At 37.7% G+C, this 115,343-nt stretch carries 111 protein-coding genes, 6 pseudogenes and 1 riboswitch (2 of these 118 running past the window's edge); of the genes and pseudogenes, 86 read left to right on the forward strand and 31 right to left on the reverse strand.

Annotated elements, in window-relative coordinates; translation table 11 throughout:
• The 8 genes from KHA99_RS21660 to KHA99_RS21695 form a co-directional block, all read left to right on the forward strand.
• Positions 1 to 228 carry the 3' portion of an acetolactate synthase large subunit gene (locus KHA99_RS21660; RefSeq protein ID WP_213119547.1) on the forward strand. 1,404 nt of this gene lie to the left of the window's left edge, so only the last 228 of its 1,632 coding nucleotides appear in the window; its start codon lies beyond the left edge, outside the window; it ends in the stop codon at positions 226 to 228.
• Positions 229 to 244: 16 nt separating this feature from the next.
• Positions 245 to 1,672: an aldehyde dehydrogenase family protein gene (locus tag KHA99_RS21665; RefSeq protein WP_213119548.1), complete on the forward strand. Its 1,428-nt coding sequence runs from the start codon at positions 245 to 247 to the stop codon at positions 1,670 to 1,672.
• 539 nt (positions 1,673 to 2,211) lie between these two features.
• On the forward strand, positions 2,212 to 3,957 hold the full coding sequence (locus KHA99_RS21670; RefSeq protein WP_213119549.1) for an aromatic amino acid hydroxylase: 1,746 nt from the start codon (positions 2,212 to 2,214) through the stop codon (positions 3,955 to 3,957).
• Positions 3,958 to 3,994: 37 nt separating this feature from the next.
• Positions 3,995 to 4,633, forward strand: coding sequence for a GTP cyclohydrolase I FolE (folE, locus tag KHA99_RS21675; RefSeq protein ID WP_213119550.1), 639 nt, complete (start codon positions 3,995 to 3,997; stop codon positions 4,631 to 4,633).
• Positions 4,634 to 4,898: 265 nt separating this feature from the next.
• Positions 4,899 to 5,741, forward strand: coding sequence for a YitT family protein (locus KHA99_RS21680; protein WP_213119551.1), 843 nt, complete (start codon positions 4,899 to 4,901; stop codon positions 5,739 to 5,741).
• 539 nt (positions 5,742 to 6,280) lie between these two features.
• Positions 6,281 to 7,204 carry an ABC transporter substrate-binding protein gene (locus KHA99_RS21685; protein ID WP_213119552.1) on the forward strand — a complete coding sequence of 308 codons (924 nt, stop codon included), beginning with the start codon at positions 6,281 to 6,283 and terminating at the stop codon, positions 7,202 to 7,204.
• Between the two features lie 366 nt (positions 7,205 to 7,570).
• Complete coding sequence (locus tag KHA99_RS21690; RefSeq protein WP_249366809.1) at positions 7,571 to 7,954, forward strand: DUF1259 domain-containing protein; 384 nt, start codon at positions 7,571 to 7,573, stop codon at positions 7,952 to 7,954.
• 281 nt (positions 7,955 to 8,235) lie between these two features.
• A complete protein-coding gene (locus KHA99_RS21695) occupies positions 8,236 to 10,587 on the forward strand; it encodes a xanthine dehydrogenase family protein molybdopterin-binding subunit (RefSeq protein WP_213119553.1) in 2,352 nt (783 codons plus the stop codon).
• 596 nt (positions 10,588 to 11,183) lie between these two features.
• Here the strand turns inward: KHA99_RS21695 and KHA99_RS21700 are convergent.
• Positions 11,184 to 11,429 (reverse strand): DUF2164 domain-containing protein, encoded by a 246-nt coding sequence (locus tag KHA99_RS21700; protein ID WP_213119554.1) that lies wholly within the window; start codon positions 11,427 to 11,429, stop codon positions 11,184 to 11,186.
• A 299-nt stretch (positions 11,430 to 11,728) separates the two neighbouring features.
• On the opposite strand from KHA99_RS21700, the pseudogene KHA99_RS30975 reads away from it, so the two are divergent.
• From KHA99_RS30975 to KHA99_RS21715, 4 genes and pseudogenes are all read left to right on the forward strand, one after another.
• A pseudogene (locus tag KHA99_RS30975) lies at positions 11,729 to 11,878 on the forward strand (penicillin-binding protein); the annotation flags it as partial.
• 172 nt (positions 11,879 to 12,050) lie between these two features.
• Positions 12,051 to 12,377, forward strand: a complete 327-nt coding sequence (locus KHA99_RS21705) for an antibiotic biosynthesis monooxygenase family protein (protein WP_213119555.1) — start codon at positions 12,051 to 12,053, stop codon at positions 12,375 to 12,377.
• A gap of 219 nt (positions 12,378 to 12,596) precedes the next feature.
• The gene (locus KHA99_RS21710) at positions 12,597 to 12,803 is read left to right on the forward strand and encodes a hypothetical protein (protein ID WP_213119556.1); all 207 of its coding nucleotides are present in this window, start codon (positions 12,597 to 12,599) and stop codon (positions 12,801 to 12,803) included.
• Between the two features lie 697 nt (positions 12,804 to 13,500).
• On the forward strand, positions 13,501 to 14,445 hold the full coding sequence (locus tag KHA99_RS21715) for an aldo/keto reductase family protein (RefSeq protein WP_213119557.1): 945 nt from the start codon (positions 13,501 to 13,503) through the stop codon (positions 14,443 to 14,445).
• 299 nt (positions 14,446 to 14,744) lie between these two features.
• Here KHA99_RS21715 and KHA99_RS21720 read toward each other — a convergent pair whose 3' ends face one another.
• Positions 14,745 to 15,734, reverse strand: a complete 990-nt coding sequence (locus KHA99_RS21720; RefSeq protein ID WP_213119558.1) for an aromatic acid exporter family protein — start codon at positions 15,732 to 15,734, stop codon at positions 14,745 to 14,747.
• Positions 15,735 to 16,244: 510 nt separating this feature from the next.
• Between KHA99_RS21720 and KHA99_RS21725 the strand changes: the two genes are divergently transcribed.
• The 11 genes and pseudogenes from KHA99_RS21725 to KHA99_RS21775 all read left to right on the forward strand — a co-directional run bounded on the left by KHA99_RS21725 (position 16,245) and on the right by KHA99_RS21775 (position 24,209).
• The gene (locus KHA99_RS21725; protein WP_213119559.1) at positions 16,245 to 16,439 is read left to right on the forward strand and encodes a hypothetical protein; all 195 of its coding nucleotides are present in this window, start codon (positions 16,245 to 16,247) and stop codon (positions 16,437 to 16,439) included.
• Positions 16,440 to 16,550: 111 nt separating this feature from the next.
• On the forward strand, positions 16,551 to 17,981 hold the full coding sequence (gene pdxR, locus KHA99_RS21730; RefSeq protein ID WP_213119560.1) for a MocR-like pyridoxine biosynthesis transcription factor PdxR: 1,431 nt from the start codon (positions 16,551 to 16,553) through the stop codon (positions 17,979 to 17,981).
• A gap of 99 nt (positions 17,982 to 18,080) precedes the next feature.
• Positions 18,081 to 18,497, forward strand: coding sequence for a YfmQ family protein (locus KHA99_RS21735; protein ID WP_213119561.1), 417 nt, complete (start codon positions 18,081 to 18,083; stop codon positions 18,495 to 18,497).
• A 36-nt stretch (positions 18,498 to 18,533) separates the two neighbouring features.
• The gene (locus KHA99_RS21740; RefSeq protein WP_213119794.1) at positions 18,534 to 18,647 is read left to right on the forward strand and encodes a zinc-ribbon domain-containing protein; all 114 of its coding nucleotides are present in this window, start codon (positions 18,534 to 18,536) and stop codon (positions 18,645 to 18,647) included.
• A 175-nt stretch (positions 18,648 to 18,822) separates the two neighbouring features.
• Entirely contained in the window at positions 18,823 to 19,170 is a 348-nt protein-coding gene (locus tag KHA99_RS21745) for an ArsR/SmtB family transcription factor (RefSeq protein WP_213119562.1), read from the forward strand.
• Positions 19,171 to 19,186: 16 nt separating this feature from the next.
• A complete protein-coding gene (locus tag KHA99_RS21750) occupies positions 19,187 to 20,146 on the forward strand; it encodes a TIGR03571 family LLM class oxidoreductase (protein ID WP_213119563.1) in 960 nt (319 codons plus the stop codon).
• A 43-nt stretch (positions 20,147 to 20,189) separates the two neighbouring features.
• Positions 20,190 to 21,212, forward strand: coding sequence for an LLM class flavin-dependent oxidoreductase (locus KHA99_RS21755; RefSeq protein ID WP_213119564.1), 1,023 nt, complete (start codon positions 20,190 to 20,192; stop codon positions 21,210 to 21,212).
• A 155-nt stretch (positions 21,213 to 21,367) separates the two neighbouring features.
• Positions 21,368 to 21,667: an iron-sulfur cluster assembly accessory protein gene (locus tag KHA99_RS21760; protein ID WP_213119565.1), complete on the forward strand. Its 300-nt coding sequence runs from the start codon at positions 21,368 to 21,370 to the stop codon at positions 21,665 to 21,667.
• Positions 21,668 to 21,812: 145 nt separating this feature from the next.
• Positions 21,813 to 22,325: pseudogene (gene yraA / locus KHA99_RS21765) on the forward strand (cysteine protease YraA).
• Positions 22,326 to 22,418: 93 nt separating this feature from the next.
• The gene (locus KHA99_RS21770; RefSeq protein ID WP_213119566.1) at positions 22,419 to 23,135 is read left to right on the forward strand and encodes an SDR family oxidoreductase; all 717 of its coding nucleotides are present in this window, start codon (positions 22,419 to 22,421) and stop codon (positions 23,133 to 23,135) included.
• A gap of 174 nt (positions 23,136 to 23,309) precedes the next feature.
• The gene (locus KHA99_RS21775) at positions 23,310 to 24,209 is read left to right on the forward strand and encodes an aldo/keto reductase (RefSeq protein WP_213119567.1); all 900 of its coding nucleotides are present in this window, start codon (positions 23,310 to 23,312) and stop codon (positions 24,207 to 24,209) included.
• 119 nt (positions 24,210 to 24,328) lie between these two features.
• Here the strand turns inward: KHA99_RS21775 and KHA99_RS21780 are convergent, their stop codons facing one another.
• The 3 genes from KHA99_RS21780 to hxlA all read right to left on the reverse strand — a co-directional run bounded on the left by KHA99_RS21780 (position 24,329) and on the right by hxlA (position 26,365).
• Entirely contained in the window at positions 24,329 to 25,048 is a 720-nt protein-coding gene (locus KHA99_RS21780) for a 3-ketoacyl-ACP reductase (RefSeq protein ID WP_213119568.1), read from the reverse strand.
• Positions 25,049 to 25,166: 118 nt separating this feature from the next.
• Positions 25,167 to 25,724: a 6-phospho-3-hexuloisomerase gene (gene hxlB, locus KHA99_RS21785; protein WP_213119569.1), complete on the reverse strand. Its 558-nt coding sequence runs from the start codon at positions 25,722 to 25,724 to the stop codon at positions 25,167 to 25,169.
• 8 nt (positions 25,725 to 25,732) lie between these two features.
• Positions 25,733 to 26,365: a 3-hexulose-6-phosphate synthase gene (hxlA, locus tag KHA99_RS21790; RefSeq protein WP_213119570.1), complete on the reverse strand. Its 633-nt coding sequence runs from the start codon at positions 26,363 to 26,365 to the stop codon at positions 25,733 to 25,735.
• Positions 26,366 to 26,827: 462 nt separating this feature from the next.
• Here hxlA and hxlR point away from each other — a divergent pair, with 462 nt between their 5' ends.
• Positions 26,828 to 27,193 (forward strand): transcriptional activator HxlR, encoded by a 366-nt coding sequence (hxlR, locus tag KHA99_RS21795; protein WP_108669074.1) that lies wholly within the window; start codon positions 26,828 to 26,830, stop codon positions 27,191 to 27,193.
• 61 nt (positions 27,194 to 27,254) lie between these two features.
• Here the strand turns inward: hxlR and KHA99_RS21800 are convergent, their stop codons facing one another.
• Positions 27,255 to 27,482: a hypothetical protein gene (locus tag KHA99_RS21800; RefSeq protein ID WP_213119571.1), complete on the reverse strand. Its 228-nt coding sequence runs from the start codon at positions 27,480 to 27,482 to the stop codon at positions 27,255 to 27,257.
• Between the two features lie 10 nt (positions 27,483 to 27,492).
• On the reverse strand, positions 27,493 to 28,689 hold the full coding sequence (locus KHA99_RS21805) for a benzoate/H(+) symporter BenE family transporter (protein ID WP_307852140.1): 1,197 nt from the start codon (positions 28,687 to 28,689) through the stop codon (positions 27,493 to 27,495).
• A 330-nt stretch (positions 28,690 to 29,019) separates the two neighbouring features.
• On the opposite strand from KHA99_RS21805, the gene KHA99_RS30980 reads away from it, so the two are divergent.
• The 3 genes from KHA99_RS30980 to KHA99_RS21820 all read left to right on the forward strand — a co-directional run bounded on the left by KHA99_RS30980 (position 29,020) and on the right by KHA99_RS21820 (position 32,143).
• On the forward strand, positions 29,020 to 29,301 hold the full coding sequence (locus tag KHA99_RS30980) for a hypothetical protein (RefSeq protein ID WP_249366810.1): 282 nt from the start codon (positions 29,020 to 29,022) through the stop codon (positions 29,299 to 29,301).
• A gap of 234 nt (positions 29,302 to 29,535) precedes the next feature.
• Complete coding sequence (locus KHA99_RS21815) at positions 29,536 to 31,014, forward strand: aminotransferase class I/II-fold pyridoxal phosphate-dependent enzyme (protein WP_213119573.1); 1,479 nt, start codon at positions 29,536 to 29,538, stop codon at positions 31,012 to 31,014.
• A gap of 67 nt (positions 31,015 to 31,081) precedes the next feature.
• Positions 31,082 to 32,143, forward strand: a complete 1,062-nt coding sequence (locus KHA99_RS21820) for an acyl-CoA dehydrogenase family protein (protein ID WP_213119574.1) — start codon at positions 31,082 to 31,084, stop codon at positions 32,141 to 32,143.
• A gap of 69 nt (positions 32,144 to 32,212) precedes the next feature.
• On the opposite strand, the gene trmL is transcribed toward KHA99_RS21820, so the two are convergent.
• Entirely contained in the window at positions 32,213 to 32,683 is a 471-nt protein-coding gene (gene trmL / locus KHA99_RS21825; RefSeq protein WP_213119575.1) for a tRNA (uridine(34)/cytosine(34)/5-carboxymethylaminomethyluridine(34)-2'-O)-methyltransferase TrmL, read from the reverse strand.
• Positions 32,684 to 32,923: 240 nt separating this feature from the next.
• Positions 32,924 to 33,113: riboswitch (cobalamin riboswitch) on the forward strand.
• 169 nt (positions 33,114 to 33,282) lie between these two features.
• On the opposite strand from trmL, the gene KHA99_RS21830 reads away from it, so the two are divergent.
• The 13 genes from KHA99_RS21830 to KHA99_RS21890 are packed head-to-tail and all read left to right on the forward strand — an operon-like array spanning position 33,283 to position 45,044.
• Positions 33,283 to 34,263: an ABC transporter substrate-binding protein gene (locus tag KHA99_RS21830; RefSeq protein WP_213119576.1), complete on the forward strand. Its 981-nt coding sequence runs from the start codon at positions 33,283 to 33,285 to the stop codon at positions 34,261 to 34,263.
• The gene (locus tag KHA99_RS21835; protein WP_213119577.1) at positions 34,260 to 35,300 is read left to right on the forward strand and encodes a FecCD family ABC transporter permease; all 1,041 of its coding nucleotides are present in this window, start codon (positions 34,260 to 34,262) and stop codon (positions 35,298 to 35,300) included. Before KHA99_RS21830 ends, KHA99_RS21835 begins: the two co-directional genes overlap by 4 nt.
• A 3-nt stretch (positions 35,301 to 35,303) precedes the next feature.
• Complete coding sequence (locus tag KHA99_RS21840; RefSeq protein WP_213119578.1) at positions 35,304 to 36,161, forward strand: ABC transporter ATP-binding protein; 858 nt, start codon at positions 35,304 to 35,306, stop codon at positions 36,159 to 36,161.
• Complete coding sequence (locus tag KHA99_RS21845) at positions 36,148 to 37,536, forward strand: cobyrinic acid a,c-diamide synthase CobB (protein WP_213119579.1); 1,389 nt, start codon at positions 36,148 to 36,150, stop codon at positions 37,534 to 37,536. The genes KHA99_RS21840 and KHA99_RS21845 overlap by 14 nt, the downstream gene beginning before the upstream one ends.
• Positions 37,533 to 38,579, forward strand: a complete 1,047-nt coding sequence (gene cobT / locus KHA99_RS21850) for a nicotinate-nucleotide--dimethylbenzimidazole phosphoribosyltransferase (protein WP_213119580.1) — start codon at positions 37,533 to 37,535, stop codon at positions 38,577 to 38,579. Before KHA99_RS21845 ends, cobT begins: the two co-directional genes overlap by 4 nt.
• A 28-nt stretch (positions 38,580 to 38,607) precedes the next feature.
• Entirely contained in the window at positions 38,608 to 39,159 is a 552-nt protein-coding gene (cobO, locus tag KHA99_RS21855) for a cob(I)yrinic acid a,c-diamide adenosyltransferase (RefSeq protein WP_213119581.1), read from the forward strand.
• 33 nt (positions 39,160 to 39,192) lie between these two features.
• Positions 39,193 to 40,701 (forward strand): cobyric acid synthase, encoded by a 1,509-nt coding sequence (locus KHA99_RS21860; protein WP_213119582.1) that lies wholly within the window; start codon positions 39,193 to 39,195, stop codon positions 40,699 to 40,701.
• Positions 40,698 to 41,672, forward strand: a complete 975-nt coding sequence (gene cbiB / locus KHA99_RS21865; protein ID WP_249366811.1) for an adenosylcobinamide-phosphate synthase CbiB — start codon at positions 40,698 to 40,700, stop codon at positions 41,670 to 41,672. The genes KHA99_RS21860 and cbiB overlap by 4 nt, the downstream gene beginning before the upstream one ends.
• A 13-nt stretch (positions 41,673 to 41,685) precedes the next feature.
• Positions 41,686 to 42,771 (forward strand): threonine-phosphate decarboxylase CobD, encoded by a 1,086-nt coding sequence (cobD, locus tag KHA99_RS21870; RefSeq protein ID WP_213119583.1) that lies wholly within the window; start codon positions 41,686 to 41,688, stop codon positions 42,769 to 42,771.
• Entirely contained in the window at positions 42,768 to 43,316 is a 549-nt protein-coding gene (locus KHA99_RS21875; RefSeq protein ID WP_213119584.1) for a bifunctional adenosylcobinamide kinase/adenosylcobinamide-phosphate guanylyltransferase, read from the forward strand. Before cobD ends, KHA99_RS21875 begins: the two co-directional genes overlap by 4 nt.
• Positions 43,316 to 44,074, forward strand: a complete 759-nt coding sequence (cobS, locus tag KHA99_RS21880) for an adenosylcobinamide-GDP ribazoletransferase (protein WP_213119585.1) — start codon at positions 43,316 to 43,318, stop codon at positions 44,072 to 44,074. The genes KHA99_RS21875 and cobS overlap by 1 nt, the downstream gene beginning before the upstream one ends.
• Entirely contained in the window at positions 44,026 to 44,661 is a 636-nt protein-coding gene (locus KHA99_RS21885; RefSeq protein ID WP_213119586.1) for a histidine phosphatase family protein, read from the forward strand. The genes cobS and KHA99_RS21885 overlap by 49 nt, the downstream gene beginning before the upstream one ends.
• Entirely contained in the window at positions 44,616 to 45,044 is a 429-nt protein-coding gene (locus KHA99_RS21890) for a bifunctional adenosylcobinamide kinase/adenosylcobinamide-phosphate guanylyltransferase (protein WP_213119587.1), read from the forward strand. Before KHA99_RS21885 ends, KHA99_RS21890 begins: the two co-directional genes overlap by 46 nt.
• A 211-nt stretch (positions 45,045 to 45,255) precedes the next feature.
• On the opposite strand, the pseudogene KHA99_RS21895 reads toward KHA99_RS21890, so the two are convergent.
• Together KHA99_RS21895 and KHA99_RS30985 are read right to left on the reverse strand one after the other, a co-directional pair.
• Positions 45,256 to 45,558 (reverse strand): annotated as a pseudogene (locus KHA99_RS21895) (beta-ketoacyl-[acyl-carrier-protein] synthase II); the annotation flags it as partial.
• Positions 45,558 to 45,662: pseudogene (locus KHA99_RS30985) on the reverse strand (Rrf2 family transcriptional regulator); the annotation flags it as partial. The pseudogenes KHA99_RS30985 and KHA99_RS21895, both read right to left, overlap by 1 nt.
• Between KHA99_RS30985 and KHA99_RS21900 the strand changes: the two are divergent.
• The 6 genes and pseudogenes from KHA99_RS21900 to KHA99_RS21925 all read left to right on the forward strand — a co-directional run.
• Positions 45,654 to 45,935 (forward strand): annotated as a pseudogene (locus tag KHA99_RS21900) (NAD(P)-dependent oxidoreductase); the annotation flags it as partial. The pseudogenes KHA99_RS30985 and KHA99_RS21900 overlap by 9 nt on opposite strands.
• Positions 45,936 to 46,267: 332 nt before the next feature.
• Positions 46,268 to 46,737, forward strand: a pseudogene (locus tag KHA99_RS21905) (SRPBCC domain-containing protein).
• A 189-nt stretch (positions 46,738 to 46,926) separates the two neighbouring features.
• On the forward strand, positions 46,927 to 48,309 hold the full coding sequence (locus KHA99_RS21910) for a Mur ligase family protein (RefSeq protein WP_213119588.1): 1,383 nt from the start codon (positions 46,927 to 46,929) through the stop codon (positions 48,307 to 48,309).
• A gap of 249 nt (positions 48,310 to 48,558) precedes the next feature.
• A complete protein-coding gene (locus KHA99_RS21915; protein WP_213119589.1) occupies positions 48,559 to 49,773 on the forward strand; it encodes an ATP-grasp domain-containing protein in 1,215 nt (404 codons plus the stop codon).
• Positions 49,774 to 49,792: 19 nt separating this feature from the next.
• Positions 49,793 to 50,821 carry a YheC/YheD family endospore coat-associated protein gene (locus tag KHA99_RS21920; RefSeq protein ID WP_213119590.1) on the forward strand — a complete coding sequence of 343 codons (1,029 nt, stop codon included), beginning with the start codon at positions 49,793 to 49,795 and terminating at the stop codon, positions 50,819 to 50,821.
• A 683-nt stretch (positions 50,822 to 51,504) separates the two neighbouring features.
• Complete coding sequence (locus KHA99_RS21925; protein ID WP_213119591.1) at positions 51,505 to 51,783, forward strand: hypothetical protein; 279 nt, start codon at positions 51,505 to 51,507, stop codon at positions 51,781 to 51,783.
• Between the two features lie 289 nt (positions 51,784 to 52,072).
• Here the strand turns inward: KHA99_RS21925 and KHA99_RS21930 are convergent, their stop codons facing one another.
• Complete coding sequence (locus KHA99_RS21930; RefSeq protein WP_213119592.1) at positions 52,073 to 53,008, reverse strand: alpha/beta hydrolase; 936 nt, start codon at positions 53,006 to 53,008, stop codon at positions 52,073 to 52,075.
• Between the two features lie 1,111 nt (positions 53,009 to 54,119).
• Between KHA99_RS21930 and KHA99_RS21935 the strand changes: the two genes are divergently transcribed.
• Positions 54,120 to 54,449, forward strand: coding sequence for a hypothetical protein (locus KHA99_RS21935; protein ID WP_213119593.1), 330 nt, complete (start codon positions 54,120 to 54,122; stop codon positions 54,447 to 54,449).
• A 271-nt stretch (positions 54,450 to 54,720) separates the two neighbouring features.
• On the opposite strand, the gene KHA99_RS21940 is transcribed toward KHA99_RS21935, so the two are convergent.
• Positions 54,721 to 54,858 (reverse strand): anti-repressor SinI family protein, encoded by a 138-nt coding sequence (locus KHA99_RS21940; protein WP_213119594.1) that lies wholly within the window; start codon positions 54,856 to 54,858, stop codon positions 54,721 to 54,723.
• A gap of 361 nt (positions 54,859 to 55,219) precedes the next feature.
• Positions 55,220 to 55,375, reverse strand: coding sequence for a hypothetical protein (locus tag KHA99_RS21945; protein ID WP_213119595.1), 156 nt, complete (start codon positions 55,373 to 55,375; stop codon positions 55,220 to 55,222).
• A 341-nt stretch (positions 55,376 to 55,716) separates the two neighbouring features.
• On the opposite strand from KHA99_RS21945, the gene KHA99_RS21950 reads away from it, so the two are divergent.
• From KHA99_RS21950 to KHA99_RS21965, 4 genes are all read left to right on the forward strand, one after another.
• Positions 55,717 to 56,286 (forward strand): dihydrofolate reductase family protein, encoded by a 570-nt coding sequence (locus KHA99_RS21950; RefSeq protein ID WP_213119596.1) that lies wholly within the window; start codon positions 55,717 to 55,719, stop codon positions 56,284 to 56,286.
• An 885-nt stretch (positions 56,287 to 57,171) separates the two neighbouring features.
• The gene (locus KHA99_RS21955) at positions 57,172 to 57,618 is read left to right on the forward strand and encodes a MarR family winged helix-turn-helix transcriptional regulator (RefSeq protein WP_249366812.1); all 447 of its coding nucleotides are present in this window, start codon (positions 57,172 to 57,174) and stop codon (positions 57,616 to 57,618) included.
• A 107-nt stretch (positions 57,619 to 57,725) separates the two neighbouring features.
• Positions 57,726 to 58,460, forward strand: coding sequence for a glucose 1-dehydrogenase (locus tag KHA99_RS21960; RefSeq protein ID WP_213119597.1), 735 nt, complete (start codon positions 57,726 to 57,728; stop codon positions 58,458 to 58,460).
• Between the two features lie 305 nt (positions 58,461 to 58,765).
• Complete coding sequence (locus KHA99_RS21965) at positions 58,766 to 59,665, forward strand: NAD(P)/FAD-dependent oxidoreductase (protein WP_213119797.1); 900 nt, start codon at positions 58,766 to 58,768, stop codon at positions 59,663 to 59,665.
• A gap of 130 nt (positions 59,666 to 59,795) precedes the next feature.
• On the opposite strand, the gene KHA99_RS21970 is transcribed toward KHA99_RS21965, so the two are convergent.
• Together KHA99_RS21970 and KHA99_RS21975 are read right to left on the reverse strand one after the other, a co-directional pair.
• Positions 59,796 to 60,335 carry a GNAT family N-acetyltransferase gene (locus KHA99_RS21970; protein ID WP_213119598.1) on the reverse strand — a complete coding sequence of 180 codons (540 nt, stop codon included), beginning with the start codon at positions 60,333 to 60,335 and terminating at the stop codon, positions 59,796 to 59,798.
• 1,309 nt (positions 60,336 to 61,644) lie between these two features.
• Positions 61,645 to 61,815 carry an SPW repeat protein gene (locus KHA99_RS21975; protein ID WP_284035500.1) on the reverse strand — a complete coding sequence of 57 codons (171 nt, stop codon included), beginning with the start codon at positions 61,813 to 61,815 and terminating at the stop codon, positions 61,645 to 61,647.
• Positions 61,816 to 62,008: 193 nt separating this feature from the next.
• On the opposite strand from KHA99_RS21975, the gene KHA99_RS21980 reads away from it, so the two are divergent.
• Entirely contained in the window at positions 62,009 to 62,440 is a 432-nt protein-coding gene (locus KHA99_RS21980; RefSeq protein ID WP_213119600.1) for a MerR family transcriptional regulator, read from the forward strand.
• Between the two features lie 324 nt (positions 62,441 to 62,764).
• Here the strand turns inward: KHA99_RS21980 and KHA99_RS21985 are convergent, their stop codons facing one another.
• The 3 genes from KHA99_RS21985 to KHA99_RS21995 form a co-directional block, all read right to left on the reverse strand.
• On the reverse strand, positions 62,765 to 62,989 hold the full coding sequence (locus KHA99_RS21985) for a hypothetical protein (RefSeq protein WP_213119601.1): 225 nt from the start codon (positions 62,987 to 62,989) through the stop codon (positions 62,765 to 62,767).
• Between the two features lie 275 nt (positions 62,990 to 63,264).
• Complete coding sequence (locus tag KHA99_RS21990; RefSeq protein ID WP_213119602.1) at positions 63,265 to 63,861, reverse strand: hypothetical protein; 597 nt, start codon at positions 63,859 to 63,861, stop codon at positions 63,265 to 63,267.
• Positions 63,862 to 64,097: 236 nt separating this feature from the next.
• On the reverse strand, positions 64,098 to 64,316 hold the full coding sequence (locus KHA99_RS21995) for a hypothetical protein (RefSeq protein WP_213119603.1): 219 nt from the start codon (positions 64,314 to 64,316) through the stop codon (positions 64,098 to 64,100).
• A 264-nt stretch (positions 64,317 to 64,580) separates the two neighbouring features.
• Between KHA99_RS21995 and KHA99_RS22000 the strand changes: the two genes are divergently transcribed.
• Positions 64,581 to 64,961, forward strand: a complete 381-nt coding sequence (locus KHA99_RS22000; RefSeq protein ID WP_249366814.1) for a GNAT family N-acetyltransferase — start codon at positions 64,581 to 64,583, stop codon at positions 64,959 to 64,961.
• Between the two features lie 667 nt (positions 64,962 to 65,628).
• Here KHA99_RS22000 and KHA99_RS22005 read toward each other — a convergent pair.
• Together KHA99_RS22005 and KHA99_RS31605 are read right to left on the reverse strand one after the other, a co-directional pair.
• Complete coding sequence (locus KHA99_RS22005; RefSeq protein ID WP_213119604.1) at positions 65,629 to 66,753, reverse strand: NADH:flavin oxidoreductase; 1,125 nt, start codon at positions 66,751 to 66,753, stop codon at positions 65,629 to 65,631.
• Between the two features lie 750 nt (positions 66,754 to 67,503).
• A complete protein-coding gene (locus tag KHA99_RS31605) occupies positions 67,504 to 67,731 on the reverse strand; it encodes a transposase (RefSeq protein ID WP_372447625.1) in 228 nt (75 codons plus the stop codon).
• A gap of 412 nt (positions 67,732 to 68,143) precedes the next feature.
• On the opposite strand from KHA99_RS31605, the gene KHA99_RS31430 reads away from it, so the two are divergent.
• The 20 genes from KHA99_RS31430 (at position 68,144) to KHA99_RS22110 (ending at position 87,413) form a co-directional block, all read left to right on the forward strand.
• Positions 68,144 to 68,869, forward strand: a complete 726-nt coding sequence (locus KHA99_RS31430) for a FadR/GntR family transcriptional regulator (protein ID WP_213119605.1) — start codon at positions 68,144 to 68,146, stop codon at positions 68,867 to 68,869.
• 408 nt (positions 68,870 to 69,277) lie between these two features.
• Complete coding sequence (gene lutA, locus KHA99_RS22020) at positions 69,278 to 69,994, forward strand: lactate utilization iron-sulfur protein LutA (RefSeq protein WP_213119606.1); 717 nt, start codon at positions 69,278 to 69,280, stop codon at positions 69,992 to 69,994.
• A gap of 39 nt (positions 69,995 to 70,033) precedes the next feature.
• Complete coding sequence (locus KHA99_RS22025) at positions 70,034 to 71,464, forward strand: LutB/LldF family L-lactate oxidation iron-sulfur protein (protein WP_213119607.1); 1,431 nt, start codon at positions 70,034 to 70,036, stop codon at positions 71,462 to 71,464.
• Entirely contained in the window at positions 71,461 to 72,180 is a 720-nt protein-coding gene (locus KHA99_RS22030; protein ID WP_249366815.1) for a LutC/YkgG family protein, read from the forward strand. Before KHA99_RS22025 ends, KHA99_RS22030 begins: the two co-directional genes overlap by 4 nt.
• A gap of 1,030 nt (positions 72,181 to 73,210) precedes the next feature.
• Entirely contained in the window at positions 73,211 to 74,047 is an 837-nt protein-coding gene (locus KHA99_RS22035; RefSeq protein WP_213119608.1) for a 3-hydroxyacyl-CoA dehydrogenase family protein, read from the forward strand.
• A 72-nt stretch (positions 74,048 to 74,119) separates the two neighbouring features.
• On the forward strand, positions 74,120 to 74,512 hold the full coding sequence (locus tag KHA99_RS22040; protein WP_213119609.1) for a Zn-ribbon domain-containing OB-fold protein: 393 nt from the start codon (positions 74,120 to 74,122) through the stop codon (positions 74,510 to 74,512).
• Between the two features lie 2 nt (positions 74,513 to 74,514).
• Positions 74,515 to 75,675 (forward strand): thiolase family protein, encoded by a 1,161-nt coding sequence (locus KHA99_RS22045; RefSeq protein ID WP_213119610.1) that lies wholly within the window; start codon positions 74,515 to 74,517, stop codon positions 75,673 to 75,675.
• Between the two features lie 30 nt (positions 75,676 to 75,705).
• Positions 75,706 to 76,908: a cytochrome P450 gene (locus KHA99_RS22050; RefSeq protein ID WP_213119611.1), complete on the forward strand. Its 1,203-nt coding sequence runs from the start codon at positions 75,706 to 75,708 to the stop codon at positions 76,906 to 76,908.
• A 52-nt stretch (positions 76,909 to 76,960) separates the two neighbouring features.
• Positions 76,961 to 77,152, forward strand: a complete 192-nt coding sequence (locus KHA99_RS22055) for a ferredoxin (protein WP_213119612.1) — start codon at positions 76,961 to 76,963, stop codon at positions 77,150 to 77,152.
• Between the two features lie 267 nt (positions 77,153 to 77,419).
• Positions 77,420 to 78,397, forward strand: a complete 978-nt coding sequence (locus KHA99_RS22060; RefSeq protein ID WP_249366816.1) for an MBL fold metallo-hydrolase — start codon at positions 77,420 to 77,422, stop codon at positions 78,395 to 78,397.
• A 436-nt stretch (positions 78,398 to 78,833) separates the two neighbouring features.
• On the forward strand, positions 78,834 to 79,229 hold the full coding sequence (locus KHA99_RS22065) for a CidA/LrgA family protein (protein ID WP_213119613.1): 396 nt from the start codon (positions 78,834 to 78,836) through the stop codon (positions 79,227 to 79,229).
• 9 nt (positions 79,230 to 79,238) lie between these two features.
• Entirely contained in the window at positions 79,239 to 79,940 is a 702-nt protein-coding gene (locus KHA99_RS22070; protein WP_213119614.1) for an LrgB family protein, read from the forward strand.
• Positions 79,941 to 80,156: 216 nt separating this feature from the next.
• Complete coding sequence (locus KHA99_RS22075; protein WP_213119615.1) at positions 80,157 to 80,276, forward strand: ferredoxin; 120 nt, start codon at positions 80,157 to 80,159, stop codon at positions 80,274 to 80,276.
• 147 nt (positions 80,277 to 80,423) lie between these two features.
• Positions 80,424 to 82,118 (forward strand): thiamine pyrophosphate-binding protein, encoded by a 1,695-nt coding sequence (locus KHA99_RS22080; RefSeq protein WP_213119616.1) that lies wholly within the window; start codon positions 80,424 to 80,426, stop codon positions 82,116 to 82,118.
• Between the two features lie 19 nt (positions 82,119 to 82,137).
• Positions 82,138 to 83,433: an MFS transporter gene (locus tag KHA99_RS22085; protein WP_213119617.1), complete on the forward strand. Its 1,296-nt coding sequence runs from the start codon at positions 82,138 to 82,140 to the stop codon at positions 83,431 to 83,433.
• A gap of 114 nt (positions 83,434 to 83,547) precedes the next feature.
• Positions 83,548 to 85,095 (forward strand): long-chain-fatty-acid--CoA ligase, encoded by a 1,548-nt coding sequence (locus KHA99_RS22090; RefSeq protein WP_213119618.1) that lies wholly within the window; start codon positions 83,548 to 83,550, stop codon positions 85,093 to 85,095.
• Between the two features lie 254 nt (positions 85,096 to 85,349).
• Complete coding sequence (locus tag KHA99_RS22095; protein ID WP_284037937.1) at positions 85,350 to 85,562, forward strand: hypothetical protein; 213 nt, start codon at positions 85,350 to 85,352, stop codon at positions 85,560 to 85,562.
• Positions 85,510 to 85,881: an SDR family oxidoreductase gene (locus KHA99_RS22100; RefSeq protein ID WP_307852131.1), complete on the forward strand. Its 372-nt coding sequence runs from the start codon at positions 85,510 to 85,512 to the stop codon at positions 85,879 to 85,881. Before KHA99_RS22095 ends, KHA99_RS22100 begins: the two co-directional genes overlap by 53 nt.
• A gap of 349 nt (positions 85,882 to 86,230) precedes the next feature.
• Entirely contained in the window at positions 86,231 to 86,629 is a 399-nt protein-coding gene (locus KHA99_RS22105; protein ID WP_213119620.1) for an ester cyclase, read from the forward strand.
• Between the two features lie 91 nt (positions 86,630 to 86,720).
• Complete coding sequence (locus KHA99_RS22110; protein ID WP_213119621.1) at positions 86,721 to 87,413, forward strand: aspartate/glutamate racemase family protein; 693 nt, start codon at positions 86,721 to 86,723, stop codon at positions 87,411 to 87,413.
• Between the two features lie 98 nt (positions 87,414 to 87,511).
• Here the strand turns inward: KHA99_RS22110 and KHA99_RS22115 are convergent, their stop codons facing one another.
• Complete coding sequence (locus KHA99_RS22115; protein ID WP_213119622.1) at positions 87,512 to 87,817, reverse strand: monooxygenase; 306 nt, start codon at positions 87,815 to 87,817, stop codon at positions 87,512 to 87,514.
• A 12-nt stretch (positions 87,818 to 87,829) separates the two neighbouring features.
• On the reverse strand, positions 87,830 to 88,762 hold the full coding sequence (locus KHA99_RS22120; RefSeq protein WP_213119623.1) for a DsbA family protein: 933 nt from the start codon (positions 88,760 to 88,762) through the stop codon (positions 87,830 to 87,832).
• 176 nt (positions 88,763 to 88,938) lie between these two features.
• Here KHA99_RS22120 and KHA99_RS22125 point away from each other — a divergent pair, with 176 nt between their 5' ends.
• On the forward strand, positions 88,939 to 89,481 hold the full coding sequence (locus KHA99_RS22125) for a TetR/AcrR family transcriptional regulator (protein ID WP_213119624.1): 543 nt from the start codon (positions 88,939 to 88,941) through the stop codon (positions 89,479 to 89,481).
• 387 nt (positions 89,482 to 89,868) lie between these two features.
• On the opposite strand, the gene KHA99_RS22130 is transcribed toward KHA99_RS22125, so the two are convergent.
• The 3 genes from KHA99_RS22130 to KHA99_RS22140 form a co-directional block, all read right to left on the reverse strand.
• A complete protein-coding gene (locus tag KHA99_RS22130) occupies positions 89,869 to 90,012 on the reverse strand; it encodes a YvrJ family protein (protein ID WP_249366818.1) in 144 nt (47 codons plus the stop codon).
• A gap of 89 nt (positions 90,013 to 90,101) precedes the next feature.
• Positions 90,102 to 90,320, reverse strand: a complete 219-nt coding sequence (locus KHA99_RS22135; protein WP_213119626.1) for a DUF2922 domain-containing protein — start codon at positions 90,318 to 90,320, stop codon at positions 90,102 to 90,104.
• A gap of 150 nt (positions 90,321 to 90,470) precedes the next feature.
• On the reverse strand, positions 90,471 to 90,689 hold the full coding sequence (locus tag KHA99_RS22140; RefSeq protein WP_213119627.1) for a DUF1659 domain-containing protein: 219 nt from the start codon (positions 90,687 to 90,689) through the stop codon (positions 90,471 to 90,473).
• Between the two features lie 229 nt (positions 90,690 to 90,918).
• Here KHA99_RS22140 and KHA99_RS22145 point away from each other — a divergent pair, with 229 nt between their 5' ends.
• The 3 genes from KHA99_RS22145 (at position 90,919) to KHA99_RS22155 (ending at position 95,257) form a co-directional block, all read left to right on the forward strand.
• Positions 90,919 to 92,520, forward strand: a complete 1,602-nt coding sequence (locus tag KHA99_RS22145) for a catalase (RefSeq protein WP_213119628.1) — start codon at positions 90,919 to 90,921, stop codon at positions 92,518 to 92,520.
• Between the two features lie 411 nt (positions 92,521 to 92,931).
• A complete protein-coding gene (locus KHA99_RS22150; RefSeq protein ID WP_213119629.1) occupies positions 92,932 to 93,135 on the forward strand; it encodes a hypothetical protein in 204 nt (67 codons plus the stop codon).
• A gap of 43 nt (positions 93,136 to 93,178) precedes the next feature.
• The gene (locus KHA99_RS22155; RefSeq protein ID WP_213119630.1) at positions 93,179 to 95,257 is read left to right on the forward strand and encodes a sigma-70 family RNA polymerase sigma factor; all 2,079 of its coding nucleotides are present in this window, start codon (positions 93,179 to 93,181) and stop codon (positions 95,255 to 95,257) included.
• 3 nt (positions 95,258 to 95,260) lie between these two features.
• On the opposite strand, the gene KHA99_RS22160 is transcribed toward KHA99_RS22155, so the two are convergent.
• The gene (locus KHA99_RS22160; RefSeq protein ID WP_213119631.1) at positions 95,261 to 95,683 is read right to left on the reverse strand and encodes a hypothetical protein; all 423 of its coding nucleotides are present in this window, start codon (positions 95,681 to 95,683) and stop codon (positions 95,261 to 95,263) included.
• Between the two features lie 238 nt (positions 95,684 to 95,921).
• Positions 95,922 to 99,773 (reverse strand): hypothetical protein, encoded by a 3,852-nt coding sequence (locus tag KHA99_RS22165; RefSeq protein WP_213119632.1) that lies wholly within the window; start codon positions 99,771 to 99,773, stop codon positions 95,922 to 95,924.
• A 477-nt stretch (positions 99,774 to 100,250) separates the two neighbouring features.
• On the opposite strand from KHA99_RS22165, the gene KHA99_RS22170 reads away from it, so the two are divergent.
• The 3 genes from KHA99_RS22170 to KHA99_RS22180 all read left to right on the forward strand — a co-directional run bounded on the left by KHA99_RS22170 (position 100,251) and on the right by KHA99_RS22180 (position 102,622).
• A complete protein-coding gene (locus KHA99_RS22170; RefSeq protein WP_213119633.1) occupies positions 100,251 to 100,586 on the forward strand; it encodes a hypothetical protein in 336 nt (111 codons plus the stop codon).
• Between the two features lie 192 nt (positions 100,587 to 100,778).
• Positions 100,779 to 100,841 (forward strand): SEC-C metal-binding domain-containing protein, encoded by a 63-nt coding sequence (locus KHA99_RS31610; RefSeq protein WP_372447631.1) that lies wholly within the window; start codon positions 100,779 to 100,781, stop codon positions 100,839 to 100,841.
• Between the two features lie 575 nt (positions 100,842 to 101,416).
• Positions 101,417 to 102,622: a YecA family protein gene (locus KHA99_RS22180; RefSeq protein ID WP_213119635.1), complete on the forward strand. Its 1,206-nt coding sequence runs from the start codon at positions 101,417 to 101,419 to the stop codon at positions 102,620 to 102,622.
• Between the two features lie 215 nt (positions 102,623 to 102,837).
• On the opposite strand, the gene KHA99_RS22185 is transcribed toward KHA99_RS22180, so the two are convergent.
• Both KHA99_RS22185 and KHA99_RS22190 read right to left on the reverse strand, forming a co-directional pair.
• Complete coding sequence (locus tag KHA99_RS22185) at positions 102,838 to 103,539, reverse strand: hypothetical protein (RefSeq protein ID WP_213119636.1); 702 nt, start codon at positions 103,537 to 103,539, stop codon at positions 102,838 to 102,840.
• A gap of 99 nt (positions 103,540 to 103,638) precedes the next feature.
• A complete protein-coding gene (locus KHA99_RS22190) occupies positions 103,639 to 104,025 on the reverse strand; it encodes an ABC transporter ATP-binding protein (RefSeq protein ID WP_307852132.1) in 387 nt (128 codons plus the stop codon).
• 235 nt (positions 104,026 to 104,260) lie between these two features.
• On the opposite strand from KHA99_RS22190, the gene KHA99_RS22195 reads away from it, so the two are divergent.
• A complete protein-coding gene (locus KHA99_RS22195; protein WP_213119638.1) occupies positions 104,261 to 106,168 on the forward strand; it encodes a 3'-5' exonuclease in 1,908 nt (635 codons plus the stop codon).
• A gap of 76 nt (positions 106,169 to 106,244) precedes the next feature.
• Here the strand turns inward: KHA99_RS22195 and KHA99_RS22200 are convergent, their stop codons facing one another.
• A complete protein-coding gene (locus KHA99_RS22200; RefSeq protein ID WP_213119639.1) occupies positions 106,245 to 107,345 on the reverse strand; it encodes a DUF4236 domain-containing protein in 1,101 nt (366 codons plus the stop codon).
• Positions 107,346 to 107,760: 415 nt separating this feature from the next.
• Entirely contained in the window at positions 107,761 to 109,215 is a 1,455-nt protein-coding gene (cls, locus tag KHA99_RS22205) for a cardiolipin synthase (RefSeq protein ID WP_213119640.1), read from the reverse strand.
• A gap of 605 nt (positions 109,216 to 109,820) precedes the next feature.
• Here cls and KHA99_RS22210 point away from each other — a divergent pair.
• From KHA99_RS22210 to KHA99_RS22230, 5 genes are all read left to right on the forward strand, one after another.
• Entirely contained in the window at positions 109,821 to 111,263 is a 1,443-nt protein-coding gene (locus tag KHA99_RS22210) for a sigma-54 interaction domain-containing protein (protein ID WP_213119641.1), read from the forward strand.
• 264 nt (positions 111,264 to 111,527) lie between these two features.
• Positions 111,528 to 113,114 (forward strand): class I adenylate-forming enzyme family protein, encoded by a 1,587-nt coding sequence (locus tag KHA99_RS22215; protein WP_213119642.1) that lies wholly within the window; start codon positions 111,528 to 111,530, stop codon positions 113,112 to 113,114.
• A 79-nt stretch (positions 113,115 to 113,193) separates the two neighbouring features.
• Positions 113,194 to 113,964, forward strand: coding sequence for an SDR family NAD(P)-dependent oxidoreductase (locus KHA99_RS22220; protein WP_213119643.1), 771 nt, complete (start codon positions 113,194 to 113,196; stop codon positions 113,962 to 113,964).
• 38 nt (positions 113,965 to 114,002) lie between these two features.
• Complete coding sequence (locus KHA99_RS22225) at positions 114,003 to 115,277, forward strand: LLM class flavin-dependent oxidoreductase (protein WP_213119644.1); 1,275 nt, start codon at positions 114,003 to 114,005, stop codon at positions 115,275 to 115,277.
• 59 nt (positions 115,278 to 115,336) lie between these two features.
• A protein-coding gene (locus KHA99_RS22230; RefSeq protein WP_213119645.1) for an SMP-30/gluconolactonase/LRE family protein crosses the window boundary here: on the forward strand, positions 115,337 to 115,343 show its 5' portion. It continues 872 nt past the right edge of the window; only the first 7 of its 879 coding nucleotides appear in the window; its start codon is at positions 115,337 to 115,339; the stop codon falls past the right edge of the window.

Consider the following 115,343-nt stretch of genomic DNA (forward strand, 5'->3'; position numbering starts at 1 on the left):
CAGATGAAAAAGTTTAACCGTCCTTCCCATATTAAATTTGGAAATCCTGACTTTGTGCAGCTGGCCTCGTCCTACGGATTTGAAGCAATGCAAATTAAAAATGCAGAGGAACTTAAGCCTGCACTAGAAAAAGCCATTGCCATGAACAAACCAGTCTTTATTGATTGCCCAGTTGATTATAGTGAAAACATGAAATTAACGGAGAAATTAAGTCATCTTCAATGCTAAGAAAGGAAGGATCAACATGCGGCTCGGCTCGATTATCAATGGTCAAGAGAGAAATGAACCTAATCGGGAAACTCTTGAAGTAAAAAATCCCTACAACCAAGAAATTGTAGCGGAATTGGCTTTAGCGACAAAAACTGATCTGAATGAAGCAGTAGAAAATGCCTTTGAAACTTTTCATTCTACGATGAAGACGATGCCTGCTTATCAACGGAGTGACATTTTGCGAAAAGCAGCCGACCTATTAGAGGAAAAGCAGGAAGATTTTACAGACACAATTGTCCAAGAGGCTGGTAAACCAATCAAATATAGCAGAGATGAGATCAATCGTTCCGTTCAAGTCCTACGGTTTGCTTCTGAACTTGCCAAAAATATTACAGGAGAAGTCCTGCCAATGGATGCAGCCATTGGCGGCGAAAATCGAATGGGGCTTGTGAAACGAATCCCATTAGGTGTGGTGGGAGCCATCACACCCTTTAACTTTCCGCTGAATTTGTCATTGCATAAAATTGCACCAGCAATTGCTGCAGGTAATACGATTGTGTTCAAACCTGCCGAGAAAACACCTGTGTCGGGTTATAAATTAGTCAAGTTATTTCAGGAAGCAGGCCTTCCGGATGGTGCTTTAAATTTGTTAATGGGAACGGGAGCGGTAGGGGCACCACTTGTCACACATGAAAAAGTCCATAAAGTTTCGTTTACAGGAAGCTTAGCAGTCGGAAAGAAAATTCGTGAAACTGCCGGCTTTAAAAAAGTAACCCTTGAATTAGGCTCCAATTCCCCTAATATCATTTTCGAAGATGGAGACATAGAAACGGCTGTAAAAAGATTAGTGGTTGGAGCATTTTCTTTTTCAGGACAAGTTTGTATCCATGCTCAACGAATCTTTGTACAAAAAAATGTTTATCAGCCATTTTTGGAACAGTTCATTAAAGAAACTAGGGCTTTGAAAATTGGAGATCCAATGGTGGAAGCCACAGATATCGGGCCCATGATCACTGAGAAAGAAGCAGAGCGGGCTAAGCTTTGGATTGAAGACGCGGTCAAAAATGGTGCGAAAATAGAAGTGGGCGGTGAACAAAATGGGACCATTCTTTCTCCAACCATCATGACTGATGTCGATCGTAATATGAAAATCATCGCAGAAGAGGTTTTTGCTCCGATTGTATCAGTTATTCCGTTTGATACAGAAGAGGAAGTTATCGGATATGCTAATGACTCCATTTACGGTTTGCAAGCTGGTGTTTTCACCCAGGATATTGACCGGGCAATCCGGGTAGCAGACCAATTAGAAATAGGCGGTGTTTGGATTAACGATATTTCTACCTACCGGCAGGATAATATCCCTTACGGAGGTGTAAAACAAAGTGGTATAGGCAGAGAAGGAATTAAATATGCTATAGAAGAAATGACGGAACTGAAATTTATTGGCATTAAATTAAAATAGCACCGTGGGGACGGTTCTCATGGCTCATAAATTGTATCCTTTTTGAAAGATATCACCTTGAAATGAGTCTGGACCTTCCCCAAGGTCCTAATTTTTTTCAGTTGGATTGAGTTTTATCGAAAGCAAACTTTTATTAAGACTTTCCGGTGTACTCAATAGGATAGGAGGGGATTAATTCAAAAATTAATAACAGGAATTAAAAAATACAAAAAACCATTTGACAAGAAGTAAAAATCCTTGTATTTTATAAATACACTTTAATACTTAAAAGCGTTTTAGCGTTTAAGTGTGTTAGTAAAATTATATCAGCCTAGCATTCTAGTAGTACCTTCTATCAGCAAATAGAGACTGGACAGGTGGTGAAAGTCCAGGTTAGAAGTCTTATGAAATACACATGCAACCAAAAAGGCTAATTCTTTTAAGTGGACCTGTTTGTGAAATTATGCGGGTCAAAAAGGGTGGTACCGCGGAGAGTTTCTTCGTCCCTTGTGGGGACGTGAGGACTCTCTTTTTTATTTTTTAAAGGAGAGGAATAACAAATGGAAAAAACATCAGCAAGAATTCCGAAGCACTTACAAAAATATGTTGTGAACCAGCAGTACGAAAAATATACAGCCATTGATCAGGCAGTTTGGCGTTATGTGATGAGGCAAAACCATTATTTTTTAAAAAATTCTGCCCATCCTGCATACACAGGGGGATTGAAATCCTCGGGTATTTCAATAGAAAAAATACCGAATGTTCATGATATGAATGAAGCCCTATCACCATTCGGATGGAGAGCGTCCAATATTGACGGTTTCATTCCAGGTGTCGTATTCTTCGACTTTCAGGCAAATGGGATTCTACCGATCGCGTCAGATATTCGGAAGCTGGAGAACATCCAATATACCCCAGCTCCTGATATTATTCATGAAGCGGCAGGACATGCTCCCATACTGGTTGATGAGAAATTCTCGCAATATGTAAAATTATTTGGACACATTGGTTCAAAAGCCCTTGCCACAGGTGAAGAACATGAATTATTTGAAGCGACAAGAGCTTATTCCAACTTGTTAGAATCAGGTACAGCGACAGAGGAAGAGATTGTGGCAGCAAAAGTCCTGTTTGAGGAAAAACAAGCTAGTGTTACCGGACTATCAGAGGCAGAAAAAATTTCAAGACTATACTGGTGGACGGTTGAATACGGTTTAATTGGAAGTATTGATGAACCTAAAATATACGGTGCGGGTTTGCTTTCTTCTGTGGCAGAAGGGAGAAGCAGTTTAACGGAGTCGGTTGAAAAAATCCCGTTTGATTTGCAACGAGTGATTGAAACGGGCTTTGATATCACAAAACCCCAGCCGCAATTATTTGTATGTGAAAGCTTTGAGCAATTAATTGACGCAGTCAAGGAATTTGCAGAAACCATGGCATTCAAAAAAGGTGGAACAGAAAGCTTGGAAAAGGCACTTCGGTCTAGGAATACTACCACCATGGAATTTGATTCCGGCCTTCAACTTACAGGAACTTTAAACACTATTATAAAAGATGCGAAAGGTGAAGCGATTTATATTCGAACTGAAGGACCTTCCGCGTTAGCCTTTAATAATCAAGAACTTCCGGAGCACGGAAGGGTAAGACATGGTGAGGGCTTCGGTGCACCGATTGGAAAAATAAGGGCACTTTCTCAACCTCTAGATGAGATGACCGACGATGTACTGAAAATGAACGGAATTGAAATTGGAAAAGAATGTGTCCTTAAATATGAAAGCGGAGTGACCGTGAGAGGTACTCCACAGAAATTCCTTCGAGTTAAGGACAAGCTCGTGGTGATTTCCATCGAGAATTGTACGGTATCCCTCAACGAAGAAATCCTTTTTGCTTCAGATTGGGGCACGTTTGATTTAGCGGTTGGTGAGTCGATTACTTCTGTTTTCGCTGGTGCAGCAGATTCAGAACAGTTTTTCTGCGATTTGAATGAATTAGAGCAGAAGCCACTACAGTCTAAGGAAGAAACAGTTCTTGAAAAGCTATACAGTGAAGTAAGGGCATTAAGAGAAACAAGCATCGACAGAGACGTTATGCAACAAAGACTTAATCAAGTATTTGATAGGCTGTCAGTCGAGTTTCCACAAGATTGGCTGTTACGTCTAGAAATAATAGAACTCTTGGAACATCAAAATTTGTTACCATCATGGAAAACGATCTTGCTCCAACAGCTGAATGACATCAAAAAGCTTCATCCGGACTTCCCGGAAATGATAGAAAGAGGATTACTGTTAGCAAAAGAATTAAGAAAGTAGAGGCTAGTTTTAAAAGTTTAGCAAGTGAGGAGAAAATATGTTTATAAAAGAGTTAGATATTATTTCTAAAAAATTTCCGGAAGTCTTTCAGGATGATTCGACTGGGATTGAACAAAAAACGTTTCAAATGGAAAAAATCATGCAGGCATTTAAAGACCTGATTGCATTATGCGGGGATGACCCTGAGCGGGATGGTCTTCAAGAAACGCCATATCGGGTGCTTAAAGCTTTTCTTGAATATACGGAAGGATTCCGTGAGGAGCCTAAAACCCATTTGGAGAAAACCTTTGATGTAAACCATAGGGAATTAATATTGGTTAAGGACATTGAATTTCATTCTTTATGTGAGCACCATTTTGCCCCATTTTTTGGAGTGGCACATGTTGGTTATATTCCCGATGAAAAAATAACGGGTCTTTCCAAATTGGCAAGACTAGTTGAGGGATACTCGAAGAGATTTCAGGTACAGGAACGCCTGACGAACCAGATAGCTGAGGCAATAGAGGAGGTTCTTCGTCCAAAAGGAACGATGGTGATCATTGAAGCCAAGCATATGTGTATGTGTGGAAGAGGGGTAAAGAAATCCAGTGCTTCTACAACGACATCCTCGGTTCGAGGGGTTTTTGCCCATCAATCTGACGCAAGGGCTGAATTTTTATCACTTTTACAAAGATAAAAGATTTTTTTGGTCCTGAAGCAATAAAAAGTGGGTATTTCTCCAAGAAGGAGAAATGCCCTTTTTTATTTGGATTTCCTCAACGTTGTAAAAAATACGTATTTGTGGCAGGACCCCTATAAGCAAAGGTAAGGAGGCTAGTAGACTCTCCCCCTGAACTTTACTCCTAATAAATAACAGACTATTGTACGATTTAAATGTTCCACGATATAATGGTGAGAGTTTTGTGCCTGAATAAATTTTTTTAAAAGCAGTGAGGTAGAGTATGAAAAAAACAACCACAGACATCATTTTTATCATTATTGGTGCCTTTCTTTTTGCAATAGGTGTTAATGTATTTGTTATTCCGAACGAGCTTGGGGAAGGCGGGGTAACTGGTATCACAATTATTACCTACTATTTATTTGAGTGGTCACCAGGTTTAGTTAACTTAATTCTGAATACGTTTTTGTTAATTATTGGTTATAAATTTTTGAATAAGGTAACAACGATTTATACCATTATTGCAGTGGTTTTTAATTCGCTTTTTCTTCATCTGACAGAGGGCTGGAATATTGCTTCTGATGAATTGATGGTGAATGCCATTTTTGGAGGTATCATTATTGGGGCTGGGATTGGCTTAATTATTCGGGTTGGCGGAACAACAGCAGGTACTACCATCTTAGCAAGGATTACACATAATTTTTTAGGATGGAGTATTAGCTATGGTCTATTGTTTTTTGATTTAATCGTTGCATTTTCATCTTATTTTATCATTGGTGCAGAAAAGCTGATGCTGACAATTATTATGCTATATGTAGGAACGAAAGTGATGGAATTTGTAATCGAAGGTTTGAATCCGAAGAAGGCCATTACGATTATTTCTGATAAACCGAATGACATTGCCAAACAGGTGACTACATCTATGGACAGAGGGGTAACCGTATACTCTGGTCATGGTTATTACACAAAAACCCCAAAGGAAATTCTTTATATTGTTATTAGTAAGCAAGAAGTAATAAAGTTGAAACGAATTGTTCAATCTACTGATCCGAATGCTTTCATCGCTATACACGATGTTCGTGATGTGTTCGGAGAAGGATTTATTGATATTTCTAAAGCATTATAAGAAGCTGATTTAAAAGAGTTTAAATTTGAAGTGTTGGTATTAGATAGATATCTACCTGTTTTAATTACTAATCTACAGGTAAAGTTAGCCCCTTTTTAATGCCTTCTTTTTTTGACAATACTTTTGCAAAAAAGTTGTCTCGTGGATGTAGATTACCTGAAGGTTTAACTGAAGTTATATAACACCATATATTAAAAATTTGGTTAATAATTGTTTATTTCATGAAAGGGCACAATTCTGCAGTAAAAATTGTGCTCTTTCTTTATGTATAGGGCAATTTTATTGAATAACTTCCTTTAATAAAACTGGATATTTATGTTAAAATACAAATGAGATTCTGAAGGGGTACTTAAATCAACTCGCAGGTTAGTTGAAAAATCAGAGTGTTTGGAATGAACATAGTAGAATGGTGAAAATTCCCACATTTTTAACTTCACTCGATTATATATTAGATAAGAAATCAATTGCTGAAGAAACGTCCGATTGGAAAAAATTGAAAACAAAATATTAATAGAATTTAACTTGAGGAGGCTATTAAAATGAAGGTTTGCTCGTTTTTGCCCGCCGCTACAAATATGATTTATGAAATGGGACTAGAAAGATATCTGAATGGAGTCACATTTGAATGTCCATCGGATAAACCAAAAGTTGTACGTACCCATCTCGAGGGACGTAATCTTTCAAGTCCAGAAATTGAAACTTTTGTAACAGAATCATCAAATATGGGAAAAAGTTTATATTATGTTGATATGGAATTATTATCAGAAATAGCACCTGATCTTGTGTTTACTCAAGATGTATGTGACGTATGTCAAATTAGTACCTCTGTTGTTCAAAGAGCCATTGGATCCCTTAAAAAGCAACCAAAAGTGGTACCATTAATACCGCGAAGGCTACGGGATGTTTATCAGAATGCTCTAACCATTGCAACGGAGCTTGGAGAAGAAAAGATTGGGCTTGATTACTTAGCATCCTTACAAAAGAGAGTACATGCAATTACTGACAAACTTCGTGAACATCAAGCAGAACCAAAAAGAGTGATGATTATGGAATGGTTAGATCCCATTTATAATTGTGGGCATTGGATTCCTGACCAAATCTCTTTGGCGGGTGGAGTGGATATGTTGTCAAATCCTGCAGGTTACTCTGTAGTGACTCCTTGGGAAAAAGTACGACAATATGATCCAGAAGTATTGGTTATTGCACCTTGTGGTTTTCAGGTGGAACGATCGATACAGGAAATCGATCAGCTAACAAGTAAACCGGGGTGGAGCGAATTGACTGCAGTAAAAAACAAAGCAGTCTATCTTGCAGATGCAGATTACTTTACAAGGCCAAGTACCACATTGGTAGACGGAATTGAGTTACTAGCTGCCCTCTTCAATCCACAACTGTTTGATATTCCAGAAACATGCATGAAAAAGGTTGTAGCTATTTCAGATACAGAATTATCATGGGTGTAAGTGATAATTCCTCAACAAGGATTTGGTGGGTTTCCTTTAGTAAAAAATCAACATTAAGCTTTAACATGCCATAGTATAAGAAAAAGTTGTTGTGTCGTAGATCGAACATACTGTTTAATAAATTTAAACTTTTTATTCCGTAATCGGGCGCAATTCTGTAGCAAGAATTGTGCTCTTTTTTATGTTAAGGGCCAGATTATGGAGGAACACACTTGAAATATAATAGAGATTGTAAAGGAATGTACTTAAGCTAACTGGGTGCGTTCGTTGAATATCTTAATTTTTTATTTCAAAATAGATGTATGTCCGTTTCAGATTTATTTATTTATTCATATCCTCGTAATACCAGGGAGGAGATGAATAGCATTGTCTAATGATGAATTAATTTGTCAAGAGTTTGCTAGAATTATCGGCGGACAAGAGGGTTTTGCAGGTGGAAAATGCGTAGCAACCATAAATCGAAATGACATAAAAGTAATAATTTTAGGAAAACGTTTCAGAGTAACCTCTTCTTTCTCATTTGAATCAAGAAATAATCAGACTGGACGAGCATTGTGCCTAGGTAGGGTAGCACTCTTGCAAAAAGAAGTTGAGAATTTTGTTGCTTCCATTCTTAAACAAGGGATAATAGTTTCATCAATACACAATGAGTGGCTTTTTGATAATCCGAATTTGATTTACGTTAATATCGAATCTGTTGATGATCCATTAGTTTTTGCAAGGAAGGTCAGAAGAGCGTTAAGGAGATAAATCGCGCAAGAGTTGAAGATCGATGAATTGATCTACAGCTCTTTTTTCTTACTGCACTAAAGAAGCAGGTTAGCTCAATAAGAGGGACACTATGTTATGAAATATCAAAGGATACCATTTTTTATTGTCCTAAAGGGGCAGTTTTCTTGAATAAGCACGATTTTTTTAGCGGGTATCATTAAATATTTGGGTTATTTCAACGTAGTGTATTTATCTTAATTTACACGAATATTAATTTAATTGGAAAGGTTCATGAAAACCGACGGTTAGGAGGGATTGGCTTGGATGTAATTGGAAAAGGAATCATTCGTAAAGACGCTTGGGATAAAGTGACAGGAGATGCGAAATACACAGATGATTACCAGTCAGTCGGGATGCTCTCTTGTACCAAGATCATCAGTCCATATGGGCACGCTAGGATCACTGCGATTGACACGACAGAAGCACAAAAAATACCGGGAGTTAGGGCAATTATCACAGGAGACCATTTTCCACTCACAGGTGAGGCTATTCGCGACCGCCCGCCGATTGCTGTCGATAAGGTCCGTTATCACGGTGAAGTTGTTGCCTTAGTTGTTGCTGATAATCCTGCACAGGCAAAGAAAGCCGCTGACCTTGTGAAGGTGCAATATGAATTATTACCTGTGGTAAATTCACCTACACAGGCATTCCAAAGGAATACTTCTCTCGTTCATGAAAGGTTAGGTGAATACAAAAAGGAGGAAGATTCAAGCCCGGTCCCGGGAACAAATATTGCAAACCATATAAAAATTCGCAAGGGCAATATGGAACAAGGTTGGTCTGAGAGTGAGGTAACAGTAGAAGCAAGCTATTCCTTTGCCCCATCAGATCATGCCGCAATGGAAACAAGATGTTCAACTTGTGAGATTTCACGAGATGGAACAATCAATATAATGACCTCATCTCAGGCACCTTATATGGTCAAAACGCTGATTTCGGAATACCTTGGTGAAGATATAGGGAAAATTGTTGTTCACACGCCGTTTGTTGGAGGAGGCTACGGTGGAAAAGCGCCCGTTCAGCTTGAAATACTAGCGTACTTAGCATCGAAGGCTGTTGGTGGCCGATCCGTAAAGGTTTTTAATACGCGTGAAGAAGATATCATTACATCTCCATGTCACATTGGTTTAGATGCAACTGTTAAAATTGGGGCTGACCGTAACGGAAAAATTAAAGTTATGGAAATCCTTTTTTTGTGGGATGGGGGAGCTTATTCGGATAAAGCAATTGATGTAACGAGATCTGGGGCGGTCGATTGCACAGGACCCTACAATGTGGAGAATGTATGGTGTGATTCATACTGTATGTATACCAACCATCCGTATGCCTCCCCTTACAGAGGATTTTCACATTCCGAGCTTACGTTTGTGATTGAAAGAACAATGGATTTACTCTCACAAAAACTGCAGATGGATCCGCTGGAACTTAGGTTTTTAAATGCCATTAGGCCAGGAAATACAACACCGACAAGGGTTCCTTTAAATAAAAGCAATTTAGGGGATTTACCACATTGTATTGAGAAAGTAAAACATTTAATGAAATGGGACGAAGGGCCGGTTAAAGAGATAGATGAACGTTTTGTTAGAGTAAAAGGCGTGAGCTGCAGTTGGAAAACGTCAACGATTGATGCCAACGCTCCCTCCGGTGTTACTTTAACCTTTAATCGAGATGGTAGTATCAATTTAATGTCAGGCCTTATCGAAATTGGAACTGGAACTAAGACTGTGCTTGCTCAAATTCTCGCCGAGAGACTCAAAATGGATGTCGATAAAATTCATGTCAGAATGGAAATTGATACCCAGACCATGCCAGAACATTGGAAGACCGTTGCCAGCAGGGGAACATTTATGGCAGGCAGGGCTACCTTAAATGCCGCAGAAGATGTGATTAACCAATTAAAAGAAGTGGCCTCATGTGTGCTAAGAGCACCGAAAGAAGATTTGGAAGTGGCAAATAGCCGGGTGTTTTTGAGGGATGATCCATCCATTGGTCTCGATTTTAAAGAAATTGGTTATGGATATAAGTATCCAAATGGTAACGCTATAGGTGGTCAAATCATTGGCAGAGGAAAATATATTTTACGTCATATAACATCTTTGGATCCCGAAACTGGAGCTGGGAAACCCGGTCCAGAGTGGTCTGTTGCGGCTTATGGTGTAGAGGTAGAATTTGATCGTAAAGATTATACGTATAGATTGGTTAATGCTGCAGCGGTGGTGGATGCTGGCCGGGTGTTGAATGAAAAAACCGCATTAGGTCAGGTTATGGGAGCAATGAGTATGGGGCTGGCATTCGCTGGAAGAGAAACATTTTACTTTGATGATTTAGGGAGGGTTTTGAATCCGCAGCTTCGGACGTATCGTCCACTTCGCTATGGAGAGAATCCTAATTACTTGGTTGGTTTTGTTGAAAATCCACAGATTGATGCACCATATGGAGCTCGTGGAATAGGAGAACTAGGTTTAATGGGAATGCCTGGGGCACTAGGGAATGCGTTGTCCTTAGCAGCTGGTGTTTCGCTTCATAATCTTCCATTAATTCCAGAATTGATTTGGAAAGCAAAGGAGAAACAAAAAAGTTTATCCGGTGGGAACGAGTACAGTTCTATTTGAAGGTCGTCATATATGAGGACTGAACAGGTTAGTTACAGCAAAGTAATTATGCCGCTTCTTGATCGCCTTTAGCAGTTACTTCACCAGCTGTTCAGTCTGGATATAAACTACCATCAAACTGTGCTAGTTCATCAAAGAATTGAACAGGAACCTTATAATCAATAACGAAGAGTCGAAGTTGCGACTCTTTTTCTTGTTCCACTAATAGGGGGCAGGTTAGTACAACAAGGAATTTCAAAAAAAAATACAAGATTATATAGTAAAACAGGCTAAAAGGCTGTGTAAAAACATGAAGGTTTCTTTAATTGATGCTATGGATAAGAATAGTGTAATTTATACGGGGATAGAGACACGAGGGAGTCACTTCAAAGAGAAACCGCATTACACGAAGAGTTTATTAGTTATTTATTTGATACCGAAGAGGAGTATTGAATTCGCCTTATTGAACGGGTGCAAATCTTCAATAAAAAAACGCTTTTTTATTATTCAGTAACGGGCAGTTGAGCTGAAGATGCAATTAATGATCAACGGTGCATTTGACACCAAAATCGACATAAAAGAGTGGAAAAGGAAATATTCCACTCTGTATAATTATTTTATCTTTTAATCGGACGTTCAAGCGTTAGGATTTCATCTTCAAGAGAAGAAAATTGCTGTTCAACTACATGTTTAACATCCAAGACAGCAGCGTTGTAAAAGTGAGGAGCAAGCTTCTCCTTAATGAAATCTAATACCCTTTCTGCAGCAAATTCAGTTATTTCTTCATCTCTTTCTTGAGAAAAGAAATATTGGATGTCAGAAATCATTAATTCTTGTTGTTCTTTTTTTAGTTTAATAAACATTTGAGACACTCCTTAAATAGTTATTACCCAGTAACTATATATCTGAAAATCAAGAAATTAAAGGCTGTAATTTTATGAAAATATATGTACACGCATGACTCAAGCAGCTTCCTAATTTTAAACAGGACTATTATTATTGTGCAATTCAGAGAAAATGTGCAGCAAATAAGAAGGTGCTTCTTCAACTCTATAGGGCCAGATTAATGAAAGAAGGATTGTAATTACCTTTAGCGAATAAATAGAGATAACTGCAGTCTGAAGGGGAAAAAGGAGTAGAAACTTTGGAGAAGCTTGAATAATTGATTTCTTGGGTAGAGATCATAAATGAAAAAAATAAGAGTAGTGCTTTTGCATTGTATATTCTAAAGGACAATAAAGTGATATTGGAACACTACAATGGTTATCATTCTAATTCATTTGAAGCATCACCTATCACAGCATCTTCACGCTAATGGCAGCATTTTTTATAATAAAAATTTGTGAAAAATACACTTAAAGGGGACATTACTTCAACAATGGGGTAATGCTATTTTCTTATTCAAGTAACAAAGTTTAGTGTAATAAAATTTTATAATGAAAAAGTAAGAATTTAAGAAATCAGTGAATTTGGGGGAATGAAATATGAGTGGAATTGCAAAAACTCCTGAACCACCTTATTACGCAGTAATTTTTGCATCACAGCGAACTGAGGGTGACAGAGGTTATGGAAAAATGGCGGACAAAATGGTTGAGTTAGCTTCTCAGCAGAAGGGATTCTTAGGGGTAGAAAGTGCTCGTGATGGGGAGTTAGGAATTACAGTTTCATATTGGGACTCTTTAGAATCCATAAAAGATTGGAAGGAAAATTCAGCCCATAGAATGGCACAAGAAAAAGGAAAAATAGAATGGTATAAAAATTTTTCTCTTAGGGTTTGTAAGGTAGAAAGACATAAATTTTTTGAAATGTAATTAATTGTTTTACTTGTTTGTTTGCTAAGAAGGGAACTAGGGAAGAAATATTAGTACATTTTAATGATATAAATGAATATTAGTTTTTAACTTAGTTATAAGAATTAAAACAAAAAATACTAAACACTATTACAATTTTGATGTAGTTTTTTCCATAAATAAAAATAAAATGTAAGGTGATTATATAGAAGTATTCAAAATAAAAGGAGAGAGATTCTTATGACTCAAATTGATGTAAATCAACTAAATCAAGCAAAAGCAAATGTAACACTCACACAGGACTTATTAACAAAAGCAATTGAAAAGGCAAATTCCGATCCTACACTCGCCCAGGAGGCGATTAAACAGGCATCAAACGAAATTTCATCTGCTTTAACCGCCGTAACACAAGTACAAAAGTCATCTCAAGTCCAATCAACAGAGTGATTAAATAGTTTTTACCTGAGTAGCAGTTGTTGGATCATATGCCAGGGGTGATTATCAGAGCTGCTCACAAGAGTTGTAAATGACTGTCCTGACCTTGAAAAAATTACTCTTACAAACTACTATCTCAAGCATTTAAACCACCTTTTTCGGTCACATTTGAGAAAAAATGCACCGAGAAGTAAAGAAGGTTACCTCACTGCAAAGCAACTGAAAGTTGTTGAGTGGTATCAGCAAAAACGCTTAGAACAAATGCAAGAAAACTATATATTAAAGCGGATTTGATATGAAATTTTTGTTACTTATAGCTTGGCATCAATTCCATATTAAGTACAATAAAATATTGCTTGATGGTTGCATTGATAAAGAAATTCGAAATAAATTGTTCCAAAAGATTGAACAACATAGTATTAAATCAAATGAATTAAGAAGCATGAAATGACTTTGCCTTAAGGAGGTAAGGTCATTTTTATTGCACAATCTCTTATCTTGTTGTATAGCTGCTGTGCAAATGCGGCAGCTTTACTTCTTCAACTAACAGGCAGGTTGCATAAACAACGGAAATGGATTTGGTGTAATGCAAAAAGCCCATCATTTTGGCTTTTACTTTATTTTGGAACAAGTTACAAAATATTGGACATAAAGACAAAACATATAGTATTTTTATTTTGTGTCACGATATTATTTGGGAGGGATAATCATGGAATACCGTCGTTTAGGAAAAACAGGACTAAAAGTGAGTGAAATAAGTTTAGGCAGCTGGCTTACTTATGGTGGGTATGTAGAGGAACAAAATGCTACAGCTTCAATCGATAAAGCCTATGACCTTGGGATAAACTTTTTTGATACTGCCAATGTTTATATGCGCGGGGAAGCAGAAATTGTAGTCGGAAAAGCCCTAAAGAAGTTCGTACGTGATTCCTATGTTTTAGCCACAAAGGTATTCTGGCCAATGGGTGATGGGCCGAACGATCGTGGGTTATCCCGAAAACATGTAATGGAACAATGTCATGCGAGTCTAAAACGCCTGAACACCGATTATGTGGATATTTATTATTGTCATCGTTTTGACCAGGAAACGCCGCTCGATGAAACATTGCGGGCTTTAGATGACCTTGTACGCCAAGGAAAAGTATTATATATCGGGGTTAGTGAATGGACAGCTGAGCAAATTACTGAAGCAGTTCATCTTGCAGACAAAAAGCTCCTTGACCGAATTGTTGTGAATCAGCCACAATACAGCATGCTTCAACGGTATATTGAAAAGGACGTCATCCCAGTATGTGAAAAACATGGCATTGGCCAAGTCGTTTGGTCTCCTCTTGCCCAGGGTGTTTTAACTGGTAAATATCAGAAGGGTTCTCAGGCTCCTGCAGGAAGCCGTGCATCACAAGAAAAATACAGTAATCTTTTTGGATTACTCACTGAGGATAATCTTGATAAAGTGGAATTACTAAAAGAGGTAGCCAAAGAAAATGACATGTCACTTGTCACCCTGGCACTATCGTGGATTTTACGACAACAAAATGTCTCCAGTGCTCTTGTAGGGGCAAGTCGCCCTGAACAGTTGGAGGAAAATGTAAAAGCATCAGGCGTAAAGTTAAATGCTGATACCCTCGCTCGTATTGAGGACATTTTAAGATAAGGCTCTGTTAAGAATTTATTTTTTCTTTGAAAGATTAGGAAGAAACACCGTAGAATTGGTGTTTCTTCGTATTCGAATATCAATTAAATACCTTTTCACTGTGAGTTCTTGTTCAACTAAAGGGTGCAAGAATTGAAGAAAAGCAATACATTTTTTCAGCATTGCTTTTCTTACGTCCCTTTTTAAAAATACTTCTATACACTTAAAGTCAATAAATAGAAAAAAATACAAGAACCCTCACCCTGTCAATAAGGGGGAGGGTTCTTCCTTAAACCATCATTTCCAGTTTATTTACGTTTTTATTTTTCGGTTATTAAGTGGTTGGTAATTACTTTCGATTCTACTTTTAAAGATTTCTTTATCAGTAGATACTGTTCCATCTCTTTAATCAATTGAAATAATTGAGCCCTGGCCTCAAATTCCTCCCTTGATTCTGGTAGAGGTTCATCCTTAAATTGGGTTTGTAAATCATATAAACGAATTAACAACTGCTGTGCCGTGTTCCCAGGGTGAATATAACTGCTTACTACTTCAAGAAAATCTGCAATCATATATCTTTGTTTGACTAACGGCTCAATCGATGTCACGATGGGTAAAACCCGCTCAATAATTTCAAATTGTTTTTCACGTATTTGAAAATAATGATAAAAGTAATTTTCTGAACGTAAAAAATGATTCTCTACATTTCTAAACGCCAAACTTTTAGCTTCTTCCAGCAAGCCGGCCGTCTCCGTAATTTCATTCCCCATCCAACGGCTTTCATTTGTCCGTAAATAAGATACCATTTCCTCAAAAATTTTGCGAAAATTTTTCTCAATTTCTACTTGATACTGCTTTAGCTTGGAATCTAGACTAGGCATATACAAGTTCACCAGAAGGGCAGTTCCAATGCCAATGACTATAAGAGAGACCTCGTTTAAAACGATTCCCGCCGTCATTTGGTGCCCTGAGTAGATATGGAGAATGATGACGGAGCTCGTTACCACGCCTTCGGAGACCTTAAAAAGAACAGTAACCGGAATGAATAGCAATAGTAATAATCCAATCACGAGAGGATGATAGGCGATCCCTTCAAAGAATATAAAGGAAAAGCCGATGCCGAGAATACAAGCAACAAAACGGGCATACGCAGTTTTGAGGGATTTTTTCTTGGAGTTTTGTATACATAAAATCGTTATAATGCCGGCAGAAGCAAAAAAATTCAAGCCGAAAAATTGAGCAATGATGATCGCTGCTGCCGTGCCAATGGCTGTCTTTAATGTACGATAACCGATTTTATATCTTCCCATGTCCTAACCTCTTTAATTCTTATAGTTTTATATAACCGGAGAAACATCGATTAAACAAAATAGGTCATAAAATTTCATCTTAACTTTTGTATTATACAGCCTTTTTTATCTTTTAGAAAACTTTACCTGAAATATCATCCCACCGAAAACTGTATTTTTCATCCCTCATAAAAGAAAAATCCGATCTTTTTATCGTTATTCAAATAAAAAATCTTCCAGAAGGATTTGGCTTGATCCTTTCAAATATACCTGCGGGCATGCCGTTTTTGCCGTGATTAATGATTTCAATTTCACTTTGGGAATATTTTGAACCCACTTTAGTTAAGTTCGGTCCTGCGATTTTGATAAAGTGGATGGTTGAATTTAAAGATGATTGGATGGTCTCTAAATAAACTCCATATATTATAATTTTAAAAGTGATATTCCTAATAATAAGACAAATAATATAGGACTTTAGTGGTCCAACTATAATCATTAATATTTCTATATTTTATTCATAAGAGGTGTTATATGAAGATATTAATTACCTTAGTAATCGTTGTCATCATAATCGCAATTATTTCAACATTATTTATCGCTGGAAAGGCTGACGATAATTATAGTAGTTCCACAAAAAGAAACACAACAAATTTGACGTTGATTTATGCTATTTCTATTCCACTAATTTTAATAGCTCTTGGAATATTTATTGTGTTTTTTACCTAATAAAAATGCCTATTGTCGTAGACGATAGGTTTTTTTATAATAAAAGATTTTTCCTGAAAAAAAAGAAGAATAATAAGATCACGAATAATCACTAAATAGGGAATGTTGAATATGGATTGGAAACCAGATCGAAACGCCAAAAAAGCTATTTATAAGCAGCTTGCAGAATTTATCGAAAATGGAATTGCAGATGGTACTTTTCCCCCTGATAAACCACTACCTTCCGAAAGAAATTTAGCTAAGGAACTTAATGTAAACAGAAGTACAGTGGTTGCTGCATATGACGAATTGGAATCAAATGGACTCATTCAAAGAAATAGGGGAAGCGGGACGACAATTAGTAAAGATATTTGGGGAATTACCAAGAAGCGTATACCGAGTTGGAACAGGTATGTCGAGGCTGGCTCGTTTTTACCAAATCAACCTGTAATACAAAGGATTCGAAAAGAAGCAGTTGAACATAAGTTGATCAATCTTGCGAGCGGGGAACTGTCGGAAGATCTTTTTCCTCTGAAATTCTTACGTGAGATTACCTCAACTAGATCATTTATTGGAAGCTTAGGATATGATCATCCACAGGGGAACGAGCTATTAAGGGGTACCATTACAAAGCATGTTAAGCAGTTTCGTAAAATTGAAACAAATCCTTCTTCTATTTTAATTACATCTGGAGCACAACAAGCGTTGCACTTAGTTGTTCAATGTCTGTTAAAACCAGGAGATGCAGTTGCTTTAGAGGATCCCTCTTACAATTACAATCTTCCAATATTTAAATCAGCAGGAATTAAACCGTATTATTTACCAGTAGGCAAGGATGGTATTGAACCGGCAGATTTGCTGACATTATATAAAAAACACCGAATCAGAATGATATTTTTGAATCCGTCTTATCAAAACCCGACAGGAACTCTGCTTAGTGAAACTAAGAGGAAAGCTATTTTAGACATATCTTCTGAATACGGGATTCCCGTAGTCGAGGATGATCCATATAGTTTAACTTCTTTTACAGGAGAAGAAGTCTCAACATTAAAATCGATGGATATCCACGGAAATGTATTATATATTAGCTCCTTATCAAAAATCGTCGCTTCTGGGTTAAGAATTGGCTGGATTATTGGACCAAGACCGGTTATTGAAAGATTATCAGATGCGAAACAACAAATTGACTTCGGGCATGCAAGTTATACTCAATGGATTGCCAATGATTTTCTAGAATCGGAAAATTTCAATTCGCATATCAAAGGATTGGTAAAGGAATTAGAGAAACGAAGGAATCAAATTGTCACCTCCCTAAATTATTTTTTAGGGGATCAAGTGGAATTTTTCATCCCTCAAGGAGGAATTCATCTATGGTGCAATGTGAAAAAAGACTATAATGAAATGCAATTGCTTGAGGAATCAATCAAAAGAGGAGTCATTTTTGTCCCAGGTTCAACCATGGGTTCTAAAAAGGGATTCGTCCGTTTTACTTTTGCAAGGGAAGATGAAGAATCCATACATGAAGGAATCAAAAGGTTTGCAGCTGCGCTTAAATTCCTTTAATGACAACTACTTTGTTGAAAATTTTAAGATTCTTAATCTATTAATTTTTAAAATAAGAGCTTGAGGTAAACCAGATATTTATCAAGGAGTAGATATGAAATGACATGGACGGCTGCTGTTATTATAGTGATTGGTGTAACTTTCAAATTATTAATGAGTCCCCCAAGTGCAGTTGTAGGTTGGGTTGTAAGCAAATTTGCACTACATCCACAACTTGATTCAAAAAATATTACAATAACATTTAATGGAAAGCACCTAGAAGAGGTGGAAAAAATTAGTTTGATTAATTATTTTAATGAGGCTAACTTTTTAAAAAAATATCCAATATTTCCAGGCAATGAGAAATTATTTCTACATCCAGAGACTAATGTTATTCCGTTTATTATAAACGTAAAAAGGAAGAAAAAAGAGGTAAATCTCTTCTTATATTGTTACAATGATCGCGTTGATGTAGTAAAGCAATGGAAGAAGAAAGTTGCTTCCTATAGTCTTAGTTCTGAGCATCTCCAAAAGTAAACTATTTCAAATAGTATAGACGTATAAAAGAAGCACATAAACCCAGACGAACTGACAATTGCCAGTCAGAAAAAGGTCTTTTGGAAGTGTTCTAAGGGTCATGAATGGGAAGTTGCCATATATAATAGGGTGTTATATGTAGGTTTTTAAGTGGTCTTTTTTAAGATGGGAGCTTTTCGCCGTATTTCCTTCGAAACATATCATTTGATTTGGACGGCCCAGATGGCTAATATATTAATATCGCGAATTACCGATTTGGCGTGATGCTTTCAGATCATCTATCCAGCTTCCATTGGGATAGTGATAATCGATATAGAAAGAGGCAATGACATTGAAGCAGGAATTGGAACGCTTAAATGATGAACAAGCCGTTGAAATTTTTAAGGCATTGTCGAACCAGACGAGGGTGAGCATTCTTCAAATGTTAAAAGATCCCTACAGTCATTTTTCACCGCAAGCCCATATTTTTGCTGATGAAGGATTTGAAGGCGGGGTTTGCGTAGGGGATATCCGAAGCAAGGCCGGGATTTCGCAATCCACTACTTCACAGTATTTATCGATTCTGCTGCAAAGCGGGCTGGTTGAAATGAAGCGAATCGGACAATGGACGTATTATCGCCGTAATGAGGAGACGATTAAAAAGTTCGAAAAATACATCGGCACAAAAATTTAAGGAGAATTGAATTGAAGTGAGTTTATTACAGCATCGAGCATTCAACAGGTTGTACCAAAAGGATAAAATGACGCTTGGTTTCGCGATTCCGACTGCAAGGATGTCCAAATATCCGATTATGGAAAATCAGCTGTCGCTTGCCCGCAAAATTGAAGACCATGGTTTCGCGGCATTGTGGCTTCGGGACGTTACGATTCAGAATTTGAATATTGATGATAATGGTCAAATGTATGATGTATGGATTTATTTGACCTATCTTGCGGCCCATACCAAGGATATTGCACTTGGAACGGCGAGTGTGGTTCTCCCGCTGCGCCATCCTGTCCGAGTGGCAAAGGAAGCATCATCTGTTGACCGGTTGTTTCCCGAACGCCTGATCATGGGAGTGGCTTCAGGAGACCGGGATAAAGATTTCACAGCTTTGGGAATATCCAAGCTCGAAAGTGGAGGGCTGTTTAAAAAGAATTATGCATTCCTTGAACGGCTGTTAAAGGAGGATAGTCCAACAATCAACAGCGATTTAGGCGTCATCGAAGGAACGGATATGAGAATGATCCCCAAGCCTTTTTCTTCGATTCCGACCATGGTGACAGGATTCAGCAATCAATCGATTGAATGGATCGCCCAGAATGGGGACGGCTGGATCCAGTACCCGAGGATTATCCCACAACAAACTCAATTGATTAACGAGTACCGCGAGTTGTCGGAAATTCACGCCCCAGGAATGTTTAAACCTTTCACTCAGACTTTATTTATCGATTTATCGGAAAATCCCGATGCGTCTCCTGTTCCGATTCCGTTAGGATTTCGTGTAGGGCGCAAACAGTTATTAGAAATTCTATATCAATTTCAATCCATTGGTGTCAATCACCTGGCATTTGTATTGTATTTTTCAAAGCGCCCTCCCGAGGAAGTCATACAGGAGCTTGGAGAGTTTGTGCGGCCTTACTTTCCGACTCATGAAATTCCAGTATGAGATTAGTTTATAAAAAAATTAGATAAGGGAAGAAGATGAACTTATGTCTAAACATGCAAAAAAACTAAACGAAATTCCATTCTCGGTGCTTGATCTTTCACCGATAACAGCCGGAAGTACCCCTGCTGACTCTTTCCGCCATACATTGGAACTCTCACAGCTTGCTGAAAAACTTGATTACAACCGTTTTTGGCTCGCTGAACATCATAATATGCCGTTTATCGCCAGTTCCGCCACTTCTGTGGTGATGTCACATGTGGCAGCCGGTACATCAAAAATCAGGATTGGTTCAGGAGGAATCATGCTGCCGAATCACGCACCGCTCGTCATCGCTGAGCAGTTTGGCACTCTTGAATCATTATATCCTGGGCGAATTGACCTTGGTCTGGGGCGGGCACCCGGTACAGATCAGGGGACCGCTCGTGCATTGAGACACGACTTGGGAAGTACCGGAGATGACTTTCCTGAGCAATTAGCGGAACTCCGCGGTTACTTTGATCCATCCCTGGCACAAGGGAACCCTATAAAAGCGATTCCAGGTGAAGGTTTGAATATTCCAGTCTGGCTGCTGGGTTCAAGCGGCTTCAGTGCGCAGCTGGCCGGAGAACTAGGTTTGCCATTCGCGTTTGCCGCCCATTTCTCGCCACTTAACACTCTGGGTGCTCTACAGATCTATCGCAAGGCGTTTAAGCCTTCGAATGTTCTCGATAAGCCGTATGCGATGGTGGCATTGAATATCATTGCATCAGAAACGGATAAAGAGGCAAAGCGCCTTTTTACAACAATACAGCAGCAATTTTTGAATTTGATGAGTGGCAACCTTATACCGCTTCAACCACCGGTAGATGACATATCCGAAGTGGCCAGCAGCTACCAATTAAAGGCTCTCGAGCAGCAATTAGGCTCATCGATTGTTGGCAGCCAGCAGACGGTAAAGGACAAGCTGCATACATTTTTGGAGGAGAGCCAGGCTGATGAAATCATGGCCATTGCCCAAGTTTACGACCACAAAGCCCGCCTCCGTTCGTATGAAATTCTGGCAGAGATTACAAAAAACGAAAGTTAAAAAGGAAGCAAGGGAAATCCTTTTGTGAATTTCTTAAAACGTTGACAACATGACCTGAAACCTCTAGATATTACAGGATTCTTTAACAAAGGGGATTTATTGGATTATGGTGTATTTTAAAAATATAAAAATGATTAGAATAGGAGACATAAATTATGCAATGCAAAATTAACCGAAATGCTGCTAAAGTGCTGAAACAAATGTTGGAAAGTGAAGAGGCTGATGGGAAAATGGTTCGGGTATACGTTACACTGGACCATGGGGACCATGCCCATTACGATATAAAGCTTGATACTTCTACAGAACACGATGAAATTGTGAAAACAGACAAAGGCATTGATGTTTTACTCGATAAAAGGGAACAGTTTTTAGATGGGGTTTGGATCAAGTATTTCTATGTGCCGCAAGCAGGATTTGACATCACAAATTCTTCCAAAGGGCATCACCATCATTAAACACGTGACAGAGCGATACTAAATGTTTTTATACCTTCATATATCTAGCAGTATCATGTACTAAACACAGTAGATTACTTGTATTTATTGTGTTAATGAGAATAATACCAACGATGCTTTTACAATTATAAGGGGGCTTATCATAATGAGCAAAAAAATCGCTACACTAAAAACAGACTTATTTGAAGATGTAGAATTCACAGAACCAGCATAAGCATTTAAAGATGCTGGTCATCAAGTGATCACAATCGACATACAGGCTGGAAAAGATATTACTGGTAAAAAAGGTGAAGCAGTAAAAATAGATAAAGGAATTGGGGAAGTTAACCCTCAAGACTTTGTTGCTTTACTCATCCCTGGCGGCTTCTCTCCCGATTTATTACGTGAAGACGACCGTTTTAGTGAATTCGCAAAAGCATTTATACAAGAAGGTAAACCTGTTTTTGCCATTTGCCATGGCCCACAAGTATTAATTGATACAGACCTATTAAAAGGCGTCGACATAACAGGTTTCAAATCAATAAGGAACGATCTCAAAAATGCAGGTGCTAACTACAAAGATGAAGAAGTTGTGGTAAGCAATAATATTGTAACAAGCCGTTTTCCGGATGACATTCCTGCCTTTAATCGTGAATCCTTAAAATTATTAGCTGAATAATAGCGTAAGGTACTTAATAGTATCGTTTTAGAAATTAATATTTCACAATGAATTTCAATACAAAAAAGATTTTAAGAAGGAAGGGTTTTTACTATGTCATTAAATGGTAAAAGAGTAGTTGTTTTAGGGGGTACTTCTGGTATTGGTTTAGCAACTGCCAAAGCGTTTCTCGATCAATCTGCTCAAGTGATTATTGCCAGCCGTTCTGTTTCCAAATTAAATGAAGCAAAACAAGTTCTTGGTGGCAATGTAGAAGGAATTGAAATCGATTTTCGAAGCGAAGAAAAAGTAGCAGAATTTTTCAGCAAGGTTGGAAAATTTGACCACCTTGTGGTAACAGCAGGAGAAGGCGCAATGGGGCACTTTAGCGAATTGCCTGTGGCAAGTGCTAAAGAGGCGTTTGATAGTAAGTTCTGGGGGCAATATATTACCGTCCGTTCAGCACTTCCATATTTAAACAATGAGAGCTCAATCACCTTAACCTCTGGTGTATATGGCGTTCGTCCTCCTCAAGGCGCTACTACGTTAGCGGCAATCAATTCAGCCATTGAAGGATTGGTTCGAGGACTTTCCGTAGACCTAGCCCCTATTAGGGTAAACGTGGTTTCACCTGGAATTGTAGACACTCCAATCTATGCTGGAATGCCAGATGATCAGAGGAAAGCACTGTTCAACGGTATTGCACAACAGCTCCCTGTTGGACGGATTGCAAAGCCGGAAGACATAGCTGAAACCTATGTATACCTTGCTAAAAATGGTTTTACTACTGGGACAGCTGTTCTTATTGATGGTGGAGCCCACTTAGTATAATGGCCTGAATGGATGTTGAACGGAAGCTTATCACCCTGCCAAGCAGCGGTTCTAACTAAAATAGAAATAAGGTAAGAATTAAGTAATTTACTGGTGGCAATACTGCAAAAGAGTATTGCCGCCTTTTTTGTTATTAGGTACATAAAAAGATACAAAAGGAAGTGTTGATTTTTAATGAGTGTACAGGACGAAAATAAATTAACAAAAATAAAAAATTCCCTTGAAAGTCGTGTAGTTACATTGCCTGATGGAACTTCTCTACCAAGAATAGGACAAGGAACTTGGTACATGGGAGAAAATCCTCAAATGAGAGAAAGGGAAATCAAAGCTTTACAACTCGGAATAGAATTAGGCATGAAACTAATAGATACGGCGGAAATGTATGGTAATGGCGATTCTGAACGCTTAGTAGGTGAAGCAATTAAAGGACGTAGAGATGACGTCTTTTTAGTATCAAAGGTGTATCCTCATCATGCAGGATTAGATATGATTGCCAAAGCGTGTGAAAACAGTCTAAAAAGGCTTGGAACCGATCATCTTGATTTGTACCTTTTACACTGGCGAGGACGTGTGCCATTAGCAGAAACCATTGAAGGAATGGAAAAGCTACGCAAGGAAGGAAAAATAGTAAGGTGGGGAGTCTCCAATTTTGATACCGATGATATGAAAGAGTTATGGAACACCCCTAACGGAAAAAATTGTATGACTAATCAAGTGTTATACCATCTTGGTTCAAGGGGTATAGATTATGATCTCTTACCATGGCAGCAAGAACATCACATGCCTATTATGGCATATAGCCCGCTAGCTCAAGGAGGTTCTTTAAGAAGACAACTGTTAACGGATCCAACCATTAAAGAGATTGCAGAAAAATACGCTGTACAACCCTTACAAATCGCTCTCGCTTGGACAATCCGTTCTAACAATTGTCTAGCTATTCCAAAAGCTGTTCAAGAAGAACATGTACTAGCAAATGCGGAAGCTGCTATTATTGAATTAACAAAAGAGGATTTAAATAGACTTGATGAAGTATTTCCGCAACCGACTAGAAAAATGCCTTTGGACATTATATAGAAATTACTATAAGAGAGTTTATTTTTTTATCTTTCTGTCTTTTTGTCCTTGTATCACTGATACATATAGGAGAAGTTCGTACCTACTAAAAAAGCAGACCCAAACGGATCTGCTTCGTTTTATGATGGATTTGTTGACCATAATCCAGCTGTTTTTACGAATACTCTTGGATTAAATTTTAAACTAGCCACGACTAATTCTGCAAGGTCTTCTGGGTGCATCACGTTTTCTTCATTGCCTTTAACAAGATTTGTATCAATGGCTAAATCTGTAACGACCGTGCTTGGTGTTAAAGCAGTAACACGGACATTATGTTTTCTTACTTCTAGCATAAGTGATTCTGTTAGCCCTAAAACAGCGAATTTAGAAGCACTGTAAGCACTTGTAACAGGAGCACCTTTTTGGCCAGCAGATGAAGAGATATTGATGATATCTCCTGATTTTCTTTCGATCATTCCTGGTAATACTGCTCTTGTTACATTATACACACCCATTAAATTGACATGGATGATTTTTTCCCATTCTTCTGGTGTTAGTTCAAGGAACCCGCCAAATTTAGCAACACCAGCATTGTTGATTAGGATATCAATTGGGCCTAAGTCTGATTTGATATGTTCAACAGCATGGGTAACGGATTCAAGATCGGTCACATCTGCTGTTGCTGCAGAAACCTTTACATCAAATTGTGCTAGCTCAGCAGCTACCTTTTCTAGATTAGACATATTTAAGCCGATTAGGCCTAAATGAACTCCTTCTTTTGCTAAGGCGATAGCAGTAGCACGTCCAATGCCTCTTCCTGCGCCAGTAACTATTGCAGTTTTTCCATTTAAAGAAATCATTTTTTCACTCCTAAAATTATTACAAATTGAAGTAGTACATTCTAACAGAAAGACCGCAATCTTGCATGGAAACAGCTTGCGGTCTTTCCTATTTAGAACTCGAGGAATAATAATATATTTATTCTAAGTTGGCGTGTCTACCGTACATCTTATTGGTATCCAAACCTTTTTTCTCCATGAACCGAAGAATCACAGCGTCGTAAAATAGTAAAAGTGTTTGCTCAAATAATGAGCCCATTGGTTGAATCGTCTTAAAATCACTTTCCGACTGATCTTTAGGTGAGCCAGGCAACTTAATTGTGATATCCGCTAATTGTCCAATAGTGGACTCAGGGAAAATGGTTACAGCTGCAATCGTCCCACCGATGCTTTTTGCTTTCCCAGCCATGGAAACTAAACCTTTCGTTTCTCCTGAACCTGATCCAATGATTAAGATGTCATCTTTTTCAAAGTTAGGGGTTACTGTTTCGCCAATCACAAAGGCATCAATCCCCATGTGCATCATTCGCATAGCAAATGATTTAGCCATAAATCCAGATCTACCTGCGCCTGCAACAAAGATTTTTTTTGATTCAAGTATCCCATTAACTAATTTTTCAGCTTCATCATTCGAAATTAAATCTACGGAGCGATTTAACTCTTTTATGATTTCAGCTAGGTATTGAGTTGTATTCATGATCTGAATTACCCTTGATTAATCATTTTTTGCATTTTGGCAGCAGCAGCTTTTTTATCAGCTTGTCCAGTAATCCCGCCACCTACAATGACAAGGTCTGGTTGTACTTTGATGACTTCTGGAAGTGTGTCTAACTTTATACCACCTGCGATTGCAGTTTTAGCATTTTTTACAACACCTTTGATGGTTTGTAAATCTTCAAAAGAGTTCTTTCCAACAGCTTGAAGATCGTAGCCAGTGTGCACACAAATATAATCAACACCCATAGCGTCCACTTCTTTTGCACGTCCAGCCAGGTCTTTTACAGCAATCATATCAACAAGGATTTTTTTACCTTTTTTTTTCGCTTCTTCAACAGCACCTTTGATTGACATATCTTCCGCAGTTCCAAGTATTGTGACGATATCTGCACCTGCTTCAGAAGCTTTCATTACTTCATAACCAGCTGCATCCATGATTTTTAGGTCTGCTAATACCTTTAAGTTAGGGAATGCTTTTTTAACAGCTTTTACAGCATGAAGACCTTCGTTAATAACAACCGGTGTACCAATTTCAATGATATCAATATGTTCCTCTACTTCTTTTACCAGCTCAATTGCTTCTGGGATATTTACTAAATCTAATGCTAATTGTAATTCCATCTATATTCACTCCAATAATTTTTTTTTATTGTTGTACAGTGATAATATCTCCAAAGAGTAATAATACTTTTACAGTAATATATCCTTATAGTGCATTATCTGTACCGGTCAGCAATAAGGGATATCATATTCTCCCGCTGAACAATAGCAAGTATACAACGTATATAACAACAATAAAAGTACGCACTTTTATTTTACATAGTGTTAAAAAGTATACTATAAGACAAACTGCTTAAAATAAAGGGAAATACAGTTGTTGGAACGCTTCCTCCACCAGTTAAGCCACTCACCGCAGCTTTAAATTGTTCCATCATTCTTTAACCCCTTTCTTGAACAGCAGAATAGAATTATATATTCACTGTATATATATAATGTATGGAAGTATATTACAAGTACAGACTTTTTTTCCATATAGTGAAAAAAGTATACTGTGGGTTATAATAAATATGGAGGTGATGTGAAATGTCGCGAATGCAGGATAAGATGTTTAATTGTGAAAAAGAATTAACTCTTTCTGTTATCGGTGGTAAATGGAAGATGCTTATATTATGGCATCTAGGAAAAGAGGGAACGAAGCGATTTGGTGAACTGAAAGCTCTTATGCCAGGGATCACGCAGAGAATGCTAGTTAATCAGTTGCGAGAACTGGAAGAAGACTTGATTGTAAAACGCGAAGTCTATCCCGTGGTTCCTCCAAAAGTAGAATACTCCCTTACTGAACAAGGAAGAAGCTTGATGCCGATTCTCGATGCTATGTATAACTGGGGAAAAGATTATATGGAAACTGCTGGGTTGAATCCTTTAGTAAGACAAGAGTCGATTAGGTAAATTTTAACTGGTAATCTAAGGTTGACTCCGGCCAAGGGGGTCAACCTCTTTTCATGATAATTTAATAATTATTTTTAGTATTTTGTAATGTCTCAAAATAAAGCTGATAATTAACTTTTATTTTCATTTTTCCCAAAGCGGCTAACCATACCTTTTCGTTGATGGGTTTGGAAAAGGGGCTAAGGGTGTGTGTCCCAATTTGAAGAGCCACCTTCAGCTCTTGCATTTTTTTTATGAGGTCCGTAGTTTTCATTTCTAATTCAGTTTCAATTTCCTTATTAAGCTGCATCAGTTCATACTTATGCTGTTTTGTTTACACTTTTTTCGCCTTTCTCTTCAGTAATATTTTCTATATATCGAGCAATGAATGAACCTATAAGTAAGGACCAAACCGGCGCGCTGATACTTAGAATTGTAGTGCCGGATAAACTAATAATAAAGGCAAATACAGTGCTAGTTTTTATTGAATGCTTCGAAAAAGCCTGATATAAACTATTTCCGAACACATTTAATAAAGAAAATCCAACAATTATGGAAATAAACTCTTTTGGCAAGGTTTGAATAAGTGGAACCAATTTCCAGGAAAATAATCCGTAAACTAAAAGAAGAACACCAGCTATTACAGCCCCCATATATCTTTTTTCCTTTGGTCCTGCTTCTTTATCTGAACAGATTGCCGTTGCCATACCTGCGATATTTGCAGATTGACCTCCAAAAAAGCTAGTTATTAATGAAAATAACCCGCTAAAGGAGATAATTTTATTTATAGGAGCCCGATAATCATTTTGTTCCAATGCACCAATAGCAACCGCTATATCATTACTTAGAATTAGAAGAGTAAGAGGGATAGCGATTGAAAGGAAACTAGATGTATTAAAGTCAGGAAACTGAATTTTAGGCATAAACGCTGCTGAAGTACCTTCAATGCTATTCAATGGATAGAACAGGTTCAATACAATAAACCCGATAATAATTGCTGAAATAACAGGTGGAAACTTAAGTTTCCATCTCAAAAAAATCAAAAAGGTGATTAAAGAAATAAATCCAACAATAAATAGAGTGTTTATGGAAACAATAAAATTCACCATATAGTGGGTTATCATTCCTGCCAACATTGCAGAAATTATTTCTTTAGGCACTAACTTAATAAATTTTGAGAAAAAACCAAGAAATCCAATGATGCCCATTAGTAATGCTGAAATTAAATATGCCCCAATTAATTCATTAAAGGTAAACTGAGATGTCATCGTTGCTAAAAATGCTACACCCGTAAGTGTATGGCCTCCAACAATTGGTATTTTACTATACAAAGGAAGAATAATTCCAAATAACCCGCCAAATACGTAGACTGCAAATATCCATAAGATCGACTGTGTTGTATTGAAGTTTCCGTTTGAAGATGCTTCCAATATAAGCGCAGTCGGACCTGTTATGACGAATATTCCCGCAACCATACCTGCCGAAATATTTTTATGATTTAAGTCTTTAAAGATAATGGATTCCCCCTATTCCACATGTAATCTGTGTTTTCCCCTCTTTTGCTTATACAATATTTACCTTTTTGCGTTTTGCTCAAGTAGACCCATTGTATACTAATCTAATTTTATAAAGGATTATCAGTTTTTACATCATCCAATCATCAGTTTTTATTACCATCCATTTACATTTTTAAAAAAAGTTCCTATATCAGGAATGTATTCTATCTTTTTTTAGGAATGGATGGTTAAAAAAGAGTATAAGTGGATGATTAAAAAAATTTTAATTCCTTTATATTGTGTATATGAAGTAAACAACACGTTCTATTAATATTATAGGTTATTGTGTGAATGTGTTCACAAATTTTTATCTTTACCAGTCTATTTAATTATTCAAATGTTGTTAGATTTAAAACTAAATTGATTGTGGGGATTGGTTATGAACGAGATAAAAAAGAATTTGGATTAAAAAGGGTAATAAAACTAGCATCTAATGAGAATCCCCTCGGACCATCTCCTAAAGCCATTGAAGCAATCTCTGGTAGTCTTACAGGACTTAATCGTTATCCAGATGCACATGCCATTGAGTTGAAGAAGATTATTGCATCATGGAGTAGGCACTATAGCCATTAACACAACTGAATTAAGAATCGCTTTTTCTTGCGTGGAAGAAGAGGATTTAGAAGAACTTTTTGAATTGGTATATTTAGGAATAAATGAAGTGATGGCAAAGGAAGTAGAAAATAATGTCTAATGCTACAGAAACACTTGATGGGTTAGGAAAGTATGTTTCAAGAGAACACTTTCATCATCTATTACAACTCTGATTCACTTTACTTTGCAAGATGAGAAAGGGTGAGAAAAGGATTGGTAAACCAATTTGAAACTCCGTTATTTACAGCTTTAAAAAAACATGCAGAAAAAAATCCAATCCAATTCCACATTCCCGGTCATAAAAAGGGGAATGGAATGGATCCTGAGTTTAGAGAATTTATTGGTGAAAATGCACTTTCAATCGATTTAATTAACATTGGACCTCTTGATGACTTACATCTTCCAAAAGGAATCATCAAACAGTCACAAGAGTTGGCTGCAAAAGCATTCGGTGCGGATTATACCTTTTTCTCTGTTCAGGGTACGAGCGGGGCCATAATGGCCATGATTATGTCTGTTTGCGCACCGGGTGATAAAATTCTGGTACCGCGAAACGTTCACAAATCAATCATGAGTGCGATCGTTTTTTCAGGTGCAGTTCCTATTTTTATTCATCCGGAAGTAGATTCCAAGTTTGGTGTCTCTCATGGGATTACACCAGATTCCATAGAAAGTGCATTAGTTTTACACCCGGATACAAAAGCTGTTCTTGTTATCAATCCAACCTATTATGGAATCTCTGGGGATTTAAGAAGAATTGTCAACATTGCACATTCTAGAAACATTCCGGTTCTTGTAGATGAAGCCCATGGAGCGCATATTCATTTCCATAAGGAACTGCCGTTATCTGCCATGGAGGCAGGGGCTGACATGGCTGCAACAAGTGTGCACAAATTAGGCAGTTCCCTTACTCAGAGCTCCATTCTAAATTTACGGGGAAAACTTGTTTCACCCAAACGGGTACAATCGGTTCTGAGTATGTTAACGACAACCTCGACCTCTTATTTATTACTGGCATCATTAGACGTAGCCAGAAAATCATTAGCTACAGAAGGACAAGCACTGTTGGAGGGCACGATTCGAAAAGCAGAAGAAACACGTTCGAAAATTAATGAAATTCCTCATCTTTATTGTATGGGGCATGAAATTCTGGAATCAAGTGCAGCCGTCGCGATGGATCCTACCAAGCTTTTAATATCTGTAAAAGAGTTAGGGATTACAGGATATGATGTTGAAAAATGGCTGCGAAATCGATTTAATATTGAAGTCGAATTGTCCGATTTGTACAACATCCTTTGTATTGTAACACCTGGAGATACTCAGGAGGATTTAAACACACTTATAAAAGCATTAACTGTATTGTCACAAGAATATAAAGTTCAAGCGGACATGAATATAAACAGTTCGGTCTTGTTACCTGAAATTCCTTCGTTGGCTTTAACACCACGGGATGCTTATTACGCTGAAACGGAAGTGATTCCATTTGAACAGTCTGTTGGAAGAATCATTGCAGAATTTGTAATGGTTTATCCGCCAGGCATCCCAATTTTTATACCGGGTGAAATAATTACGGAAGAGAATATAGTATACACAAGAAAAAATATCGAAGTCGGTCTTCCTGTTCAAGGTGCAGAGGATGAACAACTAAGAACTATTCGAGTTATCAAGGAATATATACCATTTAATAGTTAACAAACAGAAGCAAGAGAGCATTGAATGGAGGAAATAGAAATATCCTATCAGGATTAGGGGTGCAAATGTGATAACAAATAAAGAAGAGGTAGTTTTAAAACAAATCATTGATGAATATCTTCAACCATTTATCAGGCAAATAGATGAACATGCTTATTATCCTAAAGAATTTCTGAGTTCGGTCGGTAAAGCAGGTTTTTTTCATCCAAACGGATTACAAAAGGAACATGTCAATAATAGAGAGATGTATTTAATAGAAGAAACTGCGAAGTATTGCATGACATCAGCTTTTACATTATGGTGTCATTTAGCCGGTCTAGCGTCTGTGAGATTGAGCAACAATTTTTTTATTAATAAAAATTTGTTACCATTATTAGAATCAGGAGATAAACTGGTAGGGACTGGTTTATCAAACGCATTAAAATTTTATGCTGGGCTGGAAACTATCAGGCTTAAAGCTGAAAGAGTTGATGGGGGATATATCATAAATGGCAGTTTGCCTAGTGTTTCAAATTTGAAGGACGATCACTGGTTTGTTATCCTAGCATCTCTAAATCACCACCAGCGAATAATGTGTATGATACCTGTAAAAATTGAAGGTTTAGCGTTAGAAAGTAAAACAAATTTTGTTGGTATAAATGGTAGTGCAACTTACTCTTGTTCCTTGCATAATGTGTACGTTCCAGATGATTGGATTATCGCCGAAGAAGCAGACTCATTTATACAAAAAGTACGACCAACATTAGCACTCTACCAAATTCCTTTGGGAATAGGAGTATCTTATGCTTCTCTTAAATCTATGGAAGAGTGTTATTCCAGGGATGTAGAAGTTAATCAACATTTAAAACCGCAGCCAAAGGAATTGATTGAAGAACTACAGTGCATCCGCGAAAAAGCATATAAACTTGCAAATACTTTAGATCTATCGCTTATTTGGAAGGAAATATTGTTAACACGATTAGAAATAGCTAAATTGACCTTGAAAGTGGTCCATGCCGACATGCTCTATTCCGGTGGCCAAGCTTATTTACAAGGGAGTGCACCATTTAGAAGGCTGAGAGAAGCTTACTTTTTAGTAAATCTTAGTCCAACAATCAAGCATTTAGAGATGATTAAGTTAGGTGGATAATAATTTTTTTAAATAATATTTAACTTAGTTTAAACAATTAAACAAAATCTTCCAGTTAGGAAGATTTTGTTATTTTAAATTAGGAAATCCCTGCTGTCGCAAAGCCTCATACACCAATATCGCAGCTGTATTCGAGAGGTTCAGTGAACGAACATGGTCATTCATTGGTATTCTCAAAAAGTGATCTTTATGTGTTCTTAGTAAATCTTTTGGTAAACCCGTTGTTTCTTTTCCAAACATAAAATAATGTTCCTTTGAAACATCGCTGAAATCAAAGGATGAATGTGCTGTTTCACCAAACGTTTCAATATAGTAAAACTCACCATGATTTTTTGAAAAAAAGTCATCCAATGAGTCATAATACGTTATGTTTACAGACTGCCAGAAATCTAAACCAGCTTGTTTTATCATTTTTTCATCTGTTGAAAAGCCAAGCGGCCGTATTAAATGCAAGGCTGTATCCGTTGCGGCACACGTCCGTGCAATATTTGCCGTATTAGACGGAATTTCTGGTTGATATAGTACAACATGTATTGCCAAGAATGGTCACCTCTTACTTTCTTTTACCCTACAAATTATAGCATACAGTTTGTGAAGAAATGTACTTTGTAAAAGGGTCTTTTATAAATGTGCATTTGAAATTCTTCAAGTTTAGTTTGTGGATCCATTTATGTTTACCGGCGATACAGGTCTATTCTAATCTTATATCGCAAAACCAAATATTTGCTTATCATGAAGTATTTGCTATAATACTAGTTGAGTAATTTGCTTGACCAATTGAATCTTACATAGCTAGTAGGTGCCTTATCATTGGATAAGGTTAAAAGGGAAGTCGGTGAGAATCCGGCGCGGTCCCGCCACTGTTATTCGGGGATAACCTCGCAGTACCACTGTTCCAACTTAGGAATGGGAAGGAGAGGAAGTCACGTTACCCGTAAGCCAGGAAACCTGCCTATTAAGCTTGCCAACGAAATCCTTCGTGGAAAAGGATCGGCATAATCAGTATAAATATATTTATTTTTTCTGATTTTCGCGCGCCCTGTTTCCGAATGGAAGCAGGGCTTTTTTCGTTGTTATGGGAAAGACTTCAAGATATCAAGCTCATCTCGAACTATAAACGAAGGGAAGAGAATTGAGTAATGAGAAAGTTTTTGGCATTAATTTTGACTGTATTGATGATGGTGACAATCAGCGCATGTGGGACATCAAAAGAATCTTCAGGTGCTGATAAAAAACAAAAATCCGAAACAGCAACTGAAGAGGTAAAGGTTAAAGAAACAGTTTACCCGCTTACAGTGAAGGATGCAACGGGTGCTGAATTAACTTTTGATAAGGCACCGGAACGTATTGTATCTACCTCTCCATCAGAAACGGAAATTCTTTTCGCTCTAGGCCTGGGCGATAAAATTTTTGGTGTATCTGATTATGATGATTACCCTAAAGAAGCAACGACAAAGCCAAAAGTAGGCGGGGTGACTAAGCCAAATGAGGAAGCCATTATTGCTGCTAATCCGGATTTAGTAATCGGTGGCATTTCCATGAAAAATGATATTGCTGAGAAATTTCGTGGTTTAGACCTTAAGTTATATAAAACTGAGCCGAAAAAGATGGAGGATATTTTAAATAATATTATCCAAATTGGCATCATAACAGATACTCAGGAAAAAGCAGAGGAACTAGTGGCTAAAATGAAGGAAGATATTCGCACTGTCACAGAAGCTGCTGCAAAAATTAAGGAAGAAGATAAGAAAAAAGTCTATATTGAATTTTCTCCAGGCTGGACGGTTGGCAAGGGTGAATTTATGGATGAACTGATTACGCTGGCTGGCGGCGTTAATATTGCTTCAGATCTGGAAGGCTGGAATGCCATCAATGAAGAGAAGATCATTCAGGATAACCCGGATGTCATTTTGTATTCCGCTAATGTTGTTGATGATAAGTCTGGCAAACCGCTAGAGGAATTAATTAAATCTAGAAGTGGCTGGGATAAGATTACAGCCATTCAAGAAGGTCGACTGACGGGGATTGAAGGAAATATTATGTCCAGACCCGGACCAAGAATAACAGATGCACTGAAGCAAATTGCTGTGGCAATTTATCCGGAATCGTTTAAGAAATGAAAAGAAGATTAGCAATATGGGGGGGAGCGGGTTTCGTTCTCCTGCTTTTCTCAGTGGTCATTAGTTTATCGCTTGGTACTGCTAATCTAGCTCTTTCGCAAGTTTGGGGAATTCTCTTGCACCAGCTGCCTTTTTTACAAAGTCTCATAGATTCCAACTGGCCTGAATCAGCTGAGCAAATCATTTTAAAAGTTCGTTTGCCACGGGTTTTTCTTGCCATTCTTGTTGGAGCATGCTTATCACTTGCTGGTGCTGGCTTTCAAGGAGTGTTGCGCAACCCGTTAGCTGACCCGTATACATTAGGGGTAGCATCTGGGTCAGCGGTAGGTGCTGCTTTCATAATTCTATTCGGGTTTCATACTAGTTTATTTGGTATTTGGACCATACCACTGGTTGCATTTATGACAGGCCTGATTAGTTTGCTTGTTGTACTCCGTTTAGCAAATGTACATGGAAAGTTTAAAGTAGAAACAATCATTTTATCTGGGGTTGTCGTTTCTGCTTTTCTTGGATCACTTGTTTCCTTTATGGTGTCATTGTCAGATCAGGTGGTGAATGAAATCGTCTTTTGGCTGATGGGGAGTTTAGCCTTAAGAGGTTGGTCATTTACCTTTGTGCTCATGCCTTATTTAGCAATTGGAATAGTGGTGTTGCTGTCATATGGACGTACATTAAATTTATTTGCATTAGGAGAGCGGCAGGCAGCCCATTTGGGTGTCAACATTAAACGTACACGGCTCGTTGTGTTGGTCGTTTCCACCCTAATCACCTCTGCCGCAGTGTCAATTGTAGGAACGATTGGTTTTGTCGGGCTTGTCGTCCCACACTTAGTGAGGCTAATAGTTGGGCCGGATTACCGATTATTACTGCCATTGTCCGTGATATTTGGTGCAATATATGTCCTTTGGGCAGATACGATTGCCCGTACATTACTTAGCCCAACGGAGATTCCGCTCGGGGTTGTGACCGCATTTCTTGGCGCTCCATTCTTTGCGTACTTGCTTCGTAGAAATAAGCAAATGACAGGGGGAAGTTGATGGATGTTTATTGAAGTGGAAAGCTTAAGTAAACGGTTTGACAACCAGTCTGTGCTTGATGAAATTAGCTTTTCTGTGAAACGTGGAGAATGCTTGGGGATCATTGGACCGAACGGTAGCGGCAAGTCTACATTGTTAAAGCTATTGTCGGGAGTGGATCGTGCAACAGCCGGAAGAATTGAATTAAATGGGAAACGGATTGAACTTTATACACGCAAGGAACTAGCCAAATGGTTGGCAGTATTGCAGCAGGAATCTCTACCTCCAATTGGATTTACAGTAAGAGAGGTTATAGAAATGGGGAGGTTTCCTTTTCAAAATTGGCTCGGTGAAGAAAAAACAGAGATTGAACCACTAATCGATTCCATTATAGAGAAAATGGGGTTATCTGAGTTAAGTGATCGCCTGCTTGAAAGCCTTAGCGGGGGCGAGCGGCAGCGAGTAGCTCTTGGAAAGACAATGGCACAGCAGCCAAAGCTTCTGATGCTTGATGAACCGACCACCTATCTCGATATTGGTCATCAGGTACTTTTGATGGATCGGATTCGAGAATGGCAGCAAGAAGATGATCTGACCGTAATCGCGGTTCTGCATGATTTAAATATAGCTGCACTGTATTGTAATCGGTTGCTCCTGTTACATAATGGGAGAGTAGTAGCGGCTGGAGCTCCAAAGCACATCATTCGAGCAGATTTGATTCAACACATCTACGGTACTACACCCATTGTAATGGAACACCCTGTTTTTGGAGTACCACAAATTATCCTTCAAGGAGAAAGTATAGCGCAGCGTACACTTTCTATGAAGAGTGGTAAAGAAGGAATCAGCAGAAAGCGGAGGAATGGCTATGTCCATCAATAGAATTGTAGTTGCAGGTACGGGAAGCGGTGTTGGAAAAACAACACTGACAATTGGTTTAATGTCAGCGTTAATCAAGCGTGGTTTAACGGTTCAAGGCTTTAAATGCGGACCTGACTATATTGACCCTTCTTATCATACAGCTGTCACCAATCGAGTTTCTCGTAATTTAGACAGTTGGATGCTTACACATGATAGAGTTTTGGATATTTTTACGCATGGAAGTCGTGAAGCTGATATTTCGATTATAGAAGGAGTTATGGGATTTTTTGATGGGAAAAGTCCGGAAACGAATGAAGGAAGTACTGCAGAGATTAGTATAATAACCAAAAGTCCGGTATTGCTTGTTGTCAATTGTGAAAGTATGGCCCGAAGTGCAGCAGCGATTGTGAAGGGTTTTCAAATGTTTGCAGAAGGGCCAAATATTGCAGCAGTAATTGCCAACAAAGTTGGGAGTGAAGGTCATTTTCAGCTTGTCAAAAAAGCGATTGAACAAGAATGTCATGTTCCTGTTATCGGCTACTTGAAACGAGAGCTAGACATTGAAATCCCAGAAAGACATCTTGGACTTATTCCTTCCATTGAACGAGGAGAACTTACACCATTTTTCGATAAATTAGGAGACTTGGTTTTAGAGACGATTGATATGGACAAGCTACTTGAATTAGCTGAAGCTGAGCCGCTAACTGTAAGTGAAACATCCTCCATGTTTGAACAGAAGGAAGAAAAAATCATGAAAATGGCAGTTGCAAAGGATGAAGCCTTTAATTTCTATTATCCTGAGAATCTAGAAATGTTGGAAGCAAATGGTGTAGAGATTGTATATTTTTCACCTTTGGCTAATGAAGAACTGCCAAAAGATGTTGATGGCCTTTATATAGGAGGAGGCTTCCCGGAGGAATTCGCTCATGTGCTGGAATGTAATGTAAAGACAAAGAATTCTATCAAGAATTCAATTGAAGCTGGATTGCCTACTCTTGCTGAATGTGGCGGGTTCATGTATTTAACCGAGTCCATTGAAACGACGAAAAAGAAGAAGTATCAAATGATTGGGGTAATCCCAGGCAAGGTACAAATGAAAACATCTTTGCAAGCTTTAGGGTACAGAGAGATTAGTGGTCTAAATGACAATTTTATTCTAAAAAACCAAAGTGCAAGAGGGCATGAATTTCATTATTCCTCCTTTTTGCCTAACGAAGAGAAGCTCCCACATGCCTATGAAACGAAAGGGATGCGGGGTGTAAGCAAGGAAGGATATCTACAGCACAATTTAGTAGCTGGCTACACTCATTTTCACTTTGGCTCGAATCCGGCGCTGGTTGAGAATTGGATTGAAAAATGTTTGGAGTTTAAAGCTAGTAAGGGGAGAATAGGATGAAACAACTTTTCGAATCGATTCCAAAAGTTAATAAGGAAATGGGCAGACAGGTTAGTGAATATATTAATACGTTGACAAAGCCAATTGGAAGCCTTGGGAGGCTAGAAGAATTGGCGATTAAACTAGCAGAAATGAAAAATGAAGCATTTCCAAGTGTAACACCACCTGGAGTCCTGGTTTTTGCAGCGGATCATGGAATTACTCACGAAGGTGTTTCTGCCTATCCGCAAGCCGTGACAGAACAGATGGTTCGGAATTTTTTAAACGGTGGTGCCGCTATAAATGTCTTTAGTAGACAAATAGGTGCCTTACTTGAGGTAATCGACATTGGAGTAGCAAACGATATTGAACATGAGAGTCTAATAAATAAAAAGATTCGTTATGGTACTGCCAATTTCTATCGTGAGAATGCTATGAGCCGTGAAGAAGCTGAACAAGCGATTGAAGTAGGCTATCAGCAAGGCTTACAAATCATCAAAAAAGGGGCACAGTGTCTCATACTCGGCGAGATGGGAATAGGGAATACGACTTCAAGTAGTGCAATCTTAGCTGTTCTTAGCAATAGAGATATTTCTTCACTAGTAGGTAAAGGTACGGGGATTTCAGATGAAACATTAGTACATAAAGCTGAAATTATTAAACAGGCACTTGAAAGAAGGAGCCCTAATCCAAATGATCACATCGATATCATTGCTAAAGTGGGAGGACTAGAGATAGCAGGAATAGCAGGTGCAATGCTTGCTGCGGCGAGCAAGAGAGTACCGATTCTTGTAGATGGATTTATTTGTACCGTTGCAGCTTTAGTTGCAAAATCAATCTTTCATGGTGTTGATGACTATATGATTGTCACACATCAATCTATTGAACCTGGTCATCAGATCGCACTTTCACTACTAGGGAAGAAGCCCATTATTGATTTAGGACTAAGACTTGGAGAAGGAACAGGAGCAGCCATTTCCCATTCAATTATCCAATCGGCTACATTAATGTTAAAAGAAATGGCAACCTTTCACTCAGCAGGAATTTCAAAGAATGACAAATGAAAACTTCACAAAACTAGGAGGCCCCAACATGGATCAAGTTAACAAAAGGAAACAAGGCTTAACACTTGTGTACACAGGTCACGGTAAAGGAAAAACGACAGCTGCATTAGGTTTAACAGTACGAGCAGTTGGTAGAGGGCTAAAAGTAAAGATTTATCAATTTATTAAATCACCAGAGCGTTCATACGGGGAACAAATTGCCTTAAGTAAACTTGGTATTGAGATGGAACAGCTAGGAAGAGGATTCACCTGGACAAAAACCCCTGAGGAGCACAGAGAAGCGTTAAAGACCGGTTGGTCAAAGGCAAAGGAAACAGTAATGAGCGGAGAATATGATTTAGTGATTCTAGATGAAATAAACAATGCGTTAGCAATTGATACATTTCCTATTGAAGATGTTTTACCACTAAATGAAGTGATTGATCTAATAAAAAATAAACCAGCTCATGTTCATCTCGTTTTGACAGGAAGAGATGCTAAGCGGGAAATTAGAGATATCGCGGATCTGGTATCTGTTATTGAAGTGGAAAAGCATTACTACGATGAGGGTATACCAGCTGTAAAAGGAATTGAATTTTAAGGGGCAAGTCCCAAAATTGAGGAGTGAATGTTTATGGGGAAAGCTGTTCCTTTAATGATTCAAGGTACTCATTCAGATGCCGGCAAAAGTGCGCTTGTTACCGCTTTATGCCGGATATTTGTTCAGGATGGATTTAAAACAGCCCCTTTTAAATCACAAAACATGGCTTTAAATTCTTATATTACATTTGATGGGAAAGAAATCGGTCGTGCACAGGGTGTCCAAGCTGAAGCAGCAGGCATTCTTGCAACAACGGATATGAATCCCATTTTGATTAAGCCAAGCAGTAGCTGTGAATCCCAAATTGTTGTTCATGGAAAGCCATTTAAAAAGATGAAGGCAGGAGAATACCGACAGGACTTTTTTCAACAAGGCTTAACATTAATTCGAGATTCATTTGAAAAATTGTCTGTTCGTTATGACCGGATCGTTATTGAGGGAGCAGGCAGTCCTGCTGAGATTAATTTAAATGATCGGGAGCTTGTCAATATGAGGGTTGCCCAAATCGCTAACGCACCCGTGATTTTAGTTGGAGATATTGAAAAGGGTGGAGTATTTGCCAGTTTAGTAGGAACCTTGCAGCTGCTAGAACCGGAAGATCGAAATAGAGTAATTGGAGTCATCATTAATAAATTCAGAGGTGATGTATCATTACTTCAGCCGGGATTAACCTGGTTTGAAGAATATACTGTCGTTCCGATTTTAGGTGTTGTTCCGTTTATCGATAACTTACTAATTGAGGCAGAGGATTCAGTTGTGTTAAACAACTATACTTCTAAATTCGATGCTTCAAAGGAAATTGATATTGCGGTCATACGTCATCCATTGATATCTAATTTTACTGATATCGATCCTTTATTTGCGGAAAAGGATTGTCATGTTCGCTTTGTAAAAGCTGTAGAAGACTTAGGAGAACCAGATTTACTGATTTTACCTGGGAGTAAAAATACCATTGAGGATATGATGGTTTTACACAGCACAGGACTAGCCAATCGGATATTGGATTTGGCACAAAAGGATACGATGATCGTTGGTATTTGTGGTGGTTACCAAATGTTGGGGAATCGTATCGAAGATCCATACGAAGTTGAATCATCACATAAAAGTGTAGAAGGACTAGGGCTCATTCCGATGCAAACCTCCATGACCACACATAAGACAACTGTTCATTCTGTAGGAATGGCACGTTTTGGCGAGGAAAGCATTCTAGTTGCGGGTTATGAGATTCATATGGGTGAATCGTCCTTTGAAGAGGAATGCGACCATTTTGTTCAGTTAGCTGACAGAAGGGAAGGAACGATAACAAAGGATAAACAAATTATCGGAACGTACTTTCATGGTATTTTCAATAATGATCTATTTCGTGAGGTTTTTCTAAATGAAATAAGGTTAAAGAAAGGATTAGAGCCGATCAAGAACCGAGCCTCTTTTTCCCAAAAAAGAGAAGAAGGATTCGATGTATTAGCCAAGGTTGTGAGAGAAAATATCCAGTTAGACCGAATTAATAAGCTCATAACGGACTTTCAAAAGGAATCGAAATGATGGTAATGGTATATGAACCAACAATTTTATTCTGCACGATTTTATTTGCAGCAATTGTATTAGATTTATTGATTGGTGATCCTAGGTGGCTTCCGCATCCTGTTGTACTAATGGGGAAATTAATCACATTTTTAGAAAAGAGCTGGAATAGAGGAGAAGGTAGAGTCTGGAAAGGGATTTGCCTTACCGCAACAGTCGTTCTAGTCGTTTTTTTCCTTTCCTTATTTCTCGTCTTTGTCGCCTATCAATTACATCCAGTTGTTGGTGTTTTTGCACAGATCTATCTTATTTCCACTACGATTGCGATAAAAGGTCTTTCGTCTGCCGCAAAAGAAGTCCTAGTTCCTTTAGTGAATGGGAATATAGTAGAAGCAAGATTAAAGCTTAGTATGATCGTAGGTCGCGATACGGAAAGCTTACCGGAAAGTGAAATTGTTAGAGGAACTGTTGAGACTGTTGCTGAGAATACAGTCGATGGCATAACAGCGCCATTATTTTGGGCAATCATCGGAGGAGCACCACTTGCTATGGTGTACCGCGCCATCAATACGTTAGATTCTATGGTTGGACATAAAGATGAGCGATTCAAGCAATTTGGATGGGCATCAGCCAAGTTTGACGATCTAGTAAACTGGATTCCCGCGAGATTAACAGCACTTTCGATGTGGCTTGCAGCTTTTTTTATAAAAGGATCTAAAAAGAGAAATGGATGGAACATAACGTGGAGGGATGCAAGAAAACACCCCAGTCCAAATAGTGGCTGGTCAGAGGCAATGGCAGCGGGGTTAATCGGAATTCGGCTTGGTGGAATCAATTACTATCGGGGAAGAAAGTCAGTTCGTGCACAAATGGGAGATCCTTTAAGGAATTTGGTGTGCTCCGACATCGAAAAAGCCATTCGTTTTATGCATGGAGGATGGATTGTATTTTTCCTGATTGGTGTATGCTTGCTCCTGTTAGTTAGATCGTAAATGAGGTGAAATGATGAAATGGCCAAATCATGGCGGACAACCTGAAACAATAAAAAAACTCTTCCATATTGAAGGAGATAAAGCATTACTCGATTTTAGCGCAAACTTAAACCCTTTTGGACCTCCTTCCTGGTTGCAAGATGCATTACAAGAACATTATAAGACGATCACACGTTATCCAGAGCCAACATATTCGAATAGTAGCGCTTCGGTAGCAGAGCATGAAGGTATAGACCAAGACAAGATCCTATTAACCAATGGGGGAGCAGAGGCCATTTTTTTAGTAGCAAAATATTTCGAAAAAGGGAAAGCGCTCATTGCTCACCCTACCTTCCTGGAATATGAACGAGCCTGTCATCATTACCATATTGATGTGGAAGATATTTTAGTAGGTCATGAAAGTGGATTTACATTACCAGTCCAATTGATTCAACAAAAGTTTATCAAAAAAGATGTTCTGTTTCTTTGCCGCCCTAATAACCCAACTGGAACTGTCATAGCTGAAAAAGATTTGAAGCTATTGTTAGAAGTAGGGAAAAAAACGGGTACATATGTAGTAGTGGATGAAGCCTTTGTCGATTTTCTACCGATTTCCATTCCTACACTTACTCCATGGTTATCGTCCTACCCAAATTTAATATTATTACGTTCTTTAACAAAAATGTATACCATCCCTGGGCTGAGAATCGGATATATAATTGCCCATCCAACTATCATAAATGTTTTGAAAAACGAACAAATTCCTTGGAGTATTAACTCTTTAGTAGATGCTTTAATTCCGAGATTACTTGAAGATCGTAGTTTTGTTGACAAAACAAGAGCATGGCTGCAAGAGGAATCTAGAAATGTGTTTAAGAGATTAACTTCATTAGGATTTTACCTTTCCCCATCACAAGTAAACTTTTATCTTTTGCGAGATCAGAAACAGCCGCAACGAACTAACGAGCTTTATTCCTTTTTATTGGAGCACGGAATCCTTACGCGGCACACTCACAACTTTAAAGGACTAAATGGTGAGTTCTTACGAATTGCCATACGTTCAAACTTTGAAAATGAACAGTTACTAGCTGCGCTTCAAAAGTGGAGAAATGAGTCATGATTCTCTTTATTTCAGGTGGTGCCAGGTCGGGGAAAAGTCATTTTGCAGAGCAAACGGCTCTTTCGTTTTTTCATAAATTGAAGGAGAAACATCAAAGAAGTTCTCTTTATTACATTGCGACAGCTAAAAAAAGTGATGATGAAATGGAAGAAAGGATTCGATTCCATCAGCAAGATCGAGGGAAGGAGTGGCAAACGGTTGAAGAGTCCTTTCACCTTGAACCGATTCTGTCACAATTTAAAAAAGGTGATGTTATTTTAATAGACTGTTTAACCATATGGTTAAGTAATGTCATGTTCGAGCTTGAACATAGAATGGAAAGGATAGAAAACAGTGTAAATCGCTGGTTATATCTTGCACATGAAAAGCAATTTCACCTTCTCATTGTTTCGAATGATGTGAATGAAGGGATTCCTTCCACTGATGAAGCTGTACAAAGATATATGTATACCTTACAGCGTCTCCATCAAACGATTGTGCAGCAATCAGACATTGCTGCCCAGGTCCAAGCAGGGATTCCAATGTATTGGAAGGGAGAAATTTGATGAAGCAAATGTTCTTTGGATTTATACTTGCGGTTCAATTTCTAACACGAATTCCTCTATCCTTTGAATGTCCATGGACCAAACAGACAAGTAGATGGGCATTAAGGAGTTATCCGTTTGTCGGTGCATTGCTGGGGTCTATCATCACGATCATTTTATACATATTTCAGTTTTATCTTCCTATACCTATCATGACATTGCTCATTGTTTCTTTATGGGTATATCTCACTGGAGGGTTACACTTAGATGGTTGGATGGATGTAGCAGATGCAGTAGGTTCAAATGCTCCCCTAGAGAGAAAATGGGAGATCATGAAAGACCCACATGTAGGAAGCTTTGGTATCATTTCACTTCTTTTTTTACTAGCATGGAAATCATTATTGATTTATTCGTTGATTGAATCTGGTTTCCCCCTGTATTCTATTCTTTTTATCATGGCGTTTTCACGGTTAGGAGCCGTTGTTTTAATGATTTATCTACCTACCGCTAAACAACATGGCTTAGCATGGGAGTGGAAGAAAAACGTAAATCGGCTTGATAGTTTGTATGCAGTAATCCCTGTATGTGTACTTTTATTCTTCTTTCACGACTTTCTATATTTACTTCCAGCATACCTTGTATTTATTGGCTTATTTGGAGCTTGGATTAAACATACTTTTAAGGGGACGAATGGAGATTTATTAGGTACAGCGATTGAAGGAGGCGAATTATGGGGACTTGTGATCACATGGATGTATATCTCGTTCGTCATGGGATAACAAATTGGAATAAGGAGAAAAGGTATTTAGGCCATTCTGACATCGGTGTAATAAAAAGCGAACTCTCTCAGTTGAATAATCTACAAAAAGTGTTATCGAGATTAAACTTTGACCATGTATTTACTAGTGATTTACTACGTTGTCAGGAGACCTTAGCATATTTAAGCATTCCCTCACAGGTTTCAATAGATTGTAGATTAAGAGAAATTAATTTTGGAGACTGGGAAGGAAAGACGTATGACGAGCTAAAGAATCAGATAGCTTATCGGAACTGGCTGGAGAATTGGGAGGTCTATTCCATACCGAATGGAGAGTCAGCTGATGTATTCCAATCTAGAATTGATTCCTTTTTTTATGAGTTATTTCAGCAAGCGATTGAAACTAGCCCTGGCAATAAAAAGAAAATTCTTGTTATGACCCATGGAGGTGTCATACGCTACCTTGTTTCAAAATATGTATCCTCCAGGTCTTTTTGGGATCTTACTATTTCACATGGACATGGTATTCGATTAACATTTGAGCATCAGAAGGGGGAATGGGTATGCAGCTCGTTATTGGCGGTGCCTTTTCAGGAAAAAGAAAAGTAGTAAAAGCAAATAATGGAACATTCAGCTGGGTATCTGCCTATGAAGGAGATAGGGTGGGAGATTGGGAAGCAAAATGGGAGAATGGTTCAACGTTAGTAATGGAGGGCTGGGAAAAATGGATTGCGTCTGAGCTTCAGAATGATGAAAACAATGACGAGATTCGAAGGGGATTTAAAACCATATTTAAGACCCTCCTTAAGGAGGAGAAAAATAGAAACAACAGAATAGTCCTTATCATGTTAGAGGTTGGGAAGGGGATTGTTCCTTTGCACAAGGATGAAAGAAGACTAAGGGATCTAGCTGGGTGGATCGCACAGGATGCAGTAAGTGTTTCAGATGAAGTGGATTTTGTATGGAATGGGTTATCAAAGAGACTCAAATAGTTTTACGCTGAGTTTAAATTATTAATAAGGAATCTAACCGAAAAAAATAACCCACCCTTGAGTTGACGGCTCGGGTGGATTATCCTACCTATATGCCGATCCCATAGTGAGGGAACCGTCTATTGCTGGACCGGACATGTTACCGCATGATTGGTCTTTTTTAATTTATTCAATACTTAATTATATAATAATAAAAAAATGAAACATTTTATTATATTTCATATCTTTTCAATATTATGGATGAATTATGACCTCCAAAGCCAAATGAATTGGATATACCGATTGATAATGGCATACTCCTTGCACCCTCTGATACATAATCTAAATTACAATTAGGGTCTTGATTTTCTATATTAATAGTTGGAGGTACGATTCCTTCTTGTAGGCTTTTCACCAATGCAATGGCCTCTACTCCGCCAGCAGCACCAAGCATGTGCCCAAGCATTGATTTATTGGCGGTAACTGGTATTTGATAGGCATGATCTCCAAACAACCTCTTTATGGCCATTGTTTCTGGGCTGCTGTGAATAATGGTTCAATTGTATTTTGGATGTTCCTGCCTACGGGACATTCAGGATTTGGATTGTCATGCACAGTAAATAACTCTTTTTCCTGAATATGTTTAAACCAACTGCTAAAGGGCAAGGACGCAACCTTCAAGAACTACAGGAAACATCTAATATTACATGGACATTCATTAGTCCTTCCGCTATGTTTGATTCAGAAGGAAAAAGAACTGGTTCATATCAGTCTGGAAAAGACCATCTATTGGTTAATTCAAAAGGTGACAGTTATATTAGCTATGCAGACTTTGCTATTGCTGTATTGGATGAAATTGAAAATCCACAACATATAAACGAACGCTTTACAGTTGTTGGTGAAGCAGAATAAGTAGTTATAAAATAAAAATGTAAAAAATGCCATTAGTGTTCATGCTAATGGCATTTTGCTATCTGGTTATTGGGTGCAATTTTTTATTATTAAATTAAGGTTGATGGTTGAGATTTATGAATGATACTTATAAGAAACGTATAAACGGGCTCAATCCATTGAAGGCTTCCTTTCGTTTCGGCAAATTTCCGGCAATAACTAAACCTCCAATTTAATCCAAAATTAAAACCTTGAATTATCAAGGTTTTTAGACGTCCCAGAGAGGATTCGAACCTCCGACCTACAGTCTAGGAAACACTTACTTTTGGCTATTTATGTATAATCGTTGATTTATGTGGGTTTGTATATCGAGGTTAAACAACACATTGTTATCGAGAGTAGAGAACGATCGGGTATTGGTACTGGAGCGCGTTTTCGATGCGCCACGCTATCTTGTATTCAGGATGATTAAAGAGCCGGAGCATCTTATACGCTGGTGGGGGCCGAGGGGCTGGGAGATTCCGGTCTGCACAGTCGATTTCCGTCCGGGAGGCGTTGGTCACTACTGTATGAAGTGTGTCGATCAGAATCAGGGTCAATTTTTTGGTATGGAATCATGGGGCAAAGAGGTTTATAAGGAGATTATCGATCCGGAGAAGATCGTCTACACCGATTACTTTTCGGATGCCGAAGGCAATTTGAATGACTCCATGCCGTCTACCGAGATCACATTGGAATTCATGGATTTGGTGGAAAGACTAAGATGATAAACCGTGCTGAATATGTTTCCGAAGAGGCCCTCAAGACCGTCATAAACTTATGAGTTTTAGAATTTGAACTGGAGAAGTTTTCTTTAATTTTTGGACTTAGTTTATCACACACCTGCAATAGGGGACATGTCATATAATACATTAGCTTTTGAAATCAAAGGGATTCGCCACTGCTACCTATATAAAAAAAGTAATATTAGGGGAGATGCTTTATTTTCTAAAAAGAAATTAGGAGGGACATTTTGAAGACATTATTATTGGAGAACATTTTAACTGCAATGAACATTCAGCCTAAAAAAAAGCAAAAAGGTATACGGATCCAGACGGTCACTGATGACAGATCTGAAATTAGGAGTCATACGTTATTTTTTCGTAGGAACAACAAAGAAGAAGTACCTGTTGAAAAGATAAAGAGGTATAAGAATGTATTCATCGTTACAGATACACCATTTTCTGATATAGAAAGATTAAATCTTGAGCAAATCATTATGGTAAAGGATGTTAAATACAGTTTCTTTAAATTCACTTCGTATTACAGGCATCTGTTTAACATTCCTGTAGTCGCCATTACTGGTACATGTGGAAAGTCTACTACGAAAGAAATGCTAAAACACATTTTGGAAGAAACACACAATGTCCAGGCAACCATATCCAGCAAAAATGCCGAATATTACAACCTTCCTTATTTAATGGGAATTGATGAAAATACGGATGTGGCTGTATTTGAAACAGCTGTATCTACAAAAGGGGATATGATGGAATCCTGTAATTATTTTTACCCGACAATTGGGATTATGACCATGATTGATGTGGATCATACGGATGAAATTCGATCATTCGATGATTATCTCTTAGAAAAGGCAAAAATAATGACAGGCATGAATAATCAGGGAACTCTCATTCTAAATAGGGACGACCCCTACCTCTCCTCCCTCGATACTTCTAAGTTTAAAGGAGAAATTATAACGTTCGGAAAAAACAAAGATGCCACTTTTAGGATAAAGGGGATTCAATATCATTCATCCGGTATGACTTTTTGGATTGAATTAAGGCAAAATGAGTATAAAGGATATATACCGGGTCTTGGTGAGCATAATGTATATAATGCTGCCGCTTCATTAGCAGCCGCTGCAATCTTAGGAGTGGATCTTCACTATGCTTTAAAGAGATTATCCACTTATCATCATATGGGATCCCATTTTCAAATAATTGAAGGACGAAATCGAATTACGTTGGTGGATGATACTTGGAAGTCAAATCCTGCTTCCTTAAGAAAAGGCTTAGAAACATTAAGCCATATAGCATTTCCATCCCAAAGAAAAATTGCTGTTTTGGGAAGAATGGCATCTCTGGGAAAATATGCAGATGAAGAATACGAAAAGGCAGGATATCTACTCGGTGATTTGGGGGTCGATGTTCTCATCACAAAAGGATCCATTGCAAAAGATTTTGCAAAGCCAGCTATAGAGGCAGGTATAAATCCGCATAATGTTTATCATTTTTCGGATGGAGATGAAATGAAGAGGTTTTTTGATTCATTTTTAATCCCAAATGACATTGTTTATTTCAAAACGGGCGGGAATGACTCAGACTTCAAGGGTGTCATCGAATATTTAAGAAGGTAAATTGGAAGCCGTCGAACCAACAACACCCTTCCATTTATAATACTTTTGAAGAGCGTTTTGCTTATATTGCAGACGCTCTTTTCATTTTTACAAATTTATTAATTTACATCTTAAGAATTATGACAATTGTCCAGACCATTCATGTCTTAAGACAATATATTAAAAAGGTAAGCTGTGTTTTTTCACTTAAACAAAGACGTTAAAGCTAAACCTTACATAAAAACCATCAAAGATAGGATGACAAAGCTTATGCGAACCATTGTATTTATTGAAACAAACAAATCGGGATCAAGTAGAGAAGCAATAAAAGCTGCAGAACGACTCGGCTATTTTACGGTGTTATTAACCAATAGAAAAAATTTCATTTATCAAAGAACTGAATTTCCCGATGTCCATCAAATGATTTTAGTGGAATTATCCGATTACGATAAATTAAAAAAAAACCTCGTCAAACTGCAAAAACAAGGTAAACAAATAAAAGGCATTTTGAGTTTTGTAGATTCTTTTGTTCATGTAGCAGCAGCCTTATCAGAAGAATTTTGTCACAATGTTGTTTCTGCTGATCCAATTCTAAAAATGGAAAATAAAGTTTTAACTCGTGAGCTTCTCAAAGGACTCCCTATGTCTCCTCATTATGCAATTTATACAGCAGATGAATCCTTAGAGAAATTTATCCAGAAACAAAAGAGATATTTACCTCTTATTGTAAAGGCTCCCTTATCTGCCGGCTCAAAAGATGTTCTGTTAGCAAAAAGCGAGAATCAGTTGAAACTGGCAATACAAAAATTACTAAAAAAAAGTGAACAGATTTTGCTGGAGGAGTATCTAACAGGACCCCAATATTTAATTGAAGTTTTAGTACACAATGGAAAAGTTCATATTGTCGCGATAATCGAACAACAAATTACTTTTTTACAACGATTTATCGTAACCGGATATTGTTTACTACCAGATATCAATCAACGTTTATACTATAGTATCCTTGAAACAGTAAGTTCCATCGTAAAGGCTTTTCAAATGAAAAATGGTGCTTGTCACTTAGAAATGCGCTTTGTAAATGGGGCGTGGAAATTAATTGAAATAAACCCAAGAATCTCAGGTGGAGCCATGAATCGAATCATTGAAGTCGGATTTGGAATTAATTTAGTAGAGGAAACCATTCAATTAATGTTAGGAAATGAGCCTTCCCTTACTAAAAAACGCAGTAAGTATGTATACGCACATTATTTAACTGTTGATTCTAGAGGAAAATTAATCAAGGTAACAGGGAAAAATCGCATCTCTCAATATCCCGGTGTAGAAGAGGTGCATATAAAACCCCAACAAGGACAGATAGTACGCCCGCCTTTATCAATGGGAGATCGTTGCGGATACATTTTGGCATCCTCAGATGTTAAAGAAGAAGCGAAAAGAATTGCCAGGAATGCAGCAAGTGAGATCCGTTTCTACCTTGCCCCAATTTAATAATATGGAGTGATAGATCATGACGCTGATTGGCATGCTTCATCATCGTGCAGATCCAAATAAAGTAAAGAAAGCATATGCGTATGCCGCCGCAGCAAAAGCTGAAGGTGTCGACTTTTTTTACTTTACCCCAGGAAGGGTAAATATAAAACAGCACAAAATAGTGGGGAAAGTGTATGAAAATGGACAGTGGATTGAAAGTGAATTTCCTTTTCCTGATGTGATTTATAATGCAAGTTATCCTGTCAGTGATAAAGCCGAACAAATCATTGATTATTTATTCGATAGGATTCCGTTCACAAGTCATTCGATTGGGGACAAATTATCGGTATATAACAGAATAAATAAAGCAAAAAAATATAGCGAATATCTAATACCTTTTTATAAATTAACTGACGTTCAAATATTTTTAAACATGATCAACCACTATAAAAAAGTTATTATCAAGCCGTTGTCAGGCCATCAAGGTGGTGGCGTTGTTTTAATTGAAAAATATGGATCCCATCAATACAAAATGAATGCTGCAGAAGTGCAATCATCTCTTAATGAAAAACAATTGTTAGACTGGATATCCCATAAAATACAAGAAAAAGATTACTTGATCCAACAGTTTATTACAAGTCAAACAAAATCCGGCCATGTTTTTGATTTCCGATTGCATGTACAAAAAAATGGAGAAGGAAAATGGGTTATTACATCTATTTATCCAAGGATTGGGAGGTTGGGGACCATAACTTCTAATATGGGTAGTGGTGGTTATAGTACTTACCTGGATATTTTTTTAAAAACAGAGTTTGGTGACTCATGGTATGATATTCAAAGATATCTTGAACAGTTTGCAATAAGGTTTTCAAATCATTTTGATTCTTTATATGGCAATGAATTGGATGAATTGGGAATTGACGTCGGAATTGATGAAAACCAAAAACTATGGCTTTTTGAAGTAAATTGGAGACCCGGTCCACCTAATATATATAATGTTGAATTAGATGTAGCTAAAAATACGATTCTGTATGCAAAATATTTAGCTGATAAAAATAAACATTAAATCGAAAACTTTCTGTCGTTTATTACATTACGTTTTTTGGGAAAAAACTCAAACACGCCTCATTTAAACTAAACGGAAAATAAAATAAAACACGAAATAAACGTTTGTTCAATCCAGTATAATATAATCATAGTCTATATAGTGAAAAAATCCCCTGACATTAAGGACGCTGTTATTGCGTCCTGTTTATATCTATTTCTTTTATGTTCTCCGTTATGTCGTCACCATTACATATAACTTAGTACAGTTCATATTTTTTTTTGTTATAAAAAAATCTACCTCTATTCGAATCATATAATCTACATTAAACGACCTTCCTACTAGCCACCTACTAATGGTATTTCATCGAGTAATGGAAAGAATAAATAATAAAGGACAGATTAAACCCAACCTGCCCCTTGTTCAGCCACAATTTTAATAATGGCAATTCGATACGGTTTTAAAATAATCTTTAATAATATTAATTTCTTTGGTTCGAGTGGAATGTGATTGTTCGTGAAAAAAGCAATATGATATTGCAGAAAACTATCATGAACTCAATGGACTTTCAGCCCTACAAATAAAGTTCGTGAATAATTGTACTTAAACTCAGGTGCAAGAGTTAAAGATCGGAGCTATCATATTGGTGGCTTTTTCTTATTCGACGGTCAGATTGGTTGCTGCTATATAAGGTAATCGTCTCTGTGCAAACAAATTTAATGGGAATACTCTTTGGCTTAAATCGATTATATGTACATCATCCGGCTTTTAAATGGCAAAAACATTCTTTAGAAGCTATGAAAATTGTCCCGAGAAACACATTTAATCGCTTTACCTCAATTTTGTTAAACCACCCCAAAGAAGGTGTGCGTGAATTAGAGGAAATGATACAAGAGGTAAATGAACTTGTGGAAACAGAGTACCTATTATTAGATTTATCTGAGGTGATTGACCAATCACTTTTTTTAAGACCAAAAAAATAAATAAATCCAATCGCATTTTCGCCAAACGTCTCGATATAGTAAAACTCACCTTGATTTTTTGAAAAAAAGTCATCCACTGAGCCATAGAATGTAATGTTTACAGACTATTAAAAAATGCCGCTGTCAACTCCCGAATATTGTCGAATGATTCAACAAAATTCGGGGTGTGATAGGGCACTTTTTTTAATTAAGATTTTGAATTCCTTGAAGACTTAGTTGATTGTCAAGTGGATCATTCTGAAAAAGAAGTATTTATTCTTTTTTTGATATAAAGTGGTAGGAAATGGGCTTAATCAAGCTTTAAGTACCTATTTAGGAACCTAATTACACGTCGTGTATACTCATTTTTATGCAAACGATACGAATGAATGTGTTCGCAATCTTTTGTTAGCCACAATTCTTTTGGGTTATCAGATGAGATCGAATGATATAATTTTTCGCTCTCGGCAAAAGGAATGGCTTTATCTGTCTTACTATGAATGATGAAGAAGGATTTTCCTTTTGTGTTTTTCACGTGATTAATTGGTGAAACTTCTTTGGGGTCAATTTTAAGGAGCTTGCGCATGGAATGATAAACAATCGGTGTGAATGGCCGTTTTGGCAGCTTGGTCCAATGCGAAAGGTTTTCTTTTAGAAAGGGTTCTAAATCACAGAAGGGGCTGTCGGCAATGATTACGGAAACAGCAGGGTGTTCGCATCCAGCAATAAGCGCTGTAGCAGCTCCCATACTCCAGCCAAGGAGAGCAACCTTTTCCTGATGTTTTTCCTGAATCGCATACTCAATCGCTGAATACAAATCGTGTCTTTCGAAATATCCGATCCCCGTGGTTTTTCCCTTCGATTTACCTGCATTGCGAAAATCAAACATTAGTACATTATAACCTTGGTCTGATAGAACTTTAACGAGCCGCAGTCCTTCAATTTTTTCCATGGCACGTTCATTCATGTAACCGTGTGCCGTAATGACTGTTTTTTTGCTTTTCTTTGACACTGCTGGAATCCACCAGCCAGACAGTTTTACTTGATCTTTTCGGCTGAAAAATTCAATCTCTTCAAATGCAAGACCATATTCCCTTGGATTTTTTGTCGTTTTTGCCGGGAATGGATGAGTTAGATACAAACCGATCCCTAATGGGGCAAGAAAAAATAAAGCAGGTGCAGCCAAAAGCGGTTTCCACAGTGACTTCCCTGATTTACTTGATTCCCCATTCGTTTCATCACTCAACTGAACTCCTCCTTTCCATTTGATGTCATCGGTACATTATCATATGTAAGGAAACACAGAAACGGAAATTCTAAAGTGGCCATTTTATGCCTGTTTTTGAATAGGGAGGCACAGGCATGGGGACGGTTCTCGTGCCTCAATGATTGGCAGGCTGGAATGATTATGCTCTGCGGATAAGGATGAATATTTGTTTGTACTGCGTGAATGTGGAAAGTTTAATTTTTCGCCTTTTAAGGATAAAAGCCATCTAACCCAAAGGCTGGGTAGTTGGCTTCATAATCATTCAAGTTAAAAATCAAGTGTGAATATAAACTTACTTAATCCATAGGTGCATCAATTTTTGTTAATGAATTGTCGGAGATTCCATAATTAATTATGTTCTAAGACTCTAGTAAAATAAGTGGAGATTTTCCGGTTAGATGCAGAATGGAGCTCGTTTCGGGGCAAATAAGGGAAGAATTTCCGATTATGCAAAGAAAAATCCCCCATTTTCGCATTTTTCGAGTCAATAGACGGAATCTGTCCGTCTATTTAAGCTTTTTTTAATAATAATCACTAAATAAACGAAATTTTTCCGTCTATTTTTTCAGCTCGGGTGCTTAAGCTGATCCCCCAACCGATAACCGATAAGTGCGGACCCTCTTGATCCTAGATGCGGGATTCAGCAGCAAAGTTCAATAAAATTGCTACTCTAAACGGCACTGCAATTGACAGAAGTAAGTTCGTGTGGCGCGGGCAATTTTCTACATTTTTTAATGAAAATAAAGAAAGAGTCTCCTGAATGATCACGGTGAAATGGCAGTTCACATAATTGTAGAAAAATTTATGAGGAGTCAGAATTATTATAAAGTGAGATATGATATACTTTACCGGAAGGGAGGCTGAAAAATGTCGAAATTATATTGAAAATAATAAGTATTTATCATTTTTGTATACTAGTCTATTAAAAGCTGCAATTTTCCCCTTTCACTTTCATCAACCTTAACCTTCCATGCCGTCTTATTATAACTTCCTATAAAATCCTTAAACGCATAAATTCATTTAAAAACTTAAGAAGAGGGAACATTGCTGGTCAAATCAAAGCTATTTTTAAAAAGGAGCAGGATCATTAATGGGTCACGATATTTCCGGATACAATAAAGCAGGAGAAGAAATTGCCTATGCACGTTTTAGCATGGGAAATTATAATGCTATCATACTCTACGATTTACTGGATGCAAATCAATTCTATGCAGGAGTCAGTGGATGTGGCGACAGTTCTACCTTTTCAATTAAACAAATTGAAAAAGCCTTGAATGATTACAATCAATTTTTCAGTAATGATAATTCCCAGGCAGAAAGTTATTCCGAAACTTGGGATCAAAAACAAATCCAGAATTTCATTCTAAATTGTTTGGTAGCAGCACGAAAAGAAGGTAGTGTAAAGGTGTTTTTTGGCTAATATTATTATAGATTGTTTGCTTAATTCTTCTGTTTCGCTGCTATTTTATTATAACGGCTAAAGTAGCAATTACCTTATATGACAGTCTGACAGCCAGTTTATCTAACTGGCTGTTTTGCTTAGTTAAGAGTTGCTGTGGCGGCTCTTTTTCTTGATCTAAGGTTGTATTTATGTAATAACACTGAGTTAAATAAAAAACCAATACATATAAAGATTTAAAATAAATCTTTATGTATAGGCTTTTTTTATCTATGTACGTTAACTATAAACTCTACAATTTATGTTTTTTTCTTTTCTCTTTTTCTTTTTCTAAAAAAATCTTAAAATCGTCTTTAGTAATATTAGATTTCATTGCTTCTTTTACTAACTCAATCCATTCTTTAGGAAGATCAGACTCGTTTTTTTTCATATTTACCACTCCAATTAAAACAGATTTATTAAAAAAGAGTATGCAATCGAGATTAAAACTACTCTCAATATAATTTTCGAAACATAACGGTAAATTTATGTGGTATAGAAAAGAATGAAAAATAATTGATAAATACGTAATATGTAATTAATGTGGCTCTCAGATTGTGAAACTAATTTACTAATCAGACATGTGCTTTAGAGGAAATAGAAGTTGCAATCGGCAGCTCCTATTATTTTTTGATTTAAAGGAACAGAGGAAGGATTGGGACATCCCCAAATCCTCCTCAGTTATTCAAAACGTTTTCTTTTAACAAATTTCTAAAAATGGATCCGTAGGCACATTCAGTTGATGACTAGCCTTAAACTTCATCTTCGCGCTCGGTGACTACTTTTTCATCACCACATCGGTTACATACAAACCAAGTGGCAATATATCCGAATCCATCGGGTCTCTGATTTGTTTCTTCATAAACATGACCTTTTAATTTACAGTTGATTTTCGCTAAAATACCCATTATAAAAACCTCCTTCAATTAAAAGTTGATTTTTTGCTTTTTTTATCTCTATGCAGCAATGCTTGTCATCGTTGTTTTAAGTTTTCATGACTATCATTACAAAGAATTAAATGATCTGGACTGGGTCGATTTTCTTCGCAGACAACGCATAACAAATTGACTTTCTTAATGCTCGACTCGACCAGAAGAAGGAATAGACTGGATAATAAAGAATATTAACTAAATAACGGTTCAGTTTAATAAGGAAGTAACTTTAATTAGAAATAAATGCTCCCATTAGTGAAAAATAAAAAACGTTAAATGTAGAAACAATATTTAAATAATTAAAGGGAGGAAGAGGTATGTCTAATAACGTAAGACCAAGAAAAATAATTTTAGATTTAGCTGTTACGTTAGATGGGTTTATTGAAGGAAAAAATGGGGAAATTGATTGGTGCATCATGGATCCTGAAATGGGGTTTAATGATTTCTTACATCAAATTGATACGATTCTGTATGGAAGAAAATGCTACGATTTGTGGGGACAATTTACTCCAGGTATCGAAGATTCTGATACCGATAAAGAAATATGGAAATTAGTTCATAGCAAAGAGAAATACGTGTTTTCCAGAACGCAAAAAGGAACCGGTAATAAAGCCATATACATCAACGATGAAATTTTGGAAGAAGTCATTAAATTAAAGAATAAGCCTGGCAAAGACATCTGGTTATATGGCGGCGCAAGTCTTATTACAACGTTTATTAATTTAGGGCTTGTTGATGAATTTAGATTATCGGTTCACCCTGTTATTTTAGGAGAAGGAAAACCGTTGTTTATTGATATAAAGCAGAGGTTGAATTTAAAACTGGTAAATACAAGAACGTTCTCCTCTGGTGTTGTGCAACTCATCTATCATTTGAATAGGAATTAATCAAATTGAATATACTTGACCAGCCGGACAAATCTTTGTGGAACACGAGCTAACAAAGCTGTAATCTAGCTGGTAAACAGACTGGAACGGTTCGAGACCACTGAAAAATACATCATTCTAAGGAGCTGGAGTGCTATTTTTTTAGCCTACACGGGCAACCTAAGTGGCATATTTTTACCGGCGCGGGACTTTTCTTGTGCTCACGGACAGAATAGACCGGTTTATTTTTACCGGTGCGGCATTTTTCTTGTGCTCACAGGCAGAATAGACCGTTTATTTTTACCGGTACGACGCTTTTCTTGTGGTCGCGGGCAGAATAGACCAGTTTATTTTTACCGGTGCGGAACTTTTCTTGTGGTCGCGGGCAGAATAGACCGGTTTATTTTTACCGGCGCAGCACTTTTCTTGTGCTCACGGGCAGAATAGACCGCTTATTTTTACCAGTGCGGCACTTTTCTTGTGCTCACGGGCAGAATAGACCGGTTTATTTTTACCGGTGCTGCATTTTTTTGATGCTCACGGGCAGAATAGACCGGTTTATTTTACCGGTGCGGCATTTTTCTTATGGTCTCGGGCAGAATAGACCGGTTTATTTTTACCGGCGCGGCACTTTTCTTGCACTCACGGGCAGAAAGATGGTACTTGGGGTAGTTGAGGAAGCTTTATTAATATTTTTCTGAGATCATCAACTTCCCACCCGCCACAAAGTTGCAACGTTACGATAAAATTTAGTTTACATATAAACATTTTGAATTTATAATGTTCATGAGTAAACATTTTAATGTTTATGTATCCTTAGCTTCCAGATTCAAAATATAATACAGATCAAACTTTCATGGTTAGATGGGGGGGTGATCCAAATACTTTAGCTAGAAGGGGTTTTAAATGGACAGTTATAATAATATTTTCGATCTTACACATATGATTCAACAGATAACCAATGAAAATATTGTTCGATTTACAAATGAATTTTCTTATCCCATTGGTATATCAACAATTGTTGTTTTAGCTGAGATAGAAGCTAGGGGACCTTTAAAACAAATTGATTTAACAGAAGCATTAGGATATTCGAAAAGTACTATCACGAATATGGCTGAAAAACTGGTTAAGCTTGATTTGATAGAAAGAAATTATGATATAGGTGATCGAAGGACGGTCTATCTCAGAATCACAGATAAAGGTATGGAAGCTATAAAAGAGGCTGAATCTATCGGTGAAAAAATTCATAAGGAATTATTTAGTATTCTTTCTGAGGAAGAACTTACAAATTACATTGAAATTCAGAAAAAATTATTAGCTAATATTTCTGTTAATAAAAAGTTGACATACTAGTCTCTTAACAATTATTTTCCGGACTATCTGAATACCTGAAGTATTATGCACTTTACAAATATAAATGAAAACAAAAAATTGTTGTAGTAATGGAGGGAGAATTATTAATGGCTCGTTTAGAAGGAAAAGTTGCAATTATCACTGGTGCTGCCCAAGGTATGGGGGCAGCTCACGCTAGACGCTTTGTTGAAGAAGGAGCAAAAGTTGTATTAACCGATCTAAGTGAAGAAAAGGGTAGCGCGTTAGCAAGTGAATTAGGTGAAAACTCTCTGTTTATAAAGCAAAATGTTACGAGTGCTGTAGATTGGGCCAATGTTGTTGGTAAGGCTGAAGAAAAATTTGGACCTGTCAATATTTTAGTAAACAACGCTGGTATTACAATGGCAAAATCTATCCTAGAAACGACAGAAGAAGAATACCGCCGCATCGTGGATATTAACCAAGTATCTGTATTCTTAGGAATGAAAACAGTTATTCCATCCATGCAAAAAGCTGGCGGCGGCTCTATTGTTAATATATCTTCCATCAATGGTATTGTTGGCGGTGCTGTCGGCTATACAGATACAAAATTCGCCGTCCGCGGCATAACAAAAGCAGCTGCGATGGAATGTTCCCACTATGGCATCCGCGTAAATTCTGTACATCCAGGTGTAATTGCAACTCCGATGGTCGTGCAGGAAGATACAAAAGCAGCGGTAGAGGAATTCGCAAAACATATTCCTTTAAAACGAGTTGCACAGCCGGAAGAAGTAACCAACCTTGTTCTTTATTTAGCTTCTGATGAATCAAGCTACTCAACTGGTGCTGAATTTATCGTTGATGGCGGAATAACTGCAATGTAAAGGTAAGATTGTGAAGAAATGAAATAACCTAATTTAGGCTAGAATTCTTGTTACATCAAGGATTCTAGCCTTTTCACTTTGGTGACAAGTAATGTCAATTACTTTTTAACTACAAACTAAACTCAATGGTTCAAACAAGTACGTTTTCCCCTTGCTTTGTGCAACTACGCAGCGGAGGGTCCACGAAATTCTGCGGTATTCCACAAAAAGAGTGCGGTTTTTAACATCTTCAAGGTGAATACAATGTAAGAGTAGATGATAAGGGTAGACAATAATCAAACTTCCACTTAATTAAAGGAGTGCATATTATGTTTGATTGTGTAATTGTAGGAGGGGGACCAGCAGGTTTAAATGCTGCACTTGTATTAGGCAGGGCAAGAAGGAATGTGGTTTTATTTGATCATAATTCTCCAAGAAACGCTGTCACCCGTGAGTCGCATGGCTTTATAACCAGAGATGGAATTGAACCTACGGAATTTAGAGAAATTGCTCACCAAGACATAGCTAAATATCCTTCTGTAGTGATCAGAAATGAAAAAATTACTGACATTAAAAAAAAGGGAATTCTATTTGAACTTGTAACAAAAGCAGGGGAATGTATTCTAGCAAAGAAAGTTATTTTAGCGACTGGTCTAAAGGAAATCCATCCGTCCGTGAAAAACGTAATGGATTATTACGGAAAAAGTCTTTTTAATTGTCCCTATTGCGATGGATGGGAGTTGAAAGACCGTCCGCTTATAGTCATATCAGAATTCCCATCTGCTTACCATATGGTTAAAATTGTTTATAATTGGAGCAAAGACTTAATCGTTTGTACCAATGGACACAAGGTTTTAACTTCCGAGCAAAAAGAGGTGCTGCAAAGAAAAGGAATAAAGGTATTTGAACAAAAAATCAAAACACTTGTTGGTGAAAATGGAATTCTAGAAGCTGTCATTTTTGAGGATGATAAGATAGAAAAGAGGGATGGTGGATTTGTAACACCCGAATGGATTCAGGCTTCACCTTTTGGAAAATCTTTAGGATGCGAACTAAACCAGCTTGGTGGAATTATAACAGATGAGTTCGGCAGGACTAATATAGAAGGTGTTTATGCTGCAGGTGATGCCTCCGTTATTGCTCCCTCACAAGTGATTATTGCCGCGGCCGAGGGCAGTAGAGCCGCAATTGGAGTTAATACAGACTTAACTCAAGAGGATTTTTAAAACATTATTAAAACAAATACTTACAGCGCGAACGGGAGAGTTCACTAAGATGGTTTGTGCTTTTATAAAATATATTATTTTATAGCTGAAAAGGAAATCCACTCCTTATTAGATAGGAGTGGATTAATTTCTATTCTTGAGGATTTATGATGGCTAAAACCTGATGGTCTTCCCATTTACCATTTATTTTAACATTGCTCTTAGAAATGCCTTCTTTTTCAAAACCCGCCTTTTCTAACACTCTAATTGAACCAATATTATTCGGCATAACACCAGCTTCAATTCTATGTAATTTAAGGGTTGTAAATGCATAGTCTAATACAAGTCTTACGGCTTCTGTGGCATAACCTTTACCATTATGATTCTTGCTTAAACTGTAACCGATAATGGCACTCTGTAAAGGATCAAGTAAAATGCGATAGAGTCCAATCGTTCCGATAAGTTCATGGTTATCAGTTGTAAAAATCCCAAAATTGTATTCAGTATCTTTGTTTGCCTTTTCTATTTTTTGATTCATTAGGTCTGTTTGAAACTCCAATGTGAAATAATCAGAAGGGCGTTTCATTGTATAGGTTTGAAAAAATTCTTGATTATCTATTTCAAACTGAAGAACATCATTAGAGTCATTTAATGTTAGTAATCTTATATAAATATTCTGGGTCTTAAGCATAATTTTTCTCTCCATTACAAGAATTGTGTGAATTTATATATCATTTTTTAATTTTAATTGTTCGGGTTGTATATGAAGATGAAGTTTGTACCAAGAGAAAGGATGGAAAAATGAATAAAACTAGATACAGATTTTAGTAAGCGTAAAGGACCTAAATTAATTAAATTATTGAGATGACACTTAAAAATATACAAACTATAGCCAAACTGAAGAAAAGGATAGAAATTTTTGTATTACTTTTCATATTTATTCCAAAAGCAAAAAAGAAGATACTGGCAGATAATTTTGAAAGACTTTGAAAATAGTGATTATCAGAAAAGAAAGAACTGCTAAAAACAACAGAGATGAGAAAAGTTATACTGATTAACATCTTAAACCATAAAGGTTGTTTTAAAAAATGAAATACCATTAATTTAATCCGTTGCATATAAGAATATCCCCTCATTTCAAGTTAACCCGTCTATAACTAATAACAATGAAGAAGATTCGAATAGTTGTAATGTTACATTAATTTAATATAACATAAAATGATAATTTTTACCAATTTGTGGTGAGGCATGGGGACGGTTCTTGTGCCTCACAAATTGAAAGACTGGAAGAAATCCGCTCTCAGGATTAGGAGTAAAATTTGCTTTTGCTCGGAAAGGGGGAAAGCTTAATTTGTATATCGTCACAAAAGGAATTAAAGCCAACTTCCCATAATATAGGAGTTGGCTTTAACCATGATGTCGGCTATATATTTATCTTGCAAATAGCGTATTATTAATTCCAGGCGACACCCTCTTATATGAAAGCTAACCTAGAGAAATTAAACGCTAGGAACTACTTAACCCACAACATATCAAATTTAATATTTTTTTATCTTTCATATATATAAACGGCTGTTTTTAATTTTGCTCCTAAGAATTTACTCCTTTTCTTTTGCAGCCACCGGTACAATCATATATCGGCCCTTCAGTGATTCAGTTAGAACTAAGTATGATTAAGTTTTCGCACTTCCTTGTATACTATTACTACGGAAATTGTTCCATTGTCCGAATTTGCCACTTTAACATCCACGTAATTCAATAGGTCGAGTTTACTCAAAAAATCATTGGCCTGTTCCTCGACATCACTTTGTGCACCTGTAATGATCTTTGTACATATCTTGCGGATAGTGAAGTCCATAACGCCCGCTCCTCTGAACAATTGAAATATTTTCAACATATTAATTAACTAATCTATATCAAAGTATCCTCTATAAATATTTTTACACAACAGCAGGGGAATTCCGGTTATTCCCCGCTGTTGTTGTCCGATTAGACTTCCACTAGGATTTATTGTTTTTCTGACCCGTACCTACCCAAATAGCAAGAATGAAGACGATGATTCCAAAAATGACACTATTCCACATTGCCCCTGCATCACTGGAGAAACCGTACACCCAAGGAGATATGATGAGCCAGATACCAATCAAACCGGTAAGCCAAAGTTGCCACACAATCAACACCTCCATTAATATTTGACGTTGACGTCAATGTCATTAAAATATATATGTCTTTCAAAAATAAATATTCACGGGGTTACACATTTTAATTAACTGTGAAATTTGGAAAATTAAGTTAAATTGATATTGGACGTAAACGTAAAATTTATTTATAATATTGTTTAACATATCAGGAGGTCAGTTTTTGATGGATGAGTTACTGAAAATTGATGAGGTAGCAAATCAGACTGGTTTGAGTAAACGGACTATTAGGTATTATGAAGAGTTGGGTATTTTACCTTCCCCAGAACGCAGCGGGGGAGGAACAAGGCTTTATAAACAGAAGCATGTTAAGTTCTTAAAGCGAATTTCGGCTGCCAAAGAGGTACTAGGGTTTACTTTACAAGAACTACAGGAATTTCTATCACTCACGGAAATGTTAGAAAGTCAAAAAGAAGAATACAAAAAGGTATCTGATCCACAAGAACAAAAAGCAAAATTGACTGAAATCATTAAAATCCTCGATGGCGAACTCGAGATCATTGAACAAAAGATTAGGAGAATACATACTGTCCAAACCGAGCTAGTGACTCTAAGGGAACGTGCACGAGCGTTGATTGAACTAAAGAATAATGAATAACACTAACGTATACGGGATCACATGCAGGTGGTCCTTTTTTGTTGAACTGAGTTTAATTGAACAAGAAATAGTTAAAATAGTTGAGGTGATAAATGTGAAGGTATTGAACCTATATAGAAATCGATATAGAGCTTTAAAAATTCTTTGAAAATAAACTAAGTGAAGGCATTTTAATTCACAGGAAAAATAACAAAACAGAAAGAGCCTGTTTCAAAAGGACAGCCCCTTGGTGACAAGAACCTTCCATGTACACAAAAAAACGATGGCAAGGCATTCGTTGCTCAAATCTGATGTTTGGGGAGATAGCCTTGCGAGGTTTTCTTCTTATTTTGTTTTAGTAAAGATTTTTCCATTATTTAACTCACACCAATCTGATAATTCGTCATAGGTTTCCTTATTCCCGTATTTTTCAAAAAAAGCTTCCTTATTTTCGAATACTTCCATTTCACCATTTTCTAGTAATGTTACCATTTGATAAGGATTTAATAGAAAAACCTTGGAAACAGCTATTAATTCACCTATATGTACATTATCAGCTATATTTTCCATTATTTCCGCTCCTTTTACAGATCGCATTTAAATTAAAACTTCTTAAAGTATTCTCCAAAAGTGTCGATATTATTTATTGTGACTGTAAGTTAAAAAAACATCTCTAAAGTCACCTGAAAAATAGGTGGCTTTTTCAAAGCAGGCGCGAGAGGGCTGCGCATTCAATTGTCACATACTGTACAGTGAAAGTGATGGCAAAAAAGGGGTTTAGTATATTACATAAATAAAAGCCCGAAAACATAAGCTTTCGGGCATTCCGTATTTGGTAAATTCGTTCAGACTCTTCCTTTAAGTATTTGCTTTCGATACTGAAAGGCGGTTAGTAATTTATAACCTCTAAGGTTAGGAAGCATTTTATCTAGCAGCGCAACCGCCTCTTCCTTTTTCCCATCATAAACGGCTTGATCGACTTCCAATATCTTTATGAAAAAGGTGTCTGCAATCTTATCTTTATATTGTTTGAATGACGCATTGTCACCTTCATTAATAGCGATATCCGCCAAAGTGTACCACTTTGTTTTATGTCTAGCCATTTTCGAAAGAAGCTCTTTTGCTTTTTCGTATTGTTTATGCTCCATTAAGAGCATCAATTCGGAGTTTTGTTTTAATTTTTTGGAACGGATTTTCCCCATGGCTTGTTCGGCAGCTGGTAGGTTCCCGTGGAGATAATGGTATAGGAAATGCAAATGTGGAGATTTGGATTTTTTTAAGTACACCATCATCTTTTCGGCATCTTTTCCAAATATAAGCGGGTTTCGTAAAAGGATAAAAACAACCGCAACAGCTAATACGCCAAACATGATCCAAATGGGAACCTGAAAAACGCCCATCAAAAAAGCAAACAAAAAGACTAGAACCAAAATCCAAATCATAGAATCCTCCGGTAGCAGGTTTTACTCCTATTTTATCACACTATTGTTTTCCTGAATTTATCTGAAATGCAAAAGATATCCCCGAAGCGTAATTTTTTATTAGTCAAAGGAGAGCGGGGAAGCGCTTTTTAAAGTGGAATTAAAAAAGTATAGATACTATTATTACAAGTAACTTAAGGCAAATGAAAGGCATGAGTCCGGTTCAATATCGAACTCATGCCTAAGTAGCTTGTGGATTAATATTCGTCGTCGGAATACATTGCAGCAATAAATTCATGAAGTTTATCCTCTTCATAATCGCTTAATTCCCTCATCGGGATCACTGTTTGATGTTGAGGGTCACGCCCGCGTATCTCAGCAACTAATTTCTCATCAAGAAAAACATTAAAAGCGGGTTCATTTTCGTGTGACGGTTTAATCGGTTCTTTACGAAAATTTGGTTTTTGTCCAGTCATCATGAACTCCTTTTCTTACTAAAGTTAATTTCTATCCTTCATTATCACCCAATCTACTTTGTTTATGTAATTAAAATAGTTTATCGTTTCTGTGTAACTCCCTTCATAATTAGAGGGGAGTTTTGGTTGTTCTATATGATTGTGGAGTTAAAACGGACAGCCACCTTATTGTAAAATGGAAACGTTAGATATTGAACGATCGAAGCAGAACAGCTCAATAAGAATGTTATAATAATCTCAATTCGTACTATTAGAGGTGATAGTTTGAAGATTAAAAAAGCAAATAAAGAAGATATAAAAGCCGTAGCAAGAGTTTATGTTGATGGTTGGAGAACTACTTATCACGGTTTAGTACCAGACGATTATTTGGACAGATTATCGTACGAAGAAGCAGAACAAAGGTGGCTTCACTTTTTAAATAATGAAAATGAACCCTTTATCTATATTGCAATTAATGATGCAGGAAAAATTATTGGTTTTGCAGCTGGTAAAAGTATTGATGACGAAAATTTTGAAGGAGAATTATACTCACTTTATCTGTTGCAGGAATGTAGGGGATTAGGAATAGGAAAACAACTGGTTTCAGCTATTGCTAAGCATTTTAAAGAAAAGGGCATTCCTTCTATATTGGTATGGGTAATGTGACGAAATAAATCTGGTCTTGGTTTTTATGAACGTTTGGGAGGTAAGGCATATCTTCATAGGAAAAGTAAGTTTGGAGGCAGCATAGTAGATGATGTTGCTTATGGCTGGAATGATGTCTCAGTATTATGTATGGAAGAAGAATAAAACTACATGATTATCTGCTAATCTCCAATTGCGATGTAATTACATGATAAAAAATGTAAGGCCTCAGGTGCTTGAAACGTATTTATTAAAAGCTTAAAACAAGAATCTTTTAAATGTTGTAGTTTGAAATAACTGAGATTTTTCTGAGCTTTCTTTTTTGTTAGGCTTTTTTTAATGCTGTTTTCGTTATATATAGTGGTTTTTTCCTCTATGAGATCGAACCGCTGGTATTTTAAAGCGTTAGGGTGCATAGAAAGGCTAAAATATAATCAACAATTTTAAGAAAGATTTAATTAAGGACATAAAAGTTAAGATATTGATTGATGAAACTATAAATTATAAACGTTAACACTTGTTTAAATAAAAGTAAGACAGGAATGACTAAGAAGGAAGATTGCAAAATTAATGGACTTAAGCTAGGGTGCTTTAGTTGAACAAGGCGACAATGATAGCCCTTCAATTAAAGAAGGGCTTACCCATTGTTTGAAAGTTGTTAGTTGAAGGTTGAAAAAACGGACGGTTCTTAAATCAGTTGCTTCTCGGATTCCTTGGTATAATGCACTACTTGATCCAGTTTACCATTTTTGAGTTTTACTGCCCATTCTGGATCAGCTAGCACGGCACGGCCGACTGCCACATAGTCAAATTCGCCTGCTTTGATTTTTTCATCTATGATTTTAAGATTGTCAACAATTGTGACATTATCATTATCCTGATTGCTTAGATAAGCGCGGTTAATACCCACGGAACCGACGGCAATCGTTGGTTTTTCAGTAATTCGTTTCGTCCAGCCAGCTAAGCCTAATGATAAATCTTCATCTTTAAATTCAGGTTCCCAGATACGTCTTGTAGAGCAGTGGAAAATATCTACGCCCGCTTCAACCAAAGGGGTGAGCAATTGTTCAAGCTCTTTAGAGTTGGTAGCTAATTTCGCTTGATAATCGGTTCCTTTCCATTGTGAATAACGAAAGACAATCGGAAAATCTGGCCCGACTACTTTCCGGCAAGCACGAACAACATCTGCCGCAAACTTTGATCGCTCGCCTATATCCCCGCCATACTCATCTGTACGTTTGTTCGTTAGTTCCCAAAAAAATTGATCGATTAAGTATCCATGTGCTCCATGCAATTCAATTCCGTCAAAGCCGATGCGCTTCGCATTTGCTGCAGCTTCGGCGTATGCGTTAATCATTTCAGCGACTTCTTCTTTCGTTAAAGCCTTTATTTTCTCATTTCTCTGGCCTTTTAAAGTAAATCCAGACGGACTGACAGGAGGTGCGTCAACATTTGGTTCACTGCCTGCTCTTCGTGCTGCACCAACATGCCATAATTGTGGAATGATTTTACCACCTGCCTGGTGGACTTCATGTACTACATTTGCCCAGCCATTTAAGGCGTCCTCACCATAAAAACGGGGAATATCAGGGCTCATTACGGCAGCTGGGTGGTTGATTGCTGTTCCTTCAGTTATGATGAGCCCAATCCCATTCTCTGCACGTTTGCGGTAATATTGAGCAACATTATCTCCAGGTACACCTTCTGGCGAAAACATCCTTGTCATGGGAGCCATTACTAACCGGCTTGCTAACTTTTCATTTCCAAATGGTACAGATTGAAACAATGTATAACCTGCGTACTTTTGATCCAAGTCGAGCACTTCCTTCTACTTATTTGTTTAATCATGCTTCCTTTATTCTACCAATTACTCTATATAAATATAAACATATAAGTCTTATGTTTTTATAATTTTCAAAAAAGTGTTTGTAAATATCGCTATATCAACACAAATTATTTTTGAGGTAGTAACGTAGACAAATGAATGTCTTTTTATATAAGTGCCAGGATTTTTGAAGATGCTATAATAAAATAAGAAAACACGTTTGGTTTTTACGACAATTAAGGATACTAGGGGGAGTTTTTAATGGAAGAGAGCGTTAAATTAATCCTCAACGATTTACAAAAAATTAATGGTCGTCTCGGAAACTTAGAAGAAGGTCAAGCAGGATTAATAGCAAGTCAAAAGGGCTTAGAAGCAGGTTAACAAGCTTTAGTAGAACGTCAAAAGGCTTTAGAAGATGGCCAAGTAGGTTTTGTAGCAGGACAAAGAGGTTTAGAAGTAGAAATCTGCGCATTAAAAGAGCGTCAGGATAAGCTGCGTTTAGATGTAATAGAAATAAAAAATGGTCAAGAAAAATTGCAAAGGAATTTAATCCAAAGCTTAGGTTGATTATACAGAGAAAATGATTCAATATACAGATGATAAAACGACTGCATTAAACAAACGGGTTTTTAATGTGGAAACCCAAAATGAAAAACTTTTAAGGCAATAAACATGTTTTTACAAAACAGTGGGAAGCCAAAGCTTTCCACTGTTTATTTCGTTATTTAACTGGTTTTTTCATGAATGGTTTTGAAAATTCCAAATATTGAGTTTCGTTAATAAAAAGTAATGCCCGCTACACAATTGAACTAATGTCTTTTGTTCCTGCAAGACCACAGCAGAAATCACTAATGATGTGATTGGGTCTACATAACTAAATGCACTTTTCCTTTTTAAATATCGTATGAAACTTGAAATCGATACTTTGGAAGGAACATTAACCACCATATGAACATGATCTGGCATGATGTATGCATTCTATACCACATGACACATAACATCCTAGTGAAGAGATCACCTATATATAATTAATTATTATAATCTTCAGTATATATATTGACAGAAGGGGTCATTGGCTCATATACTCAAATAGTAACCAAGTGTTCAGATCACCTAATAACCATTTATACATTAGTTAAATGTGAATAAATGAGCAAGGCGACAACGAAAAAAGTTGAGGATGATATTTAACAAAAATAAAAGAAAGATGTTTAATGTAAAATTTATTTTTCTAATAGACATAAAATTATATGTGGAATAATTGCAAAAAAACTCTTTGTAAAACTGATTTTGAAAAAAAACTCACATATATTTACCTAGCATCAAAAACCTAATAACTTTAGGTTCAAATAGGTATATACAAAAAGGAGTGGTGGATGTGTGGGAAATTCAGCAAGTTAAGCCAAGAAATTTATACGAGGATGTTGTTGAACAACTAAAAGAAATTATATCTAATGGAGATTTAAAACCTGGAGATAAGATACCATCGGTACGTTCACTATCAAGTTCATTTAATGTTGGGCAATCAACAATACGTGAAGCATTGAGTGTATTAAAAACGATTGGTTTGATAGAAACAAGACATGGAGAAGGGACATTCATTCGTAATTTTGATTCCTCTATTCTAAACCAGTCGATTCCCGATTATCTTTTCATTACAAAAGATGACATAACAAATTTGTTAGATGTTCGTAAGATCTTAGAGAAGGGGACAGTAGCATTCGCTGCTCAAAGAAGAACAACCGAAGATTTAAAAAAAATAGAAACAGCTATTAACAAAATGGAATCGGATTTAACATCTATTAATATTGGTGGGGAAGCGGACTGGGCCTTCCATTTTGCAATTGCAGAAGCCAGTCAGAATAAAATTTTGATATCGTTGATGGAACAACTTTCAACTACAATGCAAAAGGCATTGAGGGCTATCAGGGATAAATTTTATGTCTCTCCAGACATGCCAGAAAAATTATTGGCAGAACATCGCGAGATTTTTTTAGCAATCAAGGAACAAAATGTTAACAAAGCCGAGGAACGAATAGTTGCACATTTAGTTAGTGCCCAGGAGCTATTTGACCAATACGATGAAATGGTGGAAGAAAATTGATATGATCGTTTGACAAAGCGAGAGAAAGATATTAAATATATTAATTATTTATATCTAATAACTTACCCAAAATAATAATTGTTTCATTCATTACGTAATTTTCTATGTTTATTTACAAGTTTCTAACTGGGGTTTAGGTTTTTTACTAGGTATAGTTAATTTCCTTACGCGGTGCAATGAATGTAAATACAATTAAGAAAAAGTCCAAATATTGTTATTTGGACTTTTTTACTCTTTTATTTCAACTGTTTCTCAACAAAAAGTGAATTGCTTAGTTAATTTTAAGAAATATTTTGCTGAAAACCCTTTCTAAAGATGGTTAATTGTTGTAATATATAGAATATTAAATAATTAGGTCATCAGATGACCTGTTAAGTAAAGTGGAATATTTTTAAGGGGAAGTGAAAAATGAAGGTTACTATTTTTGCAACGTGTATGGTTGATATGTTTCAGGGTAATGTTGGCAAAGCGGCAGTTGAACTGCTTGAAAGACTTGGGTGTGAAATTGAATTCCCTGAGTCGCAGGTTTGCTGTGGCCAGCCGGCATATAACAGTGGTTATGTAAAGGAATCAAAAGAGGCCATGAAGCGGATGATTGAAACGTTCAGTGATGCCGAATATGTTGTCTCTCCTTCCGGTTCATGTGCTTTTATGTTTAATGAGTATCCTCATATTTTTGCGGGAGATCCTGTCTGGGAAATTAAGGCACAGACACTGGCAGAAAAAACATATGAGTTAACTCAATTTATTGTGGAAGTTTTAAAAATTGAAGATGTCGGGGCCAGTTTCGAAGGGAATGTTACCTATCACACCTCATGCCATATGACAAGATTATTAGGAGTTAAAGAACCGCCGATGATTCTATTGCAAAATGTTAAAGGCTTGAAGTTCACTGAATTACCAGGTAAGGAACAATGCTGCGGTTTTGGAGGTACCTTTGCTGTCAAAATGGCACAAATTTCGGAGCAAATGGTTGATGAGAAAGTCCGTCATGTTGAAGAAACCGGAGTAGATTATCTTGTCGGTGCAGATGCTGCCTGTCTGATGAACATCGGCGGTCGAATGGAAAGATTGGGGAAACCGGTTAAGGTCCTACATATAGCGGAAGTATTGAATAGTCATTAAGTTATTTACTTTTTCGAAATCATAATAGGAGGATTTCCAATGGCAATTAAGATTGGCACGGAACAGTTTACGGAACGTGTTGATAACGGAATTCATGATGATTTCATGCGTGGTGCAGTTGCTTCTGCACAAGACGGGATGAGCATGAAGCGTAAGGCAGCGACAACTGAAGACTTGGGCAATTGGGAGGAATGGCGCAATCATGGGGAAGAAATCAGGCAGCATGTTCTTAAATATTTGGATTATTACTTAGAGCAATTAAGTGAAAACGTTGCTAAACTTGGCGGGCATGTCTTTTTCGCCCAGACAAAGGAAGAAGCGAATGAATACATCAGAAGTGTTGTGCAAAAGAAAAAAGCAAAAAAAATTGTGAAATCAAAATCGATGATGACTGAAGAAATAAGCTTGAATCCAATGCTGGAAGAGGAGGGCTGTGAGGTTGTTGAAACAGATCTCGGTGAATACATACTTCAGCTTGATGAGCATGATCCGCCATCCCATATTGTAGCACCGGCATTGCATAAAAATCGAGAGCAGGTCAGGTTAGTTTTTGAAAAGAAATTAGGATACACGAAATCATCCAATCCTGAAGAACTTGCTTATCAGGCACGGGTTACTCTTCGGAAAAAGTTTTTAGCAGCGGATATCGGGATAACTGGCTGTAACTTTGCGGTTGCAGAAACTGGTTCCTTTTGTTTGGTCACAAATGAAGGAAATGCCGACTTGGTGACCGCACTGCCGAAAACACAAATCACCGTAATGGGAATGGAGCGGCTGGTTCCAACCTTTGAAGAAATGGAAGTGCTCGTCAGTATGCTAACAAGAAATGCAGTTGGACAAAAACTGACAAGCTACATCACCGTATTGACTGGGCCTAAGGAAGAACTTGATGTTGACGGACCAGAAGAATTCCATCTGGTCATTGTGGATAACGGCAGATCCAACATTCTTGGTGGTGAATTCCAGTCAGTATTGCAATGTATCCGCTGTGCAGCATGTATCAATGTATGTCCGGTATATCGTCATATTGGCGGACATTCTTACGGTTCCATTTATCCTGGACCAATCGGTGCCGTTCTTACACCGCTGCTTGGGGGCTATGATGAATACAAGGAGTTGCCATATGCATCCACCCTTTGCGGTGCCTGTACAGAAGTTTGTCCAGTGAAAATTCCGCTTCACAACCTGCTTCATAAACATCGGGAAGTCATTGTAGAAAAGGAAGGTAAAGCACCAGTTTCGGAAAAATTATTAATGAAGGCATTCGGGTTAGGTGCTGCATCACCAACTCTTTATAAAATTGGTTCGAAGATCGTCCCTGCTGCAATGTCTCCATTTATCTCAGGGGATAAAATTTCTAAAGGACCAGGACTATTAAAGGCTTGGACGGAAATTCGAGATTTTCCGGCACCAAATAAAGAGAGACTCAGAGATTGGTTTAAAAATCGGGAGAAAGGAGAAAAATCATGATTGGCACCATCTATAATCGAGATAAGTTTTTAAATCAAATTGCTAGCCGATTGAACCGTCCGCGGATTTCTGCTCCAATGGAAAGGACGAAATGGAAATATGAGCCTCAGTACGAAATCTATAAGGATGCTGACCAGTATGAACTGCTGGAGATGTTAAAAGAACATTGTAAAAAAATCCATACGGAGATATTTACCGTTGATTTGGCCGGACTTCCAGAGGTGGTAAATGAGGTGGTCTCTGAATATGGCGGCGGTCCCGTTGTAACATGGAAGGATGAACGGTTCTCTAAATGGGGTCTTGATTCCCTGATGAAAGAAAAGTGGCCATCTGAAAATGTTGATGTTTTTGAATGGGATTATACATTATGGGAAGAAAATGTTCATCAGGCTGAGCATGCAAATGTCGGGATCACCATTAGTGAAATAACGCTTGCTGAGTCTGGAACGGTCGTTTTGTTCAGTGACAAAGACAGGGGAAGAACTGTCAGCTTTTTGCCGAAGACCTCTATTATACTGATTCCCAAAAGTTCGCTGGTTCCTAGAATGACTCAAGCAGCGGTGAAAATGCGGGAAATGTACCAAAATACAGGACATGTTTCCTCCTGTATCAATTTTATCACGGGCCCGAGTAACTCAGCTGATATTGAACTGAACCTTGTTGTCGGAGTACATGGTCCGATAAAAGCAACGTATATTGTGATAAATGACATATAAGGGGACTACTCTAGCAAATCCCTAAAAGGGGTAACGCCGGAATCTCAACTAACAGTCATTTCCTCCAAAAGTGATTTGAAAGAACCTATTATTTATTCATTCTTACTATATTTACTGTATAAAAACCATCAATAATCTGTTAATTAAGAAGGTTGCAGGGAATAAAGGTTTTCCAAAATAAAGAATATTTTTTATTGACAGAAAATTGACTAAGTTATTATAATTATACTAACAAGATAGACTCTCAATCTATTATTGTAAACAGATCTATGGATGTTCGTAAGATTTTGGAGAGGGGGCTGGTAGCCCTTGTTGCACAAAGAAGACTAGCTGAAATTATATTTTTTATAATTAGTGATCAGATCACCTAATAACCACATTAATTTAGTTAATTTGCATAGTAATTGTTATGTTTAAATTCTTTATATCTTCAAATGTCTTCTTAAAAATTAACATAATACCTTGTTTGGATTTTATCGATAAAAAGTGAAATATATTTTTTTGTCCAAAGTGATCAGGTCACCTAATAACCATGTTTCGTTCTCGCTGATCACAGTGTTGGGTGAATATTGGAATTAAACCACATATTAAAAAACTAAAAAATATTTTTTGTATAATTTACAACATATGAATAGTGAAAATAGAAGAATCACACAGACACCAAATCCAGTCGGTAACTTATATAAAGGTGATATCCCGTATAATCGACTTCAAAACAGCTGTTATCTAATTTATGCGCTCGATATAGTGATCAGATCACACGGTTACCTTATTGATATATTTATTGAGAGTAGTGGTCAATTGTGGGGAATTTAGCAAGCATGTCCCTAATCATTACTGATAGTAAATGTTTGTAAATTCAATAAAGGAGGTGGATACTACTCTAGGTTGAAAAAGATCAATAAATCTTTAAAAATCTGAGACTGTTTATAACCAAATGGAATTCGATTTAATCCGTTACGATCGGTAACTACGATGCAAAATGGATTGAAGGCAGGTCATAACAATATGAAAATTTGGGGGAATTAAAGTGAATAAATTAAAGGTATGTGTTGTGGGTGCAGGAACAATGGGACGCGGCATTGCTCAAGTTTTTGCGGAAGCAAACTTTGATGTTTTGCTGATTGATAAAAGTAAAGAACAGCTAACGATAGCATTTCAATATATTAGGAAATATTTGTCTTTTAACTATAACAATACTGAAATTGAACAAATTATTGCACGTATCTCAACAAGTGAACAAATTGACAGTCAAATTGCTGAATATTCGTTGATTGTGGAAGCGGTTCCGGAGAATCTTGAGTTAAAGAAACGTATTTTTAGTGAAATTGAACCTTTGGTGCCAGAAGATACGATTCTAGCAACGAATACATCACAAATAAGTGTTACTTCCATTGCTAGTGCTTGTGAAAATACTTGTAGGGTTTTAGGAATGCATTTTTCTAATCCACCGCATCGTATGGAATTAGTTGAAATTATTCGCGGTTTAAAAACAGATGAGAATACGGTTGATATGGTAGTAGATATTACAAAGCAAATTGGCAAAAAGCCTTATGTAGTGAACGATGTCCAGGGATTTGTAGTGAGCCGTATCGCGGCAGCTGTAATTTCAGAAGGTATAAGAATTTTAGAAGAAGGCGTATGTGATAAAGAAACACTCGATGGAATTGTAAAAACAGGTTTAAATCATCCGATGGGCCCCCTAGAATTAGTTGACCATATCGGTCTAGATATATTTTTAATGTTAAGTTCTGACATGTTTGAAGCTTATGGAGACCGGTTTAGAGCATCTCGTACTTTAAAGCAATATGTGGAGGCAGGAATGTTGGGTAAGAAAACAGGAGAAGGGTTTTATAAATACGCATAACTTCTTAGCCTACATATTCGGAAAGATCTTTTAAATCCATTAAACTGAATTTTATGAATTGGAGTGATTTGATTGTATAACTTAGAAAAGTTGATCGTCCCTGATTCTCATGACGATAATCTTAAACTGAATTGTTCTTATTGTCCTAAATGCGAACGAAAATATTTTCCGTTAAAGGAAATATGCGCTGATTGTTTGGACTCATTGACGAATATTGAGATTAATTCAAATGGCCGCATATTTTCCTATACAACCATTCGGACAGATTCACCGTTTTATAAAGCACCATATACACTAGCCTTTGTAGATTTAGATGAGGGAGTCCGTCTACTAGCAAGGGTAAATGTCGAGAGTCACCAACAACTTGATAGTAACAAACGTGTGAAAGGAGTTCGTACTCCAATCACTACAAAAGATGGAGAAACAATCAACGCATTTGAATTCAAGATAATAGAGGAGGTTTAAAAATGAGAGATGTTGCGGTAATTGGGATGGGAATGACACCATTCGGAAAATTTCCAGAAACACCAATTAGTAAACTGGGGTACACTGCAATTATTGAAGCTTTGAAAGATAGCGGGATTGAAAAACAAAGAATTGAAGCTGCCTTTATTGGGAGCGTTTACGGGGAAATGGGAATCGGGCAAAAAATTTTAATGGAAATTGGTTTAACAGGAATCCCTGTAACAAATGTTGAAAATGCCTGCGCAAGTGGTTCAAGTGCATTTAGGGAAGCATGGCTGCAAGTGTCAATGGGAGCCATAGACGTTGCTTTGGCTGTTGGTATTGAACAATTATCAACAAGTATAAGCGGGCCAATACCCTTAAATTTGGAAGATTATGAAGTTAGTCAAGGATTAATTCTACCTGCTCAGTATGCATTAATGAGTCGTAGATATATGGATCGGTACGGCATAACTGAAGAACAACTCGCTCAAGTATCGGTCAAGAACCACTATAATGGGACCTTAAATCCAAAATCTCAATATCGTAAAAAAATGACCCTTGAAGAAATTATGTCATCAAGACCAATCGCTGATCCTATTAAACTATTAGAATGCTGCCCAATTGGTGATGGTGCAGCTGCTGCCATACTAGTGTCAAAGGAATATGCGAAAAAATTAGGAATTTCAAATCCTGTTTGTGTAAAGTCTTCGGTGCTGATGAGTGGAGATACCGTTTACGAACCTGAAGAAAGCGTTTGGAGTCAAAAGTTAATTAATAAGACTGTTTCTAAAGCCTATGAAGATGCAGGATTGGGACCTAATGACATTGATTTTGCTGAAGTGCATGATGCATATCCGATCGCAGAGCTTTTAGCTTATGAGGGTCTACAATTTTGCAAACCTGGTGACAGCGGGAAATTACTTAGTGATGGTGTAACCGAATTAACTGGAGCTAAACCAGTGAATACAAGTGGAGGATTATTGTCCAAAGGTCACCCATTAGCAGCGACAGGCGTAGCACAGCTTTATGAGATTTATTTGCAGCTTCATGGAAGAGCAGAAAATAGACAAATAGAGAGAAACGGGAAACTCCCTCTTGTCGGTGTGGCAGAGACGATGGGAGGAGGAGGTATTTCGAACTTAAGCGGTAACATTTGTTCCATTATTATATTAGCAAGATAAAATTAAACCTATTTTAAGGAGGAATTATTAATGATTGCAATTACTAATGACCTGTTGGATCCTCAAGCTGTAAGTGATCCCTATTCCTATTTTAAACAAATACGTCAAGAAGATCCGGTATATTGGAATGATCGCTGGAAAGGATGGATCATCACTAAATATGATGATGTGTATGCACTTTTACAAGATCCTCGAATTTCCGCGGATCGTATTAGCAAACAAGTAATGGATAAAATGCCGACAGAGGGAAAATATGTTGCTGAAGTAATGAAAAAGTGGATGCCCTTAACCGATCCTCCAAATCACACTCGTATTCGCAAGGTATTACAAAAGGCCTTTTCTCCTCGAGTTATCGGGGCAATGAGAGATACAATACAGAATATAGTAAATCAAGCTATAGATGAAATTGAAAAAAGAGAACGTATAGATATTGTTTCAGACTATGCATTCTCAATTCCGTCAAATGTTCTTTCAGCAATGATGGGGCTGCCATCGGAAGATTTTGACAAAATCAAAACCTGGACACATGATCTTAATACTTTAGTTTTCATTGATTTATCAGTAAAAGATCGACACATGAAAGCTTTTCTTGCTGTTAAAGAGATGTCGGCTTACTTTGAAGAAAAATTCGAAGAAAGAAAAAGAAACCCAGGAACAGATCTTATAAGTTCCCTTATTGAAGCAAATGAAGGAGGGATTTTAAGTCCTGAAGAATTAATTGCTCAGAGTATTCTTTTGTTTCAAGCTGGACATGAAACAACGACAGGAATGATTGCTAATAGTTTACTAGCTCTTTTAAAAAACCCAGATCAAATGAAATTGTTAAAAGAAAACCCGTCATTAATTAACACAGCTGTAGAGGAGTTTGTTCGTTATGATGGGGCTGCCAAATCAGTGGTTCGAGTTGCTACCGAAGACATCGAAATTCGTAATAAAGTCATAAAAAAAGGTGAGCGACTACTAATTGTAAATGCATCTGCTAATAGGGATGAGGAAAAGTTTGAAAATCCAGATCAATTAGATATTACTCGGGATCCAAATCCTCATCTTGGATTTGGTCATGGAGCTCACTATTGTCTTGGTAATCAATTAGCGCGATTAGAAGTAAGAATTGCTGTCAGCACCTTTTTGCAAAGAATTAACCATTTAGAATTAGCACATGATCAATTAAGCTGGGAATCGACAATGGTAGGCCGCCTGTTAAAATCACTTGATGTTTATATAAAAATATAACTAAATTTATATAAAAAACTTTTAATTCTTTCTTGAATGGGGGTAATTCTTCATGAAGGTTACAGTTAATAAAAACGTATGTATAGGTAATGGAATGTGTATCGGAATTGTATCAGAAGCTTTTAAATTTGGTGAAGATGGTAAGTCGCAAGCCTATAACACGGATCCCGAATTAGCAGATTTAATCCGTGAGGCAGAAGAGAATTGTCCTGTTGGCGCAATAATAATCGAGGAAGATGACTAATGGGGGTCTAAATTTTCAGCCTAGGGAGCTATTAGAATAACCATGAACATATGTGAACGAACCGTCCTCCGCTTGCAGAAGGGATGAATATCTGGGAATAAGACTTCGGGGAAGTATTTATATGAGGACCAGTGGAGCAATAGGTTAAGTAGACACACTATTAAACTATATATGTTTATCTGGCACTGGTCCTCGTTTGATTAGATTAATAATACACTCGATACAAACAAATTTTACTGCTTTTATACTTTGAGCGAAGCAAAAGGAATGGAAATAAATATGCTAAATAAATTATATGATCTCGGCAATCGTATTCATCTAATCGACGTATTTGACCTAGGATTATCTAATCGTACAGGTACATATGTAATTATTGAGGATGACATTACACTAGTGGAGACCGGTTCTAGCAAGTCTGTGCCTCATATATTAAATGGATTAAAAGAATTAGACATTGATCCAAGAAATGTGAAAAACATTATAATTACTCATATTCACCTTGACCATTCTGGAGGAGCTGGATTATTATTGCAAGACTGTCCGAACGCTACCATTTTTGTTCATCCTAAAGGTGCTCGTCACTTAATTGATCCTTCTAGACTAAAATTGGGAGCAAAAGCAGTTTATGGCGATGATTTTAACCGTTTTTTTGAACCAATTCTGCCCGTACCAGAAGAGAAAATCATCATTAAAGAAGATGGCGAAACATTGCAGATTGGTAAGAACCGCGCACTGACTTTCTTTGATACTCCGGGTCACAGTGATCACCATTTTTGCATTTTAGATTCAGTTAGTAATGGAATATTTACGGGTGATACACTAGGAATGAACTGCGAGGTAGTTCTTGCAGACCTTGGGATTAAATTAATTTTACCTTTAACTTCTCCGAATCAATTTAAACCAGATGGAACTCTGCATTCTCTTGAAAGAATAAAAAAACTTAATGTAGGTCGCATTTATTTTGGACATTTTGGCGTTGCCTCAGATGTAGAAGAAGTGTTTAAACAAATCAAGTCATGGTTACCGCTTTATGTAGAAATTGGTGAAAAAGCTGTACAACTAAATAAGGACCACACATGGATTGCTGATCAAATGTTTGATCGTATTAAAGGTGAATTAACAAGATTAGGAGTACCTGATTCGCATCAAATATATGATTACTTACAACTGGAATTACCTATTAGTGCAATGGGTATTGCCGATTATTTCAGCAAAAAAATCGATAAAACTCATCTAAGGGTTTAGTAAGACTTCGAAAACAAATTTCTCCTGATTGAGCAGTAGTTCAACAAAAGCGGGATGAACCTTAAGAACGGACATACTTTACGCCTCAATGGTCTTATAAATTAGAAAACTACCATTTTACAAATTGTGGAGAGTATTCTCTCTTATATCAATATTGTTTTTTATTTATACTAGTCACCTGATCACCGGTTCATCTCAATCCCACTCAAGTATTAGCTGCACGTTAACTTGCAACTGCAAATGTAAATGTATTAAAAATTTTAGGGGTAAGACTACATTTTATATTTAGTTATGGTCATCCATCAAGATTTTCAAAGATTAAAGAGACTGATTAAAGTAAGAAAGGTCGTACACGTACAATTAATATACCAATTATCAGTGATGGTAAAAAATTCATAAACAAGCTAAATAATTTATTAATTGGAAGGAAAAGTGTATGAGAATACTTAAATTTTTTCTAATCCCCTTGCAAATCTTGGTGCTTTGTATTTTTTATTGGCTGGTGCAGCAAGTAGTTGTTTGGATCCATATACCAATTCCAGCGAGTGTATTGGGAATGGTTCTTCTAGCAATTTTATTGATAGCAGATATTATTCCACTACATTTTATTGAAGATGGATCTCAATGCTTAATTAAGTTTATGCCCATTATGTTTGTACCTGATGGAGTAGCCTTGTTATATTCCGGAGATATTTTAAAAAATAACGGGGTTATGTTGTTAGTCATGTTTTTGATTTCTACTATATTGGTCATGTCTTTAACAGCTATTACATCCATTTACATGCAGAAGGATAAAAAACAAATAAATAATGACCAAAAAGTGGAAGGGTGACTGTAAAGAATGGGGATACATCCTTACACTATTGGTTATGGTTTGATATTAACCGTAAGTGTTTACTGCATTGCTGTTTGGGTACATGGAAAGATTCCTTCCTTATTGACAAGCCCAATGATATTAAGCATTTTGATGGTAGGCTCTGTATTAATAGGATTTAAATTTCCATATGAAGACTATTATGAGGGTGGAAAACTCATATCTTGGTTTTTAGGTCCAGCTGTCATTTCACTAGCAGTACCTATCAAGAAAAATGTGGCCGTTTTAATAAAATTTAAGAAAGCAATCTTCTTAGGTACTTTCGTTGGTTCCTTAACCGCAATCTTAAGTAACTTTTGGCTGTTTTACGCTGCAGGATTTCCTCCAAGTTTGGTGTACTCGATTGTACCGAAGCACGTTACTACCCCTATAGCGATGGAACTATCTAAGATTATGGGAGGAGACCCCTCCATTACTGTCGGAATAACCTTTTTCACGGGAATATTTGGATTTCTAACTGTCGGATACTTTTTGGATCGTTTCTCGATTAAAGATCCTATTTCAAGAGGTTTAGTTATAGGTGTTTCATATCATGGACTAGGAGCAGTACGTGCCATGGAAGAGGGGGAATTAACCGGTGCAATTGGCAGTATAGCATTTATTATTACCGGAACTATTACAAGCTTCATAACTCCAATTCTATTAATATGGTTTAAAACTATTTTATAATTGCCCAAATACTACTCGAAAGATCGAACTGAAACAACTAGAGAGTGCTTACTACACATCAAGGTATTTTTACGACCAAAACTATCCGAAAACTCTAAATTTATAAAAAACGGCGACTCTAAATTAACAAGCTCATATGTTTATTTTCATTGGAAGTTAAGAGCAAGAAAGAATGCTTGGTGAAGAAGGCATTTTCTTGAAAGGAGGTGATTCTTCATGAAGGTCACTATTGATCAAAACGTATGTTTAGGAAAAGAAATGTGTTTAGAAATCGCACCAGAAGTTTTTAAAATCGGAAAGGAAGGTAAGTCGAGTGTTTACCAATCAGATCCCTAGTTATTAGAGCTAATTTGTAAAGTTGAAGAGAATTGTCCTGCAGGTGCCATATTGGATGAGAAGTTGACTAAATTTAACTTAGTTTTTCATCTTTTGCTAGATTTGTTATCAATGTAATTTTAATTATAAACTTTGGAGGGAAAATTCATGAATGGAGCTGAGCTGCTTGTTGCGGCTCTCTATAAAAAGGGAGTACGACAGGTCTTTTCACTTAATGGTGGACACATTAGTTTGGTATACAAGGCGTTGATTGACTATGGAATCCGTATTGTTGATGTACGGCATGAGGAAGCTGCCGCTCATATGGCGTATGCATGGGCTCGTCTTACGGGACAACCTGCTGTTGTATTAGCAACGGCTGGCCCTGGAGTAACAAATACAACAACCGGTGTTGCTACAGCTTTTCAGGCTGCCACACCTATGGTGGTAATTGGAGCACATGCACCTATTCCTCAAATGGGAATGGGCGCGATGCAGGAAATTGATCAAGCGGGTATTATGAAGCCAATTACAAAATTTGCGGAACTCATTTTTGAAACAAAGAAAATCCCTATGTGGGTTAATAGAGCGTTTCAAACAACGAGTAGTGGAAAGCCAGGACCTGTTTTCTTAGATATACCGACAAGTGTATTTAAAGCCGAGGCAGATCCAAAGTGGTTGGAACAGGTAAGTGACACATTAGTCGTGGACCCACCAGCTCCTGATCTGTCTGCTGTCCAAAAAGTGACATCTATTCTGAGGAATGCAGAGAGACCATTAATTATTGCCGGAGGTGGTACATTCTTTTCTGGTGCTCACGAAGCATTGATCGATTTTGCAGAGCGCCATGGAGTACCTGTTTTGACGACATCTCTGAACAAAGGTGTGTTTCCAGATACACATCCATTGCATGTAGGAGCAGCACGTTCGCTCGCAATGGCAACTGCGGATGTAGTTATTATTCTCGGTGCACGACTTAACTTTATTTTAGGCTATGGTTATGAGCCGCGGTTCTCAAAAGATTCTATATTCGTTCAGGTAGATACGGATCCAACTGAAATCGCCCGAACTCGTCCTATTGATGTACCTGTGATTAGTGACGTTCGAAAATTTCTCTTGGAACTAGATATGGCATTACAAGATCATCCTAATGTATCTAAACAGTTTACTTCATGGGTACAGAAATTGCAAAAGAAGGATCGCGATAACAGGGATCGATTAGATCGACAAGCAGCCGAGTTGACATCTTCGCCGATCCATCCGCTTCGACTTTGTTACGAAGTAAATAAGTATTTGACGAAAGATACAACCTTAGTTGCTGATGGCGGAGATATCCTTTCCTATGGCAGGCTTGCGTTTGGTCGTGACTTGCCAGGACATTACGTAGATCCTGGAGCATTAGGCACAATTGGTATTGGCATTTCTGCAGCTATAGCTGCCAAAATTGCCCGTCCAGAATCACCAGTAATATTGGTAGTTGGAGATGGCTCATTAGGATTTACCTTATCCGAATTAGACACTGCAGTGAGACACCAAATTCCAATCGTAATCGTTGTTAGTAACAATGGAGGCTGGAATATTGAAAGAAAGGCAATGGAATTAGACTTTGGTCCAGAATACACAGTTGGAACTACTTTAAATCGTACGCGCTACGACTTAATTATGGAAGCATTCGGGGGACATGGAGAATGGGTGACAGAGCTGTCGCAGTTACCAGATGCTCTGCAAAGATCTATCGAAGCCGGTGTTCCAGCGCTGGTTAATGTAGAAACGGATGCAAATGTCGTTTCTCCCGACTTGGCAAGGGGGCTTGCCCAAGTTCCAGAGGATCAACCTATTAACTATAAAAGTGTAACTGAATAACCTTATCGAAGGGAATGATATGCGATTGAAATCAGGTAACCAACCACCAAAAACCAGATGGTACCGTATAGGATTGTTCTTGTTCCTAGTATATTTATTTGCTTTTATAGATCGGTCGAATATCGGAATGGCTGCACCAAGCATGACTAGTGAATTGGGTCTTACATCAAAAGAAATGGGCTTATTGTTGTCGGCGTTCTTTTGGGGTTATATTTTAACGCAAATGCCAGGAGGATGGATCGCCCAACGATTTAGTGCAAAGTGGGTTATTATTACTGCGTCGACGTTCTTTGGGATTTTCAGCTGCTTGACTGGATTCATGCAGTCAAATGAGAGTCTAGTAGCTGTTCGGTTTTTGTTGGGATTGGCAGAAGGTGCTATGTGGCCCTCATTCATGGTTTTGACAATTAAATGGTTTCCAGTAAATGAACGTGCACAAATCTCAGGATTATTCCTTTTAGCCATTCCTTTATCCAGTGTTATTTTGTCTCCATTGGCAGGTTGGATGATTGATACATGGGATTGGAAAATGATGTTTTTCCTACAAGCCCTGCCCCCAATACTCTTAGCGGTATTTGCAATCTTCCTATTAGCTGACGACCCCATGGAGGATAAAAGGCTTTCTGAGAAAGAACGAGAGTTCATTCTTAACAATAGGGGTATTCAAATAAATGATGGTCCTACTCAAAAACAACCCTTTATAAAATCCATACTGTCATCCCGTCTGTGGGTCCTCGGTTTAATTTACCTATTTTGGTTGACAGGATTATACGCATATGGGTTGTGGCTGCCTACAGTGGTAAAGTCAATAAACGGCGGCACGCTAACAACCGTAGGAATGTTAAGTGCCATCCCACCACTACTGGGTGCTATTGCGATGTTTTTGAATTCACGACTTTCTGATAGGAATATGACTCGTGGAAAATATGTAATTCGGCCACTTACACTAGGTGGAACAGCGCTTTTAGTGAGTCATTTTATCCATGATCCGGTTTTGAGTTACCTCTTGCTTTGCATAAGTGCGATTGGGATTTATACACCATTTGGGGCGTGGTGGGCTTGGTGTTTGGATAATATCCCCCCAGAACACACGGGTTCGCATAATGGTTTCATAAATTTATTTGGCAATTTTGGTGGGGTCATTGGTCCACCAATTGTAGCCTTAGCTAGTGACGGTTCAAATGTTGGTTCTGGGTTTTATATACTAGGTTTTGGAATGCTTCTTGCTGCCCTATTATCCGTATTATTAAGTTTTTCAACAAATAGAGATAGTAAAAGTTTGGAACAAAGTTATATGAAACCGCCTTCATTGTAGTTAACCTCTTAGTGAATTTTTAATTCTAAATTATCAATAATGGGTGGACCCGAAAACCTTGAAGATATAAGATTTCGGGTCTCTAATAGAGTATAAATGTGAGGGGGGTTCATAATGGAATTCACACTTGGAAAATTACTATCTATTACTGCTGCAAAATACTCTAACAAAACGGCAATAATTTTTGGTGAGACGAGATATACCTATGCTGAAGTAGAAGAAAGAGCTAATCGATTAGCTAATGCCTTGATGAATATGGGACTGAAAAAAGGGGATCGTTGTGCAGTTTTGTTTTACAATCGTGCAGAATGGCTTGAGGTACACCATGGTTTGGCCAAGGCAGGTATTATTGTGGTTCCGGTAAATTTTCGTTTTACTGCCACGGAGGTTAAGTATGTAATTAATAACTCTAGAGCTAAGGCGATTATATACGAAGAATCCTTTTCTGAAATAGTCGAAGAGATTAAAGAAGATACACCTAGTCTTGCACATTATGTAGGTTTAGGTGAAGAGGGTAAAGGCATTAATTATGATGAGTGTTTAAGATCCTCATCATCAGATAATCCCGAGGTGGATGTTAGAGAAAACGATCCTCTTTTAATAGGATATACTTCCGGTACGACGGGATTTCCAAAGGGAGCAGTGATTACTCATCGGAAACTGGTAACAAATCATCTCGTGTTCTCCAAGGAATTTGGGGGAATTAATTGTACAGATAAAATGCTGTTAATAATGCCAATGTTCCATGGGAATTCCACTTGGTTCGTACAAATGGTGGCTTTGAATGGTGGAACAAGTGTCGTCTTTCCTTCTACTGGCTTTAATCCAGAAGAGTTATTACGTATTATTGAAACAGAGAAAATTACTTTTACTTCGTTGGTTCCGACTATGCTTACTATGATATTGAATTTACCTGAAAAAATTAAAAATAAGTATGATGTGTCATCTCTTCGGATGCTTTTGAGTAGTTCAGCTCCAATTATGTCAAAAACTAAAGAAGATACCCTTAAATTTTTTGAAGGGATAGATTTATATGAATTTTACGGTGCTACTGAAGCAGGTATCGTAACCTTATTGCGACCTGTGGATCAGTCGAGAAAAGCTCGTTCAGTCGGTCAAGTCGTAGTGGGTCAGGAAGTGCGTCTTCTGGATGAAAGTGGAAATGAAGTTCCCGTAGGTGAGATTGGAGAGATTTATGTTAAAGGCATCTGCGTAGTATTAGATGAGTATTGGGAGAACCCTGAAGCGACGAGCGAAGCACACCGAGAAGATTGGTTATCAATAGGGGATATGGCCAGAATGGATAAGGAAGGTTATATTTACCTGGGAGACAGAAAAAAAGACCTTATCATCAGCGGAGGGGAAAATGTCTATCCTACAGAAGTGGAGAACGTAATTGCAAGTCATCCAAAAGTGTACGAAGTAGCAGTCATTGGGTTATTTGATGAACTATGGGGCGAAAAAGTGCATGCAGTGGTTGAGTTGAAATCGGGAGAAGTAGTCGAAGAGCAAGAAATTATTGATTATTGTCGTGATAAATTGGCTGGCTATAAAATACCTAAGTCGGTAGACTTTGTCGAAAAGCTGCCAAAAAATCCGACAGGGAAAATTGTTCGCCGTACTATAAAAGAACAGTATTCCGAGAGGACCGTAAACTGTTGAAACCTCCTAGATATTTACGTTGGTACACTAATGTTGTATAAGTTCAGGCTTTTTATCGAGAACATTACGGTACATTATTTTGCTAAGAAGAAGAGTGGCGGTCGCGCCACTCTTTTTGAAGTTTTTCTAATTTTTTATTTTACGGGACCTCTAGTAATTTCAGTAAGCTTAGAATTGATGGCAAAAATTTTTGCGTTGACATTTGTGTAACAGGTGCCGCACAAGGTATCGGTTATGCAATTGCAAAATCATTCATCAATAATGGTGACTTTGTTGCGATTTTGGATTTAAATTTGGAAGCTGCTGAAAACGCTGCAGCTAAATTAGGAAATGCAAAGGGTTATAAGGTCGACGTTGCGAATGAAGAAATGGTAAAAAGTGTGGTCGATCAAATCATGGCTGAGCGCGGAACAATTGGAATCATTAACATTTCTTCCGCTAAATGGCAGACTTCCAGACGCTTATAAATCAGCCTATGTAGCGGCTAAATTTGGTGTCGTTGGATTCACCCAAACAGCAGCTCTTGAAACCGCTCAAGACGGCATCACGGTAAATGCAATTATGCCTGGACCTGTACGAACAGAATTAATTGAAAAACAATTACCTAAATTAGCAGCAGAAAATGGAACCACTGTAGAGGAAGCCCTAAACCATCATATCTTAGGAAAACAATGGATGAAACGCCTGCTAGAACCATCAGATATTGGAGCAACCGCTGTTTTTCTAGCCTCAGCCGGTGACGCAGCCATTACAGGTGAGGGCATTGGTGTAACAGGCGGTATGTGATGCGTGGGGACGGTTCTCGTGCATCAGTGATTGGGAGAATGTGGATGAATTTCACTCCCGGAAATAGACGATTGTTTTGCATGTGCCCCCGCAAAAGGTAAGGGCAAAATCAAAAAAAGACTAAAATCCAACTATCTCAAATTGGTAGTTGCTTTTAGTCTTATTGTTGGATATATAACAAGCAATACAAAAGGTAAGATGGGGCCGCTATGGTAATTTTTTTCTGGTGAGGGTAAGAAGGAAATTATTTCATTAGTAACGAAAATAATAATTTAGCGTTTTTAAAGTTTAGATAGAGAGAAATGGAGTCAGATTATGATTAGTTCAGAGAAAAGAAAGTAGTAGAGCGGTGGTTTTTGAACTTTTTACAAAAGGAGATTTAAGCGTTATATATGAAGTAACCTCAGAAGATTTTATTTATCATGGGTCTAGTGGTGATTCTACTCGTCAGAAGCTAAAGGACTTTATGGGGTGGTACCGCACCTGTTTTCAAGACGATCAATGGGAAATAAACGATTTAATTGAACAAGATAATAAGCTGGTTGTAAGATATACAGGTTTCAGCACATATAAAGGAGGCTGGTTTAATATCCCTTCTACAAATCAAAGGGTTAAGGAAACTGGCATAATGATCTATTATTTTGAGGGAAAAAAGGTTAAAGAGCTTTGGTGCGAGTTGTCAGATGCAAATGTGCTGTATCAATTAGATGCACTTCCAAAGGGAACTCATGAAACTTTCCAAAACTAGAAGCAAAATGGAACATAGCTAAGAAGCTAACGGAATAGGGAGAATTAAGAAAACAATTTGATTACTTATCTATTAAATGGAGGAGAAGTATATGAAAACAATCGGTTTAATAGGCGGAATGAGTTGGGAATCTTCCATAGAATATTACCGAATAATTAATGAGGAAGTTAAGCGCCAATTGGGAGGATTACATTCGGCAAAGTGCATTTTATACAACGTTGATTTTGAAGAAATTGAACGATACCAGGCTAGTGGAGAGTGGGAATCTGCGGGGCTCGCCTTGGCTGAAGCAGCTTTGTCCTTGGAAAAAGCAGGAGCAGATTTCATTGTGATTTGCACCAACACTATGCACAAGGTCATCAACTATATTTACGAAAAAATAACTATACCGATCCTCCATATAGCAGATGCAACCGTAAAACAAATACAGAATATGAACCTAAATAGAATTGGGTTACTTGGCACGAAATATACTATGGTAGAAGACTTCTACAAATCTAGAATTGAGGCAAATGGGATAAATGTATTGATCCCCGATAAAGATGAGATCGAGCGAATCAATAGTGTGATTTATGAGGAATTATGTGTAGGTACGATCAAGCAAACCTCGAAAGAATATTATAAAAAAGTGATCAATAATTTAGTGGACAGGGGAGCCGAAGGGATTTTATTAGGATGTACGGAAATTGGATTACTGGTGAAACGAGAGGATTCTGTAGTTCCACTGTTCGATACAACAGTCATCCATGCTATTGAATCAGTAAATAAAGCGTTAGAATTATGAAAAATCCACAAGGATGGTTCTCGTGCAGCATTTCTTATGGCAAAAGTGATGCACGAGAACCGTCCCCGTGCATCTTCCCGTGCATCTTATTTCTTCATTTATTTTACTGGACCATTAGTAATTTCAGTAAGCTTAGAATTGATGGCAAAGATTTTCGCGTTAACTTTAGTTATTCCAAAGTCGGCTAATCGTTTAGAATGCATATCTAAATACTGTTCAGCTGTTTCTTTTGTTTCGAAAATATAAATTCCACCTGCTTCATTCGTTTCAGGGCTTTCTGTCCAGATTTTCCACACGAAGCCAGGTTCTTCATTAATACTTTTCGCCAAATCAGAAAACGCCTCCGCCATTTCATTTCCGAATGGTCCATTCATGTTGAAATCCACTTGTAATACGTAAGCCATTTTTAATCACCCTTATTTTGTAGTAGTAGTAAAATACAATTCTCCTAGAATTTCCTTTACTTGATAACTATTTGGTGAAAGTTCTTTGCTAATAAAGTTGTTAATCTCCGATTTTTCAAGATCATACATCACTTCAATTTCTTTTGAAAAAAGAAGTTTCTCTTTTTCAAGCAAGTTAGAGAGGGATGGTTGTTGTTTTGGCTGCAATTCTTCCAGATTTAGAACTTGCTTTAACCCAGCAGCATAGTTTTCCAATGAACGGGCACCGACAATTTTTACTCCTTTATTTTCTTCATTGACGATGATAATGGTTGGGAACCCACGAACACCGAGGTTTCGTGCCAACATGAAATCCTCATTTAATAATTGTTGTCCGGTTTGTTGTTCAGCTTCATGTACAATTGCTTTTCCATCAAGTCCCAGCTTGTTGACAATCTCAATCAAAATGGATTCATCTGAAATATTTTGATTAAAGGCGAAAAGGGCTTCTCTTTCACGTCGTAAATATTCAAAGGCCAATGCGTCGTTATGATTTTTTTGAATCACTTTAAAGACACGAGAAGGGGGATAGGATGATTGAACGGGATTGTCAATCATGAGCGATCCATCAATAGGCATGCGGGAATATTCACCAACTTCTCTCCAGTGACCAGCCACGTCCGCAGGTTTAAAGATGCCATTTGCCGGATCGATGGGGCCATCATGCCATTTTTCCAGCAAGCCGCCCATAACCGTATGGAAGTTAAAATGCTGGCCATACTGCTCTACAAAACGGCGAAGAACTGGTTCGAGTGCCCAGCAATGGGAGCAGATCGGGTCTGTCACATAATATACATTAACGGTTTTCTTTGGTTGATTGAAATCAATGATTTCCATATTTTCCTCTTCAACTACACCACATACGCCTGTTTCTAAATCACAAATCATGTTATTATTTTCATTCATTTCGAGATACCTCCTTAGTGTTTGTTAAAAAAGTTGCTTACTTAGAATTGATTTCATATTTGTTGTACAATTGCATTGTAGTACATAATGAAAAACACCAATACCAATAGATAATTGGATTTATCGTATATACAACACATTTGAAAAATTGTCGAAAAAGTAGGAGGTATTTTTGAATGGAACAGGAAAAAACGGACCCCCGAATTCTTCGGACACGTAAATTAATCATGGATTCGTTTATTGAAATCTCAGGTAAAAAGGAATTCAAGGATATTACCATTAAAGATATTACAACAGAGGCAATGGTCAATCGTGCAACCTTTTATTATCATTTCGAGGATAAATATGACTTATTAGAAAAGGTCCTATCGGAAGTCCTATTGATCAATTTGAATTCCGATCAGGTCGATCAAAACGAACTAAATGAAGAAACGATTGTTAGTATCTTCGTAGCCATTACAAATTTTCAAAATTCCTTATCCAAGCGCTGCCACAGAGGCTACGAAGACACCATCGCTCGTATTATAAGGGAACAACTAGAAATCATTTTTTACAAAATGCTATTAAAAAGACAACCGAATGATGAAAATCAAGCACTAAAACAAACAGCCGTCATGCTAAGCTGGGGACTCTACGGAACAGCAGTAGAATGGAGAAGAAATAGGGAAGTACCGCCAGAAGAATACATCAAACCACTCATCCCATTCATCATAAAGTGATGCATGGGGACGGTTCTTTTGCCTCAAAACTCCTGTATGGGAGGTTTGAAGGTTCCTTGATTAATAGCCTGAGCCTATAAACCATTAGGTATGACAAAAAGATTGTGAATAATAATATTTAAAGAAAACCAAGGCGTAGTATTTAACATTATTTACGTTAAATACTACGCCTTGGAATACTGTATATATTGGACAGGTTAGCTGAATAAGAACTTATCTTAATTGCAACTGCATTTTTATGAGTTATTGTTAAACCTGTGTTTTATTTAAGTTTGAGGCTGTCACTCTGGCAGCTTTTTTTCTTATTCAACTATAGGTTCCTCAGCTGTCAGTATTCAAACTACCTCTTTATACTTGAAAAGTTAAATGATGATTGGAAATTTACCTTCACACCTTCATCCGCTCAGGCAGACTCTGTATCGACTGCACTACTAAATCCAGCTTTGATTCAATCCGATAAAGCAGATAAAGTGTCACAACGATGGGGAATCCTACCTCGTTGATGAATGAAATGATTTGATCCACAAACATTCTCCTCCTTTCCAATTTTTAAAAAGAGGCCGGATTCAGAACCGGCCTCTTTCCTAAACACTATCGAATTTGACTAGACTACCTTAAGTTTAGACAATTTCATACTCAACCACATTGCGGTCGATGACTCTCGCGCCTTTCGAAGAAACATATCGTCCGCTAGCAGATGTAAATACATCCGCAGCAATAATTTGTTCCATAGCCTGCTTAACAGCAGCCTCATCAACAGGCTCCTTAGGATTATCAACCGCAATCCGAGCAGTCTTCCCAAACTCCGTACCAAACAACAACTCCAACGTCATTGCCATACTTTTTCACCTCCTTTCTTTGAGGCATGGGAACGGTTCTTTTGCCTCAATTTTTAAATGGTTACATCCATGTTAGATTGGAAGATTCGATGATTTATAGCCTGTTACAGCTTTTAGACCATGAGAACCGTCCCCGTGCATCATTCTTGATTACGCAGTTAATTCAGTGCTGTCACTGCGCTCGGTTTTGTTAAGCGGATCGTTGCATAATGCAGAAATGGCTAGTGCAACCTGGAATAACTGGTCAGCGGTTGATTCCTTTTTGATGTTGCTAAACGTTTTGGTTTTTACGACTGGATTTCCTTTTTCATCAATGTCGACCTGAAATGCCAACCGAAGCTTTGAACCTTCTAATAATGCTTGTGCCATCGTAGTTCACCTCCTTTCACCTTTTATTTAGCTTTTTGGAGGCGAAAAGGACAGGGGGGAGAAAAATTTATTCTATTTTTTTCGAAGTGATGGTCCATCTGCTCTTTTTCAGTGGACCTGAAAAAAACATGAAAACAGTCCATCTGAAACTTTAATATGGAAAGCACATACATGAATGTGAATTGGAAATAAATAAATAGAATTAATTTGCAGAGATGGAGGAGCGAAATTGAAAGAAAATCAATCGGAAAAACTGAAGGGGACTGGTGAAAGTGTTGATTCCTTAACGAATCGTCAAGGTCATCCTGTAACAGATAACCAAAATATTAGAACAATAGGGAATCGGGGTCCATCCACGCTTGAGAATTATGATTTTATAGAGAAAATTTCTCATTTTGATCGTGAAAGAGTGCCTGAAAGAGTTGTACATGCTCGCGGAGCGGGTGCACATGGTTATTTTGAAGCGTATGGTAAAGTAGGAGATGAGTCCATTGCCAAATATACAAGAGCCAAGTTATTCCAGGAATCTGGAAAACGCACACCAGTTTTTGTTCGTTTTTCAACCGTTGCGGGTGCCGCGGAATCTCCTGAAACTGCCCGTGATCCAAGAGGCTTTGCAGTTAAATTTTATACAGAGGATGGGAATTGGGACCTTGTTGGAAATAATCTAAAAATATTCTTCATTCGGGATGCGATGAAATTTCCAGACATGATTCATGCTTTTAAGCCCGACCCAGTCTCTAATTTAAGTAATCCGGAACGAATGTTTGATTTTCTCTCTCGTACCCCGGAGGCCACCCATATGGTTACGTTTCTATTTTCCCCTTGGGGTATTCCTGCTAATTACCGTCAGATGCAGGGTTCGGGTGTCAATACATACAAATGGGTTAACAAAGACGGTGAGGCGGTGTTAATTAAGTACCATTGGGAACCGCTGCAACAAGGTATTAAAAATCTTACGCAAAAGGAAGCAGAAGCAATCCAAGCTAAAAATGTCAGCCATGCTACTCAGGATTTGTACGAGGCCATTGAGCGTGGTGATTTTCCGGAGTGGGAACTTTGCGTTCAAATTATGAGTGATGATGACCATCCAGAGTTGGATTTTGATCCCTTGGATGATACAAAACTATGGCCGACAGACAAATATCCGTTTTTAAAAGTTGGAAAAATGGTTTTAAACAAAAATCCAGAAAACTACTTTAATGAAGTCGAGCAGGCCGCGTTCGGTACAGGTGTATTGGTTGATGGACTGGATTTCTCGGATGATAAGATGCTCCAAGGCAGAACATTTTCCTATTCCGATACCCAGCGCTATCGAGTAGGAACGAACTATTTACAGCTTCCGATTAATGCGCCGAAAAAGCGCGTGGCAACCAATCAGCGCGGAGGCCAAATGTCCTATCATGTGGATCTCGCCCCTGGTCAAAATCCACATGTCAATTATGAGCCTTCCGTGATAGGAGGCCTAAAGGAAGCAGAGCAAATAGGTAAAGTCCATGAACCGCACTATAACGATAAATTGGTTCGTGAAAAAATTGACCGCACCAATGATTTTGGTCAAGCTGGAGAGACCTATCGTAGCTTCGAGGATTGGGAAAGGGATGAACTCATCGGTAATTTGGTAGAGGCACTTAAAATCTGCCGGCCTGAAATCCAAGATAAGATGCTTGAATATTTTACGAATGCGGATGAGGAATATGGAAAACGAGTCAAAGAAGGTTTAGCCCAAACAATGGAAGCGACCAAGGATTCCAGCAATACCAGTTCAGCAGCAGCAGATGAAGCAGCCCACAAAGCAAAACAGATGGGACAAGAAGCAGACCCTTATTAATTTTTATACCGTGGGGAAGTTCTTAAGGATTCTATTGAAACAATTATCATCAGTAATACCTAAATTCCGCATGAATATAAGCCAACTATTCCTAAAATAGAGTAGTTGGCTTTATTTATGACGTCGGAAATATCCTTCAAAGCTTCATCCGCTCATGTGTACTCTGTATCGACACCAAAAACTAGTTGTATTTACTGTTGTATTTCCAATTTGATGCTGATTTTTGATATTTTGAAGCAATAGTATAAAAGATGTTTTCAATTGAGATTTCTGCAATCCACATAATCTTCCAACCATACATATCTGTGTAGTGATGGAACAACCCTAATATGGTATAATATGGTTGTTGTTTAGGGGAAAGGTTTTTACTAGAAACCTAGAATTTGTCTGAATCACGATTGGAGGGGTACGATGATTAAATCTTTAAATGGTCAATTCATCTTATCAATTTTAGTTGCAATTTGCTTTATCTACAATTCTTTTAATTATATAAAGTTTACTGGTGAAGGAGAATTCCATTTTTCTCAATTTATACTTTACCTTGTGATGATTTTTTCAGTCTATAATGCAGGAATACTAACACAAAAATATATCAATCAAAGAAAAAGTAAATAAATTCTGATAATACAAGTGATAGTTAAAAGGGGGAAACACATTTATGATCCCTGCAAAAATAGATTCCATGTCAATCACTATGATTAGAGAAAAAAACGTGGAATCTATCGTTGATTGGTTCGATCAGCATAAACTATTATACTTTACACTTGGCTGGACCTATCTTAGGAATCAGCAGCAAATGGAAGAGCTTTTTTACCGGGCTATTATAAAAGTCCACAAGGAGTTGCCTCGATTTAATAATCAAACATCATTCGATACATGGGTTACATCCATTTTCATACATACCTGCCGGGAGCTTTCTCACGATGGAAGTTTACAAACTTTAGAGGAAAGTGAACCACGACAGGATTTATTTAAAGCCCTTGATCAGTTGAAGAAGTATGAGAAAGAAGCGGTTGCCCTTACATATATAAAAGGAGTCTCTCACGAGGAAGCAGCTCATCTTCTCCAAGTTTCAGTGGAAAAGATGAAAGAGTATTTGTTTTCTGGTATCCAGTCACTAAAAAAAGAAATGTGGTACGGGTCATCCTTTAATGGCTGCAAGGAGTACCATAGGTATTACATCGATTACTTAGAAAGAAACCTGGAACGGTCGAAAAAGATTGATTTCGAGATACATATTTATCATTGTCAAGTCTGTCAGGAGGATTTAACTGCCTTTCAGGATGTTATGTTAACGATGTTAAACCTTACTGAAAGGATGGAGGATTTCCGTGTTCCATCTGATTTCTTAGGGAACGTCAAAGCAAGGCTGGTTGAAAAAGAAAAGCACAGACAATTGAAGACCAAGAAACGGAGAAGAATAGGGATTGTTATTGCTGGTGTTTTAGTGTTGTTACTAGGTCTAGAAGTTTTTACAGGGACCATTACCAACCTCTACTATTATTGGACTGAAGAAAATCAAGAGTTGCGTGCCTTTTTGCAACATGACCTGGGTGATAGGCTAAACCTGGAAGCGGAAAGCGATGGGGTGAAAATTAGAATTAAAGGCGCGATTGCTGATGATGTTCAGACGCTTGTTTTTTATGAAATAGAAGATATGGATGAAGAAAACCAATATATGATGAATTACGATGATGGGGTTTTTGTGGAGAACGAATATGAAATCATGAGTCGTGAAACAAATCCAAGGTACTATCCACCTGACCTTAAATCGGATATAAATAATAAAGAAAAGAACGTGTATCAAGGAAAGATCAGTTTGCGGCCACTGACAAAGGATAACGGGACCATCAAGCTGAAGATTACAAAACTTCAGAAATTGTTACGTGATTCATCTGACAAGCATGGTTTTAATGGGTATGAGAATATGGAAAATGCAACAGGGGAGTGGAACTTCGAGATTCCTGTAACAAAGCAGTCCTCCATCGAATATGCGTTGGATGGAGAAACAGTTGTCGAGGGGATCCCAGTTCTAATTGATAAGCTAACCATTGCTCCAACAGCGACACTTCTTCAATATGCTATTAATAATGTGCAGCCAAAGAAGCGGATAGAAGTTCTTAATATTGACAATATCGAAGTGAACAATAAAAAATTGAAAGCTGATAGATATGGCGGCTCTTTTTTGGATTCACATCAAGACCTGAATTGGAGTACTTTTCAAACAAACTTTGCCCCACTTTATGGAGAAGAACCAAAAGAGATTAACGTTCAATTCGGATTTATTAATATAGCTGTTGAAGACCAAAAATCCATTGAGCTGGATGCGTCTCTGGAATACCCTCAAACCTTTGAATATGCAGGCAGTACAATCTCCATCGACAAGCTGGAAGATGGACAGCCTACCGTGATTGTCATAAGCAATAATGAAATCGAGAATCGAGCATTTGAGGCGCTTAACTTTAATATTGTGGTTGAGGATGAAAATGAGCTCAGCTCAGTGGAGATGAATTCTGAAGTAGTGATCGTTGATAAAAACGGGGTAAAATACGATATGAATGCTGTAACCCCTGTCTCATTTGAAGAAATCGAGCAGCCCCAATATTTCGCTACAGTTCAAAGCATGCGGATAGAAGGTAAAAAAGCTGGAGAGAAAGTGATTCCTAAGAATCTTGAAATTTATGGATATAATACAACGAAATATTTGGATGATGTTGTGAAGATTTCTTTGAAATAAAAATTATCGCTTACCTGTTTTGTCATACATATTTGCAGCTTCAGCCATCGAATAATCTAAAATCTCTAGTACTTCATTCGCAAGTTTTTGATCCATCAACAATCCCGCTTTAAACTGCAACACTGAATGGTCATAAGATAAGATTTTCTCCATAACAACGCTAGCGGTTTTATCATTTTTAGGGTTTGATGCCATATCTACCATTTCAGAGGTAACCAAGGCTCCATACATATCGCAGATACCCTCACAAAGTTTTCTCATTTTGTTCTCAAGTAACTTTTGAACTTCCGGCGTGAAGCTTCTGGTATCTCCCTTTATTTCTACATTCGTAGGAATCGCATTTCTAATTCCGTCTGTATGCATTTCTGTACAGGAAACAACAGCAGTATCAATTGGATTAACATGACGGGAAACGATCGTTTGCACTTGAAATAGCAAATAAAGAAAAAGTACGTAATGTAATTATAATTGGGGAGGACGAAGTAAAAAATAATAATTTTAAAATCAAAGATATGTTAACGGGTGAAGAAAGAACTGAAATTTTTCAGTTTAATAAATTGAATTAAAAATTCCTTCTGCCAGAAGGACGTTTCTGCTGGCTTTTTTAATTAAAGAAATGAATGAAAAAGGCCACGAGAACCGTCCTCGTGGCTATCCTATTATTTCAGTGTTGAGAGATACTCAATCCACCCGTCAAGTAGACAAAAGTGATCGGAATTGAATGTTTCGTTCCGTTTGTACCTATGTCAATGGAGGTACCAGTGAAACCGACTTTCCCAAGTTCAAAGTCTTTCAATTTCGCTCCTAGCTCGAATCCCCCTTGAATTTCTACACCTTGTTCCCGGGAATAATCAACTTCCATCGTAACCTTTCCATCATCCTTTTCTACGGCACTAATCGAGAGGACTATACGCTTTGCGTTGGCAGGAACTGAAAATTTTCCGGTACCACTAAGTAAAATTTCTTTAGGCGATATACGCTCTGATAAGTTTACGTTAAAAGCAGGTTGATTGCCTACTGCTGGAATTGTAACTTGGGATAACATGGCACGAGGCAAACTTGTTCTTCTGCCGCTAATAGTAATCGCATATTCTCCCGGTTCGAGTGGAATGGAGACTTTACCGATTCCAGCCGAAGAGTTGAACTCTGAAAATTCTTCTTGTTGACCACCAACCACAATGACATTAAACTCTCCATCTAACGGTTGATTGGTAATAGAATGGTTCATTTGAAAAATTAATTCCACGTTTTTATTAGGCTTGATTAAGTTTTGGGCTGCATTCTCTCTAATTGCATCACGTTGTTTTTTAGGAAAATATGTGGCTGCTTCTGACTGGCTTTTTGCAGCATCCGCTTCGGCTTTCTTGGCATCCGCTTCGGCTTTCTTGGCATCAGCCTCTGCCTTTGCTGCTTGAGCCTGCGCAGCTCTTTTCGCTTCAGCTTCCACTTTTTTACCTTCAACCTCGGCTGCAGCTTTATATATTCCAAGGTCGTATTCTTTCTGTTGGCGATCGAGATCGTTCATGTATTTTGTTTGAATCTCGCGCGCTTTGTTACCGGCTTCGGCAATCTCGATGGTATTGTCTGAGAGTCTTTTTAGCAGGTCTGAAACTTCTTGCCGCCCAGACATATCGCGGAAAATATCAGGTGTTGCTAGAAGGCTCATCGCTGCCGCTAGACCCGATGGATCAGGCGCCGATGACGGATTCACAATATTAACAAGAGATTGCGGAAACGGTGTAGGCATTGCATCTATTTGCTGTGGCTGCGGCTGTATTGGAGTGACCGGATTTATCCCAGTAGCCTCGAAAGGAATCGGATGTTCTTCCCATTTCCAAAATCTCGTGTTGTCGATCTCTTCTGAGATGTTGCAGTGACCGAGCTTGCCTTCAGCAAATACACCGCGCGTCGGAAGTGTGATTAATCGTTCAGACTTTGTTGATGCTAGTGCGACATGTTCAAGCATCTTTTTGCGGTCCGCTTCGCCCATGGCGTCCAGCTTGTTTTGTGCCCATTGCCGCCGGTTTGGGTCATTGCCGTTTAGGGCGGCAGAAAGATCGACAGCCAGCGTTTCGTCGATTTGCGTTTCCGTTTTCGCGAGGGGGTAGGCAACGTAGCTTCCCATCACCTCGAGTGGTGTAGGATCTACTTTGTCAGCATAGCCCTTTCCCTCCATTTGTATCGCAATGGAGCTTGGCTCAGTGCCTAGCAGCAGAACGCGATTGTAGTAGTCTATATTATTTTTGAAATGTGCGTCTAGCTTTTTTATCTGGTGTAACTCTTCCTGCGTTAAACTTTGCTCCGGATTGGGGATCCGCGGAATTGGAGCAGGGTGCGGGCCAGGCCGCTTAATGAATGTTACAGTGTTAGAGCTTCCATTTGTATCGAAATAGTAATCAACATCGCTGTTTTCGATTAAGGCGATGGCACCATTGGCATGAAAGCCGTTTATTGCTAGGCGATCCAGCCGCCACTCGTCAGAATCATACAATACAAACTCAAAGCCAACCAGATGTGACCACTTGACTTTGCCTGAAGCATAATCTTTTGGCACGGCAATAAACCAACCCATCGCAGTGTCGTTTAGGCGATTACCTATGTTGACATTGTCAGTTGGATTATGTTTTTCCCATAATTGAAGCAGAGGACGGTGTACTTGTTGTCCGTCCCAAATAATGAGGTTTGCCATAACCAACTCGTCAGTTTTATCTTTTAAGCCCTCTGCCGTTTTAAGTCCGATTTCAAAAAGACCAAACTCGATATCACCTTCCCAGCCGGAGGGTACTGATTCTTTTGGCTTAATCCCGTTCACTTCTTGGTATTCTTTGATTGCCTCTCTCTTTTCTAAAGCATCAAAGGCAGTCCTTAGTGTCGGATCCAGTAGCATCGGTTCAAACTGATAGCGGTAACTAATAAGATCCTCGTCAGTGAATTCCTTTTTTCTTTCCGGTAGCTGGATTAGTAAAGCAGGTCGTCTACGAATCCAATCAACCTCGACCCGAAAATGGCGGAGTACCTCGTAATAAAGAATTGTGAGCGTGTGACTATGGTTATAGTTGGTGAATGTCCTTGTCTGGATGCTCTCCTTCTCCTCCTGACGGGCTTGAATGACTACCGTCGAATTGATCTCGCGCTGGGCCGAGCTTGCTTGTGAGAAGGTGTCCATTAGTCGCTGAACGTTCTCTGCCGCTAGTTCACGACTTCCGTCCGTGGTTGCAGTTGAACCGCCGAGACTCCCAGTAACGCCAAGCGCGGCGCCAATCGGACCTAATGCGCCTGTCGCACCTGCCGAGATTGCGGTTCCGCCCATGAACGACGAGCCGTGCTGAAATTCTTTAAGTCCAGCTCTCATTATTTCGGTGATAGTGCGATCTCGATGGGTTTGATGCAGCAACTCCTCGGTCAGTTTGGTCTTTTCATCACGCTTTGTTAAATTGTCCCAGGACCAGTCTATGACCGCTAGCTTCACGTTCTCACCGGGTGCAAGAGGAAGGCTGTATAAAATTTCGCCTAGTGAATGACCTAGCTGGTACCAGGACACTTTGTACTCATCGACATAGGCAAACTTGCATTCACCGGGCAGTTTCAGGTCATCCGTCGGATCCGTTACACGCACTACTTGACGAAGGACGAATTCTTGCAGCGCCAGGTTCGCAGGCACAAGTTCCTCACAGCCGTCCTCTCCGACCAGCGTCTTTGGACTGGCGGCGAATGATGCGGGTGACAGCCGCCAATCGGTTAGCGCAGGATTCTGGAGCGCCCGTAGTCCCATATTGTTTAAAGCGGCAGGCATGACAGGGGCTTTGATCGACAAGCGAGCCACCACGGCATCAAAAGCAAAGCGTGCCTGCGCTAGTGCATCGAACCGCTCATCTTGTCCGTATGGCTGTACCCATATTGCGATTTTGAGCACCGAATTGGGATCGTTGCGGCGTATCTCGATTGCATCCGTCAGCATTTGGCGAACCTCAGGGCGCAGGCGTCTTAAATCGAAGGAAGCATAGCCAACATGGTCTGTCGTCAGTACGCCGAGGGGATCGGCCCATATGTAACTTGAATCCTCGGGCGTTTCCAAAAGAATGAGTCCGAACTCCTTTGCCGCTTGCTTAAGAGCGGTAATGATCAACGGTTCGAGATCAGATGACTTAATGTCGGTGTAGTGGTCGCGCCCGGCCATGTTGAGCACTTCCTTGAAAATGTACACAAATACATTTCTAGCTTTGTTAAAATCTTGAGTACGAAGCGCGTCTAGACTCGCCTTGTCTATCATTTTCGTCAGTGCTTGTGACACAGCCCGCTCTACCGAAGTGCGAATGGCAGCTGTAATTGATGGATCAATTTCGTTAAGTGCTGTATATATATGTTCGATGAATCGTGTCTCGGGAGGGGGTGATGGAACTATTTGTGGAATTGCGACTTCTGCATAAAGGGAAAGGTTTTTCGTGGGTTGACCAGTTACCGGATCGGTCACGAAAATGCCGAGGTGCGTTGGTTGTGAAAGCGGCCAAAGCGGCATAGCTTACCTCCAATTTAGAGAGCATATCTCTCATGATTTTATTTAATATCTTCACTGTCGCAAGAATCATGTTATCAATAGTTGAACAAATGAAGGGAGAATTATAATTTGATAATTTTGACAATTGTGATTATTATTATAATCCCCTTAATTCTCTTTGTAAACATCTTTTCAACTTAATAAACTTTGAGGGTCTTTGGTTGGAAAGCATGAAGGAAAAACATGCATTAATAATGATATATTAAAACAGTACTTTTTATTTTTGCGTGATTAATCACTCAGTTTTACCAAATATGGTAGATACATTTTTTCTAAATCTGTTAGAATTATAATTAATCTTAAAAAGCCCTTGTAGGAGACCTTTCCGCATAAGAGCTTATCCACCAGGGTTTATGTACATAATCATTTTTAATGGGCAAGGAAAGATAAATTGGAACAGTAGTTCATAGAAAAAATTATCAGAGGGAGTATTTAGCAATGAATAATCTGAAAGAAATCTTTTTGAAAAATAACTATAATATAAAAAAAGAAACAACAAAAGCTGTAGAATTTGAGAATATTTTTGTAAAACAAGTAGTTTATTTACTACCAAATCAGGAGATTTCAATTGTTTTAAATCCGAAAATAGTTGAAGGAAATGAAGAATTAGAAACTAAAAGCTTTAAGAAGTATCATAGTACTGCTTTAAAACAGTTTCCTAAGAAAAGGAATAAGGGAAAACAGCCAATCAATTATGGCTATTCTTTTAAATTTCAATCAGACAATGAATTAAATACTTTCCTTTCGAATTTTAATTCGAGATTTTGCGAATAAACAAAAAATATAACAAAATATTACTTTCCCTTAATCAGAGGTGCTCTGGTGGATTATTTTTACCAAACCTACCCGTTTGATGGAACCGTTTATTGCTTAACCGGTCATGTTGCTGCATGGTCGGTCTTTTTTTTATAAAATATGCGTGTATATACAAGAAATAATTTGTTCTATATCAATATTCAGTTGGAAATGGATAACGCCCCGTGTTCTTGTGGAAGTGGAAAAAAGTTTAAACTTTTTTGCGGGAGATAGAGGTTAAGGATTTTTGATTGTAGCGAGGAACTTTGAAGATTCAAATGGTTTTAAAACAGCAATTAGAGGGGACAAAAAATCTTATTGAAACATATGTTCCTGTGTTCGATTGAGTAGTATAATTTAAATGCAATAGAATAGGATTTCTCAAGGGTGGTCGGCACACTCCCAAATAGAAAGGGGGTGATGCTGGGTGACAGTTTTTGAAACATTAATGTTTGCAATTGGATTTGCTGGATTGATCGTAAGCATTCTGTCATTTAACCGAAAAAAATAACCCACCCTTGAGTTGATGGCTCGGGTGGATTATCCTGCCTACACGCCGATCCCCTGCTGAGGGAATCGTTTATTGCTGGACCGGACATGTTGCTGCATGTTCGGTCTTTTTATAATATACACTATACAGTTTATTATAACCGATGTATTAAAGAAACTATTTTAAAATGCATGGGGACGGTTCTTTTGCCTCATTTCTAGTGAAAGTGATTCACGAGAACCGTCCCCGTGCATCAATATGATATAATGTTATTTTAATATAATATATGAAATGCAAAATTTTTTCGAGGTGGACCGGTTTGACTGATAGAAATGTAGAAAAAGCCATAAATAATATGGTACACGGATTAAAGGAAACACAACGTACCATTCAGCAGAAACAGGATTTAAAAAACTGGAGTGAGATTTCTTTTCCTATTTCGTTAAGAGACGTCCTCATGCGTCTTTCAAAAGATGATTTAATTAAGATCAGGCAGCATTTGGAAATAAGTGGTGCTAGCCAGTTGAAAAAAGGGGAATTAGCTGAATTATTGAGTTCGAAGATTCTAACCATGCTGGAACAAACTTTCAAGAATATGGACTTCGAGCAATATAGCCTTGTAAAAGAAATCGTGGGTAATGGCGGATTTATTGAAGCGCCGAAAATTGAATCACGGCAGATTAGTTTTTTCCGTAACTACGGGATTGTTTTTACCGGCACGAATAACGCCAAAAGGATTTTGGTCGTCCCTGAAGAGATTGTTAAAAGTACGTTTTTCCAAGGAAATGACCAGCAAGTGCAATCGGTCTGTCGGAGAAATTCCGAATGGACTAAACTAACCCAGGGGCTTCTTTACTATTACGGAACAGCCGATATTAATGAATTAGAAGATTTGCTTAATCGATATTTGGAAGGACCAATCCAACTTGCAGATTATCTAAAAATCATTCGCCAAGCGAGATCCTACTATAACCTAATCCATATCGATTCTAAGGGATATTCGCATGAGAGAGTTTCTAATCCGGAAAAAGTAAAACAGGAACAACAGATGAGACAAAATCTGGAGTTTTATCCGTTTTCTAAAGAGCAGCTGCTAATGGCAGGTGAACCTGGTTATGTTGAAAGAAACGAGAGCTATACACAATTCGTTCAATTTCTAACTGGAAATTACGAAATCACGGGGAAAGAAGCAGACCATATAGCCGAAGAATGTGTTTATATGACTAACAATGACGTGAGTCCTAATCAAGTCATGCAATTTTTATCGGACAGACTGGAATTCCAAAATATTGACAACGTTAGAGCGTGCATGGATCAAGCTGTAGTCCTATTAAATAACACGAGAAAATGGATTCTTAAAGGTTATACCCCAGTGGAGTTGTCCCCCAAAAAGCAGCAAGCGTCAGCGCTGAAGCCAAATCAGAAAACGAATGTAGTTGATATTCATACAAAAAAGAAAGTTGGCAGAAACGCCCCATGTCCTTGTGGGAGCGGGAAAAAGTTTAAATTTTGTTGCGGGAGATAGGGGGTAGAAGTGATGAATGGGGGCGGTTCTTTTGCCTCATTTTCTTGCGGAAATGAGGCGCGAGAACCGTCCCCGTGCCTCTGAACGGTAGTTTAATCACCGTAATAATATTATTTAAACTAAAACCGTTTATTAAAACTCCCATTGTTAAACAATGAGAGTTTTTTAATAGCTTTGCCCATTTAGATGAACTATACTATTCTATATTTATATTTTTATTGTTTTGGCAGGAAATCACCGATTCCATTTGATAATATCGCTGTATCCCATGGATGCCAATAATAGGTGATACCATCAAACAGCAAATCATATTTATAGGCAATAGGTTGATCCGTATAAAAGACCATGTCATAAACAGTGGGATCACCTTTATCCATATTTGGCTGGAAATTTGGACTACTCTCACCTTCATTTAATACTTGAAGAAATTTCTTTATCTCTTCTGGGTTATCTATGTTTACCAATTTTTTTGGCCCTTCCGGCTGGTAGGCAAGATAAATCTCAATTCGGTTCACTTTCTCCATTGGCATATCTTTAAAGTGCCATTTATAATCGAAATCCTTTCTTGAATAATAAACACGATACCCATGAATATCACGGGGAGATTTAACGGCAATAAATTGTGGAACACCTTTAATCGCATAAATTTCTGTGCCTTTTTCATGAAATGCGGCATCTCCATTGCGAATTTTATAATTTGGATTCGTCACATTGTCCGCTACTTTGAACTTTACTGTCCCAATTTTATCTCCAAGGTACTCTTCGTCAGCCAAAACACCCGAGTAAATCCCATCGTATTCAATACCGTCCCATTTTAAAAAATCAACCCAATCAATTACTGCATGTCCATCAAATGGTGTAGACCGGCAACCTGTTAAGGCGAATATAATCAAAATAAAGATAGCCCAATTTTTCATAGTCAGCACCCCTTTTAAGATTAGACGAATTGATCATTAATTTTGTTTCTAAATGAGGTGTTGAATACCAAGGGGATTTTTATGAAGAAAATATTGAGATTATTTTTTTTTTAATACTCCCTTTTTCAAAAGATTAATTAGGGTCCCTTTATTCTTATACCTTTGATAAGCAATTAACCTATTCAAATCTTTAACGGTTAATTCAGTCGGGGCTATTGCCAATTCGAATTCGTCCTTTACTTTATCGATTAAAGAAAGGGCATACTCCACCTGTTTAGAAGTTAATTTATAATCATCTTCGCCGGCATTTTGTTTTTCGATGACTTTTTCCGCAACGACATTTTCAATAGTTGCTGCATGTTCTTTCAGTTTCGCATTAATTAATGCCTCGACTTCCGCTTGGCTGATGGGAGGTTCCTTTGGTTGAGGTGTAGTTTGTGTTGTCTTAAAAAATTTATCAAGGATTTCTTTAATCAATATTTCCACTCCACTTTCATAAGAGTTCTCATATTTATCAATTTTACTAGGATATATCTTCCATTCTATTATGAAATAAGTCCTATAGAAATGACAATACTTTTGTTGAAACATGGGGACGGTTCTTTTGCCTCATATTCTAGCAAAAGTGAGGCACGAGAACCGTCCCCATGCATCTTTTATTTAGGTCAATCGCACTATTTGTAGTATAATGGAGAAAATTGCAAATTTTGGAGCGGTTGTTATGGCGATTACGATTCCTGAAACTATTCGATCATCTGCCACGACGGGGGAACGGTTATTTTTTCGAACTTTAAAGACTTATCTTCCAGATGATTACATAGTATACTTCGAGCCTGAGATACAAGGGAAAAGGCCTGACTTTGTGATTATAGGTCCGGACCTCGGTATCGTTGTGCTGGAAGTGAAAGATTATACAAAAAATACATTATTTCAACTTAATCACGATGAATGGCATATTGTGACAAATTCCGGCGATCAGGCAGTCATCAAAAGTCCAATGAAGCAGGCCAGGGATAATATGTTCCATGTTGTGGATGTCTTGAAAAAAGATAAAAACCTGATTCAATTGGATGGAAAATATAAATTTCAATTAAAATTCCCGTATGGCCATGGTGTTGTTTTTACGAGGATGTTTTCCAAGGATTTTGTACAAGAGGGGCTTTACACGGTTATTGAACCACACCTTTGTTTGACAAGGGATGAAATTGACCCGGAGAAGGAAGGATTTTCTGAAGAAGTTCTAATGGAAAAGATCCTGAATATGTTTGTAGTACCGTTTCGCCTTAGGGAACCACTTTCATTAGAGGACATTAATGCTATTCGTTATCATCTATTCCCAGAAGTCCGGATTAGTGCTGAATTTAAAGCGCCTGTCCCATATCAAGATCAGCTTTTATTATCCTTACATGATATTAAGACAATGGATCTTCATCAGGAGAATTTGGCTAAACAGATTGGTGATAAGAACCGTTTGATACGAGGGGTTGCCGGGAGCGGGAAAACGATTATTTTAGCAAGCCGGGCGAAAATGTTGTCCAAGCAGAATCCTGATTGGAAAATCCTGATCCTTTGCTATAATATTTCACTGGCCAATGCCATCCAGCAAATGATTACCCACATGCTGAATGAACCGGAGGATTTGTTCGATTTTGATTCAAATGTAAAGACTGTGCAAAATCAAAACATCATTGTTCGTAACTTTCATTCTTGGTTAAGAAATGATTTAAAAATCAGGGAGCAGCAGCTGCCTGAAATCATCGAAAAAATAGAGAGGAAGGAAGCGATTCTTCCGACCTATGATGCTGTTTTGATTGATGAGGGACAGGATTTTGAAGCTGACTGGCTTCGTTTGGTCAGTTTGCTTATCAATGCCGATACCCAATCACTTTTATTAGTGGAAGATAGAGCGCAGACCATCTATAAACGAAAACGCTCTTACCTTCAAGACACAGGTTTGAGCTTTCAAGGACGTTCAAAGGTGTTGTCGATCAATTATCGAAATACCCAGCAGATTGTCAAGTTTGCCTGGGATTTCTACCGTGAACATTCCATGTTTAAAAATAAAGTAGTCAATCGTGATTTGGAAGGGGAAATTATTGCCCCGCAAAGCACAAAGAGAAAAGGACCAGAGCCCGGAATCCTAAAGGCTGCCAATTTTTTTGATGAGACGAGACTTGTGGCCCGACAAATTAAAAAGCTGCATGAAGAGCGAAAAGTATCTCTTGATGAAATGTTAATCCTATACCGGGTTAAACGAACTCATCAGTATCCGATCATTGATATTATTAAGCGTTCATTATCTGAAGCAGGTTTGCCGTTTTTCTGGATTACGGAAAATGATGTTTCCAAGCGTTCCTATAAAAAGGACGATGGCAAGGTTAAAATTAGCACTATCGACAGCAGCAAGGGCCTGGATTTTCGTGCTGTTTTTATTGTCAATGTGGATTCGATGCCTTTTCCACTCGAAGAGGATAAGGAGAGGGAGGTTTCGCTCCTTTATATTGGGATGACAAGAGCCAAGGAGTATCTTTGCTTGTCCTATTCGGGGGAATCGGAATACACGAAATATTTGGATCAAATCCTCATGTTAAGAAAGCAGAAGAGGGATGGTATGGAAAAGGTCAATTAATTTAAATATGTATAGGGAAGGTTCTTTGGCCTCTTTTTCTAGTGAAAGTGATGCACGAGAACCGTCCCCGTGCATCTTATTCAACCGTTAATTTTTCCACTTCACTAAAGCCTGCGGTCTTTTTAAATTTCATATTATGTTTGAAGTTTTGCATGGAATCAGAGCAGTCAATGTGTTCGAAGTTTAATTTGTTTAATGTTCTTTTATCGATTTTTACAGAAAGAATTGTCAGCTGTCTTTGATATCCTGTTATGGAATCCAATATCGTTTCAGTAGCATGGATATAGACTGTATCTAATGGTAGAAGAGCAAACATATCCCGAGCGATTCTTAGAACACAGCTGCAGACGTAATCCTGCTGGATATCAAAATATTTGCTCTTTGGCATAGGTTTTACAGATAATTTACCGGTTTTGGTTAATGATAGCTGTTCTTTTGGAACTACTGTATCACTGTGGACGTCAAACTCTATTTCCATTACTTTTGGATTTTCGGCGAAAAATTCAAATCCGCTGCCAAATTCGGTAAGGTCATCGAATGGTTCAAATTCTTGAATGACTTCGAAGTATGTATCAATATCACCCTCAATGACCTTTGTCGCTATTCTAACGTCTCTTTCCCATGAACGGTATTCCTCGTCATCTTTTTTTCTTGCTTCCATTACTTCTTTTTGCAGCTTTTCAAGCTCTTTCTCTTGATGTCCAAACAATTTTGTCACTAAATTCGGTTTGTAATTATGTAATTTTTCAATTGCGGCATTTTCATGGAGACCAATTTGTCCTTCATTTTTTCGAAAAGGCGGGTTTGTACTCCTCACTTTGATCCAATTTATCGGATCGTCTGCTTCCTTATGAATGGAATGAATTCGGTCCAATGTATTTTGATATGCATCAACCGCAAGAGCTGCTTGTTCTAGTTCATTTAGTCGAGCAGCTTCCTTTTGTCTTGCTTGGATTTCTCTTTGTCTACTATAAGCTGTTGTTCTGCTTCTTTTTCCACCGGTGGATGTGTAGTATATTCCTGTATTAGGAATACTTGCAGTCATTCTGCTCCCGCCTCTTGAATTAACACTATATCGTAATCCCTTTACACCGGCGCTTACCCCAATACTTTTAGAGCCAACATTCAAACGAATTCCTGGAGCAATCTTGAAACTTTTCCTAAAACCAAAGCCCATTGTAACATCCCTCCTTTTTACAAATTATATCAAAAAAGGGTTGCGGGGAAAAAGTCCTGATGGAACCACCGAAGATATCGTTATTAATTTAATAAATGAATTGAACCTTTGATAAAGCTGAATGTAAATTTCCAGATACTTCCTATTGATAGGTGGTGTCTGGAAATTTTTTTTTTAATCTATAAAATAAGGTTTCCAAACTCATGTTGGGTATTTTTATTAGAAAAGGTCTTTCATAAGAATAAAAACAATGTCGCATGAAAAAAATACCTATAGCTCCATAGAACCCAAGGGATTTTGTCGACAAATGTATTTTAGATAATTAATCGGAGCCAGAGGGACGTACCCTGGCTCCTTCTTTTTCTGAAAATCGCCACCAAAACCATTTTTCTGGTTCACTTCTGATCATCCTGATTCATAAAATCGGCGACAGAAGGCGGGATATGGATTCTTTGAATCGCACGAACCCGGATCGTTCCTGGTATCGTGAAAGGGTTAGTTCGGAGCTATGATTGCAATCTATTACGAATAAGTCATATAAATCATGAGCAATCTTTTCATCATAGATGAGGGCGTTGACTTCAAAGTTTAGCCTGAAGCTGCGCATATCAATGTTAGTGGTCCCGACAGAGGCTATCTCTTGATCCACCAATATCGTTTTGGCATGTAAAAATCCATTTTCATATAACAAAATCTTCGCACCATATGACAAAAGCTCACCGGCATAAGCCAAGTTTGCCCAGTACACAAAGGGATGGTCAGGCTTGCTGGGAATCATGATCCGAACATCTACCCCGGAAAGTAAGGCGATTTTGCAGGCATCCATAAAGCTGCTATCAGGAATAAAATAGGGTGTTTGGATATAGACACTTTTTTGCGCTGACATGATCATCTTCAAATACATATTTTTCAAATGTTCGGTTGTGGAGTTCGGACCGCTGGCTATAATTTGGATGGTACTGCTTCCGCTATGCCGCTCCTGATTCATAGAATAGGCTTCATGATTGATTATTTCTTGGTCCGTTGCCTGCTTCCAATCCAGCACAAATCTCCCTTGAATATGATTAACAGCCTCACCCATTATTCGTAGATGAGTATCGCGCCAATTTCCGAACTTTTTATCCAGCCCCAAATATTCATTACCAATATTGAATCCGCCAATATAAGCAATCTCGCCATCAATAATACAGATTTTTCTATGGTTTCTCGTATTAATCCGAAAGTTGATTAATTTTAAAAAAGAAGGAAAAAACACTTCCACTTCGCCGCCACACTCGATCAGTTCCTTGAAAAAGGAACGATTCATCCGCCGTGAACCCACTTCATCGTAGAGAACGCGAACCCGTATCCCTTCCTTTGCTTTCTTTGTCAGTTCATCCCGTAACCTTACCGCCAAGGAATCACGCTGAATGATGTAATATTGCAGATTAATCTCGATTTTTGCATTCTGAATATCTTGAAACAACGCATCGAACTTGTCTTTTCCGTGATGAAAAATCTGTACATCATTATCGTTAGATAGTAAGGCGTTCGACGACTTCATGTTCATTTTAATAAGATCCCCATACCTTTGAAGCATAGGATTATGTAGAAAATCTGAACGAGTTAAGTTGTCCATCTGCACATTTACAGCTTCATTTAAAAAACGTCTCTCTTCTTCTGAAAGTTTATAGAAATTCTTTTGCTTTAACTGGCGGCCTAAAAAGATATAGACCAAAAACCCTAGAATAGGCAGAAAAAATAAGACCAAAAGCCACGCCCAGGTAGAACTGACATCCCGTCTCTCAACAAAAATCACCACTATGGCAAATAATATATTCAAGACAGTAATAAGTGCGATGAGTATAGTATTAATATTTTGTAATTCCATTGGTACCTCTCCAGCGCCAAGTTCTTTACTTCAATATATATAATTCTTGCAGCAAAAGCCAAGGAAAGGTTCCCGTGACTTTTTCTTTTTGGAAAAAGAGCCGGCTGAACCCGTCCCTAAGGTCTAATTAAAACTTCCTAGGGAATTGTCTCTGTACGGCTATTTTATTTCCATAGAAAGGCTTTAATAAATTTCCTATATCTGTGGCATTCCGGAGAGTCGTCGGTATTAGCAGTTAGATCAGGTGAATTAAATGCTATGCTATTAATCGTCAATCTTGTCCAATAAACGTGCTGTTCCCAAACGATACGCATGAAACTTTTTAAACGATCTTCCTGTTCACTTATAATATTAGTGTTGAACCAAGGATTCATAATCTCACATCCATATACACAAACTCAGTTACAGTATATTCCAATTTTAAAAAAGTGCTGTACATTTTAGAGTGCAACAGGGCAGGTTTTTTTTCCTCATTCTACATTAAAAATGATGTGAAATAATTAACACAATATTTAAAATTAATGTAATATTTAATTAATTTGAAAGGTTTTTAATTTTATTTAGCGAAAGATAACCATATTAATTCTTTAAAAAGGGGTTTAGATATGATTTATAGCTCGGAGAATTTGTTTAGGAAATTTTTAGATAAAGGCAAGGATGATTCAAAAACTTATGAAGAATTAAAACAGCTTTATAGTATTCTTGAATCAATCATTGAATCAAGCTACGATGCAATTTGTGTTAATGACAGTAATGCGATGGGAGTTATTGCGAATGAAGCTTATACAAGAATGACAGGAGTAAGAAGGGAGGAATTGATTGGTAAAAGCCTGCCTCAATTAATTGATGAGGGAACTATTTCAGATTCAGTAACATTAAAAGTTCTCAAGGAGAAGCGTGTTAAAACAATTATTCAAAATATAAGAGGTAAAGAGTTACTTGTTACGGGGAGTCCAGTTTACGACGAAAACGGTAAAATTACTCACGTTGTATCAAATTTACGTGATATTTCGGACTTAAATAAACTTAAGTCTGAATTGTATGAATCGAGAGTGCTTACAAAAAAATATTTAAATGAAATAAAAGAATTAAAACAAAAAGAGGGAGCACGCCTCATGATGGACGGTATTATTGCTCAAAGCAAAGAAATCATAAAAGTGCTCCATTTAACTAAAAAAGTTGCAAATGTGGATTCAGCTGTTCTCCTTAATGGTGAATCAGGTGTAGGAAAAGAGGTTTTTGCCAATATGATTCACATAAACAGTAAAAGAGTGAACAAACCGTACGTAAAAGTAAATTGTGGGGCTATCCCTGAACAACTTTTAGAATCAGAGTTATTTGGTTATGAGAAAGGTGCTTTTACTGGTGCGGATATTAAGGGAAAACCAGGATACTTTGAACAGGCGCATGGAGGAACGATTTTTCTTGATGAAATTGGCGAAATGCCACTAGAATTACAAGTGAAATTGCTCAGGGTTCTGCAAGAATACGAAATTATGAGAGTTGGAGGCACAAAAACAGTAAAAGTTGATGTAAGAATTATCTCAGCTACAAATCGCAATCTTCAAGAGCTAGTTGAAAAAGGGCAATTTCGTAAAGATTTATTTTATCGATTAAATATTGTTCCAATTGAAATACCTGCCTTAAGAAGCCGGAGAGCAGATATCCCCCCCCTTACTTATTATTTTTTAAATAATATGAATGAAAAATATAAAATGAATATACGAATACAACCGGAAGTTATTCGCTGTTTCGAAGAATATCATTGGCCTGGAAATATTAGAGAGATGGAAAATTTAATCGAAAGATTAGTAGTAACTTCAGATGGTGAGGAAATAACCGTCAATCATTTGCCTGAAGATTTTTTTTCAAAGGACAGTCCTACAAAAGAGTGGTCATTGAAGGAACTAGTTGAAGAACTTGAAAGAAAAGTAATCAAAGAAACCATGAAAGAATACCGAACAACGAGAAAAGCAGCGAATAAATTAGGGATTAGCCAACCGGCATTAGTGAAAAAAATGCAAAAATTAAAAATAAATGAATATTGATAAAAAAAAGAATCGAAAGATTCTTTTTTTTATCGCAAATTATATCGTATTCAAAAAACAATCTGAATCTTTCGGCTTATATCAACAAATTTATCATATTTAATCAGTTGGCATGGTTCTTGCAAGTTAAATTATTGAAAAAATAATTTTTGTTTTTTGTTGAGGGGGAATTTTCGCTGATAATTTCGTTAATAAAAGTTCGATAAGGTTTAAAAGTAGTAAAGACTAAAAATCATAAAAAAATGGAAGGGAGGAAGTAAGACTTTGATCACAAAACAAGTCGTTTTCGACCGTGAAGTAAAGGTGTTTACAGAACGACCGAAAACGATTACCGAAATCTTAAACAAGGTAGCTTTAAAGTACCCCGATAAGGAAGCAATCGTGTTTCAAGATATACGCTTAACCTATAAGGATCTTAAAAATCGAGTAGACTACATTTCGGTAAATTTACAAAAAAGGTTCAATGTGAATAAAGGCGATCGAATCGCTCTCTTATTAAATAATTGTGTGGAATACTTCCTAACTACCTTTGCCTGTTCACAGTTGGGTGCAATAATTGTTCCGCTTAACACCCGTTTGCAGGAAAAAGAGTTAGCATTTATGCTTCGGCACTCCGGAGCCAAGCTCATAATAGTTGATGAGGATTTTAAAGAAAAGCTTGATCGAATTCAAGAAGAGGTTGAATTACCTGACTTAGAATATAAGTTTCTAGTGAATTGGAAAAGTGAAGAAAAAAACTTGCAACAGTATTTTCCGTTTGAAGTTCTTGAAATTTCATCTGCGTTAAATGTTACCGAAATAGTAAATGAAGAAGATCCACTATTAATTATGTACACTTCTGGCACAACTGGTACACCTAAAGGTGCAATTTTAAGTCATATTGGTGTAGTTCATAGTGTGATAAATTTCAAAAAAACACTCAAAACCAATCATAATACAAAGACGTTAATTGCTGTACCTTTATTTCATGTTACGGGATTAATCGGACAATTACTCCATATGGTCTTTATTGGAGGAACATCGGTTCTAATATCTCGATATCAAACAGAAGTTGCCATAAAAATAATGGATTATGAAAAAATATCTTTTTTATTCAACGTTCCTACTATGTTTATCATGTTAATGTCCCATCCTTTATTTAAAACATATAATTTTTCCTTTGTAAAAACAATTGCATCCGGTGGTTCATCTTTGTCACTGGTAACGATTAACCGGTTGAGAGAGTCGTTTCCGAACGCAAAACTTCATAATGCGTATGGTGCCACAGAAACATCTTCTCCAACGACTATCATGCCAGTTTCCTACCAAGATACAAAAATAGCATCTGTGGGATTGCCTGTCCCTGTGGCAGAATTAAAAATTGTAAATGAAGAGATGGAAGAATGCACTGCGAATGAAATTGGTGAATTATTAATAAAAGGACCAATGGTCGTTAAAGGCTATTGGAATAACGATAAAGCCAACAGTTCTGCTTTTATAGATGGATATTGGCTTTCAGGTGATATAGCCATGATCGATGAAGATGGATTTGTTTATATTATGGATAGAAAGAAAGACATGATAAATCGTGGCGGTGAAAAAATCTTCTCCATTGAAGTTGAAAATGCGCTGTATAACCACCCTGCGGTATTGGAAGCAGCAGTTGTTGGCATACCCGATCAAATGTATGGAGAACAGATAAAAGCATTTATTGTAAAAAGAGTAGGTGAAGATGTTACTGGACCTGAAATCCAATCGTTTTTAGCAGGTAAATTAGCAAACTACAAAATCCCAAAGGAAGTAGCTTTTGTCACGGAACTTCCAAAAAATCCAGGTGGAAAAGTATTGAAAAATGTATTAATGAAATTTTGAAAGCACTTTCAATTACGTCTCACGAAGTATATTGAAAATCTAGTAGATTTAAATTTTACCATTGAGAGGAGAATCTCTTATGACTTTAAAAGATAAAGTGGCGATTATTACCGGGGGCGGGGGCGGAATTGGCAGTGCCACCGCTGAATTATATGCAAGTAAAGGAGCAAAAGTAGTCATTGCAGATTTTAATGAACAGGCAGGAAAAAAAGCGGAGGAAAGAATTCGAAATCAAGGCGGCGAAGCCACATTTTATAAAGTGGATGTCTCTGACCTTGAAGACGTTCATAATCTGGTGAATTTCGCTGTTGAAAAATATGGTTCTCTTGATGTTATGTTTAACAATGCAGGCATCGATATACACAAACCATTTTTGGAATATGACCGTGAATCCTATCAACGGGTCTTGGACGTCAATCAGCATGGAGTGTTCTACGGAATGCAAGCTGCGGCAAAGAAGATGGTTGAATTGGGGAAAAAAGGTGTAATTATCAATACTTCTTCGATTTATGCCTATGTGGTAGCACCCGGTTCATTTGCTTATCATATTTCAAAAAGTGCAGTGAAAATTATGGTTACCAGCGCTGCACTTGAATTAGCGCCATATGGTATTCGAGTAGTCGGCATTGCGCCTGCTGGTGTTAACACTGGCATCTTAGATGACTACAGAAAACAAGGAATTATGGACATCATTGAAGGAGCTCAAATGTCAAACAAATTAATCGAGCCTGAAGAAATTGCACAAACGGTTGCGTTTTTAGGATCAGAGGAATCCAGTGCGATAAACGGAAGTATTGTTAAAGTGGATGATGGTGCTCTTGGGTTTAAATTCCGCTTCGAGCATAACTAAACAACAAAATATTAATTAATTATAGGAGGAAAATAGTTATGAAATTTGGGTCGATCTATCTTCATTCCAATCCAAGACCATGGGATAAATACTCTGAACAGAGATTATACAATGAATCTTTAGAGCAAATTGAATTAACAGACAAACTAGGTTTCGACTATGCTTGGGCCGTTGAACATCATTTTTTAGAAGAATATAGCCACGCGGGAGCCCCTGAAGTCTTTCTGGCAGCGGCTTCTCAGCGCACAAAACAAATTCGTCTCGCACACGGAATCGTTCAATTGCCAATGGGGCACAATCATCCTGTTCGTGTGGCAGAGAGAATCGCCTTATTGGATCTGATTTCTAACGGGCGAGTCGATTTTGGCACCGGAGAATCGACTACGGCGATGGAATTGGAGGGATTCGGAATCGATAGGGAAACAAAACGGGAACAATGGCAAGAGGCATTAGATGCGATTACTAGGATGTTTGTGGAAGAGCCTTTTGTTCAATACGAAGGAAAGTACTTACAAATGCCAGAAAGAAACATCCTCCCCAAACCCCTGCAGAAGCCGCATCCGCCGTTATGGACTGCCGCAGGACGCCGTGATCAAATCAAGCTATGCGCTTCCAATGGATTAGGGGCCTTATCATTTTCGTTTATTCAGCCGGAGGAAGCTCGATCTCGAGTGGAAGAATATTATTCTATCATTCAATCAGAGGAATGCGTGCCGGCAGGGTTTAATGTGAATCCGAATTTTGCCATTACCATCCCAATGTTATGTCATGAAGATGAAGAAACAGCGATTGAACGAGGAATTGACGGAGCTCACTTTTTCGGATATACGAACGCCTACTATTATGGGTTTGGTCAGCATCGGCCAGGTATTTCAAATCTTTGGGAAGATTTTGAAAAGAATAGGGAGAAAATGGGCTTTGTTCGTGATACCACAAGCAAAAAAGGTGAACCTTCCGTTGCTCAATTAGTAGAAGAAAAAGCAGGTTCGTTGCGTGGTGCGATTGGTACACCAGATCAAATAAGGGAATTATTACGTAAATACGAAGAGGCCGGAGTGGATCAAGTTATCTTTGTTTGCCAGTTTGGACGTACAAAGCATGAACATATTTGCGAATCCTTTGAACTTTTTGCACGTGAAGTGATGCCAGAGTTTCAAGAGCGTGAAGCAGCTCACCAAAAGAGAAAACAAGAACGGTTAGGAGATGCAGTTGAAAGAGCTTTATCCCGGCGCAAACCACCGAGAATTTCGGAAGGCGATTTAGTTGTTGCGGCCAAAAATAATCTCCCATCTATTGCACGTACTCGAAACTAAAGTAAAGTTACTAACCACTATGTGTATTCTTGATAAATCAATCGACAGGAGGTTTCTCTATGAAAA

The sequence above is a fragment of the Neobacillus rhizophilus genome (assembly GCF_018343535.1).
Classification (GTDB): domain Bacteria; phylum Bacillota; class Bacilli; order Bacillales; family Cytobacillaceae; genus Neobacillus; species Neobacillus rhizophilus.

Coding starts and splice junctions, on each gene's coding strand:
- KHA99_RS21665 (WP_213119548.1), top strand. CDS start 245: ATGCGGCTCGGCTCGATTATCAATGGTCAAGAGAGAAATGAACCTAAT.
- KHA99_RS21670 (WP_213119549.1), top strand. CDS start 2,212: ATGGAAAAAACATCAGCAAGAATTCCGAAGCACTTACAAAAATATGTT.
- folE (WP_213119550.1), top strand. CDS start 3,995: ATGTTTATAAAAGAGTTAGATATTATTTCTAAAAAATTTCCGGAAGTC.
- KHA99_RS21680 (WP_213119551.1), top strand. CDS start 4,899: ATGAAAAAAACAACCACAGACATCATTTTTATCATTATTGGTGCCTTT.
- KHA99_RS21685 (WP_213119552.1), top strand. CDS start 6,281: ATGAAGGTTTGCTCGTTTTTGCCCGCCGCTACAAATATGATTTATGAA.
- KHA99_RS21700 (WP_213119554.1), bottom strand. CDS start 11,429: ATGTTTATTAAACTAAAAAAAGAACAACAAGAATTAATGATTTCTGAC.
- KHA99_RS21705 (WP_213119555.1), top strand. CDS start 12,051: ATGAGTGGAATTGCAAAAACTCCTGAACCACCTTATTACGCAGTAATT.
- KHA99_RS21710 (WP_213119556.1), top strand. CDS start 12,597: ATGACTCAAATTGATGTAAATCAACTAAATCAAGCAAAAGCAAATGTA.
- KHA99_RS21715 (WP_213119557.1), top strand. CDS start 13,501: ATGGAATACCGTCGTTTAGGAAAAACAGGACTAAAAGTGAGTGAAATA.
- KHA99_RS21720 (WP_213119558.1), bottom strand. CDS start 15,734: ATGGGAAGATATAAAATCGGTTATCGTACATTAAAGACAGCCATTGGC.
- KHA99_RS21725 (WP_213119559.1), top strand. CDS start 16,245: ATGAAGATATTAATTACCTTAGTAATCGTTGTCATCATAATCGCAATT.
- pdxR (WP_213119560.1), top strand. CDS start 16,551: ATGGATTGGAAACCAGATCGAAACGCCAAAAAAGCTATTTATAAGCAG.
- KHA99_RS21735 (WP_213119561.1), top strand. CDS start 18,081: ATGACATGGACGGCTGCTGTTATTATAGTGATTGGTGTAACTTTCAAA.
- KHA99_RS21745 (WP_213119562.1), top strand. CDS start 18,823: ATGACATTGAAGCAGGAATTGGAACGCTTAAATGATGAACAAGCCGTT.
- KHA99_RS21755 (WP_213119564.1), top strand. CDS start 20,190: ATGTCTAAACATGCAAAAAAACTAAACGAAATTCCATTCTCGGTGCTT.
- KHA99_RS21760 (WP_213119565.1), top strand. CDS start 21,368: ATGCAATGCAAAATTAACCGAAATGCTGCTAAAGTGCTGAAACAAATG.
- KHA99_RS21770 (WP_213119566.1), top strand. CDS start 22,419: ATGTCATTAAATGGTAAAAGAGTAGTTGTTTTAGGGGGTACTTCTGGT.
- KHA99_RS21775 (WP_213119567.1), top strand. CDS start 23,310: ATGAGTGTACAGGACGAAAATAAATTAACAAAAATAAAAAATTCCCTT.
- KHA99_RS21780 (WP_213119568.1), bottom strand. CDS start 25,048: ATGATTTCTTTAAATGGAAAAACTGCAATAGTTACTGGCGCAGGAAGA.
- hxlB (WP_213119569.1), bottom strand. CDS start 25,724: ATGAATACAACTCAATACCTAGCTGAAATCATAAAAGAGTTAAATCGC.
- hxlA (WP_213119570.1), bottom strand. CDS start 26,365: ATGGAATTACAATTAGCATTAGATTTAGTAAATATCCCAGAAGCAATT.
- hxlR (WP_108669074.1), top strand. CDS start 26,828: ATGTCGCGAATGCAGGATAAGATGTTTAATTGTGAAAAAGAATTAACT.
- KHA99_RS21800 (WP_213119571.1), bottom strand. CDS start 27,482: ATGCAGCTTAATAAGGAAATTGAAACTGAATTAGAAATGAAAACTACG.
- KHA99_RS30980 (WP_249366810.1), top strand. CDS start 29,020: ATGTGTTCACAAATTTTTATCTTTACCAGTCTATTTAATTATTCAAAT.
- KHA99_RS21830 (WP_213119576.1), top strand. CDS start 33,283: ATGAGAAAGTTTTTGGCATTAATTTTGACTGTATTGATGATGGTGACA.
- KHA99_RS21835 (WP_213119577.1), top strand. CDS start 34,260: ATGAAAAGAAGATTAGCAATATGGGGGGGAGCGGGTTTCGTTCTCCTG.
- KHA99_RS21840 (WP_213119578.1), top strand. CDS start 35,304: ATGTTTATTGAAGTGGAAAGCTTAAGTAAACGGTTTGACAACCAGTCT.
- KHA99_RS21845 (WP_213119579.1), top strand. CDS start 36,148: ATGTCCATCAATAGAATTGTAGTTGCAGGTACGGGAAGCGGTGTTGGA.
- cobT (WP_213119580.1), top strand. CDS start 37,533: ATGAAACAACTTTTCGAATCGATTCCAAAAGTTAATAAGGAAATGGGC.
- cobO (WP_213119581.1), top strand. CDS start 38,608: ATGGATCAAGTTAACAAAAGGAAACAAGGCTTAACACTTGTGTACACA.
- KHA99_RS21860 (WP_213119582.1), top strand. CDS start 39,193: ATGGGGAAAGCTGTTCCTTTAATGATTCAAGGTACTCATTCAGATGCC.
- cbiB (WP_249366811.1), top strand. CDS start 40,698: ATGATGGTAATGGTATATGAACCAACAATTTTATTCTGCACGATTTTA.
- cobD (WP_213119583.1), top strand. CDS start 41,686: ATGAAATGGCCAAATCATGGCGGACAACCTGAAACAATAAAAAAACTC.
- KHA99_RS21875 (WP_213119584.1), top strand. CDS start 42,768: ATGATTCTCTTTATTTCAGGTGGTGCCAGGTCGGGGAAAAGTCATTTT.
- cobS (WP_213119585.1), top strand. CDS start 43,316: ATGAAGCAAATGTTCTTTGGATTTATACTTGCGGTTCAATTTCTAACA.
- KHA99_RS21885 (WP_213119586.1), top strand. CDS start 44,026: ATGGGGACTTGTGATCACATGGATGTATATCTCGTTCGTCATGGGATA.
- KHA99_RS21890 (WP_213119587.1), top strand. CDS start 44,616: ATGCAGCTCGTTATTGGCGGTGCCTTTTCAGGAAAAAGAAAAGTAGTA.
- KHA99_RS21915 (WP_213119589.1), top strand. CDS start 48,559: ATGCGAACCATTGTATTTATTGAAACAAACAAATCGGGATCAAGTAGA.
- KHA99_RS21920 (WP_213119590.1), top strand. CDS start 49,793: ATGACGCTGATTGGCATGCTTCATCATCGTGCAGATCCAAATAAAGTA.
- KHA99_RS21935 (WP_213119593.1), top strand. CDS start 54,120: ATGGGTCACGATATTTCCGGATACAATAAAGCAGGAGAAGAAATTGCC.
- KHA99_RS21940 (WP_213119594.1), bottom strand. CDS start 54,858: ATGAAAAAAAACGAGTCTGATCTTCCTAAAGAATGGATTGAGTTAGTA.
- KHA99_RS21945 (WP_213119595.1), bottom strand. CDS start 55,375: ATGGGTATTTTAGCGAAAATCAACTGTAAATTAAAAGGTCATGTTTAT.
- KHA99_RS21950 (WP_213119596.1), top strand. CDS start 55,717: ATGTCTAATAACGTAAGACCAAGAAAAATAATTTTAGATTTAGCTGTT.
- KHA99_RS21955 (WP_249366812.1), top strand. CDS start 57,172: ATGGACAGTTATAATAATATTTTCGATCTTACACATATGATTCAACAG.
- KHA99_RS21960 (WP_213119597.1), top strand. CDS start 57,726: ATGGCTCGTTTAGAAGGAAAAGTTGCAATTATCACTGGTGCTGCCCAA.
- KHA99_RS21970 (WP_213119598.1), bottom strand. CDS start 60,335: ATGCTTAAGACCCAGAATATTTATATAAGATTACTAACATTAAATGAC.
- KHA99_RS21980 (WP_213119600.1), top strand. CDS start 62,009: ATGGATGAGTTACTGAAAATTGATGAGGTAGCAAATCAGACTGGTTTG.
- KHA99_RS21985 (WP_213119601.1), bottom strand. CDS start 62,989: ATGGAAAATATAGCTGATAATGTACATATAGGTGAATTAATAGCTGTT.
- KHA99_RS21990 (WP_213119602.1), bottom strand. CDS start 63,861: ATGATTTGGATTTTGGTTCTAGTCTTTTTGTTTGCTTTTTTGATGGGC.
- KHA99_RS21995 (WP_213119603.1), bottom strand. CDS start 64,316: ATGACTGGACAAAAACCAAATTTTCGTAAAGAACCGATTAAACCGTCA.
- KHA99_RS31605 (WP_372447625.1), bottom strand. CDS start 67,731: ATGCCAGATCATGTTCATATGGTGGTTAATGTTCCTTCCAAAGTATCG.
- lutA (WP_213119606.1), top strand. CDS start 69,278: ATGAAGGTTACTATTTTTGCAACGTGTATGGTTGATATGTTTCAGGGT.
- KHA99_RS22025 (WP_213119607.1), top strand. CDS start 70,034: ATGGCAATTAAGATTGGCACGGAACAGTTTACGGAACGTGTTGATAAC.
- KHA99_RS22030 (WP_249366815.1), top strand. CDS start 71,461: ATGATTGGCACCATCTATAATCGAGATAAGTTTTTAAATCAAATTGCT.
- KHA99_RS22045 (WP_213119610.1), top strand. CDS start 74,515: ATGAGAGATGTTGCGGTAATTGGGATGGGAATGACACCATTCGGAAAA.
- KHA99_RS22050 (WP_213119611.1), top strand. CDS start 75,706: ATGATTGCAATTACTAATGACCTGTTGGATCCTCAAGCTGTAAGTGAT.
- KHA99_RS22055 (WP_213119612.1), top strand. CDS start 76,961: ATGAAGGTTACAGTTAATAAAAACGTATGTATAGGTAATGGAATGTGT.
- KHA99_RS22060 (WP_249366816.1), top strand. CDS start 77,420: ATGGAAATAAATATGCTAAATAAATTATATGATCTCGGCAATCGTATT.
- KHA99_RS22065 (WP_213119613.1), top strand. CDS start 78,834: ATGAGAATACTTAAATTTTTTCTAATCCCCTTGCAAATCTTGGTGCTT.
- KHA99_RS22070 (WP_213119614.1), top strand. CDS start 79,239: ATGGGGATACATCCTTACACTATTGGTTATGGTTTGATATTAACCGTA.
- KHA99_RS22075 (WP_213119615.1), top strand. CDS start 80,157: ATGAAGGTCACTATTGATCAAAACGTATGTTTAGGAAAAGAAATGTGT.
- KHA99_RS22080 (WP_213119616.1), top strand. CDS start 80,424: ATGAATGGAGCTGAGCTGCTTGTTGCGGCTCTCTATAAAAAGGGAGTA.
- KHA99_RS22085 (WP_213119617.1), top strand. CDS start 82,138: ATGCGATTGAAATCAGGTAACCAACCACCAAAAACCAGATGGTACCGT.
- KHA99_RS22090 (WP_213119618.1), top strand. CDS start 83,548: ATGGAATTCACACTTGGAAAATTACTATCTATTACTGCTGCAAAATAC.
- KHA99_RS22110 (WP_213119621.1), top strand. CDS start 86,721: ATGAAAACAATCGGTTTAATAGGCGGAATGAGTTGGGAATCTTCCATA.
- KHA99_RS22115 (WP_213119622.1), bottom strand. CDS start 87,817: ATGGCTTACGTATTACAAGTGGATTTCAACATGAATGGACCATTCGGA.
- KHA99_RS22120 (WP_213119623.1), bottom strand. CDS start 88,762: ATGAATGAAAATAATAACATGATTTGTGATTTAGAAACAGGCGTATGT.
- KHA99_RS22125 (WP_213119624.1), top strand. CDS start 88,939: ATGGAACAGGAAAAAACGGACCCCCGAATTCTTCGGACACGTAAATTA.
- KHA99_RS22130 (WP_249366818.1), bottom strand. CDS start 90,012: ATGTTTGTGGATCAAATCATTTCATTCATCAACGAGGTAGGATTCCCC.
- KHA99_RS22135 (WP_213119626.1), bottom strand. CDS start 90,320: ATGGCAATGACGTTGGAGTTGTTGTTTGGTACGGAGTTTGGGAAGACT.
- KHA99_RS22140 (WP_213119627.1), bottom strand. CDS start 90,689: ATGGCACAAGCATTATTAGAAGGTTCAAAGCTTCGGTTGGCATTTCAG.
- KHA99_RS22150 (WP_213119629.1), top strand. CDS start 92,932: ATGATTAAATCTTTAAATGGTCAATTCATCTTATCAATTTTAGTTGCA.
- KHA99_RS22155 (WP_213119630.1), top strand. CDS start 93,179: ATGATCCCTGCAAAAATAGATTCCATGTCAATCACTATGATTAGAGAA.
- KHA99_RS22165 (WP_213119632.1), bottom strand. CDS start 99,773: ATGCCGCTTTGGCCGCTTTCACAACCAACGCACCTCGGCATTTTCGTG.
- KHA99_RS22170 (WP_213119633.1), top strand. CDS start 100,251: ATGAATAATCTGAAAGAAATCTTTTTGAAAAATAACTATAATATAAAA.
- KHA99_RS22185 (WP_213119636.1), bottom strand. CDS start 103,539: ATGAAAAATTGGGCTATCTTTATTTTGATTATATTCGCCTTAACAGGT.
- KHA99_RS22195 (WP_213119638.1), top strand. CDS start 104,261: ATGGCGATTACGATTCCTGAAACTATTCGATCATCTGCCACGACGGGG.
- KHA99_RS22200 (WP_213119639.1), bottom strand. CDS start 107,345: ATGGGCTTTGGTTTTAGGAAAAGTTTCAAGATTGCTCCAGGAATTCGT.
- cls (WP_213119640.1), bottom strand. CDS start 109,215: ATGGAATTACAAAATATTAATACTATACTCATCGCACTTATTACTGTC.
- KHA99_RS22210 (WP_213119641.1), top strand. CDS start 109,821: ATGATTTATAGCTCGGAGAATTTGTTTAGGAAATTTTTAGATAAAGGC.
- KHA99_RS22220 (WP_213119643.1), top strand. CDS start 113,194: ATGACTTTAAAAGATAAAGTGGCGATTATTACCGGGGGCGGGGGCGGA.
- KHA99_RS22225 (WP_213119644.1), top strand. CDS start 114,003: ATGAAATTTGGGTCGATCTATCTTCATTCCAATCCAAGACCATGGGAT.